The organism is Lysobacter sp. 1R34A (genome assembly GCF_051217035.1).
In the GTDB taxonomy this organism is placed as follows: domain Bacteria; phylum Pseudomonadota; class Gammaproteobacteria; order Xanthomonadales; family Xanthomonadaceae; genus Lysobacter.
This window is the reverse complement of sequence record NZ_JBPKJP010000004.1, coordinates 1-110647: the sequence shown is the minus strand read 5'-3', so window position 1 is coordinate 110647 and position 110647 is coordinate 1. Positions and strand designations below refer to the sequence as shown.

Below are 110647 nucleotides of genomic sequence, written 5' to 3'. Positions count from 1 at the left end.
CCGCGGCGCCGGGCATCGGCGTCGGCACGCCGGTCGCGACTCGGGTCGGGACGCCGGTGGCGATACGGGTCGGCACGTCACGGGGCGGCACGCCGCTGGCGACCGCGGCCGGCATCGGTGCCTGTGCGGCTTGTTCGAAAACCGCCTGGCGCGCGGCCTGCTGGGCCGCGAGTTGCTGGGTGTTGGCAGCCGGCGCAGGGGCCTGGCTGTTGGGCAGTTGCGCGACGGGGGCCTGAGCGCCCGGGGCTTGCCGATTCTGAGCTTGCACGCTCGGGAGCTGCACGCCCGAAGCTTGCGGATTCGAAGCTTGCGGACTCGCAGCTTGCGGGCCGGTAGCCGGGGCAGCCGAATGCGACGCCGCTGCGGTGGGCGTCTGGGCCGAGGCCACCGTGGCCGGCGCCTGGGCATTGCGGGCGGCGAGTTCGGAAATCAGCCGGCTGGTCGCGGCGGCCGACTCGGCCGAGGGATCGACCTTGGCGGCCGGCGCTGCGGCGGTCGATGCGGCGGCGATCGACGGCGGCGCGGGTGCGGCCGCGACGGCGGTCTTGGGTTCGACACCGTCGCCGGGCCATTCCAGGACCAGGCGCGGGCCCGAGCCGCTCTGCTCGATGCGCGGCTTGAGCGCGGCGACCGGCTGGGCGAGATCGAACACGATGCGGACCGTGCCCGGCTGCGGTGCGCCGGTGCGGACGGATTTGACGATGCCGGCGCCGGCCGGGAGCTTGACGCTCTTGCCGACGCTGGAAGCCGGCAAGTCGACGACGAGGCGGTCCGGGCCCTTCAGGCTGAGGACTTTGTAATCGGCGTTCTGATCGAGGGCGATCTCGGCGCGCGTGCCGGTGGCCCCGGTGCGCAGCTCCAAGCCCTTGATTTCACTGGCATGCGCGAGGTTCCACGCCAGCGCCGCCAACAGCGCTATGCCGAGCAGGAATTTCTGGACGGTGGCGGCTTTGACTCGCATGGGCGTAAGTCAAGCACTGCGACACCACAAATGCAAGAACTTTTCCCTTTCAAATCCGGCACCTGGGGCCACTTCCTACGGGATCGTTCAGGAGTCGGCCGCAAACGCATAGCCGGCGGTCGCCGCGCCCAGGGCAGCCAGCCAGGCTTGCCCGGCCGCCGACACCGCATGGAGTTCGGCCGCCCGCCCCTCGCCTTCGACCGCCAGTTCGACCCGCAGATCGGGCGCCGGCAGCCAGCCGCGGCCGCGTTCCGGCCACTCGATCAGCCACAACACCGCCTCGCCGCCGTCGAGGCCGAGGAATTCCAGTTCGCCCGCATCGCCGATCCGGTACAGATCGAGATGCCAGGCCTCGCCGCCCTCGGCCAGCGGGTAGCGTTCGACCAGGGTGTAGGTCGGGCTGCGGATCGCGCCCTCGACCCCGAGCGCACGCAGCAAGGCGCGCGCCAGGGTCGATTTGCCGGCGCCGAGGTCGCCGTGCAGATGCACGTGCAAGGCCTCTGCCTCGCGCGCGGGGCGCGCCCGCGCCAGGGCGGCGCCGAGCGCATCGGTGGCCTCGGCATCGCTCAGCTGCAGTTCGATCGTGTGCATGCTCATGTCGCCCAATTCTACGTATTGGCGCGCGCTACGGATTGGCGCGATACATGTTCGCGCGATCCATGTCCTCGAGCTAGGGATTGGCGCGGCGGCGCAACCACCGCATCAGGTCGCTGGGCAGCAGGCCGCGTTCGCCGCCGTCGCGCGCGGCATCGTCGCCGGCCAGCGAATGCAGCAAGGCGCCGCAACCGGCGGCGTCGAAACCATCGAGGCCTTGCGCGCGCAGCGCGGCGATCACGCCGCTGAGCACGTCGCCCATGCCGCCGACCGCCATGCCGGGATTGCCGGCGCCGATCACGCGCACGATGCGATCCGGTGCCGCGACCAGGGTGCCCGCGCCCTTGAGCACGACCACGCAGGCGTAACGCTCGACCAACGCGCGCACCGCAGCGAAGCGATCGGCCTGCACCGCGGCGGTGTCGCTGCCGAGCAGGCGCGCGGCCTCGCCCGGATGCGGCGTCAATACCGTATCCGCCGGCAACGCGCGCGGCGCGGCCGCAAGCAGGTTGAGTGCATCGGCGTCTAAAAGCAGCGGTTTTCCGCTGTCCAACGCATATCGGTACAGTGCCCGGCCCCACGCCTGCTGGCCGAGCCCGGGGCCTATCGCGACCGCATCGGCGGCGTCGAGTGCAGCGCGCGGATCGTCGCTCTCGGCGATCGCGCGCGGCATCGCCTCGGGCAGCCGCGCCAGCATCGGTGCGACATGCGCTTCTCGGGTGACCGCATCGAGCAGGCCGGCGCCGCTGCGCAAGGCCGCCTGCGCGCACAGCAGCAGCGCGCCGCCGTGGCCGTGGTCGCCGCCGATGCACAGCACCCGGCCGTTGCGGCCCTTGTGGCTGTCGCGCAGGCGCGGCGACAACCAACGCGGCAGATCCTCGGCGCGCAGCCAATGCGCGCTCGCCGGTACGCCATACAGTTCGCGCGGCAAACCGAGCCCGGCGACCGACAGCACCCCGACCCGATCGAGCGCGGCACCGCTGCGCAGCCCGCGTTTGGCGGCGATGAACTCGAGCGTGCGCTGCGCGCTCACCGCCGACGAATACGCGTGGCCGCGGTCGGCATCGACGCCGCTCGGCACGTCGAGTGCGAGCACCGGCGCCGGATGCGCGTTGATCGCATCGATCAAGGCCGAGGCGGCGGCATCGGGCGCGCGCGACAGACCGATGCCGAACAGCGCGTCGGCGATGACGTCGGCCTCCGGCAAGCCCCCGTCGAAGTCGATCGTGCGGCCGCCGGCCTGCGCATAGCTGGCCGCGGCCCGCTCCGCTAGCGCGCCGCGTGGCGCATGTCCGGGCAGACGCAACACCGACACCTTGCGCCCGGCCTGCTGCGCGTGGGTCGCCAATACGTAACCGTCGCCGCCGTTGTTGCCCGGGCCGCACACCACCAGCAGGCGCATCGCCTGCGGCCAATAGCCGAGCAGTTCGCGCCAGGCGGCCTCGCCAGCCCGCGCCATCAACGCATGAGCGTCGCCGAGCTCGGCCGCGGCTGCGGTTTCGATCGCCCGCAGCGCAGCGGCGTCGAACAGGCCCCTCGGCGTCATCGGCGATGAAGTTTCAGCGGTCGGCGACATGCGGCGATTCTATACTTGCCGCATCGTGAGCCAGCCCGACGCCCGCCCCACTCCGCTTCCCGTGTCCGCCGACGCGCCGGGGACCGCGCCCGCGACCGCGCCCGACTACCCGGCGCTGGCCCTGCGCATCCGCGAAATCGCCCGCGAATTCGGTTTCCAGCGCTGCGGCATTTCCGGCATCGAGCTGGCCGAGGACGAGGCCTATCTGCTCGACTGGCTCGACCAGGGCCTGCACGGCTCGATGGACTGGATGGCGCGCCACGGCGGGCTGCGCGCGCGCCCCGGCGAACTGCTGCCGGGCACCTTGCGGGTGATCTCGGTCGGCCTCGACTACGGCCGCCGCGACGACGACGAGGCCTGGGTCACCCTGGCCGACGGCGAACGCGCCTACGTCGCGCGCTACGCCCTCGGCCGCGACTACCACAAGCTGATGCGCCAGCGCCTGCAGCGCCTGGCCGACCGTCTGGCCGAGCTGGTCGGCCCGTTCGGCCATCGCGTGTTCGTCGATTCCGCGCCGGTGCTCGAACGCGCGCTGGCGCGCAACGCCGGGCTCGGCTGGATCGGCAAACACACCTGTTTGATCGACAAGGACGGCGGCTCCTGGTTCTTCCTCGGCGAGATCTACGTCGACCTGCCCTTACCGATCGACCGCCCGGCTAGCGCGCACTGCGGCACCTGTACGCGCTGCATCGACATCTGCCCGACCCAGGCCATCGTCGCCCCGCACCGCCTCGACGCGCGGCGCTGCATCTCCTACCTGACGATCGAGCACGAAGGCCCGATACCGGTCGAACTGCGCGCGCCGATCGGCAACCGCATCTTCGGCTGCGACGACTGCCAACTCGTCTGTCCCTGGAACAAATTCGCCAAGCGCAACGACGAACCGGATTTTCGCGCCCGCAACGACCTCGACCGCGCCAGTTTGGCGCAACTGTTCGCCTGGGACGAGGCCGAATTCCTGCGCCGCACCGAAGGCTCCGCGATCCGCCGCAGCGGCCATGAACGCTGGCTGCGCAACATCGCCGTCGCCCTCGGCAACGCCCCGCGCACCGACGACGTGATCGCCGCCCTGCGCGCGCGTCGCGACCATCCCAGCGAGGTCGTGCGCGAGCATGTGGAGTGGGCGCTGGTGCGGCACGGGGTGTCGTAGCCCCGCGACACGATGTTCTCTCGTGTCGTTACTCGAGCCTTTGTAGGAGCGACGTGAGTCGCGGCCACGGGACGCGTAGAAGCGCCAAGGCCGACGCCGCTCATCGAGGCTGCGACCCTTCGCCAGGGGTAGGAGCAGCGCAAGCCGCGACATCGCTGTGACGTTCTCACGGTATCTTTTTCAAGCAAGATCAAGATCAAGATCAAGATCAAGATCAAAGTCAAAGTCAAAGTCAAAATCAAAATTAAGATCAAACCCAGAGCTTCCGCCACTAAAGCGGCGGGTTACTTTCTTTTGTCTAAAGCAACAAAAGAAAGGTAACCAAAGAAAAGTGCTTTCCTTTAATCAAAGGCCCGCGCGATCGATGCCGACGCAGGGATGCTCCAGACAGGCCATCCATGGCCTGCTTGCGCACGGCCCGCATCCCTGCGGGCCGCCCTCCGGGTCTTCTGTTGACCGGCAAAGCGGCAAAACAGATCAAAATCTCGGCAACGGCAACGGCAACGGCAACGGCGCCGCGTACCGACCACTGTAGGAGCGGCGTGAGCCGCGACCACGCAACCCCGCACCCGCGCCGGCGGCCGCAGATTCGCGGTCGCGGCTTGCGCCGCTCCTACAGGGGATGGCGTCGCCGCCCTCCGGTTCTGTTGTTTGGCTGTTGCTGTGCGTCGCCACGCACTCGCGAAGGCCAAAGAAGACCCGGAGGGCGACGCGCAGGGATGCGCGTCGTTTTTCATCGGGACAGGGAGGTCCCGTATGAAAAATCACCGCGTATACATCGAACGCGCGGGCCTGTGATTCAAAACAAAGCACTTTTCTTTGGTTACCTTTCTTTTGTTGCTTTAGACAAAAGAAAGTAACCCGCCGCTTTAGTGGCGAAAAGCTTTGGGTTTGATCTTGATCTTTGATCACCGTTCGATGAACGACGCGTCGCGAGACCACAGCAGCGATGTCGCGGCTTGCGCCGCTCCTGCCCCGGCGAGAACATGCCGCTTCGACGAATGACGACGGCCTTGTTACTTCGCGCGTCCCGTGGTCGCGGCTTGCGCCGCTCCTGCCCTGCGACAGATCGACACTTCGATCGATGACGAAAGCGTTGCGGATTCTGCGCGTCCCGCATCGCGGCTTACGCCGCTCCTACAGGACGCGCCGAAGGACGACGCGAGGAGACTCCTGGACCCAAACCCCAACCTCAGCCGCGCAACTGCCGGATCAGTTCCCGCGTCACCGGGTCGTCGGCCTCGGCCTCGCCGGCCAGCGCCGGCAACAGCGTGCTGGCGACCTGCTTGCCGAGTTCGACGCCGAACTGGTCGAAGGCGTTGATGCCCCAGAACACCGACTGCAGGTAAACGCTGTGCTCGTACATCGCCAGCAAGGCGCCGAGCGAACGCGGGGTCAGCGCGTCGAGCAGGATCGTCGTGCTCGGGCGGCCGCCGGCGTAGACGCGGTGCGGGTCGTCGCTGCCCTGGCCGTTGGCGAAGGCCTCGGTCTGGGCGAGCAGATTGGCCTGCAGCGCGCGATGGTTCTGCGCATACGGGGCGTCTGAACGGACCACGCCGATGAAGTCGGCCGGCACGATCGAGGTGCCCTGGTGCAGGGCCTGGAAAAAGCTGTGCTGGGTGTCGGTGCCGACGCCGCCCCACCACACCGGGACGGTGTCGCCGGCGACGGCCGAACCGTCCAGGCGCACCGACTTGCCCAGGCTTTCCATCACCAACTGCTGGAGGTAATTCGACAGCAGCTTGAGACGGTCGTCGTAGGCGAGCACGGCCTGAGTCGCGTAGCCCAGGCCGTTGCGGTTCCAGATCGCGGTCAGCGCGTGCCAGGCGGCGAGATTGTTCGGCAACGGCGTGCGCAGTACGTGCGCGTCCATCTCGGCGGCGCCGTCGAGGAACTGCTCGAACGCGTCCATGCCGATCGCCAGCGCGATCGGCAGGCCGACCGCCGACCACAGCGAATACCGGCCGCCCACCCAGTCCCACATCGGCAGGATGCGTTCGGTCGGAATATTGAAAGCGCCGGCGGCGCGCTCGAGGTTGGCGCTGATCGCGTACAGGCGCGAGTCGTCGCCGAGCCAGTCGCGCAGGATGCCGCCGTTGAGCAGGGTCTCCTGGGTGCCGAAGGTCTTGGAGATCAACAACGCGGCGGTGCGCTTGGGGTCGAGGCCGGCAAGCACGCGCTGGGCGGCGTGACCGTCGACGTTGGACAGGAAATGCACGCGGAAGCGGCCCGGCGTGGCGCCGGTCAGCGCATCCACGGCCAGGCGCGGGCCGAGATCGGAACCGCCGATGCCGACGCTGACGATGTCGGTGACCTCGCTCGCGGCGAGCGCGTCGACGACGGCGCGCATGCGCTGGAGGGCTTCGAGGGACTGGGCGTGGGCGGCGCGCGCGGTGTCGCTCGCGGACAGATCGCTGCGCAACGCGCTGTGCAGCGCCGGACGGCGTTCGGTGACGTTGACGATCTCGCCGTCGAACAGGGCGCGCAGGCGGCCGGTGCTATCGACGGCCTCGGCGGCGCGGAACAACCAGTCCAGCGCGGCGCGGTCGTAGCGCTGGCGGGCGAAGCTGGCGTAGAGCGGGCCGACCTTGACGGCGAAGTCCGTCGCACGGGCCGGATCGGCGGCGATCAACGCCGGCAACGAGGTTTGGGTGACGCGCCCGACTTCGGCGCGCAGCTCAGTCAGTCGGGCGTCATCGCTCATCTGTCGTCGGTTCTCAGGCGGCCTGCGCCGGCATCGAGGTGTTGGTATGGGTGAGTTGGTTGTTGCGGTCCACGTAGACCAGGGTCGGCTTGTACTTCGCCGCCTCGGCCTCGTCGCAGATACCGTAGGCGCAGATGATGACCAGATCGCCGGGCTGGGCCTTGTGGGCCGCCGCGCCGTTGACCGAGATCACGCCGCTGCCCTCTTCCCCGCGGATGGCGTAGGTCGAGAAGCGGTGGCCGCTGTTGATGTTGTAGATATGGACCTGTTCGTACTCACGGATGCCCGAAATGTCGAGCAGGCGACCATCGATGGCGCAGGAGCCTTCGTAGTGCAGCTCGGCGTGGGTCACGGTGGCGCGATGGATCTTGGCCTTGAGCAGGTTCAGTTGCATGTCGGTTACTCCGTCCGCAGACGCGCGGGCGCGAAAGGCCAGAAGTCTATCAGCGCATGGCGCGCTGCAACATGGGTCGGGCGCGCGGCCGGCGGAACGGAGTATTCCCGTTCAGTGGCGCGGGTATCGGGCATTCGCGCGCCTGTTCAGACTTCGAACTCGAGATTGTCGATGAGCCGGGTGCGGCCCAACCGGGCGGCGATCAGGGCCACTCGGGCGCCGCTCCCGCCTGCGCCAGCTTTACCCGCCCCGCCCTGTGCAGCCCCGCCCTGTGCAGCCTCGCCTTCGCCAGCCTCGCCTTCGCCAGCCTCGGGTAGGCCCAGGTCGGGACGCCGGATCGCGGCGTAGTCGACTACGAAGCCGGCTGCGCTCAGGCGCTCGATCGCGCCGGCTTCGACCGCTTCCCTCGCCAGCCCGGCCTGGCTGGCTTCGCGCATCCATTGCAGGCAGGCGTGGATGCCTGCGGCCTGCATGCGCTCGGTTTCGGACAGGTACTGGTTGCGCGAACTCAGGGCCAGGCCGTCGGCCTCGCGGCGGGTGTCGGCGCCGACGATCTCGATCGGGAACGCGAGGTCGCGGACCAGGTAACGGATCACCGCGAGCTGTTGGTAGTCCTTGCGGCCGAACACGGCAATATCGGGGCGAACCTGGTTGAACAGGCGCGCGACCACGGTGGCGACGCCCTCGAAATGACCGGGACGGTGCGCACCCTCGAGGGTTTCGGTGACCTGCGGCACCCGCACCTGCACGGTGCGCTCGGCGCCGTAGGGGTACATGGTCTCGACCGACGGCAGCCACAGCAGATCGCAACCGGATGCGCGCAGGCCTTCGGCATCGGCCTCGGGCGTGCGCGGATAGCGGCCATAGTCTTCGTTCGGACCGAACTGGGTCGGGTTGACGAACACGCTCGCGACCACCCGGTCGGCGCGTTCGCGCGCCAGGCGGATCAGCGAATGGTGGCCGGCGTGCAGGTTGCCCATGGTCGGCACGAAGGCGATGCGTTGCCCGGCCAGACGCCACGTTTCCAGGGTGGAGCGCAGGGCGCCCAGTTGATCGACAGTCTGCATGCGGTACTCGTTGGGGCGGCGCGGAGCGGGTCCGCGATGAAGGCTGAACACTCAGTCAGATCGGGGCGCGCGACAGCGATTTCCAGCGCCGCGCCATTGCGGAGAATCGCCGGCGATACCGCGGCCCCACGGCGGATCAGTCGTAGGAATGCGCCGCGTCGGGGAAGGCGCCGCTGCGCACCGCGTCGGCAAAAGCCTGGAACGCGCCGGCGATCGAACCGCCCTCGGCGAGGAAATCCTTGACGAACTTGGGCCGGCGATGGCCCGAGTTGACCCCGAGCAGATCGTGCAGGACCAGCACCTGGCCGTCGCATTGCGGGCCGGCGCCGATGCCGACGGTGGGGATGGCGAGGTCGCCGGTGATCGCCGCGGCCAGTGCGGTCGGCACGCATTCCAGCACCAGCGCGCTGGCGCCGGCCTCGGCGACCGCGCGCGCATCGGCGCGCAGCTTGGCCGCGGTGGCGTCGTCGCGCCCCTGCAGCTTGTAACCGCCCAGGCGCAGCACCGATTGCGGGGTCAGGCCGAGGTGTGCGCACACCGGGATCTCGCGCTCGACCAGAAACCGGATCACCTCGAGCTTGTGGCCCGCGCCTTCCAGCTTGACCATCGCCGCGCCGGCCTGCAGCAGCCGGGTCGCCGCGTCGAGCGCGCGCTCGGGCGTGGCGTCGGACTGGAACGGCAGGTCGGTGATCAACAGCGCCTTGGACAGGCCGCGGGCGACGCAGGCGGTGTGGTAGGCCATCTCGGCGGCGGTGACCGGCAAGGTGCTGTTCTGGCCTTGCACGACCATGCCGAGCGAATCGCCGACCAGGATCAGGTCGATGCCGACCGCGTCCATGGTGCGGGCGAAGCTGGCGTCGTAGGCGGTGAGCATGACCAGCTTGCGGCCGTCGCGCTTGGCGTCGGCGAGCATGGGCACGGTCCAGGCCTTGGCGGCCGGCTTGTCGGTGGGGGCCGATGTGTACATGTGTGGGGTTCGTCCGGGCGGTGGCGCGCGGACGCCGCTGGGGAGAGCGCAATAACTTAACAGGTTGCGCCGGGACGCGACCGCCCGTGCGCGGAACGCTGTCGGCCCGCCACGGTGCGGCAGGCCGGCGCCTCATGCGCGCTTCGCGGCGGTCAATTATCGACCGGATCGAGCCGGCGGATCGCGCCGGTATCGACGCCCTGCAAGGCCTCGCGCGCCGGCCCGCGCCGCGCGATCACCGCCTCCGGCGCGATTTCGAGCAAGGGCACCAGGGCGAACGCGCGCTCGTGCAGATGCGGATGCGGCACGTGCAGGCCGGGTTCGTCGATCACCGCCTCGCCGTACAGCAGCAGGTCGAGGTCGAGGGTGCGCGGGCCCCAGCGGTCGCTGCCGTCGGCGCGGCGCGCGCGTCCGGCCTCGCGTTCGATCGCTAACATCGCCGCGAGCAGTTCCTGCGCGCTCAGGCTGGTTTCGAGCATGGCCACGGCGTTGACGAAATCGGGTTGCTCGGTGACGCCCCAGGCCGGCGTGCGGTAGAGGCTGGACAGGCGCAGCAGGCGGGTGTGCGGCGCGGAGCCGAGCGCGCGCGCGGCGGCGCGCAGGACTTCGGCGCTGTCGCCGAGGTTGCTGCCGAGGCCGACGAAAGCGAGCGTCGGCGAGGCGGATCCGGTCTGGGTCATGCTCAGGCCATCGCAGTTCGAGGTCGCCGGACGCTGCGCGACCGGGCGGTCTCATGGAACATTGTCGTCGTAGCGTCGTCGGGCCTGCCGTCAGAGGCAGGCCCGTTGCGGTCACTCCGACGCGGCCGGCGCGCCGCGACGGCGGCGACGGCGCTTGCGCGGGGCGCGATCGTCGCCGCCCTCGCCGCCCTCTTCCTCGTCCAGGGGCGCATGCGCCTCCTGGTGCGCGAGCAGTTCGCCCGGGTGCTGCTGCGCCTCGCGCCAGAATTCGACGTCGGCGGTGTGCTCGTCCGACGCGGCCATGCGCAACGACAAAAAGTCGAAGGCGGCGCGGAAACGCGGATGCGACAGCAGCCGGAACACGCGCTTGCGCTGGCGTTGCTGGAACCGCGACTGCAGCAGCCAGATCTCCTGCATCGGCAGCGAGAAGCGGCGCGGCAGGGCGATCGTCGACAACTGGTGCAGGGTGACCCGGTCGGCGGCGCGGCGCTGCGCTTCGGCGGTATGTACGCCCTGTGCCTGCAGGCCCATCAGGTCGCGGCAATACGCCGGCCACAGCAACAGCGCGAACAGGAACGCCGGCGACACCGGCTCGTCGTTGGCGACGCGCGCATCGGTGCCCTTCAGCCCTTCCAGCACCATCCGGCGCAGGGCGCCGCTGCGGTTGGACTTCAAGGCCGCGGCGCTTTCCGGCAACAGCGCCGGCAGCAAGCCGAAGCGCTCCAGGCCGAGGAAACTCTCGACCGCGTGGCCGGACAGGAACAGCTTGAGGCATTCCTCGAACAGCCGCGCCGGCGCGGCATCGGCCAGCAGCGGCGCCAGGTGCGGGATCGGCGCGGCGGTGGCCGCTTCGATCTCGAAACCGAGCTTGGCCGCCAGGCGCACCGCGCGCAGCATCCGCACCGGGTCTTCGCGATAACGCGTTTCCGGATCGCCGATCAGGCGCATCAGGCGGTTCTGCACGTCCTCGAAGCCGCCGACGTAGTCGCGCACCGAGAAGTCTTCGACCGCGTAGTACAGCGCGTTGGCGGTGAAGTCGCGGCGGACCGCGTCGTCCTCGATGCTGCCGTAGACGTTGTCGCGGACCAGGCGGCCGCCGGTGTCGGTCTCGCGGTCGCCGCTGCCGTCGTCGCTGTTGGCGCGGAAAGTGGCGACCTCGATGATCTCGCGGCCGTAGACCACGTGCGCCAGCCGGAACCGGCGCCCGATCAGGCGGCAGTTGCGGAACAGCCCCTTGACCTGCTCGGGGGTGGCGTCGGTGGCGACGTCGAAGTCCTTGGGGTGGCCGCCGACCAGGATGTCGCGCACGGCGCCGCCGACCAGGTAGGCGCCGAAGCCGCTGTCGCGCAGCCGATACAGCACGCGAAGCGCGTTCGGGCTGATCTCCTTGCGCGAGACATTGTGCTGGTCGCGCGGGATCACGCGCAGCGAGGTATGGAATGAAGAGTTGGCTTGCATCGAGCGGGCGTGCCGCCTTATAGGTTCGTAAGGTTCAACCGTTGCCCGTGGCAACGGCGGCGCATATACTAGCAGGCCGCATCGGGTTGAGAGTCCGTGCGGTCCGCCAGGAACCCGTTCCCGGCCGAGTTTCAACTTGCTCCCTTCGTCTAGAGGCCTAGGACGTGGCCCTCTCAAGGCTAAAACACGGGTTCGAATCCCGTAGGGAGCGCCAATACGCGACCAGGTCGCCAGAAGCCCGCGCAGCGATGCGCGGGCTTTTTCTTGGCGCCAGCCGCGTTACGGGGCCGGGCGGAAGCGCGATCCGCGCCAACGGCCAAGCCCCGCCTTGGGTCGTCGCGGCGCGAATGGCTACACTATCGCCGCCCGGCCTGTTCGCCCCGGACCATAGCTCAGGATTCCCGCCATGCCCTTCGTCGTCACCGAGAACTGCATCAAGTGCAAGTACACCGATTGCGTCGAGGTGTGCCCGGTCGACTGCTTCCATGAAGGCCCGAATTTCCTGGTGATCGATCCGGACGAGTGCATCGACTGCACCCTGTGCGAGCCGGAATGTCCGATCAACGCGATCTATCCCGAGGACGACGTGCCGGCCGGCCAGGAACCGTTCGTCGCGCTCAACGCCGAGTTGTCCAAGGCCTGGCCGGTGATCACCACCCGCAAGGACGGCCCGCCCGACGCCAAGGACTGGGAAAACAAGCCCGGCAAGCTCGACCTGCTCGAGCGCTGAGGCCGGGCCGGGTTGGCCCGCCGACCCGAATCATGGCGTAAAGACCTGGCTGGCTCGGCCCCGCCTCCGAGCGGCTGCCCTGCCTTGGCCATGGCCTTGGCGCTGCTCGGGCACGACCTGGACCGCCCCGCCCGCACCGGAGCCGCCTGGCATTCATCGGCGCGCACCTAGACTCGGCCGGTCACGGTTCGAATGAAACCCGCCATGCCGCATGCCCGTTTGCGCCTGAGCCTGCTCCTCGCGTTCTGCGCCGCACCGATCCTCGCCGGCGCCCAGCCGCGCACGCTCGCCCTCGCCCAGCTCGATCTGTCGCGGCTGGACCTGTCGCAGCTGGATTTATCCCAAATCGACCTGTCGCAAGTGGATCTGTCGCAGCTGGACCTCTCGCGCCTGGACCCGGGTGCGATCGCCGCCGGCGCCAGCGACACCCTGATGCGCGCGCCCGATGGCTCGATCGACGACCTGTTCCAGGCCCTGCACCAGGCCTCGCGCACCCCGCGCGATGCCGCGACCTTGTGCGCCTTGTTCGACCCGGCCGCCGACCGCAGCCCGCAGGCGCTCGCGGCCGCGGCGCAGACTCTCGGCGACGCCAGCCGCCAGAGCTTCGCCCAGGCCTTGCTCGGCATCGCCGCGACCGGCCTGCAGAACCCGCGCCAGCCTTACGACGCCGGCGCGGCGAAACAGACGCTGAAGTCCGCCGGCACCACCGCAATGCTGCTGCACGACGGCTTCATCGGCGCGCTCAATGCCGACGCCAGCGAACCCGGCGGACGCCAGGCCCGCTGCCAGGCCTTCGGCTGGCTGCTCGATGCGCTCAAGGACATGCCGCGTGCGCAACGCGCCTCGGCGATGCGCCTGATGTTGAACGAAGGCCTGACCCGCTGGTCGCCGCGTTGACGCGGCAACGCGGTCGCTCCGCTCCTGCATGCAAACGAAAACGGGCGCCATCGGCGCCCGTTTCGCTCACCCACTGCAGCCTTGGATCAACGGCCGCCGAGCGCTGCCTTGAGGCTGGCGATCAGCTTGGCCGGCGCCGCGCCGGTGGCCGGCAGGCCGCGCGGGTCGACCGCCGAGACGTAGGCGCCGGCTTCGACCGCGCTGATGCGGACCAGGAAGTTGCTGCCTTCGTAATTCACGTCGTAGGCGCCGAGCAGCTGGGCGCGGCTGGCGATGTTGAGGCCTTCGACCTTGCCGAGCGCGTCGCCGACCTGGTTGAACACCGCGTCGCGGTTGCCGCTGACGGTGAAGCCGTTGGCCGACGAGGCCGGGGTACCGGCGGCGGCCTGGGTCGGGCGCGAGGCGGCCAGGCCCGAGGCGGTCACCGAACCGCCCGGCACCGCCATGGCGCCGTCGGTGCGCGGCTGATCGAGGTCCGGCGGCACTTCCAGCGGGCGGTTCTCAGGCGTTTCGGCGTAGAGCTTGTTGCCCTTGCGGAACCAGCTGCAACCCGACGTGGCGACCATCGCCAGCAACAGACCGGCGACAACCGCGCGGGACAGAGAAACATTGGAACGCATGAGCATCTCCTACAGGGATTCAGGCCGCGAGGGTGTCGCGGCAGACGTGTTCGAGTTCGACGACGAGACCGGCGGTGCGCCGGGCGGCATCCTGATGGGCGGCCGAGAGCGACTGCAGGGGCAGGCGCAGACCATGGCCGATGCCCTGGGCGCTGAGCAAGGCCTTGACCGGAATCGGGTTGGGTTCGAGCGCGAGGAAATCGTAGGCCGGGCGCAGGCGCGCGTCCCAGGCCTCGGCTTCGGCGCCGCGGCCGGCGCGGGCCAGGTCGGCGAGGCGGCGGAACGCGGCCGGCAGCACGTTGGAGCCGACCGAGACGATGCCGTCGGCGCCGGCGAGCATGGCCCGGCAGGCGGTCGGGTCGTCGCCGCTGAGCACCGTGAAGCCCTCGCCCTTGAATGCCAGCAGGGCCTGCATTCGCTGCGGATCCGATACCGCTTCCTTGATGCCGACGATGCGCGGATGGCCGGCCAGCTCGGCCACGGTCTCCGGCAGCAGGTCGCCGCCGGTGCGGCCGGGCACGTTGTACAGCACCACCGGCAGGGCGCCGTCGTCGGCGATCGCACGATAGTGCGCGACCAGGCCGGCCTGGGTCGGGCGCACATAGGGCGGGGTCACGACCAACGCCGCGTCGGCGCCGAGGGCGGCCGCGCGGCGGGTCAGTTCGATGGTTTTGGCGGTATTGGACAGGCCGGTGCCGGCCAGGACCGAAACGCGGCCGGCGACGAATTCGACCGCCGCGCGCAGCAGGGCGTCGTATTCCGGGTCGTAGAGCGCGGCGGCCTCGCCGGTCGAACCGGCGACGACGACGGCCTGGGTGCCGCCTTCCAGCTGCATCGCCAGCAGCGTGTGCCAGGCGTCCAGGTCGATTTCGCCGGACGCGGTGAAAGGCGTCGCCAGCGCGGTGATGCTGCCGGAAAGTCGCAAGTGAAGACCTACTAAGTGGAGTTCGCGTCCGCAGCCGTGCTGTGGAGCGGTCGTGGGGCCATTATTCCAGCGGGCGGGCCGGTGCGGAAACGTGCGCCGGTGCAGCCACGCACGGGACGATGTTACTTGCGGCCCGAAAGCGCGGGCAAGTATGCTCCCTTCAGCCGCAGCCCGTCCGCGGGCCGCCGTTCATATCCGAGCATCACGCTCCCCTTGCAGGCGCCGCCTTGACCGATTCCGCTTCCCGGCCGTCGCCGAACGAAAACCACCTCCTGATCAACGCCTATACGACGCATCCGGAGTCGCCGCTGTTGTCGGTGACCCGCCGGATCGCCGACTCGGGCTGCAATCTCGTCGATGCGCGCCTGTCCACGGTCGGCCGCGACGTCTCGGTGACCGCGCTGGCGGTCGGTTCCTGGGACTCGGTCGCCAAGCTCGAGGCCATGCTCACGCGCCTGGAGCGCGAAGAAGGCCTGAAGCTGGTCTGGTACCGCACCGGCGCCAAGCAGGTGCAGTCCAACCTGCTGCCCTACATCGTCGAGGTGGTGGCCGCCGACAAGCCCGGCATCCTGTTCCAACTGGCCGACTTCTTCGACCGCCAGGGCATCACCATCGAAAGCCTGCACTGCTCGCGTTACCGCGCCATGCAGACCGGCGCCGACATGTTCTCGGCCCAGGTCACCATCGGCGTGCCCTCGAGCATGCACATCGCCGCCCTGCGCGACGATTTCCTCGAGTTCTGCGACCATCTGAACCTAGACGCCATCATGGACCCGATGAAGTTCTGACCATGCTCGATACCGGCGACCACGCTTACGGCAAGAAATCCCCCGACCTCGCCCTGGCCCTGTCCGGCGGCGAGACGGTCAAGCTCAAGGACTACGCCGGCCAATGGCTGGTGCTGTACTTCTACCCGAAGGACAGCACCCCGGGCTGCACCACCGAAGGCCTCGACTTCAACGCCCTGCTGCCGAAGTTCAAGAAACTCGGCGCGACCGTGCTCGGCGTGTCGCGCGACTCGATCAAGTCGCACCAGAATTTCTGCGCCAAACAGGGCTTCAAGTTCGAACTGGTCAGCGACGCCGACGAGTCGGTGTGCAACGCCTTCGGCGTGATCAAGGAAAAGAACCTCTACGGCCGCAAGTACATGGGCATCGAACGCAGCACCTTCCTGATCGACCCCAAGGGCGTCATCGCCCAGTCATGGCGACCGGTGAAAGTCGCAGGCCATGCCCAGGCCGTACTCGACGCACTCAAGGAACACGCCGCCCAGTGAGGCCCCTCGTCTCCACGCTCGCACGCCGTCCCGCCCCGCGGGCCACGGCGGCGCGGCCGTGCGCGCGCGCTGCCCGCTCGCGTTCGCCGCGCTTGTGCGACCCAGGCCCCGCCTCGGCGACGGCCGCTGACCGACACTCGCTCCAGCGCCTTCGCCGGCTGCGCCACCCCGTTCCGCCGTCGCAAACCAACGCATCGCCCATCATCTCCGACGAGACTTCCGAATGACCAGAAGCAAGCGGATCTACGTGCTCGACACCAACGTGCTCATGCACGACCCGACCGCGCTGTTCAAGTTCCAGGAACACGATGTCTACCTGCCGATGCAAGTCATCGAGGAGTTGGACAACGGCAAGAAAGGCACCTCCGAAGCCAGCCGCAACGCGCGCCAGGTCAGCCGCTTCCTCAACGAACTGATCCAGGCCGAAGGCACCGACAAGATCAGCACCGGCATCACCCTCAACCGCCCGCAAGGCCTGCAGCTGCGCGGCGCGCAGAGCATCGGCAAGCTGCGATTCCAGACCGGCTCCTTCGACGCCGGCAAGCGCTTCAGCGCGGTGATTCCGGACAACCAGATCCTCGGCGCGATCCTCGCCCTGCAAGAGCAGGAGCCCGGCGTGCCGGTGGTGTTCGTGTCCAAGGACATCAACCTGCGCATCAAGGCCTCGATCGCCGGCATCGTGTCGGAGGACTACGAGAACGACCGTGCGCTCGACGACTTCAGCCTGCTCTACACCGGCGCGACCGCTTTGCCGGACGACTTCTGGCAGCGCCACGGCCAGGACCTCAAGTCCTGGACCGAGAAAGGCCGCACCTATTACGAGATCAACCGCACCGAGAACGACGACTGGTACCCGAACCAGTTCCTCTACCTGCCCGGCGACGACGAGTCCGAGCTCAAGGTCACCAAGGTCGGCGAAGACCGCGTCCAGTTGCAGATCGTCGACGACTACCGCCACAACCAGCATGCGGTGTGGGGCATCATCGCGCGCAATCGCGAGCAGAACTTCGCCCTCAACGCGCTGATGGACCCGGAGATCGACTTCGTCACCCTGCTCGGCACGGCCGGCACCGGCAAGACCCTGCTGGCGCTCGCCGCCGGCCTGGCCCAGACCATGGACCAGCAGCGCTACCGCGAGATCATCATGACCCGCGCGACGGTCAGCGTCGGCGAGGACATCGGCTTCCTGCCCGGCACCGAGGAGGAAAAGATGACGCCTTGGATGGGCGCGCTGACCGACAACCTGGAAGTGCTGACCCACAACCAGGAAGGCGGCGCCTGGGGCCGCGCGGCGACCAACGACCTGCTCGCCTCTCGCATCAAGATCCGCTCGATGAACTTCATGCGCGGCCGCACCTTCCTGAGCCGCTGGCTGATCCTCGACGAAGCGCAGAACCTGACCCCGAAGCAGATGAAGACCCTGATCACCCGTGCCGGCCCCGGCACCAAGATCGTCTGCCTCGGCAACGTCGAACAGATCGACACGCCCTACTTGACCGAAACCACTTCGGGCCTGACCTACGCGGTCGACCGCTTCAAGGGTTGGGCCCACAGCGCCCACGTGACCCTGCGCCGCGGCGAGCGGTCGCGGTTGGCTGATTACGCGTCGGAAGTGCTGTAAGCCCAAGCGTGGGTTAATCGTCGTGTCCCGTAACGAACAAGCCGGCGCATGCGCCGGCTTGTTCGTTCATGCGGAAACGATGGGGCTCAGCTGCCCGGCACCCGGCAGCAAGTGGCGGTGGCCTTGTAGGCGATAGCGCTGAGGAGCGAGCCGACCAGATCGCACTTCCAGCCGACCAGCTTGCCGTTCACCACATTGGCATCCGATCCGCTGACCGTCAGCCCCAACGCGCCTGTGCACGACCCGCTGGTCGCGGTGTAGTTGGTCGGGCAATCGATAGTCCGGGTCTGCAGGCCGCCGAGTAGATCAAGCAAGCCGGTCTGCTGGGCGTACGTGCAGTCCAGCGCGGTCGCGGCGGGCTCCTTGTAGTAGCCAGTCACATCCATGACCACGTCTGTCTGGCCGATACTATAGACATTAAATTGCTTTTCGCAGCCGGGACGACAAAGCTTGATGTGGGCTTCGTTGGAGAACACGGTGCCGCCGCTCACATTGTAATTAAGAGTCGACGCCAAAGGCCTAGTCTCGCTGGAAGGATAAGCCGTGAGGAAGCCCGACTGCTGCGGATTCGACGACGCGATCTTGACCGTCAGCGCGGAGACATCCGCGGGTATGTTGCAGTTGGAGGCGTCGCCGCCTTGGAAGGTGAAGTCAGTGGCGGTGAAGCTGTTATAGCTACGCGTAGTGTTCGCCGCCAGCGGACCGCCAACGATGCGGGTATCGATGATCCGGCAGGGGGTCAGCGGCGTATAGACCAGTTCCGTACCTGGGGAACCGAATGAAGCCGTCGTGATGGCAGCAGTGGTCGTGTCCGGCGCGCCCTGCATGTCGACCGAGCCCGCCCCACCGAGCAAGGCATGGGTCATGTCGCGAAAACTATTCGCACTGGCCGCCCGTTCCAGATTGGCAATGTCGGCGTCCGCGAAAGTCGCCTGCATCCGCTCGCCCCAACCGCTGGCCGATTTCCCGTAAGTTTGATCCACGTACGGCTGCCAGCGCGACACGATGTCCCGACTCAGTTCGGCGCGCATGCCCTCCGGCGCCAGGCCGCTGTCGTAATTGACCGCCCAGTTGACCCCGAAGGCCGCCGCAGGCAGCCCGATCACCAGCAGCCCGACCAATAGTTTCCCTTTCGTAATCATCGTAACCGCCCTTCCTTCCAGTAGAGAGAGACGAGCGCCTTGCGGCGCGGCGAGGACACGGTGGCATCCCGATGCGGGGGAGGTGCGCTTGCGTGCCCTGCATGGATAGTGCATCGCGCCTTCCAACGGCAATGTCCGCTTTTGCTAACCGTCCACGTTGTACGCAGAAGCAGCCACGCCGAATCGGGCTTTGCACAACGGCCTTGTGACTGACTAAGCAATCCGCAAGCCTTGGGTTAGGGGAACTGCACTAATAGCGACCAGTTTCGCTGTCGTGTTAGCGAACACTCATGCAAGATGACCGCTAGTCTTCAGGGGAGACCGGAGATGTCGGCATTGCCCGAACGCATCAGACGCGCACGCGCCCTTTCGCGCACCTCGCAACTGGCCTTGGCCAACGCGGTCGGCGTGCAGCGCAGCGCCGTCGCCCAGTGGGAACGGACCGCCGGCAGCCACCCTTCGATGCATCACCTGCTGGCGATCGCCGAAGTGACCGGGGTCTGCCTGGAATGGCTCGGCACCGGACGCGGCCAGATCCGGCCCGACGACGGCGCCTGGACGCCGGCCTTGCGCCCTGCGGACTACGCCCAGGACGATATCGAGGAGGAATGCCTCAACGCCCTGCGCCGCTTGCCGTTCTCCCTGCGCAAGCAACTGGTCGCGACGATTTCGCTGATGGCGAAGGCTTCCGCCGACGGCAAGTGATAGCAGGCGCCGTGGCCGGCAGGCCGGATAAGATGGGGCCACTGTCAGCGCCCGCCGATCCAGCGCACCTCGGTCGAGATCGGCCGGCACGACGCCATTGCCTGCCCTTTATTCGATGATCCAGCGCCCCCTATCCGCCCTTACCATCGCCGGCTCCGACTCCGGCGGCGGCGCCGGCATCCAGGCCGATCTCAAGACGTTCGCCGCGCATCGCGTGCACGGGCTCAGCGCGCTGGCGGCCCTGACCGCCCAGCACACCCGCGGGGTGAGCGCGGTGCATGTGCCCGATACCGGCTTCCTGCGCGCGCAGATCGACGCCTGCTTCGAGGATTTCGAGGTGCGCGCGGTCAAGCTCGGCATGCTCGCCAACGCCGGTGCGATCCTTGCCGTCGCCGAGGCGCTCGAGCATTACCGCCCCGAGTACGTGGTGCTCGATCCGGTCATGGTCGCGACCTCCGGGGCGCGCCTGCTCGAAGCCTCGGCCCTGGACGCCATGCGCACGCGTCTGCTGCCGTTGGCGAGCCTGGTCACGCCGAACCTGCCGGAAGCGGAACTGCTGCTCGGCACCGCCATCGGCGATCTCGATGGCATGCGCGGCGCCCTCGACGGTCTGTCGGCGCTCGGCGCGCGCGCGGTGTTGCTCAAGGGCGGGCACCTGCCCGGCCAGGGCGATGTCGTCGATCTGTTCGCCGACGGCGGCGCGCAGGTACGCGAGATCGCCCATCCGCGCCTGCGGCTCAACGCCCATGGCACCGGCTGCACCCTGGCGTCGGCGGTCGCGGCGAATCTGTGTCTGGGGCGTTCGCTCGAGGAAGCCTGCGTCGCTGCGGCCGACTACGTGCACGCCGCGTTGCGCCTGGGCTATCGCCCGGGGCGCAGCGAAGTCCTGGTGCTCGACCACTTCGGCGCCGCGCCGCATGGCTGATCGTCACGAGCCGTCGGGGATGCCGCTGCGCGCCGGGGATGGCCACCGTTGGAATCTTTACGCGCGCGTCCCCTCCGAACCGAGCGCGAGCCTGCTGTGGCTGCCCGCGCTCGGTGTCGCCGCGCGCCATTACCTGCCCTTCGCCGAGGCCCTGGCGGCGCAAGGCATCGCCGTGTACCTGCACGAGTGGCGCGGCAACGGCAGCAGCAGCGTACGCGCCAGCCGCGCCAGCGATTGGGGCTATCGCGAGCTGCTGCTCGACGATCTGCCGGTCAGCGATGCCGCGGTCGCCGCGGCCCTGCCGGAAGTGCCGCGCATCATCGGCGGCCACAGCCTCGGCGGTCAGTTCGCCTGCATGCGCCTGGGCTTGGCGTCGCTGCATGACGATCCGGCCATGCCGACCTCGCTGTGGCTGGTCGCCAGCGGCGCGCCGTATTGGCGCACCTTCCCGATGCCGACCCGCATCGCGATGCCGCCGGTCTACCGCTTCCTGCCCTGGCTGGCACAAGTCAACGGCACCTTGCCCGGCCATCGCATCGGCTTCGGCGGCAACGAAGCGCGCAGCCTGATCCGCGATTGGGGCCGCACCGCCTTGAGCGGCCGTTACGCCGCGGCCGGCATCGACGCCGACCTCGAAGCGGGCATGGCGCAGGTCGCGGTCGACGCGCGCGCGGTCTCGATGGACGACGATTGGCTGGTGCCGCCGGGGTCGGTGCGTTATCTGCTGTCGAAGCTGCCGCGCGCTCACAGCGAAAACCTGCTGCTGGGAACGCGCGATCTCGGCACCCGCGCCGATCATTTTTCCTGGATGAAGCGGCCCGGCGCGGTGGTCAAGGCGCTGCTACGCCGATAAAACCCGCATGGGGCAGGAGCGGCGCACGCGGCGACCGCGGCAATAAAGCGCCGTCGTAGCCATGGTGTCGCCGTTGATGCGGCATCGCGGTCGCGGCCCACGCCGCCCCGACCCTTCAACACGGCCCACACAGCGATTTACGCCGGAGCCCCGAAGTTTTACGGCGAATTTACGCGGCGACGGCACCCGCGAAATAGCGGCTTTACGCCTGCGGTTCCGAGAATGGCGAGGTGGCCAGACAGGCCTCTTCATCCGGAATCCATCATGTCGTCGCACCACCTCTTTCGCAGCCGCGAAGCCGCCGTTCCGCTGGTCCTGGCCGTCTGCGCCGGCGTCGGCCTGCTCGCGCTCGGCACCCGGGCGCACGCCGCCGAACCAGGCGGCATCCAACTCAGCGGCTCGGCCGCGCTCGCCAGCGACTACGTCTGGCGCGGCAGCTCCCAGACCCAGGGCGATCCGGCCGTGCAAGCCGGCTTCAAGGCCGCCGCTGCCAACGGCCTCTATGGTTCGGTCTGGGGCTCGAACGTCGAGTTCGCCCCGCAGACTCATGCCAGCAGCGAATTCGACTTCACCCTCGGCTGGGCCGGCCAGGTCGCCGAGCATTGGGCGGTGGACGTCAACGTCCTGCACTACCGCTATCCGTCGACGACCACCGACCTCGACTGGACCGAGTTCAACGGCAGCGTGACCTACCGCGGCAATTACTGGCTGTCGCTGGGCTACTCGAACGAAGCACTCGGCAGCAAGCAACGCGGCCTGTATTCGCAGGTCGGCGCGCGCTTTCCGGTCAACGACGCGCTGCGCTTCGAAGCCGCGGCCGGTCATTACTTTCTCGACGACGTCTACGACCGCAGTTACAGCCACGGCCAGCTCAGCGCGATCTGGGCGGTCAAGGCCTCCGCTTCAAAAGCGAACGTCGAGTTGCGCCTGACCGCGCACGCCACCGATCGCAACGCCGAACGCATCTTCGGCGATTCGCTGGCCGGTTCGCGCATCGAAGCGGCCGTGCAGGCGTCCTTCTGACAGGAGTAGTGCTCATGCCCGCTTGGCTTTCCCTGTTGTGCGCGGTGTCGGTCCTGGTGGCCGGCGCTTACCTGCTCTACGTCGTGCTGCGCCCGGAAGACTTCTAGCCCGCGCCGACTTCGTGCGGGCCAGGACCGGTCCGCATCGCCTTCCTCAGCGCCCGGGCGGATTCGCCCGCGCGCGGTCCCCGCAGGCGCCGGATGCGCCGCGACGGACCCATCACCGCCCGGTGTTTCCCCATGATCGAAATCTTTCTCGTATTCGCGCTCGCGATCGGCCTGGGTTGGCCGCTCGGCCGCTACCTGGCGCGGGTCATGCGCGGCGACCGTTCGCGCCTGGACGCGCTGTTCGGGCCGCTGGAACGCGGCGTCTATCGTCTGCTCGGCGTCGACGCCGCGCGCGGCATGAGCTGGCGCGGCTATGCACTCGCGTTCGCCTTCAGCAACCTCGTGCTGGCGGTGTTGGTCTGGACGTTGTTCATGACCCAGGCGTGGCTGCCGCTCAATCCCGACGGCATCCCGAACCTGCGCTGGGACACCGCGCTGCACACGATGGTGTCGTTCCTCACCAACACCAACCAGCAGCACTACTCCGGCCAGGCGCAGCTGAGCTATCTCTCGCAGATGATCGGCATCGTCGGCCTGCAGGTGGTCACGCCGATGATGGGCCTGGCGATCGTGGTCGCGACCTTGCGCGGCCTGTTCGGCGGGCGCCAGGCGATGGGCGCGCACGCCGCGGCGCCGGCCGAGGGCGCGCCGCGCGATCTGGGCAACTACTGGGTCGACGTGACCCGCGCCACCGTGCGCTTCATGCTGCCGCTGTGCTTGGTCTGGGCGGTGCTGCTGACGTCGCAGGGCGTGCCTTCGACCTTGCAAGGAGCGGCCAGCGTCGCGCCGCTCGACCACAGCGCGGGGCTGAAGGATCAGAAAATACCTATGGGGCCGGTCGCGTCCATGGTCGCGGCCAAGCAGCTCGGCACCAACGGCGGCGGCTGGTACGGCCCGAACAGCGCGGTGCCGCTGGAGAACCCCACGCCGTTCGCCAACCTGCTGGAAACCCTGGCGCTGATCCTGATCCCGGTCGCGGTGACTTTCATGATCGGCCCGTTCACCGGCCGCCGGCGATTCACCGCTCTGGTGTTCGGCAGCATGCTGCTGATGTCGGTGATCTCCACCGGCCTGACCGTCGGTTCGGAAGCTTATTCGTCGAGCAGCGCCGACGTCGCCCTGATGGAAGGCAAGGAGACCCGTTTCGGCGCCGGCGATTCGGCGCTGTGGAGCGCGCTGACCACGCAGAGCAGCAACGGCTCGGTCAACGCCATGCACGACTCGCTGGCACCGCTGACCGGCGCGATGGCGATGGTCAACATGTTGATCAACGCGATCTGGGGCGGCATCGGTTGCGGCCTGCAGCAGTTCCTGGTCTATCTGCTGCTGTCGGTGTTCCTCGCCGGGCTGATGACCGGACGCACGCCGGAACTGTTCGGCCGCAAGATCGAAGCGCCGGAAGTGCGCTTGCTGGCCCTGCTGATCCTGCTGCAACCGCTGGTCGTGCTGGGCTTCAGTGCGATCGCCCTGGCGGTTCCGTCGATCACCGGCAACTCCAATCCGGGCTTCCATGGCATCAGCCAGGTGTTCTACGAGTACACCTCGGCCTACGCCAACAACGGCTCGGGCTTCGAGGGGCTCGGCGATGCGAGCTATTGGTGGAACCTGAGCTGTGCCGCCGTACTCGCCCTCGGCCGCTATCCTGCGCTGATCATTCCACTCGCGGTCGCCGGCCTGCTGTCGCGCAAACGCGTTGCGCCGGAAAGCGCCGGCACCCTGCACGCCGAAACGCCGACCTTCGCCCTGACCCTGATCGCGGTGATCGTGGTCCTGACCGTCCTGCAATTCATGCCCGCGCTGGTGCTCGGCCCCGTCGCCGATCACCTGACGCTGTCTGCCAGCGCCGCGCCGGCGCCGAGCAGCCCCGCTCTCTGAGGTAAGCCATCGTGACCGAACAAACCCATCTCGGAGTGCAGCGCCGCCATTCGGCGGTCGCCGGCCTCGACGCCGCCGGCGTACGCGCGGCCGTGCTCGAATCTTTCCTCAAACTGTCGCCGCGCCATGCCGTGCACAGCCCGATCATGGCCGTGGTGCTGCTCGGCACGGTCCTGTCGGGGCTGATCACGGTGTTCGTGCCCGGGCACCTCGGCTTCGGCGCCGCGGTCACCGCGATCCTGCTGGTGACGGTGTTGTTCGCCAACTTCGCCGAAGCCGTGGCCGAAGCGCGCGGCCGCGGCCAGGCGGCGTCCCTGCGCGCAGCGCGGCGGGACCTGGTCGCGCGCAAGCTCGACACCGTCGGCCATAACGAAACCCGCGTGCCGGCGTCGAGCTTGAAGCCCGGCGACCGGGTCATCGTTTCGGCCAACGAGCTGATCCCGGCCGACGGCGAAATCGTGCGCGGCCTGGCGACGATCAACGAGTCGGCGGTGACCGGCGAATCCGCGCCGGTGCTGCGCGAGGCCGGCACCGACCGCTCCGGCGTGATCGGCGGCACCAAGGTGCTGTCGGACGAGATCGTGATCGAAGTCAGCGCCGAACCCGGCCACAGCTTCCTCGACCGCATGATCGCCTTGGTCGAGGGCGCCAACCGGCAGAAGACGCCGAACGAGATCGCCCTGACCATGCTGCTCGCGGCGATGACCCTGACCTTTCTGATCGTGGTCGCGACCCTGCCGTTCTTCGCCGGCTTCGTCGGCGCCAAGCTCGACCCGCTATTGCTGATCGCGCTGCTCGTGTGCCTGATCCCGACCACCATCGGCGGCCTGTTGCCGGCGATCGGCATCGCCGGCATGAACCGCGCGCTGTCGGCGAACGTGCTGGCGAAATCCGGCAAGGCGGTCGAAATCGCCGGCGACGTCGACGTGCTGCTGCTCGACAAGACCGGCACCATCACCCACGGCGACCGCCAGGCGACCGCGTTCCATCCGCTCGCCGGCGTCGATCATGCGCAGTTGCGCGACGCCGCCCTGCTGTCCTCGCTCGCCGACCCCACGCCGGAAGGCAAGTCCATCGTGCGTCTGGCGCGCGAACTGCACAGCGCCGTGGCCGAGCCCGAGCGCGCCGACTACGTCCAGTTCACCGCGCAGACCCGCATGTCCGGCGTCGATCTGCCGGCCGAGGCCGCCGGCGGCGCACGTTCGATCCGCAAGGGCGCGGGCGATGCGATCTCCCAGCACGTGCGATCGCTCGGTGGCGAGGCGACCTCGGAACTCACCGCGCGCATCGAACAAGTGGCACGCGGCGGAGCTACTCCGCTGGTGGTGTCCGAAGGGCGCCACGTGCTTGGCGTGGTGGAGCTTTCCGACGTGGTCAAGCACGGCGTCAAGGAACGCTTCGCCCGCCTGCGCGCCATGGGCGTGCGCACGATCATGATCACCGGCGACAACCCGCTCACCGCCGCCGCGATCGCCGCCGAGGCCGGCGTCGACGACTACATCGCCGAGGCCCGGCCCGAGGACAAACTCGCGCGCATCCGTGCCGAGCAGGCCGGCGGCCGCCTGGTGGCGATGGTCGGAGACGGCACCAACGACGCACCGGCGCTGGCCCAGGCCGATGTCGGCCTGGCGATGAACTCCGGCACCCAGGCGGCGAAAGAGGCCGGCAACATGGTCGACCTGGATTCCGACCCGGCCAAGCTGTTGGCGGTGGTCGAGGTCGGCAAGCGACAGCTGATCACCCGCGGCGCGCTGACCACGTTCTCGCTCGCCAACGACGTATCCAAGTATTTCGCGATCCTGCCGGCCTTGTTCGCCGCGGCGATCCCGCAAATGGCCGCGCTCAACGTCATGCGTTTGTCGAACCCGAACAATGCCGTGCTGGCCGCCTTGATCTTCAACGCGATCATCATTCCTGCGCTGATCCCGCTCGCCCTCGCCGGCGTGCGCTTCAAGCCGGCGACCGCGGTCGCCCTGCTGCGCCGGAACATGCTGGTCTACGGGCTTGGCGGCGTGTTACTGCCGTTCGTGGCGATCAAACTCATCGACATGGCCTTGGTTGCGATCTTCTGAACCATCGCGCCACCACGGCCCTGCTCTCGCGGGAGCAGGGCCGCGCCGAGGGCCTCGCACGCCTCGCCGCCCACCACAGGACACCCACATGAACACCCATCCCATCCAGCCCGCCCAGATCGACGACCGTGTCCCGCTGCGCGCGCCGCTGCTGTTCGCCGCCGTCGCCCTGCTCGGCTTCGGCCTGCTTTATTCGCTGACCGCCACCCTGCTCGGAAGCCTGGCGTTTCCGTGGCAGGCGACCGGCAGCCTGGTCGAACGCGACGGCCGTGCGGTGGGCTCGGAGCTGATCGCCCAACCCTTCGCCGCCGACCGCTATTTCCAGCCCCGGCCCTCGGCCGCCAATTACGACCCGATGGCCGCCGCCGGCAGCAACCTCGCGCGCAGCAACCCGGACCTGCGCAAGCGCATCGCCGAGACTACCGCCGCCGTGGCCGAGCGCGAAGGCATCGCGCCGTCGCAGGTGCCGGCCGAACTGGCGACCCAATCCGGCGGCGGCCTCGATCCCCACCTGTCCCCGCGCGCCGTGCGGATCCAGGCCGCCCGTGTGGCGCGCGTTCGCGGCCTCGACAGCGCGCATGTCGAACGGCTGATCGCCGCCCATACCGAAGCCCCGCAGTTCGGTTTGCTTGGCGAGCCGAGAGTGAACGTACTCAAGCTCAACCTGGCCCTCGATGCGGCGCGCTGAGGCGACGCTGGTCGCCGCGGTTTCGCGGCGAGGCCGAATGCCCGCGGTCGCGGCTCGCGCCGCTCCTGCCCAAGAGCGGCGTCGTCGTTGAAGCGATCATTTGCTGTTGCTGTTGCCGTTGCCGTTGCCGTTGCCGTGCGTCGTTTCGCACTAGCGAAGGCAACAGAAGACCCGGAGGGCGGCCTGCACGGATGCAGGCCGTTTTTCATCGGGACAGGGAGGTCCCGTATGAAAAATCCCTGCGCATGCACCGCTCGCGCGGGCCCTTGATTCAAAGAAAAGTACTTTTCTTTGGTTACCTTTCTTTTGTTGCTTTAGACAAAAGAAAGTAACCCGCCGCTTTAGTGGCGGAAGCTTTGGGTTTGATCTTGATTTTGATCTATTGAACGAAAGAAGCGCCGCAAGACCGCCACAGCGATGTCGCGGCTTGCGCCGCTCCTACCCTGGCGAAAGCGCACCGCTTCGGCGAATGACGACAACCTCGCTATCTCTACGCGTCCAGCGTTCGCGACTCACGTCGCTCCTACAGGGGATAGCTTCGCACCAGGCCGATGCGGAAACCCCAGGGCGATAGCCTCGCGCACCGCGCCGATGCGCAAGCCCCACCCGCAAACCGCCACCCCCTCCCTACACCTCCCTCACCCACCCAGCGCACAATCCCCCTCATGACCGACCCGCGCAGCGCCCAAGCCGATGCCCTGATGGGCGAACTGCAACGCCAGGGCGCCGGGCGCCTGACGATCTTTCTCGGCGCAGCGCCCGGCGTCGGCAAAACCTATGCCATGCTCGGGCGGGCACGCGAGCTGCAGCGGCGCGGGGTCGATACGGTCGTCGCCATCGTCGAAACCCACGGCCGCGCCGAAACCGGCGCGCTGGTCGAAGGCCTCGAGGTGCTGCCGCGCAAGCGCCTGGATTATCAGGGACGTGCGCTCGACGAGATGGACCTCGATGCGGTGCTCGCGCGCAAGCCCGCGGTCGCGCTGGTCGACGAGCTCGCCCATCGCAATGCCCCGGGCAGCCGTCACCAGCGGCGCTGGCAGGACGTGCTGGAACTGCTCGACGCCGGCATCGACGTCTACACCACGATCAACATCCAGCACCTGGAAAGTCTCAACGACGTCATCCATCGGATCACCGGCGTGCGGGTCAGCGAGACCGTCCCGGATGCGCTGTTCGACCGCCTGCGCGACATCGTCCTGGTCGATCTGCCGCCGCGCGAGCTGATCGAGCGTCTGCAACAGGGCAAGGTCTATGTGCCCGAGCAGGCCGCGCATGCGCTGCAGGCGTTCTTCTCCCCCTCGAACCTGACCGCCTTGCGCGAGCTGGCGATGCAGACCGCCGCCGACCGGGTCGACAGCGATCTGCGCGAGGCCCAGGCTGCGCGCGGTCTGCCCGGGGTGCCGTTGCGGCGCGCGGTGATGGTGGCGATCGACGGCCTCGGCCAGTCCGAGTATCTGGTCCGCGTCGCGCGGCGCCTCGCCGAGCGCCGCGATGCTCCCTGGCTGGTCGTCACCGTGCAGACCGGCGCCTCGCCGGAGGAGGCGCGCCAGTCCGAACTCGACCGCGCCTTCGCCCTGGCCCGGCGGCTCGGCGGCGACACCGCGGTGTTGCACGGCAACAGCGTCGTCGACGCCCTGCTCGACCACGGCGAACGCGCCGGCGTGTCGACCATCGTGCTCGGCCGCACCCGCGAACGGCCGTTGGCGCGCATGGTCAACCGCACCCTGACCCAGCAACTGATCCAGCGCGGCGCGCATTACGAACTGACCATCGTCAGCACGCCGGAGGCGCGCGCCCGCGCCCGCCGTTCGCTGCGCCAGAGCGGCACCTTCCTGCGCAGCCTGCTGACCCGCAGCGACGCCGGCCTGGCCGTGGTCGCCGCGAGCGTCGCCACCGCGCTGGCCTGGGTCGCCGAGCGCTGGATCGGGCTGGGCGACCTGTCGCTGATCTTCATCGTTGCGGTGGTCGTGGTCGCCGCGCGCACCCGCATGACCGCGGCGGTGATCGCCTCGGTCCTGTGTTTCCTCGCCTACAACTTCTTCTTCATCGAGCCGCGCTTCACCCTGCTGATCGGCGCGCGCCAGGGCGTGGCGACGGTGCTGTTGTTCCTGGCCGCGGCGCTGGTCGCCGGGCGCCTGGCCTCGAAGCTGCGCATGCAGGTGCTCGCGCTGCGCGCCTCCAATGCGCATGCCACCGAACTGCAGACTCTGGGCCGCGAACTGGCGACCGCGGCCGACGTCGGCCAGGTGGTGCGCGCCGGCCGCGACGCGCTCAAGCGTTCGCTCGGCGCAGAGGCCTTCATCTACATAGGCGCGACCCCGATGCACGGCGAGCCACTGCCGGAGATGGGCGACAAGGACCGCGCCGCCGCCGACTGGAGCCTCAAGCATCGCCAACCCGCCGGGCGCTACACCGACACGCTGGCCGGCTCGGACTGGTGGCTGCTGCCGCTGCAGGGCAACGGCGCCGCCGACGCGCCGGCCGCGGGCGTGATCGGGCTGCGTTTTCCGCCGTCGTCGACCCGGCTGGGGCCCGAGCAACGCCGCCTGGCCGAAGCGATGACCGACGACGTCGCCCAGGCGGTGCTGCGCACGCGCCTGGTCGCCGATCTCGAGGACTCGCGCGTCAGCGGCGAGACCGAGCGCCTGCGTTCGGCCCTGCTGTCCTCGGTCTCGCACGACCTGCGCTCGCCGCTGGCCTCGATCATCGGCGCCGCCAGCAGCCTGGACAGCTATGCCGAGGCGATGCCGCGCGAAGACCGGCACAGCCTGCTCGAGACCATCCGCATCGAAGGCGAGCGCCTGGATCGCTACATCCAGAACCTGCTCGACATGACCCGGCTCGGCCATGGCGGGCTGGCGCTCAATCGCGACTGGATCGGCGTCGACGAGTTGATCGGCTCGGCGGTGACGCGGCTGCAGCGCTACGAGCCGCGGGCGCGCTTCGAGTTGCGCATCGAGCCCGGGCTGCGCCCGATCTGGGTGCATCCGGCGCTGGTCGAGCAGGCGCTGTTCAACGTGATCGAAAATGCGGTGAAGTTCTCGCCGCCGGACGCGGCGGTGACCATCGACGCGCGCCAGGTCGACGGCGAACCCGGCGCCGGCCCGGCGCGGGTGCTGCGCATCGACGTCAGCGACCGCGGCCCCGGCATCCCCGAAGACGAACGCGCGCGGATCTTCGACATGTTCTACAGCGTCGGCCGCGGCGATAGAGGCGGCGGCGAGCGCGGCCGCCAGGGCACCGGCCTGGGCCTGGCGATCTGCCAGGGCATGATCGGCGCGCATGGCGGCAACGTGGTCGCCCTGCCTGGTTTGGCCGACGAGCAGGGTCGTCGCGGCACCACGATCCGGATTACCCTGCCGCCCATCGAACCCATCGAACCCATCGCGCCCGCCGCCCCATGACCGAGGACCGCGTCCCGCCTTCCGCCACGACCCCGCCGGCGCGCGTGCTGGTGATCGACGACGAGCCGCAGATCCGCAAGTTCCTGGACATCGCGCTGCGCGCCCAGGGTTATGCGGTGGAGCTGGCCGACACCGGCGGCGCCGGCCTGGAGGCTCTCGCCACGCGCGGCGCCGACCTGGTCGTGCTCGACCTCGGCCTGCCCGATCGCGACGGCCACGACGTGCTGCGCGAACTGCGCCAGTGGTCGAGCGTGCCGGTGATCCTGCTCACCGTGCGCGCCGGCGAGGCCGAGAAGGTCGCCGCGCTCGACGGCGGCGCCAACGACTACGTGACCAAACCGTTCGGCGTACAGGAACTCATGGCGCGGATCCGCGCCCTGCTGCGCGCGCACGGCCCGCAAGGCGAGGCCCTGCCGGTGTTCGACGACGGCCGCCTGCACATCGACCTGGCCCGCCGCGAGGTGAGCCTGGACGGAGAAGCGGTGGTGTTGGCGCGCAAGGAATATGCCCTGCTGGCGATGCTGGTGCAGCACGCCGGCCGCGTGGTCACCCAGCCGCAGTTGCTGCGCGAACTGTGGGGCCCGACCCACCAGGAAGACACCCACTACCTGCGCATTTTGGTCGGCAAACTGCGCCACAAACTGGGCGACGACGCCGCCGCACCGCGCTACATCGCGACCGAACCCGGCGTGGGGCTGCGCTTCATCGAGAAGCGTTAAGTCGGACAGGCGTTCGTGCCTTCGTAGAAACGGCAGTTGTCGGCAATCCACCACCCCATCGCGCTCTAGGGATAGGAGCGGCGCGAGCCGCGACACCGACCCCTCAGTTGCGACACCAGCGCGGTGGTGCGGTCGCGGCCCATGACTGCAGGAGATCCCGTGAGCGACGTCTCGCCGGCGTGCCCGCAATCCACCACCCACCGTGCTCTAGGGATAGGAGCGGCGCGAGCCGCGACACCGACCTTGCAGTCGCTATGCCACGCGGTCGCGGCTTGCGCCGCTCCTACAAGACTGCGGCCGATCGCCGCGAGGTCATGGCAACGCTGTCGCGGCTTACACCGCTCTTACAAGGGGTGCAAAAGTTGCGGCGCGAGGTCGTGGCGGTGCGGTCGCGACTTGCGTCGCTCCCGCCCTGACGGGCTGCCGTCGGCCTCGACGCAAGATCGAGGCGGCGCTGTCGCGGCTTACGCCACTGCTATAAGGGGTCGCTCGCGCGCAACACAGCTAAGACCGCCATCGAAATGCATCGTCGGACAAAATTCGCGCGCAAAGAAAAACCCGGCAATCTCGCGATTGCCGGGTTTCTTTGTATGGCGCGCCCGGAAGGATTCGAACCTCCGACCCCCAAGTTCGTAGCCTGGTGCTCTATCCAGCTGAGCTACGGGCGCTGAGTTGAAAAATTATGACGGACGTTTTTCTGTTCGTCAACATTTTCTGTTTTGCTCTTTACCGCCTCATCGGCTGCGAAAACCCCGATAAATCGGTAAAGCCGCCGGAAGCGGCTCTTTGTAACTGGCGGAGAGTGAGGGATTCGAACCCTCGATAGAGCTTTTGACCCTATACTCCCTTAGCAGGGGAGCCCCTTCAGCCTCTCGGGCAACTCTCCGCATCACTTAAAGCGGTGCGGGCGGGAAGCATAACGGCTCACCCGATTCGCAGCAAACTTTTTTTATCAGCCGCCGGTGTTCTTGCCCGAGTCGTCCGACGCATCCTCGCCGCGCTGGATGCGCTGATAGATCTCTTCGCGATGGACTGCGACATCTTTGGGTGCGGTAATACCGATACGCACCTGGTTTCCCTTGACGCCGAGCACGGTGACAGTCACCGAGTCGCCGATCATCAGGGTTTCGCCGACGCGACGCGTCAGGATCAGCATTGAAAACCTCCTCGAGCCGGCACCGCAGCGCCGGCGTTGGCATTCTTTTCCATCAGGAAGAATGCTTCAATTTGTACACAAACGTGAACCATCTTAGCGACCGGTCAAACCCGGTCGCAAGCGATAGAAGTCACTGTTCGCCATTCATACAAGCCTACTCTCAACCCACTGCGCCACGCCCGCAAGAGCCTTCGACAACGCAGGGCCGTCGTCGCCGCCGCCCTGCGCCATGTCCGGGCGGCCGCCGCCTTTACCGTTGATCTGACTGGCAACGTGGGCGAGCAGTTCCCCCGCCTTGACCTTGCCAGCCGCGCTTCCGTTCACTCCGGCGACCAAAGCCGCCTTACCGTCGCTGGCTCCGGCCAGCACGATTACCGCATCGCCGAGCTGCTGCTTGAGGCTATCTACCGCCTCGCGCAACGCCTTGGCGTCAAAACCTTCCAGCCGGGTCGCGACCACCCGCACCCCGCCGATCTGCGCCGCCGAGGCGGCCAGGTCGGTCGCGGCGCCGGAGGCGGCCTTGGCCTTGATCGATTCGAGCTCGCGTTCGAGCTTCTTCTGCCGGTCCAGCAGGGCCCGCAGCTTGTCGGCCAGGTCCGCGGCATTGCCGCCGAGCAGGCGCGCGGCCTGCTCCAGGCGCTGCTCCTCCTCGGTCACGTAGTCCAGCGCGCCCTGCCCGGTCAGCGCCTCGATCCGGCGCACGCCGGCCTGGACGCCGCTCTCGGAGACGATCTTGAACAGGCCTATGTCGCCGGTGCGCGAGACGTGCGTGCCGCCGCAGAGCTCGGTCGAAGCCTCGCCCATCCGCAGCACGCGCACGCGGTCGCCGTACTTCTCGCCGAACAGCGCCATCGCGCCGAACTCCAGGGCTTCCTGCATGCCCATCTGGTGGACTTCGGCCTCGTAGTTGCGGCGCACGTCGGCGTTGACCTGGCGCTCGATCTCGGCGAGCTCGGCGTCGGTCATCGGGTTGAAGTGCGAGAAATCGAAGCGCAGGCGGTCCGGGGCGACCAGCGAGCCCTTCTGGGTCACATGGTCGCCGAGCACGCGGCGCAGGGCCGCATGCAGCAGGTGGGTCGCCGAATGGTTGAGCACGGTCGCGGCGCGGCGCGCCTCGTCGACCGCGCCCAGGACCCGGTCGCCGCGCTTGAGGGTGCCGGCGGTCAGCTCGCCGATGTGGCCGTGGAACTGCCCGGCGAACTTCTGGGTGTCGCGGACCAGGAAGCGGGTACCGGCTTCGTCGAGCTCGCCGGAGTCGCCGACCTGGCCGCCGCTTTCAGCGTAGAACGGGCTGCGATCGAGGATCACCACCGCGTTGTCGCCGGCCGCGATCTGCTCGACCGGCATGCCGTCGCGCAGCAGGGCGACGACTTCCAGGCCGCCCTCGGTCAGGCGGTCGTAACCGAGGAATTCGGTCGGGGCCAGCTTGGCGGCGAGTTCGGCCGGCATCGTGGTCTTGCTGCCGAAGTCGGCGCCTTCGCGGCCGCCCTGCTTCTGCTTGGCCATGGCGGCGTCGTAGCCCTCCATGTCCAGGGTCAGGCCGCGCTCGCGCGCGATGTCGGCGGTCAGATCGGTCGGGAAGCCGTAGGTATCGTAGAGGCGGAACACGTCGATGCCGGGGATCACGCCGGTCGAGCGCTCGGCCACTTCGTCGAAGATGCGCATGCCCGAATCGAGGGTCTGCGAGAAGCGTTCCTCTTCGGCCAGCAGCGCGCGCTCGACGAACTCACGCTTGGCCGCCAGCTCCGGATAGCCCTCGCCCATCACCTCGACCAGCGCCGGCACCATCAGGTGGAAAAAGGGCTTCTTCTGCCCCAGCATCCAGCCGTGGCGCAGCGCGCGGCGGATGATCCGGCGCAGCACGTAGCCGCGGCCGTCGTTGGACGGCAGCACACCGTCGACGATCAGGAAGGAACAAGCGCGGATGTGATCGGCGATCACCCGCAGCGACTTGTTCTGTAGATCCTGCGTGCCGGTGAAGCGCGCGGCTGCGGCGATCAGGTGGCGGAACAGGTCGATGTCGTAGTTGCCGTGCACGCCCTGCAGCACCGCCGCCAGACGCTCCAGGCCCATGCCGGTGTCGACGCACGGCGCCGGCAACGGCAGCAGACTGCCGTCGGGCTGGCGGTCGAACTGCATGAAGACCAGGTTCCAGATCTCGATGAAGCGGTCGCCGTCCTCGTCGGGCGAACCCGGCGGGCCGCCGGCGATGTGGTCGCCGTGGTCGTAGAAGATCTCGGTGCAGGGACCGCAGGGACCGGTGTCGGCCATCTGCCAGAAGTTGTCCGAGGCGAACGGCGCACCCTTGTTGTCGCCGATGCGGACGATGCGCTCGGCCGGCACGCCGATCTTCTGGTTCCACAGCGCATAGGCCTCGTCATCGGTGTGATAGACGGTGACCAGCAGGCGCTCCGGCGCCAGGCCCCAGACCTTGGTCAGCAGCTCCCAGGCCCAGACGATGGCGTCTTCCTTGAAGTAGTCGCCGAACGACCAGTTGCCGAGCATCTCGAAGAAGGTGTGGTGACGCGCGGTGTAGCCGACCTGATCGAGATCGTTGTGCTTGCCGCCGGCGCGCAGGCAACGCTGGACGTCGGCCGCGCGCACGTAGCCGGGCTTTTCGCTGCCGAGGAAGACGTTCTTGAATTGCACCATGCCCGAGTTGGTGAACAACAACGTCGGGTCGTTGGCCGGCACCAACGGTGCCGACGGCACGATGGTGTGGCCTTTGCCCCGAAAGAACTCGAGGAAATCGCTGCGGATTTCAGTGGTGGTTTTCATGCCTGGGATTATTTGCCTGGTCGGGAGCGGTGCCGCTCGACCGAACCCATGCCACCACGAGGGAGGCATCGACTGGAACAGGCAACCCGGGACCCGAAAGCCGCGTAGCCTAACAGGCCCGAGGGCCTTATGTGCAAGGCCGTACGGCAAATATGTCCGACCGTTCAGTCGTCGATAGCGGAACGGTTCGCATTACGCGCCGTATCGCCGTCGAAGCCCCGCCGCATCAGCAGATCGGCGGCCTTGCGCCGGCGCACCGGGTCGGCGGCGAAGTCCTCGCCGTAGCGGCGCCGGACCAGGTCGCGGGCGTTCTGCAGCCAATCGCCCTCGTAGCCGTCCAGGGCGTCGGCGATGGTCTGGCTGTCGAGGCCGTGGGTGGCCAGTTCGGCCCGGATGTGCAGGGGCCCATAGCCATTGCCGGCGCGGCTTCGGACCATGCTTTCGGCGAAGCGGGCGTCGTTCTGCCAGCCGGCCTCGGCCAGCTTGGCGACTGCGGTTTCGACCTCGCCGGCATCGAGGCCGCGGGAGGTCAGCTTGCGGGTCAGTTCCTTGCGCGAATGCTCGCGCCGGGTCAGCAAGCCGAGCGCGCGCTGGGTCGGGCTCTGCTCGCGCGGCGCCCGCCGGCGCTGGCCCCGGCCCGAACCCCTGGCGTGGCTTAGACTTTCGTCGAACAGTGCACTGGGTCGATCTTCCGCGAAGGGCTCGGAGCCCGGATCGCCCGGATCGGCGCCGCGGGCCAGCTCCGCCTCGACGCGGTCGGCCTCGGGCCAGGCCGACCCGGCCGGATCCTCCGCCCCGCGCCCTGCCGGGCGCGCGCCGCGGCCGCCGAAACCGCTGTTTCCGTAGGATTTCGAGCCAAAGGGCTTCGAACCGAAGGGCTTCGAACCGAAGCTTTGGGAGCCGGACCGTTTCGAACCCGGGGACGGTTTGAGGCCCGAACGCTTGGATCCGAAGCCGCCGCCGGAGAACCCGGAGCGAGGACGGCTGTCCCGGTCCGACGGGTCGGCGGAGTTCCCGTCCATGTCCTGGGCCCCGTCCGGCGTAGAAGAGCGGTCCAGACCGGAAGCGACAGGCTCCGGGACCGGCTTCGGCACCGCAGCGCCGGCCTCGATCGCACGCATCCGCGCACGCAGCTCCTCGCGAAGCAGCGTGTCGCGGCCGGACCTGGGCTTGGGCTTGGGGCCGGTCTGCCCGGTCTGCTCGCCCTGCCCGTCCGGGTCTTCGGCGCCGCTGTCGCGACGCCGATCGTCATCCCAACCGTCGTGCCGACTCGACGTCATGGCGCCTTAACCGTTCACAGCCGCGCCTCTCAGAGCCGGGCGATCATTCCTCGATGGCTTCGTCGCGCGGGGCATCGCTCGGGACGAACTTCTCGCGCAAGGTCGCCTCGAGACGCGCGGCCAGTTCGGGATTCTCCTTGAGGTACTGGCGGGCGTTTTCCTTGCCCTGGCCGATACGCTCGTCGCCGCAGCTGTACCAGGCGCCCGACTTCTCGATCAACTTGGCTTCCACGCCCATGTCGATCAGCTCGCCTTCGCGCGAAATGCCTTCGCCGTAGAGGATTTCGGTCAGGACCTGCTTGAACGGGGGGGCCAGCTTGTTTTTGACGACCTTGATCTTGGTCTGGTTGCCGATGATCTCGTCGCCCTTCTTGATCGCGCCGATGCGGCGGATGTCCAGGCGCACCGAGGCGTAGAACTTGAGCGCGTTGCCGCCGGTGGTCACTTCCGGGCTCTGGCCCGGCATCATTACGCCGATCTTCATGCGCAGCTGGTTGATGAAGATCACCAGGGTGTTGGAGCGCTTGATGTTGCCGGTCAGCTTGCGCAGCGCCTGGCTCATCAGGCGGGCCTGCAGGCCCGGCAGCTGGTCGCCCATCTCGCCTTCGATTTCGGCCTTCGGGGTCAGCGCGGCGACCGAGTCGACCACTACCATGTCCACCGCAGCCGAACGCACCAGCATGTCGGCGATTTCGAGCGCCTGCTCGCCGGTGTCGGGCTGCGAGACCAGCAGGTCGTCGATGTTGACGCCGAGCTTGCCGGCGTAGATCGGGTCGAGCGCGTGCTCGGCGTCGATGAAGGCCGCGGTGCCGCCGTTCTTCTGGCATTCGGCGATGGCCTGCAGGGTCAGCGTGGTCTTGCCCGAGGACTCCGGGCCGTAGATCTCGACGACACGGCCCTTGGGCAGGCCACCGATGCCGAGGGCGATGTCGAGCATCAGCGAGCCGGTGCCGATGACTTCGGCCGCTTCGACCGCGCGGTCGCCCATGCGCATCACCGAGCCCTTGCCGAACTGCTTCTCGATCTGGCTCAGAGCGGCGGAAAGGGCGCGCTTTTTGTTCTCGTCCATGGTGGTGTCCTTAAGTCGTGTCGTGGTGAGAGGAAATTAAAGGAGGCGGATCGCAGAGGCTGAGACCGCGGCGCCTGAAGGCAAATTATCGCTCGGCGCGGCGGCGGTCAGCCGGGCGCAGGCCTGCGCGGGAGTCGGATTTTTCCGCGAAAACGCCGCGGAAACCGCCTCGTCCAGGCCTTGCAGCGCGGCTTGCGCGGCAGGCACGGCGGCGCAGGCGCGCAGCGAGCCGTAGCGATCGACGTTCGGGTCGGGCTTCGCGCGGGCCATCTCAGCGGTTCGGCCGGACCAGGCCGCAGTACAGGCCCTCGATCGCGAAATCCTGATCGGGCTGGACCTCGATCGGCGCGTAGTCGGGGTTGCGCGGCAGCAGGCGGATGCGGTCCTTGCCGATCTTGAGCAACTTGACGGTGATTTCGTCGTCGATGCGCGCGACCACGATCTGCCCCGAGCGTGCGTCGCGGGTGCGGTGCACGCCGATCAGGTCGCCGTCGAAAATGCCCTCGTCGCGCATCGAATCGCCCTTGACCTTGAGCAGGTAATCCGGCGACGGAAAGAACATGTTGCGGTCGAGCAGGACGTAGCTGTCGGCGCCGGCGTCCGCGCCGATCGGCGCCCCGGCGGCGACCCGGCCGAGCACCGGCAGGCGGATCGCCTCCTCGTTCGCCGACATCAGCCCCAGCTCGCGCTGCGCCTGCGGCGGCGGCTGCAGCACGCGGATGCCGCGCGCCCGGCCGGGCATGCGTTCGATCGCGCCGGCGGTCTCGAGCGCGTCGAGGTGGTATTGCGCCGCGCGCACGCCCTTGAAGCCGAAGGCCTTGGCGATTTCGGTCTGCGACGGCGGGAAACCCTCGGCGTCGATCCGTTCGGCGATCAGCGCGAGGATGGCTTGCTGAGTGTCGGTGAGGTTCATGGTTAGTAGTATTACTACTAACAAACCACCCAGGCAAGTGTTTCGGCAGGTCATTTAATTGACAAAGTCAAACAATTACTTAGCCTGGGCTCTCGCCCGGGAGAGCCGACATGACCGCCGTTGCCACGACCGCCGAGGTCGATACCGTCCGCGCCTTCAACCGCTTCTATACCCGCCGGATCGGCGTGCTGCAGGAGGACCTGCTGGGCAGCCCGTTCCCGCTGACCCAGGCCCGGGTGCTGTTCGAACTCGCCCAGCGCGAACCGGTCGCCGCACGCGCGATCGGCGACGCGCTCGGCCTCGACCCCGGCTATCTGAGCCGCATCCTGCAGGGGTTCGCCAACGACGGCCTGATCGAGAAAGCTCGCTCCGAACAGGACGCGCGCAGCTTCGTGCTGACTTTGTCGGCGAAGGGCCGCGAGGCGTTCGCCGTGCTCGACCGCAGTTCGCACGAGTCGACCGCGGCGATGCTGTCGGCCTTGTCGGCACTGGATAGGGACCGCCTGCTGCGCGCGGTCCGCGAGGCCGAACAGGCCTTGTCGACGCCCTCGCTGCCTGCCTCGCAGCGCCTGCGGATACGCGAGCACCGGATCGGCGACATCGGCTGGGCGATCGAACGGCACGGACGGCTGTACGCCGACGAATACGGCTGGAATGGCGAGTTCGAGGCTCTGGTCGCGACCTTGTTCGCGGGTTTCGCGAGCCGCCATGATCCGCGGTACGAGCGCTGCTGGATCGCCGAACTCGACGGCGAACGCGTCGGCTGCGTGTTCGTGGTGCGCAACGAGGGCGATGCCGCGACCGCGCAACTGCGCTGCCTGCTGGTCGATCCGCGCGCCCGCGGCCTGGGCGTCGGCCGGCGCCTGGTCGACACCTGCATCGCGTTCGCGCGCGAGGCCGGTTATCGGCGAATGCTGCTGTGGACCAACGACGTGCTGAACTCGGCGCGCCGGATCTACGAAGCCTGCGGTTTCGAACTGATCGAGCAGTCGCCGCACCACAGCTTCGGCCACGACCTGGTCGGCCAGGTCTGGGCGCGCGAACTGGATTGACCGGGCGGAACGGATCGGGCGGATCGGCGTGGACGAACCGGATCGAGTCCGATCAAGGGGAGCCCGATCAAGTAAAGCCGAACCAGGCAAACCGAATAATGCCGACCATCGCGGGCATGGCCGCCGCTGCGGCCGCGCTCGTGCGATTAGCCGCTGCGGCCTCAGCCGGTCAGCGATTGCATCGCGTGCAGGGCGGCGGCGACGGTCTTGCGCCGCACCGCTTCGCGATCTCCGTCGAAATGGAAGACTTCGGCCATCGGGTAACCGCCGCGGCGTTTCCAGGCGATCCAGACCGTGCCGACCGGCTTGCCCTCGGTGCCGCCGCCGGGGCCCGCGATGCCGGTCACCGCGACCGCGATGGTGGCGCCGGTGTTGGCCAGGGCGCCGGAGACCATCTCGATCACCGTCTCGCGGCTGACCGCGCCGTATTGCTCCAGGGTCTGCGGGCGCACGCTGAGCAGCGACTGCTTGGCCTCGTAGCTGTAGGCGACGATGCCGCAGCCGAACCAGGCCGACGAGCCGGCGATGTCGGTCAGGGTCTTGGCGATCCAGCCGCCGGTGCAGCTCTCGGCGGTGACCAGCATGTGGTGGTTGAGGCGTGCCGCCTCGCCGAGTCGTTCGGCGAGGCCACGCAGGGCGGTGTCGCTGGTATCGGGCGTCATGGCGCCACTATAGCGGGCGTCGCGGCTCAGGCTTTGCGGTGACGGTCCGGATGCGTCATCGCGGCCAGCGGAACAGCATCACGACCGCTCAGGGCAGGAGCGGCGCAAGCCGCGACAGGGACGCAGGGTTGCATCGGGCGGCGGCGTCGATGAGGCGGCGCGGTCGCGGCTTGCGCCGCTCCTACCCTGAGAGCCAAGGCAGCACGACCTGCCCTGTAGGAGCGGCGTGAGCCGCGACAGGAGACGCGGGGTTGCATCGGGTGGCGTCATCGATGAGGCGGCGCGGTCGCGACTTGCGCCGCTCCTACCCTGAGAGCCAAGGCAACACTAAGTGCCCTGCCCTGTAGGAGCGGCGTAAGCCGCGACAGGAGACGCGGGGTTGCATCGGTGGCGTCGTCGATGAGGCGACGCGGTCGCGGCTTGCGCCGCCCCTACCCTGAGAGCCAAGGCAGCACGACCTGCCCTGCCCTGTAGGAGCGGCGCAAGCCGCGACAGGAGACGCCGGGTTGCATGGGGTGGCGTCGTCGATGAGGCGGCGCGGCCGCGGCTTGCCCCGCTCCTGCCCTTAGAGCCAAGCAGCACGAGGCGCTATCCGCTACGGGACGATCGCGAACAGGGAGCGGCGTCGCCGCCGCTCCCCGGATGCTCAGTACATCACCCGCAAGGTCACGCCGTAGGTGCGCGGGGCGCCGAGAAAGGCGTTCCAGGAGCCGGTCTGCAACGGAGCGTCGAAGCCGACCTGCTTGTATTCCTCGTCGGTGAGGTTCATCGCCCAAGCCTCGACCATCCAGCGCCGGTTCTTGGCGCCGATGCCCAGCCGCGCGTTGACTACGGTGTAGGCCTCCTGGCCCTTCTCCGGGTCGAGGTCCGAACCGGTGTTGTAGTCGGACGAGTACTTCGCGCCGATGTTGAAGCGGCCGATCAGCGAGGCGCCGAAATCCCACTGGTAAGTCGCCGAGGCCGAGGCCGACCACAGCGGCGCGAAGCTGGCGCGCGCGCCCGGCAGCTTGGACAGATCGGCGTCCGGCAGCGGGTCGTCGCCGTACTTGGTATCGGCGTACATCAGGCCGCCCTGCAGCATCAGGCCTTTGAGCCCGGTCTGCCACAGGATCTCGGTGTCGATGCCCTGCGAGACCACTTCCGGTATCGAACGCACCACGAAGCTGGTGCCGAGGAAGCTGTTGAGCTGGAAGTCGGTGTAGGTCTGGTGGAACAGGGTCGCGTTGAGCAGCAGGTTGCCGCCGGCCCAGGTGGTCTTGGCCCCGAGCTCGTAGCTGTCGACGAACTCGCCCGGGAAGGAGGTGTCGTTGACCGGGGCGATGCCGGCGGTGCCCGAGGACAGGCCGTTGGAGGACTGCACGCGATCGAGGTTGAAGCCGCCGGCCTTGTAGCCGCGCGCGGCCGAGGCGTAGCCCATGACGTGCTCGTTCCAGCGGTAGGCGGCCTTGATCGTGCCCGACCATTCCTTCTCGTCGCGCTCCTGGTTGGTCACCCGGCCGTTGTGCAGGGTGTTGGCCCAGGGCAGGCACATGAAGCCGACCACCTGCTGGACCAGCGCGGCGCGCGCCGCAGCCGGCACGCCGCGCGCGGCCAGGGCCGCGCCGACCCGGGTCGGGTTGGACAGCGCCGCGCCGCAACCGAGACCGCCGTTCGGATTGCTGTAGACCGAGTCGAGCTCCTTGTTTTCCTTGGTGTAGCGCAGGCCCAGGGTGATATCGAGCGCGTCGGTCGCGTGCCAGGTGTTGTTGGTGAACAAGGCCACGCTCTTGCTGTTCTGCTGATAACGGTCGAGCGCGCCGAGCCCGCCGAAGCTGCTGCCGAACGGGCGGCCCGAGGCCTGGGACAGGAAGGTCGCGGCGTTGGCGGTGTTGACCACGCCGGCCGGGAAACGCGCGGCGATCTGGCTCAGCACCGCGGTCGACAGATAGGGCTCGTAATGCGCGCCCAGGCTGTAGGAGTCGTTGCGCTTGAGGTCTTCGTCGGCATAGAACAGGCCGAACATCCAGTCGAGCTTGTCGGTCGCGCCGGTCAGGCGGAACTCCTGGCTGAACTGCTTGAAGCCGGTGAAGGATTCGTCCTCGTCCGGATTGCGGTAGATCATGTCGGCGGTGGTGAAATCGAAATCCAGGCCGTTGATGGCCTGCCAGTCGCGCGAGGCGGTGATCGAGGTCAGGGTGGCGCCGCCGAACCATGGCGTGATCCAGTTGACCTCGGCCGAGACACCCTTGTCCTTGATGTCCTGGGTGGTCGGCCGATTGCTCCAGGCCACCCGCGCGAACGGGTCGGCGACCGGCGCCACGCCGGTGCCGCCGACCAGGCCGTTGATGATCGCCGAGGTCGGGCCGCGCACCGTGGTCAGGCCGACGCAGCAGTTCTCTTCGCGGCTGCTGAAGTCGGCGATCAGGTTGATGTCGAGGTTTTCGGTCGGCTCCAGCAGCAACTGGCCGCGCAAGGTGTGGAAGTTCTGGTCGCCGTCCTCGCGTTCGCCGCGCGGGCCGCGGCCGATCTCGACGTCGGTGAAGCCGTCGCGCTTGCGCTTGCCGGCATAGACGCGGAACGCGGCGTTTTCGCCGATCGCGGTGTTGAACGAACCGGCCAGGCCGACCGCGCCGTAGTTGCCGATCGTCAGCTCGCCCTCGACCGTGGTGTCGTAGCTCGGCCGGCGGGTGATGACGTTGATGACGCCGGCCGAGGTGTTCTTGCCGAACACCGTGCCCTGCGGGCCCTTGAGCACTTCGATGCGTTCGATCTCGCCGAGGTCGCCGAAGCCGACGCCGTTGCGCGGGCGGTAGACGCCGTCGATGACCACGCCGACCGAGGACTCCAGGCCGGCGTTGTCGCCGACCGTGCCGATGCCGCGGATGCGCGCCACCGTCTGTACTTCGCTCTGGGTGCTGCTCACCGTCAGGCCCGGCACCAGCATCTGCAGGTCCTTCACGTCGCGCACGCCAGTGTCCTGCAGCAACTGCTCGGGCAAGGCGGTGATCGAGATCGGCACGTCCTGCATGGCCTCCTCGCGCTTTTGCGCCGTCACGGTGAGGCCGGCCAGCGTGGTGGCCTCCTCCTCGGCAGGCGTGGCGCCGGCCTGTTGCGCCTGTGCGGTCGCGGCGAGCGACGCCACGGCCAAGGCAATGGCCAAAGACAAGGACTTGCGACCCGGCTGACGAGCGATCATCTGGTTTCCCCCAAGTTTGAAAACGTTCGGGACGTGCAGGACTGCGTGTCCGGTGCGGCGGTGGCGCAAGATGAAGGCATGCGTCCGGGTTCCGACCCGTGTCTGCGATGCCGCGCCCGTCCCCTGCGCGGATCACATCCTTGTTCGATACGTAATCCGCGAGCGATCGCGGCCTATGGAGTGAGGCGCAAATCGAATCGCGTCGACTCGATCGGCTTGACTGAATCGGCGTCCGGAAATTAGCACGCTGTTAACGAACGTCATGCGGCGATGCAACACCTTTGTATCGGCAATCGATTGCCGATGCGAAGAGGCGCGCCGGGCCGCACTCTTCCCTCTAAAAACGAACGAACGTTCGCGTTTTAGATGCGAGACCGCACGAGGCGACGGTGCTCGATTGCGCAAACCCGACTGCACAACCGTGCACGAAAACTGAGTCTTCGGTCGGCCCGCGCTAGGGTCGGTCCCAGGTGGCGAGGCGACCGCCGGCGGCGTGCAATGCGGGCGCAACTTCCGTGGAACCTCGCCCGGCGGCGAGGTTCCGGCCCGTTCCCCCGACAAGGAATACGCCCATGGACAGCGTCAGCGGCGCATCGCGCAGCAGCGAATCGCAATCCACCACCTCGGCCAGCGAAACCCAGGCCGCGCCGAGCGTCAGCGAACAGCGCGAGGAAGAAATCCGTACCGAGTTGGAGCAGAATCCGCAGGCGATCGCCGCGCTCGATCAGCTGGTCGCCGACCGCAATTTCGCCCAGCTCAGCGAAGAACAGAAAGTGGAATCGCTCAACTCCTTCATGAGCGCGCCCAATGCGGCGACCGCGACCTATCTGCAGGGCGCGGCCGAAGTCAGCCTGAACCCGCAGGCCACCCCGTCCTCGCTGACGCCCGACGCCGGCACCCTGACTCTGGACGGCGTCACCTACGGCATCCAGAACGGCAACCTGCTCGACGCCCAGGGCCAGACCGTCGGCACCATCCGCAACGACGGCACCGTCCAGCTCGCCAGCGAAACCGCCGCGCGCAGCGTCTACAGCGACATCGGCACCCGCGTGCAGTTGACCGAACAGGTCGGCACGCAGAACCGGACCCTGGTCGACCTGCATGCCGCCGATCCGCGCGGCCGTCTTACCGACCCCAATCTGAACCCCGAGGTCGTCGACCGGGTCACCGCAGTGATCGAACAGGCGCGCCGCGAAGGCATGAACATGCGCGTGGATACCGCCTACCGCACTTTCGCCGAACAGGACGCGCTGTACGCCCAGGGCCGCACCGCGCCCGGCAACCGGGTCACCAACGCGCGCGCCGGTCAGTCCTGGCACAACTACGGTGTCGCGGTCGACTTGGTCTTCAACAACGCCAACGGCCAGCCGAGTTGGGCCGAGACCCACAACTGGGACCGCTACGGCGAGATCGCCGTCGCCCAGGGGCTGGAATGGGGCGGCAACTGGCAAGGGCTGGTCGATCGTCCGCACGTCGAATTCCACCCCGGCTTCGATGCCGGCGACGCGCGCAACATGCTGCAGAGCCATCGCCAGGGCGGGCTGGAAGCGGTGTGGGACCGGATGGGAATCGGTCAGGTACCGTGACCCAGGCCGCTGCGCCCCGCTCCATGGCCGCTAGACTGGTGCGCGCATGAATCGCAACGCGCACCGTCTCTGTCTAGCGATCGCCTGTGCGGTCGCGCTGTTGCCGGCCTGCCGGGCCGGCGCCGCGCGCCCGGACCTTGCGCCGGCGGCCGCGGAGTCTTCCGCACCCTCGCGGGTGCTGACCGGCGCGGTCGCCTTCCACCCGAGGCGGCCCCTGCTCGCCTGGAGCGACGGCAAGCGTTGGCATGTGCTCGACCTGCCCAGCAACCGGGTCGCCGACTTCGCCACCGACGCCGAGATCGCCGACCTCGGCTACGCACCCGACGGCGATCTGTGGCTGGTCGCCGATCATGCCGAGCGCTGGCGCGATGGCGAGCTCGCCTGCCGCAGCGATGCCGCCGACCTGAGCCGCGTGCTCGGCACCGCGGGCGACGGCGTCGTCGCCGCCGGCTACGCCCATGTCGACGGCGCCGGGCCCTTGCGCCACCCGGTCTGGATCGACCCGCGCTGCGCCCTCACCCGCTATCCGGCCGAGCCCTTGCCGGCCGGCATCGCCGATGCCTCCGGCGATAGCGGCGGCATCCCCGGCAAGCCCACGCGACCGCCGCGCGCGGTGCCGCCCGGATTCGTCGCCCCGGCCGGCACCTCCGCCAAGCCGGTCGCGGTGTCCGCCGACGGCCGTTGGTGGGTCGGCGAAGACGCTGGCCGATTGCTGCTGTACCGGACCGCGAACGGCCGCTGAGCGCGGACCCGCACCGAGGCTGTGTGGCGACCGCGCCAGCGAGCCGTCGAGAGTCGCGAGCGCTGATGCCCACCTGAGCGCGCGGCCGCACGCTGCAAGCCCGCGCCGCGGCGCGGGCCCCGAACCCGGCTGGCATACTGTGCGCCCGCCTGCAGCCCCCGCGCGCAGGCTCCTCCGCATCAGAACGCCCGGTATTTCGTGTCCGCCCCAGACTCTTCCAGCGCCCGCAACCTCGACGCCCACACCCCGCTCATGCGCCAGTTCTTCGCCGCCAAGGCGGAGCATCCGGACGTACTGATGTTCTTCCGCATGGGCGATTTCTACGAGCTGTTCTACGACGACGCCCGCAAGGCGGCGCGACTGCTCGACATCACCCTGACCCAGCGCGGCAACTCGGCCGGGCAACCGATTCCGATGGCCGGCGTGCCGCATCACTCGGCCGAAGGCTATCTCGCGCGCCTGGTCGCGCTCGGCGAGTCGGTGGCAATCTGCGAACAGATCGGCGACCCGGCCCTGGCCAAGGGCATCGTCGAACGCAAGGTGGTGCGCATCATCACCCCGGGCACCGTCACCGACGAAGCCCTGCTCAACGAGCGCCGCGACACCTTGTTGCTGGCGGTCGCGCGCGGCAAGAACGCTTACGGCGTGGCCTGGGCCGATCTGGCCTCGGGGCGCTTCCTGGTCAACGAAGTCGCCAGCGAAGACGCCCTCGAAGCCGAACTGGCCCGGCTGGAGCCGGCCGAGCTGCTGGTCGCCGACGAAGACGGCTGGCCGCCGTTCGTAGCCGAACGCAGCGGCATGCGCCGGCGCCCGCCGTGGTTGTTCGACGTCGACAGCGGCCGCCGCCAGTTGCTGCGCTTCTTCGGCCTGCACGACCTCAGCGGCTTCGGTCTGGAAGACAAGCCGCTGGCGATCGCCGCGGCCGCCGCCCTGCTCGGCTACGTCGAGGAAACCCAGAAGCAACGCCTGCCGCACCTGACCTCGATCGCGATCGAGTCCGGCGACGGCGCGATCGCGATGAACGCGGCCACCCGCCGCCATCTCGAACTCGACAGCCGGATCGACGGCGACAGCCGCACCACCCTGCTCGGCGTGCTCGACAGCACGGTGACGCCGATGGGCGGGCGCCTGCTGCGTCGCTGGCTGCACCGCCCGCTGCGCGATCGCAACGTCCTGCGCCATCGCCACCAGGCGGTCGCGACCCTGATCGACAGCCGCGCCGGCGACGACATCCGCGAACGCTTCCGCGCGCTCGGCGATCTGGAACGCATCCTCTCGCGCATCGCCCTGCGCAGCGCGCGCCCGCGCGACCTGTCGACCTTGCGCGACGGTCTCGGCCTGTTGCCCGGCGTGCGCGCCTGCCTGAGCCCGCTCGATTCGCCGCGCCTCAACGCGCTGTGCGCCGAACTCGGCGAGCACGACGCGCATGCGCACCTGCTGGCCGAGGCGATCGTGCCGCAGCCGCCGGTACTGGCCCGCGACGGCGGCGTGTTCGCTGCCGGCTACGACGCCGAACTCGACGAGCTGCGCACCCTGTCGACCAATGCCGACCAGTTCCTGGTCGACCTGGAAGCGCGCGAACGCGCCAGCAGCGGCATCGCCACGCTCAAGGTCGGCTACAACCGCGTTCACGGCTACTACCTCGAAATCAGCAAGGGCCAGGCCGACAAGGCGCCGACCCACTACACCCGGCGGCAGACTCTCAGCAACGCCGAGCGCTACATCACCGAGGAACTCAAGCAGTTCGAGGACAAGGTGCTGTCGGCGCGCGAGCGTTCGCTGGCGCGAGAACGGCTGTTGTACGAACAATTGCTCGACGCCCTCAACGAACGCCTGGAACCGCTCAAGCATTGCGCCGCCGCCCTGGCCGAGCTCGACGTGCTGTGCGGCTTCGCCGAACGCGCGCAGGCGCTGGACTGGACCCAGCCGGAGCTCGCCGAGGCGCCGGGCCTGCGCATCGAACGCGGCCGCCACCCGGTGGTCGAGGCGGTGCGCAAGGATCCGTTCGAGCCCAACGACCTGATCCTCGACGAGGACAACGGCCGCCGCATGCTGGTCATCACCGGCCCGAACATGGGCGGCAAGTCGACCTACATGCGCCAGAACGCGCTGATCGTGCTGCTCGCCCATATCGGCAGCTTCGTGCCGGCCTCGCGCGCGCTGATCGGCCCGATCGACCGCATCCTGACCCGCATCGGCGCCGGCGACGACCTCGCCCGCGGCCAGTCGACCTTCATGGTCGAGATGAGCGAGACCAGCTACATCCTGCATCACGCCACCGACCAGTCGCTGGTGCTGATGGACGAAATCGGCCGCGGCACCTCGACCTACGACGGCCTGGCCCTGGCCGAGGCCTGCGCGCGCCACCTCGCCCACAGCAACCGCGCCTACACCTTGTTCGCGACCCATTATTTCGAACTGACCGCGTTGGCCGAACCCGGCAACGGCATCGCCAACGTGCACCTGGATGCGGTCGAGCACGGCGACCAACTGGTGTTCATGCACGCGGTCAAGGACGGCCCGGCCGACCGCAGCTTCGGCCTGCAGGTGGCCGCGCTCGCCGGCCTGCCGAAGTCGGTGGTCAAGCAGGCGCGCGGGCGTTTGATCGAACTCGAGCAGCAGGGCCGCGACACGCCGAAGCCGTCCTTCGCCACCGCCGCTCTCGAACAGCCGCAGCAGTTCGGCCTGTTCGCGAGCTCCTCGGCCGCGCTCGACGCGCTGGCCGCGGTCGACCCGGACGAACTGACGCCGAAGCAGGCCCTGGAAGCGCTGTACCGGATCAAGGCGCTGGTTTGAGCGCAGGTAACGCGGTGCACAGGGATGCCGTGTCCCACAGGTGCAGTCGCCACACCCCGTCATCCCCGCGAAGGCGGGGATCCAGGGATCTACCGCGACATCGCTCTGAAGTCTTTGGATCCCCGCCTTCGCGGGGACGGCGACCGAGAGATCGATGGCGGCACCAAACGACATCGCCGCCGACAGTCATAGCGCACGGTCCCTATCGGACGAACCGCTAAACTAGTGCCCGGAACGGACACCGGAGCGCATGTGGAAGCCCTATTACTCGTCGTCGGCCTGATCGCCGGCCTGATTCTGGCGCGTCTTTATCGGCCGCAGGCCGCGGTCGTCGCTCCCGTGGCGGATGCGCTGCGGGCGGATGCGGAAAACGCACCGGCTGTCGAGCAAATCCAAAACCAAGTCGAAGCACCGATCGAATCGACTTCGGAAACGACCGAAGCAGCAGAGGATCGATTACTTCGGTTGGTCCGTTCCATCGATGCGGTCGACGAACGCATCCAACGTCCGCAGGACCTGCTCGCCCTGCCCGAGTTCCACCAGGGCGTCGACCTGGTCGCGAGCGAAGCCTTCAGCGCCGCCGAGTTGGTGCGCCAGCTCAGCGGCACCGGCTACGTGCAGCAGTCGATGATCACCAAGGCCCTGCCGCGCCGCAGCGATGTCGCGCTCGATCCGGTGTTCGAACACGTCGGCCAGTTCGGCGGCTACCCGCTGCACTTCCTGATCGAATACCTGCGCACCCGTCCCGACGCCGGCGACCTGCCCAAGCTGATGCGCCACGCACAACCATGGTGGTGGGATTTCGCTCCGGTGCGCCAGCAACTGCGCGACTACCTGCACTGGGCCGAGCAATTCGGGCCGGCGCCGGCCGCGCCGGCGCTGGAGGAACTGGAAGAGCACGCCGCGACGCAGTTGCGCGACACCCTCAAGCGCTTCCAGTCGCCGTTGCTGGAGCCTCTGCTCGAACAAGCCGAGCGGGCGATCAACACGCGCCGCGAAAGCCGCGTGCTCGGCGCCTTCGGCCGGATCAACGCCAGCGCCAAGCCGCAGACCCGCATCGTCCACGACGCCCTCGCCCGCCAACTGGAGCGGCTGCACGAGCTGTTGTCCGGCGACGATGCCGCTTCGGTGCTGGTGTCCGGCGAGCACGGCGTCGGCAAGACCGTATTGATCGATCTGCTGGCCGAGCGCCTGCAGGCCGAGGGCTGGCTGGTGTTCGAGGCCTCGGCGGCGGAGATCCTGTCCGGCCAGAGCTACATCGGCGAACTCGAAGAGCGGGTGCGCGAGATGCTCGGCGTGCTCGACCGCAAGCGCGCGGTGTGGCGCGCACCGGAGTTCTTCGACCTGCTCGCCAAGGGCTCGCACTCGCGCGACCCGCGCGGCCTGCTCGACCTGGTGCTGCCGGCGATCGAGCGCGGCCAACTGCGGGTGATCGGCGAGATCACCCCGCGCCAGTTGGCGCAGTTGCTGATCGCGCGTCCGGTGCTCAAGCACCACGTCGAAATCGTGCCGCTGCTGCCGACCGAGGCCGAAGCGCTGGAAGCGATCGCCGCCGAGTGGGCGCGCCTGGAAGGAGAACGCCTCGGCCGTCCGGTCGCCGGCCCGCGCACGCTGGCCGAAGGCGCGCGCATGGCCGCCCAGTATTTCCCCGAGCAACAAGAACCCGGTCGCCTGCTGCGCCTGCTCAACGACGCTCTGCAGAGCGCGCTGACCGAAACGCCGCCGGCCTTGCCCCTCGACGCCGAGCGCTTGCTCGCGACCATCGCCCAGCGCAGCGGCCTGCCGCTCGACGTCATCGACGACCGCCAGAGCCTCGACCTCGACCGGTTGCGCGCTTTCTTCCGCCAGCGCGTGATCGGCCAGGACGAAGCCGTCGACGCCCTGCTCGACCGCATCGCCATGCTCAAGGCCGGCCTGATCGACAGCGGCCGGCCGATCGGCGTGTTCCTGTTCGCCGGCCCGACCGGCACCGGCAAGACCGAGCTGGCGAAAGCGCTCGGCGAGCTGTTGTTCGGCAGCGACGAACGCCTGCTGCGCCTGGACATGAGCGAGTTCCAATCCGAGGACTCGGCCTGGCGCCTGACCGCCGACGAGAGCGGCCATAGCGGCGTGCGTTCGCTGACTTCGCGTATCCGCGAGCAGCCGTTCTCGGTGGTGCTGCTGGACGAGTTCGAGAAGGCCCATCCGAAAGTCTGGGACCTGTTCCTGCAGGTGTTCGACGATGCGCGCCTGAGCGACCGCAGCGGTCACACCGCCGATTTCCGCCACAGCATCATCATCCTGACCAGCAACGTCGGCTCGACCATATCGCGCAGCGCCGGCCCGGGCTTCACCTCGGCGCGCGGCGGTTACTCGCGCGACGCGGTCGAGAAGGCCTTGTTCGAGACCTTCCGCCGCGAGTTCCTCAACCGCCTCGACCGGATCGTGCTGTTCAACCCGCTCGACCGCAGCCTGATGCGGGAGATCCTGCACAAGGAACTCAAGCGCGTGCTGACCCGGCGCGGCCTGCGCAATCGCGACTGGGCGGTGGAATGGGAGCCCTCGGCGATCGAGTTCCTGCTCGACCGCGGCTTCACCCCCGACCTCGGCGCGCGGCCTCTGCGACGCGCGATCGAGCATTACCTGCTGGCGCCGCTGGCGCGCAGCATCGTCGAGCACCGCGCGCCGCAGGGCGACCAGTTCCTGTTCGTGCGCAGCGCCGGGGACCAACTCGACGTGCAGTTCATCGACCCCGACGCCTCGCGGCGCCAGGCCGGCGCCGAGACAGAAGTCGCCGCGTCCGCCGAGGCCGGCGATCTGCGCGACCTGGTGCATGCGCCGTCGGCCGCCGCCGCGGCGGTGGCGCGGCTCGATGCCCGGTTGCAACAGCTCGACCAGACTCTGACCGCGCAGGACTGGATCGGCGCGCGCGAAGCCGATTACGCGCGCATGGCCGAGGCCGGTTTCTGGAACGCCGGCGACCGCCACCTGGTGCTCGACCGCATCGAGCGCCGCGACCGCATAGAGAGCGCGCTCGATACCGCCCACCGCATGCGCCAGCGTCTGCGCGAAGACGGCGGCAACGACGAATTCGCCGGCCGTGTCGCCCAGTTGCTGTTCCTGCTCGGCCTGGCGGTCGACGCCGTGCGCGAGCAACGCCCGCAGGACGCCCTGCTCGAAATCGACGCCGACGAAGCCGCGCACCTGCGCCACGGCCCCGACCTGCGGCTGTGGTGGCAGCGCCTGCTGGCGATGTACCTGGCCTGGGCGCAGCGCCGCAACATGCGGGTCGAAGTTCTGCGCCAGGACGCCGAACGCTGCAAGGCCTGGTTGGCGGTGAGCGGTTTCGGCGCCTACGATCTGCTGCGGGCCGAGTCCGGCCTGCACGTACTCGAAGACCAGGAAGACGGAGTCACCCGCCGGGTCTCGCTGTCGGTGCAGGTCGCGCCGGACCTGCCGGGCCGCGCGCGGGTCGCCCAGGCGGCGGCCGAGGGCGAGCGGCGGATCTGCCGCCGCTATCGCGAGTCGCCCTCGCCGCTGGTGCGCGATGGCGTGCGCGGCTGGCGCAGCGGCCGCCTCGACCGGGTGCTCGACGGCGAGTTCGATGTGATGCAGGGCGGCTGAGCTCGGCTCGCATCGCTTCAACGGTGAACGGCAAAGCCGCGAAGGCATCGCGGCGATGCCACGCGGTCGCGCTCCCGCCGCTGCGCCTTGACCGGCGGCCGCTTGCCGCTGTCGGGGGCCGACGGTTCGACTCTTCCGCAATGCGTCCGCCGGGCATGACCCGCTGCGATCCGCCCTCCATGATCTGTGCCGGTCGCCATGGTGCCGCCGCCGTCCCGCGTCGTCGTCCATAGCCATCCCCTATCGGATACGTCGAAAGGATCGATTTCACATGCGAGTGATCCGGGCCTATCGTTCCGTCGTCCCCTAGTGACACGGAACCCCCAGCGATGAGCCAGCAGGACCGACCGCCTTCGACCTCCGCGGCCCTCGGTGCTCCGTTCGGCGAAGGCCCGGGTTTTGCCCCGGAGCGCCTGCGCGGACCGCCTTCATCGCACGACTGGCTTTCGCCGCACGACGATCGGCCCGCTCATCCCTCGCCCTCTCCTCACTGAAGAAGCCTCGCGCCGCCCGCCTCACGGCCGCGCGCATACCGCTGCGCCACCCAACGAACTCCCAGCCGACGGTTCCACACCTCAAAGGCACGTAGCCATGTCCAACGAAAGTAAATGCCCCTTCAATCACACCGCCGGTGGCGGCACCTCCAACCGCGACTGGTGGCCTAACCAGCTCAACCTCAAGGTCCTGCACCAACAGACCCCGCACGCCGACCCGATGAGCGAGGGCTTCGACTATGCCGAAGCCTTCAAGAGCCTCGACCTGGCCGCGGTGAAGAACGATCTGCGTGCGCTGATGACCGACTCGCAGGAATGGTGGCCGGCCGACTTCGGCCATTACGGCCCCTTGTTCATCCGCATGGCCTGGCACAGCGCCGGCACTTACCGCACCTTCGACGGCCGCGGCGGCGCTGGCGCCGGCCAGCAACGCTTCGCCCCGCTCAACAGCTGGCCGGACAACGGCAACCTCGACAAGGCCCGCCGCCTGCTGTGGCCGATCAAGCAGAAGTACGGCAACAAGATCTCCTGGGCCGACCTGATGATCCTGACCGGCAACGTCGCCCTGGAGTCGATGGGCTTCAAGACCTTCGGCTTCGCCGGCGGCCGCGCCGACGTGTGGGAACCGGAAGAGCACGTGTACTGGGGCACCGAAACCACCTGGCTCGGCGACAAGCGCTACTCCGGCGACCGCGTCCTGGAGAACCCGCTCGGCGCAGTGCAGATGGGCCTGATCTACGTCAATCCGCAGGGCCCGAACGGCAACCCCGACCCGCTCGCGGCGGCCCGCGACATCCGCGAGACCTTCGCGCGCATGGCCATGGACGACGAGGAAACCGTCGCCCTGATCGCCGGCGGCCACAGTTTCGGCAAAACCCACGGCGCCGGCCCGGAATCGCACGTCGGCCGCGAGCCGGAAGGCGGCGAACTCGAACAGCAAGGACTGGGCTGGAGCAGCAGCTTCGGCAGCGGCCTCGGCGGCGACGCGATCACCAGCGGCCTGGAAGTCACCTGGACCAGCACGCCGACCCAGTGGAGCAATCAATTCTTCGAAAACCTGTTCGGCTACGAGTGGGAACTGAGCAAGAGCCCGGCCGGCGCGCACCAGTGGATCGCGAAGGACGGCGCCGGCGCCGACAGCATTCCCGACGCGCACGACCCGAACAAGCGCCGCGCGCCGACCATGCTGACCACCGACCTGTCGCTGCGCGTCGACCCCGCCTACGAAAAGATCTCGCGCCGCTTCCTCGAAAACCCCGACCAATTCGCCGATGCCTTCGCCCGCGCCTGGTTCAAGCTGACCCATCGCGACATGGGGCCGCGCACGCGTTATCTCGGCCCCGAAGTCCCCGCCGAAGCGCTGATCTGGCAGGACCCGGTGCCGGCCGTCGATCACCCGCTGATCGACGAGCAGGACATCGCCGCGCTCAAGGGCGAAATCCTGGCCTCGGGCCTGCCGATCTCGCAATTGGTCTCGACCGCCTGGGCCTCGGCCTCGACCTTCCGCGGTTCCGACAAGCGCGGCGGCGCCAACGGCGCACGCATCCGCCTGGCCCCGCAAAAGGATTGGGAAGTGAACCAGCCGGCGCAGTTGGCCAAGGTGCTGTCGGCCCTGGAAGCGATCCGGCAGGATTTCAACGCCGCGCAGTCCGGCGGCAAGAAGGTCTCGTTGGCCGACCTGATCGTGCTGGCCGGCGCGGCCGGCGTCGAGCAGGCGGCGAAGAACGCCGGCCATCCGCTCAAAGTGCCGTTCGCCCCGGGACGCAGCGACGCCAGCGCGGAACAAACCGACGTCGATTCCTTCGCCGTGCTCGAACCGATCGCCGACGGCTTCCGCAACTACCTCAAGGGCAAGTACGAGGCGAGCGCCGAATCGCTGCTGATCGACAAGGCCCAGTTGCTCGGTCTGAGCGCGCCGGAACTGACCGTGCTGATCGGCGGCTTGCGCATGCTCGGCACCAACGTCGGCCCAAGCCGGCACGGCGTGCTCACTCATCGCGCCGACAGCTTGAGCAACGACTTCTTCGTCAACCTGCTCGACATGGGCACGGTGTGGAAGCCGGTGTCGGACGCCAAGGACGTGTTCGAAGGCCGCGACCGCAAGACCGGCGAACTGAAGTGGACGGCGACGCGCGTCGACCTGGTATTCGGTTCGCACTCGCAGTTGCGCGCACTGGCCGAGGTGTACGCAAGCTCGGACGCGCAGGAGAAGTTCGTCCACGACTTCGTCGCCGCCTGGAACAAGGTGATGAACGCCGACCGTTTCGACCTCGCCTGAGCCGAGCCGCTCGGCTCCGATACGAAGGGCCGGCCGGAAGGCCGGCCCTTTCGCTATGCGCCGACGGGTGCGTTCGGGCCGCTCGACTCGAACGAACGAATCGTCGGCGTTCACCGTTGCATAGGCGGCTTATCGGCCGCTTATCGGCTGGCAGGTGTGCCAGCGAAAAAAACCCGCGAATCTCACCCCAAGCTCATCGGCCGGCGCTAGCATCGGGTTTCCCAGCACTGGACCTACCCTGATGAGCGCTTCGCTGACCGACGACCTTCTCAACCAACTCCAAGGCCAGCCGCTGGCGCAACTGGGCAGCCAACTCGGGCTGTCGCAACCGCAGACGCAGAACGCAGTGAGTGCCGCCCTGCCTCTGCTGATCGGCGCGCTCGGCCGCAATGCCAGCCAGCCGCATGGCGCCGAAGCGCTGTTCGGCGCGCTGCAACGCGACCATGCCGGCGCAGGCGGCGGCCTCGACATCGGCAGCGTGCTCGGTGCGGTGCTCGGCGGCGGCGCAAGCCGGCAGACCGACGGCGCCGGCATCCTCGGCCACATCTTCGGCGGCCGCCAGGAAACCGCGGCGGAAGGCCTCGGCCAGGCCACCGGCCTCGGCGGCAGCCAGGCCAATACCTTGTTGAAGGTGCTGGCGCCGATCGTCCTGTCCTACCTCGCCCAACGGATGATGTCCGGCGGCAACCAGGCGGCCTCGCCGCAGGCGCTCGGCCAGGTCCTCGGTCAGGAAGAGCAACGCATCTCGCAGCAGGGCGGCCTAGGCGGCGGCCTGCTCGGCGCGGTGCTCGATCGGGACGGCGACGGCCAGGTCGGCCTCGGCGACCTGCTCAAGATCGGCGGCGGCCTGCTCGGCGGCGGCCAGCGCTGACGCCCGCCCGGCATTCCGATCCGTCGACGACGGCTGCGCCCGGCGCAGCCGTTTTCGTTTGGGGGCGTTTGGAAGTTCTTTTGAGAGGTTTGAGTTCGGCGCGTGCGTTTCGGCGCTTTCGTCCGGCATTGTGGCCCGCAGAACCCGCGACTCACAGCGCGTCGATATCGCCCAAGGCCTTGATCAGTCGCCGCGCGCGCTTGTCGGGCTTGCTCTCCGGCGCGCGATAGCCGTTGCGTTCGGCCGCGCGCATCGCCCGTGCCTGCTCGCGCGCCAGGCGCGAGGCCTCGGTCTCGGCATACAGGGCCTGGGCGACGCTGGCCGGCCCGCGCGTATCGCTGAGCCCGGTCACCGCGATCTCGAACACTTCCTCGCCGCGCGCGATGCGCAAGGCATCGCCGACGCGCAGCGCGCGCGAGGCCTTGCCGCGCTGGCCGCCGATCTCGACCTTGCCGGTCTCGACCGCCTGCCGCGCCAGGCTGCGGGTCTTGAAGAAGCGCGCCGCCCACAACCACAGATCCAGGCGGACCGAGGCCTGCGGCGGCGGCGAGGGAATCTCTTGCTTGCTCATCGGCGCGAAAGATACCACCGCCTTCCTACACGGCAACTGAGGGCCGCGGACGGCATGGCCGCGCCGCTCACCGCTCAGCCGGCATACTGCCGCGACCCCGCACGGATCCCGCCATGGCCTCCAGCCCCTCACGCGGCAGCCCTCTGCTGACCGAAGGCCCGATCGGACGCACGATGATCGGCTTCGCCCTGCCGATCATGGCCGGCAACGCCGCGCAGTCGCTCAACGGCTCGATCAATTCGATCTGGGTCGGGCGCTATCTCGGCGAAGCCGCGCTGACCGCGACCGCGAACGCCAACAACATCATGTTCTTCCTGATCGGTTCGATCTTCGGCATCGGCATGGCCGCGACCATCCTGATCGGCCAGGCGATCGGCGCCAAGGACACCGCCCGCGCGCGGCGGGTCATGGGCACCAGCGCGACCTTCTTTATCGGCCTGTCGGCGCTGATCGCCGCGGCCGGCTGGTTCATGGCCGACCCGGTATTGCGCGCGATGGGCACCCCGGCGGCGGCGCTGCCGCTGGCCGAGGATTACCTGCGGGTGATCTTCCTGTCGATGCCGTTCCTGTACGCCTTCGCCTTCGTCTCCGCGGCCCTGCGCGGCGCCGGCGATTCGCGCACGCCGTTCCGCTTCCTGCTGATGTCGGTGGCGCTCGACATCGCCTTCAACCCCTTGCTGATCTTCGGCTGGGGGCCGGTGCCCGCGCTCGGCATCGCCGGCTCGGCGGCCTCGACCTTTTTCGCCCAGGGCTTGAGCCTGATGGCGATGCTGCTGCACCTGCGGCGCAAGCGCCATGTGCTCTGGCTCGGACGCCAGGACGCGCACCTGCTCAAGATCGACCCCGGCGTGTTGCGCGCGCTGATCGTCAAGGGCGTGCCGATGGGCCTGCAGATGGTGCTGATCTCGCTGGCGATGATCGCGATGATCAGCCTGGTCAATGCCCACGGCACCGGCACCGCGGCCGGCTACGGCGCCGCCCTGCAGTTGTGGACCTATGTGCAGATGCCGGCGATGGCGATCGGCGCGGCCTGTTCGTCTATCGCTGCGCAGAGCGTCGGCGCCGGCCGTTGGGAGCGGGTCGATGCGACCGCGCGCACCGGCACCGGTTTCAACTTCCTCATGACCGGCGCCCTGATCGTGCCGCTGATCCTGTTCGACCGCTACACCCTGGCGCTGTTCCTGCCCGAGGGCAGCGCATCGTTCGAGATCGCGCGCCACCTCAACCACATCGCGATCTGGTCGTTCCTGTTCTTCGGCGTGACCTTCGTGATTTCCGGCGTGGTGCGCGCGACCGGCGCGGTGGTGCCGCCGTTGTTGATCCTGGGCTTCGCGCTGTGGGGCATCCGGGTGCCGTTCGCGACTCTCCTGCAGCCGCTGATCGGCACCGATGCGCTGTGGTGGAGTTTTCCGGTCAGCGCGCTGTGCTCGATGCTGATGTCGATGGCCTACTACCGCTGGGGCGGCTGGCGGCGTTCGCGGATGATGGCCGCGCCCGAGCGCGTGGTCGCGCCGATCGCCACCCAGACCATCGCCACCCCGGCCGAAATCGCCGCGCAACCGCCGGCGCCGGTGGCCGATGCCAGCCCGGAGCGGATCCACGAACTCGCCGCTGTCGCCGATGCTCATCCCGAGGCCGATGCAGATACCGATTCGGGCTCGCCCGAGCGTCCTGCGTCCTGAGGCAGCCTCACTGCAGGAGCGGCGTCAGCCGGGACCGCGACGTCTCGATCTCGCGCCGACACCGGCGATAACCCTCGGGTCGGACCGGCGCGGGCCGCGACCGCGTTACGACGACTTGCGGCGCACCGACCGGCACGCCGGCGCCGCCACGCCGTCGTCGCCGACAGGCGTCGCGCTCAGATGTCCTGCAAGGCGAGCGTGAACACCCCGGCCTCGCCTTTGTCGAAGGCCTCGCGCCAGATCCGGTAGCCCTCCAGATCCTCTTCGCGCACCGGCATGTGGCCGATCACCCGCGGCTCGACTTCCGCCACGCGCGTGCCGACGATGGGGAAATGGCCGAGCAGGCGCAGGCTCTTGAGTTCGGCGACTTCGTCGAGGTGCTCGCGCCGCACTTCCTCGGCGGTATGGGTGTCGAACTTGCGCAGCGACAAGGCGTCGCGTCCGTCGGGCAAGGCATCGATGCGCTGCACCCAGAAGAACCCCCAGGCGCCGTCGCTGCGCAGATAGGTGCAGATATCGCCTTCGGACAAACCCGGATTCACTTGCCCTCTCCTGCCGCGGGGGCGGCAACGTGCGGCCGCGCCGCGTCGGGAATCTAGCGCGAACCGGACTCGGCGTACATCGCCGCGGCGGCCAATCGACGGGGCGGTTGCGGCCAATCGCAGCGGCACGCCCGGCCATCGCGCCAGCACTGCCGCAGCGAGGTCGGCGGCGCACGAAACCGCTCGATGCGGCGGTCGATCTGCAACCGAAATACCGCCGACGCTTCGCTCCGGCCGAGGCCCGCGGAAACGAAAACGGCCGCCTTGCGGCGGCCGTTCGATGCGCTGCGCGGTGAAGCGCGGCGACGGGATTACTCGGCTGCGGTGGCCGCGGCAGCGCTCTTGGCGCGCGCGTAGGCAGCGAGGTCTTCCTTGATGCGGGCCTTCTTGCCTTCCAGGCCGCGCAGGTAGTACAGCTTGCCGGCGCGAACCTTGCCGCGGCGCTTGACGTCGACCGAGTCGATGATCGCGCTGTGGGTCTGGAAGACGCGCTCGACGCCGAAGCCGTGCGAGATCTTGCGCACGGTGAACGAGGAGTTCAGGCCGCCGTTCTTCTTGGCGATGACCACGCCTTCATAGGCCTGGACGCGCTCGCGGTTGCCTTCCTTGACCTTGACGTTGACCACGACGGTGTCGCCGGGGCTGAAGTCGGGCAGCTTGCGCTGGATCTGTTCGGCTTCGAAGTTCTGCAGCAGGGTGTGGATAGAGGGCTTGTTCATGGGTGCGGCCTGTTGGATTAGTTGTTGCGCGAGTGCACGTGGACCCGCGTCATGGCATCGGTACAGCAAATGGGTACGGCTAAGCGGCTAATTATAGCGGCATTTTTCCCCGCGTTGCCAGTCCGGGGCGGGCTTCAGGCCGATCCGCCCGGGCCGGAAGCCCCGGCCGGGGCCGGGTCGTCGCTGGAAACGCTTCCAGCCCCGCCCTCGCCCGGCACCGCCGCGGCGGCCTGGACCGCCGCCAGCTCGGCCCGGTAGGCCTCCAGCAGCTTGCGGTCGGCCTTGGACAGGGCGGCCTCGTCGAGCAGGTCGGGGCGGCGCTGCCAGGTCCGGCCCAACGACTGCTGCCGGCGCCAGCGCGCGATATGGGCGTGGTTGCCCGACATCAGCACCGCCGGCACGGCGCCGAGCTCGTGCTCGACCGGACGGGTGTAATGCGGGCAGTCGAGCAGGCCGTCCTCGAAACTGTCCTGGACCGCCGACTCGGCGTCGTTGAGGGCGCCGTCCTGAAGCCGGGCGACCGCGTCGACGATCACCGCCGCGGCGAGCTCGCCGCCGGACAGGACGTAGTCGCCGATCGAGATTTCCTCATCGACCTCGGCCTGGATCAGGCGCTCGTCGACGCCTTCGTAGCGGCCGCACAGCAGGATCAGGCGTTCATGGGCGGCCAGTTCGCGGACCTTGGCCTGGTCCAGGCGCACGCCCTGCGGGCTCATGTAGACCACTCGCGCCGGCGTCGGGTCGGCCGCGCGCGCGGCGCGGATCGCCGCGCGCAGCGGTTCGATCAGCATCACCATGCCGGGACCGCCGCCGAACGGACGCTCGTCGACGCGCCGGTAATTGCCCTCGGCGTAGTCGCGCGGATTCCAGCCGTGCAGCGACAACAGCCCGCGTTCGCCGGCACGGCCGACCACGCCGAACGCGGCGCACTGGGCGACGAATTCGGGGAACAGGCTGATGAGGTCGATGCGCATGTCGAGGAGTGAGCCAAGAGAAGTGAGAAGCGAGAAGAAGCGGGAAACTTTCGCACTCTCGGAACACGGCTTAAAAAGGAGCCTGGAGGGGCGAACAGTGAGTCACAGGATCAGCGGCTCCGCTCGCTCCTCACTTCTTACACGCTCACTTCTAGAAATCCGGATCCCAATCCACCGTGACCAGATTGGCCTCGAAATCGACCGAAGTAACGTACTGCGGCAGCACGAACGGAATCATGCGCTCGCGGGTGTCGTCGCGCGCGACCAGCACGTCGTTGGCGCCGGTGGAGAACAGGTGCGAGACCGTGCCGAGCGAAACGCCCTCGGTGGTGACCACGCGCAGGCCTTCCAGGTCGACCCAGTAGTATTCGCCGGCCTTGGGCGGCGGCAGCGCCGAACGCGGCACGTATATCTCGGTGCCGTGCATGGCCTCGACCGCGTCGCGATCGGTGACCTCGGGGAAATTGGCGATCAGGTACTTGCCGCTTTCGCGCCCGCGCACGCCCGAAAGCTCGCGTTCGCGGCCCTGCGGGTCGCGCACGATCCAGGGCTGGTAGCGGAAGATCGCGACGCGCGGCTCGGTCCAGGACTCGAGCTTAGCTTCGCCGCGAAGACCGAAAGCGCCAAGCACCCTGCCCAGCAGGATGCGGCGCGTGGAATCTGTCATCGGTGCGTAATCGGGCCGCGCGCCAGGCGCGCGGCCCGCCGGCTCAGGCGGCCGGAGCGGCCTTGACGGCCTGCTTGTACAGGTCGGCGACCTTCTCGGTCAGCTGCGCGCCCTGGGAAACCCAGTGCTTGACGCGCTCGACGTTGAGCTCGACGCGCTTTTCGGCGCCGGCGGCAACCGGGTTGTAGAAACCGACGCGCTCGATGTTGCGGCCGTCGCGGGCGCTGCGGCTGTCGGTGACGATGATGTGGTAGAACGGACGCTTCTTGGCGCCGCCGCGGGTCAGTCGAATCTTGACCATGGGGTCTGCTTTCCTGTGTTGCCCAGCCGTCGGAATGACGGGGTAAGCCGGAAAGTCTAACCGATTCCGCGGCTTGGGCAAACCCGGACCTTCCCCGCCGACCCGCCCCCCCCCCGTTCGGTCGGATCGGGGCCCGGACCGGATCGGGCCCGGATCAGCCCGGATCGCCGGCACACCGCCATCCCTGAACGAAATCGCGACCCTCCTGCAGGGCTGCCGCCGCGTCCGGACGGCGCGGTCCCATCCGCCTGGCGTGCGCCTGCGGGCCAGACAAGGCGACGGCAGCGACTCGACGGCACAAAAACGGCGGCCCGCGGCCGCCGTTTTCGATCTGCGGTGTCGACGCCGCGAGTGTGGCGCGATCAGCGGAACGGCATGCCGCCGCGGCCGCCCATCATGCCCTTCATGCCGCGCATCAGGCCCTTCATGCCGCCGCCGGACAGCTTGCTCATCATCTTTTCCATCTGCTGATACTGCTTCATCAGCTTGTTGACGTCGGCTGGGGTCAGGCCGGCGCCCTTGGCGATGCGGGCGCGGCGGGAGCCGTTGAGCAGGCCCGGGTTGCGGCGCTCCTTCTTGGTCATCGAATTGATGATCGCGACCATGCGCGGCACTTCCTTGCCGGTGACCTGGTTCTTGACCGACTCCGGGATCTGGCCCATGCCCGGCAGCTTGTCCATGAGGCCATGCAGGCCGCCCATGTTCTGCATCTGCTCGAGCTGGTCCTTCATGTCGTTGAGGTCGAACTTCTTGCCCTTGGCGACCTTCTCGGCGAGCTTCTGCGCCTTGTCCTTGTCGACCTGCTGCTCGACCTGCTCGACCAGCGACAGCACGTCGCCCATGTCGAGAATGCGGCTGGCGACGCGGTCGGGGTGGAACACGTCGAGGCCGTCGGGCTTCTCGCCGACACCGATGAACTTGATCGGGCGGCCGGTGACGTAGCGCACCGACAAGGCCGCGCCGCCGCGGGCGTCGCCGTCGGTCTTGGTCAACACCACGCCGGTGAGCGGCAGCGCTTCGCTGAAGGCCTTGGCGGTGATCGCGGCGTCCTGGCCGGTCATCGAATCGACCACGAACAATGTCTCGACCGGCGCGGCGGCGGCGTGCAGCGACTTGATCTCGCTCATCATCGCTTCGTCGATGGCGAGGCGGCCGGCGGTGTCGACCAGCAGCACGTCGACGTAGGACTTGCGCGCGTCGGCGATCGCCGCGCGGACGATGTCCTCGGGCTTCTGCGAGGCGTCGGAGGCGAAGAACAGCACCTCGACCTGCTCGGCGAGCTGCTTGAGCTGCTCGATCGCGGCCGGGCGGTAGACGTCGGCCGAGACCACCATGACCTTCTTCTTGCGGCGCTCGCGCAGGTGCTTGGCGAGCTTGCCGACGGTGGTGGTCTTGCCGGCGCCCTGCAGGCCGGCCATCAGGATCACCGCCGGCGCCGGCACGTTGAGGTTCAGGTCGGCGGCCTGCGAGCCCATGACCGTGGTCAGCTCGTCGCGCACCACCTTGATCAGGGCCTGGCCCGGGGTCAGGCTCTTGAGCACTTCCTGGCCGACCGCGCGGATCTTGATCCGCTCGATCAGGGCCTGCACCACCGGCAGGGCGACGTCGGCCTCGAGCAGGGCGATGCGGACCTCGCGAAGCGATTCGCGGATGTTTTCCTCGGTCAGACGGCCGCGGCCACGCAGGCGCTCGATGGTGCCGGAGAGGCGTTGGGTCAGGGATTCGAACATGCGCGCGCTACCTGCGTTGGGGCCGGCGCGACCGGGACGATGCCGGGCGGCCTGCCGTATGGGTCTGATGAGACCGCGAAGTATAGCCCGGCGCGCGAATCCGCCATCCGGCCGCTGCAGATCGCCATGCCGCTATGCCACACTGCCGCGATGACAATCGTTCTCATCGCGGTCGCACTCTATCTCGTCGCCAGCGGGCTGCTGATCGCAGCGGTGCGCCACGACGGCGGGCGGCAGGCGCGGTCGTGGCTGGTGCCGGCCAACCTGGCGGTGCTGCTGCACGGCGCCGCGCATTTCCTGGCCTGGCGCGCCGCCGGCGGCGCCGACCTGCACTTCTTCGCCGCGCTGTCCCTGGTCGGCCTGGGCATGGCCGCGCTGACCGCGGTGGTCGGCGCCTCCGGACGGATGGCCGCGCTCGGGGTGGTGGTGTTCCCGCTCGCCGCGCTGATGTTGGGCGCCTATCAGTTCACCGGCCACGTCCAGCACCCGGCGCCGCTGGACTGGCGCCTTCAGTTGCACGCCTGGTTCGCACTGCTCGCCTACGCCACCCTGGCCGTCGCCGCCCTGTTCGCGCTGATGCTCTGGCTGCAGGAACGCGCCCTGCGCCGGCGCGAGTTCCACGGCTGGCTGCGCGCCCTGCCGCCGCTGGTGGAACTGGAAAGCCTGTTGTTCCGCACCATCGCGGTCGGCTTCGCCCTGTTGACCGCGACCCTGCTGACCGGGGTGCTGTTCGTCGAGAACCTGCTCGCCCAGCATCTGGTCCACAAGACCGTGCTCAGCGTGCTGTCCTGGCTGGCCTTCGGTGGCTTGCTGCTGGGGCGCTGGCGCTACGGCTGGCGCGGCGCCACCGCGGTGCGTTGGACCCTCGCGGCGATGGTCTTGTTGGTGCTGGCCTTCTTCGGCAGCAAGTTCGTGCTCGAACTGGTCCTGCGCAGGACCTGAGGAACGCGGCGCCTGCGGGCGCGGAGCGTTCCGAGCTGAGCGCCGCCGAGACCAGCAGCCAAAAGCTAGGCTGCGCCGCAATAACCGATGAATCAATTACTTGCCTGCGCACACGCCGCGGGCGGCGCCTGTATGCACGGTCTGTCGACTTCGCTTAACCGGCGCTTGCCGGAACAATATTTGCCTTGACAACTATTGCCTGGGCGCAGATTATTTCGCGCCATGACCACCCCCAATCCGACCCAGCCCTGCTCCACCTCGAACCTCGGCCTGCTGTTCCGCCAGGTACGCGACGCGATGTGGGCGCAGATGGAACGCGAGCTGGCCCAGGCCGGCCACGATCTGACCTTCAGCCAGTTCATCACCCTCAAGGAACTCGCGATCGGCACCGCCGGCGTGACCGAGCTGGCGCGTGCCGCCCAGCTCAACCCGGGGGCGATGACCCGCTTGCTCGACAAACTGGAAAGCCGCGGTCTGGTCGCACGCGTCGCCGATCCCGACGATCGCCGCGCGATCAACATCCATTTGACCGAGGCCGGTTCGGCGATCTGGACCGACATCGACCAGTGCGGCCGCCGCGTGCGCGAACGCGCGATGGCCGGCCTCAGCGAAAACGACCGCGACCAGCTCTACCGTCTGCTCGAACAGGTTCGCGACAACCTCTCCCTCACCGGTTCCTGAGCCATGTCCGCCATCGACACTCGCCCGCGCCGCGGGCTGCTCTTCGTGCTCGCGCCGCTCGCCGCGGCGCTGATCCTCGCCGGCTGCGCCAGCACCCGCGGCCTGGTCCCCGAAGGCCGCGCGCTCGATCCCGACGATCTCGCGACCCAGCGCAGCTTCGCCGGCGCGTCGCTGTCCGACGCCGCCTTTCCGCAGCGCGACTGGTGGAACTCGCTCGGCGACGCGCAATTGAATGATTTGATCGACGAGGCCCTGGCCGGCACGCCGGGCCTGGACGCCGCCGACGCGCGCGTGCGCCAGGCCATCGCCCAGGCCGGCCTCGCGGACGCCGCGCGCAAGCCCACCCTCGGCGGCAGCGCCCAGTACTCCGGCCTGCAACTGCCCGAGACGGTCGCCCCGGAGCCGCTCGGCGGCAAGTACAGCGGCGTCGAAGTGTTGTCGCTGAGCTTCAAGTACAGCCCCGACCTGTGGGGCGGCAAGCGCGCACGCTGGCAGGCCGCACTCGGCCAGGCCCGCGCCGCCGAAGTCGAATCGCAGGCCGCGCGCCTGACCCTGTCGTCGAACATCGCCCGCGCCTACGTTGCGCTGGCCCAGGCCCATGCCGCGTTCGATGTCGCCCAGGCCGAAAAGCAACGCTCCGAACATCTGCTCGGCCTAGGCCGCCAGCGGGTCAAGGCCGGCCTCGACAATCAGCTGCAGATCCGCAACGCCGAAAGCGCCAGCGCCGCCGCCGACCAGCAGATGCAGGCGGCGCAGCAACAGATCGACGCCACCCGCAACGCGATCGCCGCACTGCTCGGCAAGGGCCCGGACCGCGGCCTCGACCTCGCCCGCCCGGCCCTGCTCGAGGCGAAGTCGCCGGCGATCCCTGCGGTGACCTCGAGCGAGTTGCTCGGCCATCGCCCCGACGTGGTCGCCGCGCGCTGGCGCGTGGAAGCCGCGTCGCACGGGATCAAGGCGGCCAAGGCCGACTTCTATCCGAGCGTGAACCTCAGCGCGATGCTCGGCCTGGCCTCGGGCGGCCTGTCGGATCTGTTCGGCAGCGATGCGGTGCTGATCCAGGGCGGCCCGGCGCTGAGCCTGCCGATCTTCGACGGCGGCCGTTTGCGCAACCAGCTCGCCGAAAGCGATGCCGAGTACGACCTCGCCGTCGCGAACTACAACCAGAATCTGATCGCCGCCTTGCGCGAAGTCGCCGACGCCCTGCAGGCGTCGCGCTCGCTCGATGCGCAATTGCTGTCGGCGCAGCAGGCGCGCGATGCCGCGCAACAGGCCTGGCAGATCGCCGGCACCCGCTACCGCGCCGGCCTGGGCACCCAGCTCGAGGTGCTGTCGGCGCAACGTCCGCTGCTGCAGCTCGATCAGCAGCTCGCCGGCTTGCGCGCGCAGCGCCTGGCCGCGGCGATCGACCTCGACCGCGCGCTCGGCGGCGGCCTCGAGCTGCGCGCGCCCGACCCGGTCGCCGCCAAGCGCCCCGTCACCACCTCCGATTCCAGCGTTATCGCCAAGGCCTCCATGCCATGACCACCGACATCAATCCGCAAGCCGCGGCCGCAGCCGCCGCCCCGCCGTCCAACGGCAAGCGCCGCAAGGCACTGTTGATCCTGCTCGGGGCGGTCGCGCTAGCCGCGATCGCCTGGGGCCTGTACTACATGCTGGTGCTGCGCTGGCATCAGGACACCGACGACGCTTACGTCCAGGGCAACGTGGTCAGCATCACCCCGCAGACGCTCGGCACGGTAGTGAGCATCGGCGCCGACGACGGCATGAAAGTCAGCGCCGGCCAGGTGTTGGTCCAACTCGACCCGAACGATGCGCAGGTCGCCTACGACCAGGCCACCGCCAACCTCGCCAACACCGTGCGCCAGGTGCGCGGTCTGTTCAGCGCGGTCGATGCCGGCCAGGCCGATCTGTCGGCACGCCAGGTCGCGGTGCAGAAGGCGCGCGCCGACGTGAAGCGCCGCGAAGGCCTGGTCGCAGCCGGCGCGGTCTCGGCCGAAGAGCTCGCCCACGCCCGCGACGAACTCGCCGCGGCCGAAGCGGCGCTGTCGTCCTCGCGCGGCGCGCTGGCGCGCAATCGCGCGCTGGTCGACGCCACCACCGTCGCCAGGCAACCGCAGGTCGCCGCGGCCGCCGCGCAATTGCGCCAGGCCTATCTGAACCTGCAGCGCGCGGCCATCGTCGCGCCGGTCGACGGCTATGTCGCCAAGCGCAGCGTGCAACTCGGCCAGCGCGTGCAGCCGGGCACCGCGCTGATGACGATCGTGCCGCTGGAGCAGGTATGGATCGAGGCCAACTTCAAGGAAACCCAACTCGCCGACATGCGCATCGGCCAGCCGGTCGAATTGCACTCGGACCTGTACGGCAGCGACGTGACCTACCAGGGCAAGCTGGTCAGTCTGGGCATGGGCACCGGCAGCGCCTTTTCGCTGCTGCCGGCGCAGAACGCCAGCGGCAACTGGATCAAGATCATCCAGCGCGTGCCGGTGCGGATCGAAGTCGATCCCAGGCAACTGGCCGAACACCCGCTGCGCCTGGGCCTGAGCATGCACGTCGATGTCGGCATCCGCGAACGCGGCGGCGCCGTGCTCGCCGCCGCGCCGCCGGCCAAGCCGCTGCTGAGCACCCAGGCGTATGCCAAGCAATTGTCCGAAGCCGACGCGGTGATCGCGAACATCGTCCGCGAGAACCTGCCCGATACCCATCACGGTTGACGAACGCACGGCCGGACCGCCGGCCGGTTGCAGTCGGACCCGTAGCCCCGCAGCAAAGACGAAGCGCCTCCCCCACGTCGTGGCTTCGTCTGTCGTTCGCGACGCATCGCAACGCAGCGGCCGCGCCATCGGCGCCGCTGTGCCCCCCTCCCCCGGCGATGCATGGCGGGCTCTGAGACCGTCATTCCGGCGCGAGCCGGAATGACGGGCATCGGAAGCTTCGCTTTCGTTCCTGGTGCCGCGCCCGCGCGGTCCACCCGATCAAACAGGCAGATCCATGTCCGCCACCACGGCCAATGCCGGCGCCGCTCCCGCCGCGCCCACGCAAGCGGGTTTCCGCCCGCCGAACATCGCGCTGACCACCCTGGGCCTGGCCCTGGCGTCGTTCATGCAGGTGCTCGACATCACCATCGCCAACGTCTCGCTGCCGACCATCGCCGGCAACCTCGGCGGCAGCAGCAGCCAGGCGACCTGGGTCATCACCTCGTTCGCGGTCAGCAACGCGATCGCCCTGCCGCTCACGGGTTTCTTCACCCGCCGTTTCGGCGAGCGCAAATTGTTCATGTGGGCGACCCTGGCCTTCGTGGTCGCATCCCTGCTGTGCGGTCTGGCCAGCAGCATGGGTCTGCTGGTCACCGCGCGCGCCCTGCAGGGGTTCGTCGCCGGGCCGATGTACCCGGTGACCCAGGCGCTGTTGATCTCGATCTACCCACCGCACAAACGCGGGCAGGCGATCGCCCTGCTGGCGATGGTCACGGTGGTCGCGCCGATCGCCGGCCCGATTCTCGGCGGCTGGATCACCGACAACTACAGCTGGGAATGGATCTTCTTCATCAACATCCCCATCGGCATCTTCGCCAGCCTCGTGGTCGGCAGCCAGTTGCGCGGGCGGCCCGAAAAGCTGGAACGCCCGAAGATGGACTACATGGGCCTGATGACCCTGATCGTCGGCGTCGGCGCGCTGCAGGTCCTGCTCGACCTGGGCAACGACGAGGACTGGTTCAACTCGACCAAGATCGTGGTCCTGGCGATCGTCTCGGTCATCGCGCTGACCGTGTTCGTGATCTGGGAACTGACCGAGCGCGATCCGATCGTCAACCTGCGCCTGTTCCGCCATCGCAACTTCGCCGCCGGGACCGCGGCGATGGTGCTGGCGTATTCGGCCTTCTTCGCGGTCGGCCTGCTGGTGCCGCTGTGGCTGCAACGCAACCTGGGCTATACGCCGATCTGGGCCGGCTTCGCCACCGCGCCGATCGGCATCCTGCCGGTATTGCTGACCCCGTTCGTGGGCCTGTACGCGACCCGCTTCGATCTGCGCATGGTCGCCAGCTTCGCCTTCATCGCGATGGCCTTCACCAGCTTCATCCGCTCCGGCTTCAACCTCGACGTCGACTTCAACCACGTGGCGATGGTGCAGCTGTGGCAGGGCCTCGGCGTCGCCTTGTTCTTCATGCCGGTGCTGACGATCCTGCTGTCGGACCTGGAACCGCACGAGATCGCCGCCGGTTCGGGCCTGGCCACCTTCGTGCGCACCTTGGGCGGCAGCTTCGCCGCTTCGCTGACCACCTGGGGCTGGAACCAGCGCAGCACCGTCCACCATGCGCAGCTCACCGAGCACATCGGCGCCTACGACCCGGCGGTGCTGCAGACCGTCGACGCGCTCGGCGGCGGCGACCTGCAACGCGGCGCGGTAAGCCTCAATCAAATGATCTCGCAGCAGGCCGCTCAGATCGGCTTCAACGAGATCTTCCACCTGCTCGGCATTTTGTTCCTGGCGGTGATCGTCATCGTCTGGTTGGCCAAGCCGCCGTTCACCGCCAAGCTCGGCGGCGGCGCGGCTGCAGCCGGCGGACACTGATCGCGGCCGGTCTTCGCCCCGGAGCCCGGCACCGCTACCGCGACACGACGGGCGACATTAGAAACGCCGCAGGCGGGTCAGCCCGGCCTGTGGCGTTTCGCGTCCTGCATGACCGCCGAAGCCGACCGGTACCGCTTCAGGCCGTGCCCGCCTCAGGCCGTTACCCGCGCCGCAGACTGCACCGCCGGCGCCGTCTCGCAGACCTCCGCCGCGCATTTCAGGACGAAGCGCTGGCGTGCCTCGTGATAGCTGCGATCGGCGCCGAAGAAATTGCGGTACATGTGCGCGAGTTCTTCGGCGCCGTAACTTTCCAGCGGTTTGCGGCGCTCGTCGGCAGCGCGGCGGCGGCGTTTGAGGCTCAGCGCCTTGCGGCAACTCGCCGGGTCGGCGGCGCGCTCGGCGCGCTGTTCGACGTGGGCGACGAAATCGGCGGCGCTGGCGCCGAACGCGGCATCGATCAGGCCGATGCGCTCGGCGCCGGCGGCGCCGATGGGACGCAGGCCTTCGGTCAGTTCCCGGGCCAGGGTATCGCCGACCCGGCGCGGCAGCAGATAGGTCCAGTACTCCGAGCCGTACAACCCGCCCATGCCTTTGTAGTGCGGGTTCATCACTACGCCGCGCCGCGCCCACACCTGGTCCGCGGCCAGGGCCAGGATCACCCCGCCGGCGCCGGCATTGCCCTGCATCGCCGAGATCACCAGATGGCTGTCGGTCAATACGATCTCGCGGACCAGGGCGTTCATCGCCAGGATGTTGCGCCACGACTCCAGCGCCGGATCGTTCGAAGCCTGGATGGTATTGAGGTGGATGCCGTTCGACCACAGGTCGGCGCCGCCCATCAGCACGATCGCCCGGGTCGGGCGCTGCCGCGCCTGCAGGAAGGCGGTGCGCAGCCGGTCGCATTGCGCGGTCGACATCGCGCCGTTGTAGAAGTCGAAATGCAGGTAGCCGATCGCGCCGGATTCTCGGTAGCGGATCTGCCGATAGCCGTGATCGCGCTGGCCGGCGACCGACATCGCCGGCCGCGACGCGCGTTCCAGCACTCCCTGCATGCGCCGCTCGCCGAGCACCTGGGTCGCCGGCAGTTTGATCCCGTCCTTCTCGCGCAGATGGCTGAGCCAGACCGCGCCGTCGCCGGTGGCCACGCAGACCGCGCCTTCGCGCCATCCGAGCAACTCGCCGGGACGGCCGCGCAGGACGCGCTCGGGGTGGGCGCCGAACACCTGGCAGCGCAGTCCGGCGAGCTCGGCACGCGCGCCCGGGTAGCTGTCGGCGCTGCGCACCCGCGCCAGCACCGAAGCGGTGTCGAGCTGCCAGTCGATCGCCCGCTCGGACGGGCGCATCGCCGCGCGCAACCGCCCGCGCACCTCGGCGCGACCGTAGTCGAGCGGCTGTGGGCGATAACCGCCTTCAGCGTAGCGCTCGACCGCCTGCAGCAGGGCGCGGATCGCGGCATCGGTGACTTCGTGCCGGTACAGCTGGCTCTTGGACGCGCCGCGCATGGCGAAGCCGGCGCTGGCCCAGATGTCGCCGGCGTCCATCTCGGCGGCCGCCTGCAGCACGGTCACTCCCCAGTCGTGCTCGCCGTCGAGGATCGCCCAGTCGAGCGAGGACGGTCCGCGGTCGCCGACGATGCCGGGGTGGACGATCAGGCAGGTGTGCTGGGTCCAGATGTCGTCGGGAATCGCCGACTTGAGCATCGGCGCAACGATCAGCTGCGGCCGCTCGCGCGCGACCGCGGCACGCATCGTGTCGGCATCGGCGGCGACTTGCACGCTGACTTCATGGCCGAGATCGGTCAGCTCGACCCAGGCGCGCTGCGCAAGGCCGTTGTACGCGGTGCACAGGAACAGGATACGCAGCGCCATCGCACGCTCCATGTCACGACGAAGCGTCGAATTTGTGCCATCGCATGTTCATATTCCTGAGCGGCGATCACAAATTCCTGTTGCGCCGCAGCGGGATCGCGAATTTTCGACGGCCATCGCCGTTTGGATAAGAACGGCGGGAAACAGGCGTTTCGGTTGACCGTCGCGGCCGCCGGGCTGCGTTTGGCCACGGGCGAGAACCGTCGGTTTTGACAGTGGTCCGGCATGGGCCGCGCCGATTCGGCATCCTCGCCGGGCGACGGCCGAGCCGTCGCGAGCGGCGTCGGGGACGCAACGCCGCCCGGTTCCCGGAGCGTCCAGGAACGGCCGCGATCGCGGCCTCATCGCCCATGAGGGGCTCAAGGAGAGGAGTGATGTTCAAGCGCACGACCACCACGTTGTTCGCCACCTGCGCGTTCTGTTTCGGCATGGCGTTTTCGTTGAGCGCCTTCGGCTCCGGCAGCTGCCAGAGTTGCTGGGACGCTTGCCAGGCGGACTTCGATTACTGCGTCAATGCCGGCTATCCCGAGGAAAACTGCCGGATCACCTGGCGCAGCTGCGGCATTTCCTGCGGTTGCCCGATTCCCTGAGCCGCCTCGCGGCCGGCAGGCGCGAGCGCGTCTGCCGGCCGCGTTCGACGCGCAGGATCGTGATGCATCGCAGCGCAGATCGCCCTGGCGGCGTTTGCCGCGAGTGCGGCGGTCACGTACAAGGCCGGCGACCGGATCGGCATTTAGCTACACCGATCACATCGGCGCAGCAGCCGGGCCCTGGCACCGGACCGGGGCGGTGCTATAACTCCAGGCGTCCAGTGACGGACCAGGAGCAACAGTGACGTTGACGACCTCCACCGGCTCATCTGCGCAGGCCGCATCGCCTCCGCTAAGGGCATTGTCCCAAACCCGGCACCGACCCGGCCCCCAGCCGCATCGCCGCGCTGAAGGCAACCCGCATACGCCTCGTCGCCTGTCGGCGAACGCCGCTCCGCGCCGATCGCGACCGCAAGAGAGTCCCAATCCCTCATCACAGCCACCGCCGGCCCGCGCACGCCCCGGCTTTCTCGAGGACATGCAATGAACTTCAAGTCGATCCTGACGACGATCCTGGTCGTGGCGCTGGCGCTCGGCCTCGGCGTCGGTGCCGGTTACCTGGTCCGCAACAGCGGCCTGCTCGGCAACGGCGGAGGCGGCGGTGCGGTGGTGACCCAGGGCGATTACTCGTCGGTCTACGCCAAGGCCGGCGGCGAAGTGGTGATGTATTCGCTATCGACCTGCCCGTTCTGCAAACAGGCGCGCGAGGTGCTCGAGAAGCAGAACGTCAAGTTCGTCGAGCGCATCATCGACCAGGACAAGGACGCCAAGGCCGAAGCCGATGGCCTGAAGATCAAGAGCGTGCCGACCTTGTACATCGGCGACCAGAGCCTGCAGGGCTACGATGAAGCCAAGCTGGTCGAACTGATCAACGCGCACGGCAAGGCGGCCAAGCCGGCGGCTTGAGCTTGACGGACCGGTTCAGCGATTGGGATCAGTGGACCGATCCCGCCCGGATCTATCCAGCCCCGATCTATCGAAACCCGATCTATCGAAACCGGATCTATCCAACCCGGATCGGTCGCAACGCGCTGGAGCTCGATGCGTCCAGCGCGGCTAGCCGGTCCGGCCCCGACCGGCTAGCCGGCGAGCACTCGCAAACCACAGGCGAACGCTGCGCCCAGCAGCGTCCCGCCGATCACCTCGGCCAGACTGTGGCGCGCCAGCTTGAGGCGCGACCAGGCGAGCAACGGCAACAGCGCGATCGCGAGCGCGGCCAACGCCGGTTGCAACGAACACAGCGACACCGCAGCGAACGCCAGGCTCGCCATGTGCAGCGACAGTTTGATCCAGCGGTTCAGCAAGGCCGCCGCGACCACCATGGCCGCGACCGCAAGGATGCCCTGCCCCATCGGCGCCGCGCGTTCGCGCATCCACCACCAGCACGCCGCCAGCACCGCCAGCAGCACCGCATACAGCAGGGGCCGCTCGCTGGGATGCGAGGCGTCCACGGTCGTCCAATGCCCGCCCCGGCGCCGCTGCGCCACGAAGGCCCAGCTCACCAGTACCGCCGTCGCGACCCCGCACAGCGCCGACCAGAACGCCTGCGGCGCGAGCACCCGCACGCTGACCATGGTCAGGCCGATGAAGACCGCGAACGGGTGCAGCACGATCGAGGTCCAGCGCGCCAACCTGCCTGCATTGCCCCGTTCGCGCTCGGTGCCGCTCACGCCGCGTCCAGGGCCTCGGACAGGCGCTCCACCGCGATCACTTCCATCTCGCCGATGCGGCCGCCACGCGGGGCGTTGCCCTTGGCGACGATGGCGCGCTTGAACCCGTGGGTCGCAGCTTCCTTGAGACGGTCTTCGCCGTTCGGCACCGGCCGGATTTCGCCGGACAGGCCGACTTCGCCGAAGGCGACGGTGTGCTCGGCCAAGGGTTGGTCGCGCAGCGACGACAACACCGCCAACAGCACCGGCAGGTCGGCCGCGGTTTCCTGCACGCGGATGCCGCCGACCACGTTGACGAACACGTCCTGGTCGCCGACCGAAATGCCGCCATGCCGATGCAGCACCGCCAGCAGCATCGCCAGCCGGTTCTGTTCCATGCCGACCGCGACCCGGCGCGGATTCGATAGCGGCGAGGAGTCGACCAGCGCCTGCACCTCGACCAGCAACGGCCGGGTGCCTTCGCGCGTCACCATCACGCAGCTGCCCGGCTGCGGGCTGCGGCTGCCGGAAAGAAAGATCGCCGAGGGGTTCGGCACTTCGCGCAGGCCCTTGTCGCTCATCGCGAACACGCCGAGCTCGTTGACTGCGCCGAAGCGGTTCTTGAAAGCGCGCAGCACGCGGAAACGGCTGCCGCTCTCGCCCTCGAAATACAGCACCGCGTCGACCATATGCTCGAGCACGCGGGGGCCGGCGATGCCGCCTTCCTTGGTGACGTGGCCGACCAGGAACACCGCGGTGCCGGTTTCCTTGGCGTAGCGCACCAGCCGCGCGGCGCTCTCGCGAACCTGGCTGACCGATCCCGGCGCGGCGCCCAGTTGTTCGGTCCACAGAGTCTGCACCGAGTCGGCGACGATCAGCGCCGGCTTGGTGGCGGCGGCGTGTTCGAGGATGCGCTCCACCCCGGTCTCGGCCAGGGCATGCACGCCGTCGAGCGGCAGGCCGAGCCGGGCGGCCCGGCCGGCGACCTGCGACAGCGATTCTTCGCCGGTGACGTACAGGCCCGGCAGGGTTTGAGCCATACGGGTGATCGCCTGCAGCAGCAGGGTCGACTTGCCGATGCCGGGGTCGCCGCCGACCAGCACCACCGCGCCGTGCACCAGGCCGCCGCCGAGGACCCGGTCGAACTCGCCGATGCCGGTGCTGACCCGCGACTCCTCGCTATGGCGCACGTCCTTGAGCGCGGTCACCGCCGGCGCATCGACGCGCCCGGCCCAGCTGGAACGCCGGCTCGCGGCCACGCCGCCGCCCGCGCCGGCCTTGACCGCCGGCTCGACGATGAACTCGCTGAGGGTGTTCCAGCCGCCGCATTCGCCGCACTGCCCTTGCCACTTGTTGTAGTCGGCGCCGCACTCGGAACAGACGTAGGCGGTGCGGGCGGCCTTGGCGGCCGACTTGGCGGGCGGTTTGGACATATTCGACATGGGCGGACGACGGCGAGGCGATACCAGGCCGCACTGTAGCCGCTCGCCGTCGCATCCTGCGAGATGGACCGCGCAGCTCAACGGGCGCCGGGCCTGAACGGCCGGGCGGATCGCTACCGATCGCCAAAATCACCCAAGAGGGAGCTGCGGGCACCGAGTGGCAGCAGGCGCACCGGCGATCAAGCAGCGCCGGTTTCGCCACCTGCGCACCGTCCCGCGATGCCGCTCGGGCCCGATCAAGCCGTCGCCGACGACGAACGACAACGCCCGCTCAGGCCGCGACCGGCCGATGCTGCTCGGGATAGATGGCGCGCAGGTTCTGCTGCGGAGTCGCGAGCAGGCCGCCGACATCGTGCGAGGCGACGATGCTGTAGCCGCGCGCATCGATGTCCTTGGCGATCGTGTGCCAATCCAGCTTCGGCATCGCCATCGAGGTGTCGATCGTCCAACCGAAGCGCAGGGCGCCGAGCGCCTTCATTTCTTCCAGCGGCAGCCAGCTGTCGGCAGGCGCCACCACGTAACCTTCATCCTCACCCACCACGAATACGTCTACGCGCATTTTCATCAGTGCCTTTGCTGTCTGTGCTGTCTCTACTGCAAGCCGGCGCATGGTGTCGATCGGCCCGATAAAAAAAGGTGAAGAAGGAATGGCGTTTTGGTGAAGCACCCTCCCGGGGCTGAATCTTGGATTCAAGTTGTATGCAAGTTGATGACAGAAGCGCTGCGTTATGTGCTGCCCTGCAGCTTGACAAAGCGAGGTCTCAGGCGCTGCGACGCGGCTTTCCCAAACTGAATACTCGGACCATCCCCAAGCACATTCGTCGGTCTATCGCCGCGTTGGGGCTTCGAGTCTAATAACGTCGCGGCACGTCGAACGAGTACTGCCGACGAGCTTTCGTCGAGCACGACCGCCAACCGGCCGCAAAAGATCAGTCACCGCTACAGGCCCCTCCGGCCGCTCTGGAGAGAGCACCAGCTACACATTGCCAGGCGGATAAAGAAGTTCGTTCCTTCTCAAATATCCTCGGCCGTACTCTAGAAACGAACTGGACGCCCGTGTTGCACGACGCTGGACCACTGCAAGGCAGCCATCGTGGAGCAGAACTTCCCCATTCCATTTTGCTTCGTCTTCTCGGTCGCAGCCCGACAGAAAGACCAGCACAATCAGCAGTCCCGATTTTATTGATTATTTTTCGCGCACTTCATAAATCACCGCTAATTGGGGCGAAAGATCAACGCTCTCTAAAAGCCTCACCCGTATGCTGTTGCAACGGACTGAGCAAGTAGTCGATCACCCTGCGCTTGCCGGTGCTGATCTCGACGCTCAAGGCCATGCCCGGCGTCAGGCGAACCTGCACGCCGTCGATATCGAGCGCGGTCTGGGCCAGCCTGACCCGCGCGGGGAATACCAGCCCCAGCTTTTCGTCCTGTGCGGCGTCGTGCGAGACGCTTTCGACGGTGCCGGTCAGGTAGCCGTAGCGGGTATAGGGAAAGCTTTCGACCTTGACCGTCACCGGCTGGCCGGCGCGCACGAAGCCGATGTCCTTGTTCAGCACCGTTGCTTCCACCTCGAGCGCCTCTTCGGCCGGCACTACCGCCAGTAGCGGCTGCGCCGGGGTGACCACGCCACCGACGGTATGCACGGCGAGCTGCTGGACCGTGCCCGCCACCGGCGCCCGCAACTGCATGAGCTTGTCGCGCTGACCGGTCTTGGCCACTTCGGGCGTGAATTGCTGCACTTGTTCGCGCGCTTTGCGCAGCCCGTCCAGGGTTTGCTGGCGGGTATCGGCGACCAGCACCTTCAACTGCTCCTGCGCGCCGCTCAGAGCCGATTGCGTCTCGTGCAGCCGACTGCGTTGCGCGGCAAGGTCGCGTTCGGCGGCGATGCGTTCCTGCTCGCGCAGCAGGTATTCGTGCCGGCCGACATACTTGCCCTCGACCAGCTTGGCGTAATCGTCAGCGCGTCCTTTGGCGATCACGGCGCTCTGCTGCAAGGGGCCGATCAGGGACTGCACGGTCTGCAGCTCGGCCTTGCGCTGGCCGATTGCCGCTTCCAGGTTGTCGCGCTTGGCGCTGAAGGCCTGGAATTCGCTGTGCGCGAGCTGCTGCTCGGACTGGAAACGCACCGCCGGCAAGGCCGGGTCCGATGCCAGGATCGGCGCGCCGTGCCCATCGATCGCCGCCGCCAGCGCACTCAGGCGCAATTCCGCCAGGCGCGCGTTGACCAGGGTTTCCCCCGCCTTCTCGTAATCGGCGGTGGTCGCGGTGGCGTCCAGCTCGATTAACAGCTGTCCCTGTTTCACCCGCTCGCCGTCGCGCACCAGGATGCGCCGCACCACCGCGGTCTCCGCCGGTTGCAGCACTTTGGTGCGCGAACCGACCACGGTCTTGCCTTGCGCCACCGCGACGATGTCCAGTTTGCCGATGCAGGCCCACAATAGCGCCACGCAGAAGAACGCGACGATGATGCGCATCGTCCAGCGCGGCAGCGGCGCCAATGGCGTTTCGATCAGCTCCAGATGCGCGGGCAGGAACGCCAACTCGTCTTGGCTGCGTTTGGGCGGATCGAGCGTCCGACGCACCGACCAGGCCGCCTTGAAGACACGGCCGTAGCGCGCGACGAAATCGCCGACGGCTTGAAAGACATGCTTCATCGACTTATCCCTGCTGCAGGCGATGCAGATATGCGTAATGGCCGTCCGGGCGCGCGAGCAACTCGGCATGCGACCCGCTTTCCACGATGCGTCCCTTCTCGACCACCACGATGCGGTTGGCGTGACGCACGGTGGAGAGGCGATGGGCGATGATCAGTACCGTGCGCCCTTTGCAAATCGCGCGCATGTTGGCCATCACCGCATGCTCGGACTCGTAGTCGAGCGCACTGGTGGCTTCGTCGAAAATCAGGATGCGCGGGTCGGTGATCAACGCTCGCGCGATCGCGATGCGCTGGCGCTGACCGCCGGATAGCCCCGCCCCTTGCTCGCCGACCTTGGTGTCGTAGCCTTCGGGCAGTTCGACGATGAAGTCGTGCGCGCCGGCCAGTTTCGCGGCGTGAATCACCCGCTCCAGCGGAATACCCGGATCCGACAGGGCGATGTTCTCGCGCACGCTGCGGTTGAACAGGAAATTCTCCTGCAGCACCACGCCGAGCTGACGCCGCAACCAGGCCGGATCGGCCAGCGCCAGATCGTGGCCATCGATGAGCACTCGCCCTCGTTCGGGCACGTACAAACGCTGAACCAGCTTGGTCAGGGTGCTCTTGCCGGAACCGGAACGGCCGACGATGCCGATCACTTCGCCCGCGGCAATGTTGAGATCGATGCCGCTGAGCACTTCGGCCGCGTCGGGCCGATAGCGGAAGGTCACGCCCTCGAAAGTCACCTGGCCGCGGATGGGCGGCAGGACCATGCGGCTACCCGGCAGTTCAGTGCGGGTATTGAGGATGTCGCCGAGACGCTCGACGGAAATACCGACCTGCTGGAAGTCCTGCCACAGCTGGGCCAGGCGGATGATCGGGGCGGCGACTTGGCCGGCGAGCATGTTGAAAGCGATCAGCTGACCGATCGACAGATCCCCTGCGATCACCAACTGGGCTCCCCAGAACAGGATCGCGATGCTGACCAGCTTCTGCACCAACTGCACGCCTTGCTGGCCGATCGTCGCCAATCGGGTGACGCGGAACGCGGCGGCGACATAGCCCGCGAGCTGGTTGTCCCAGGTGCGGGTGACGCGGGGATCGACCGCGGTGGCCTTGATGGTGCCGATGCCGGTCACCGTCTCGACCAGGAACGATTGATTGTCGGCGCTGCGGGCGAACTTTTCGTTGAGGCGCTTGCGCAACACCGGCGTGATCGACGCGGACCACAGGGCGTACACGGGTAGCGAAATCACTACGATCAGGGTGAGCCAGCCGCTGTAGTAGAACATCACCGCGAGAAACACCACGGTAAAGAACAGATCGAGTACCGAGGTCAGCGCCTGCCCGGTTAGGAAGGTGCGGATATTCTCGAGCTCGCGCACTCGCGCCATGGTGTCGCCGACGCGGCGCGACTCGAAATACGCCAGAGGCAAGGCCAGAATGTGCCGGAACAGGCGCGCGCCCAACTCGACATCGATCTTGCTGGTCGTGTGCGCGAACACATAGGTACGCAAACCCGACAAGACCACGTCGAACACCGCGATGGATACCAGCCCGACCGCGATCACATGCAGCGTGGTAAGGCCGTGGTGCACCAGCACCTTGTCCATCACCACCTGATAGAACAGCGGCGTGATCAGGGCGAACATCTGGATGAAGAACGATACCGCGAACACTTCCAGCAGCAACTTGCGGTACTTCACTACTGCCGGCACGAACCAGCTGAAGTCGAACTTGGCGAGTTCACCGAGTACGGAAGCGCGCGATGCGACCTGAAGCAGGCGGCCAGCGTAGCGCGACTCGAACTCGGCCATCGGCAAGCTGCGCGGCCGCTTCTGTACGAGATCGTGGATCAGCACCGTGTCACCATTGACCTTGGCGACGATGAAGGACTCTCCGTTTTCGACCAACGCCAAAGCCGGCAGGCTCGCCATACCGATACGTTCGGCAGGCTGCTCGGTGATGCGCGCTTTCAGTCCGAGGTGTTTGGCGGCGAGCAAAAGACGAGTGTCGTCGAACGCTTCGCTGCCGGCACCGTGCTGGTGGCTGAGTTGAGCGGCATCGGCGGCGATACCGTGGAACTGGGCCAACAAGACCAGCCCGGCCAGAGCGAGATCCGGCGGATTACCAGGCGCAACGACGGTGTCTACGACCGCAAGCGCCGCACTTCCCTGTGACATTCGAACCGCCCTTCAAGTAATGCTATGGCACCGCAATGAATGCCTTCCCCAGTACGATCAGCGTCACATCGGGAAGGTTCGCCTGTCAAGAAATAATCGGCAGACCACGTGGATATTCAGCTTGTTCATCAAGCGTTTGCCAGATGAATGTGCTTCCTTGCAGCGCTTGACCCGATAAGCCTAAGGCGAGCTTGTGTCAGGACTTGAGATCGTCGTGATGAGCAATATCGACGAGTCGAAATTGCGCGGACGAATTTCTTTCGTATGGAGCGTTGGAGGGATGTTCCGCCAAGAACTGCCCGGAAGCACAAACGAACATTGCTCTGAGTCGGGGCTACACAGTCCGCTACGAGCGCCATGCGAGCGAAATCGACAACGACTGAGACCGGGCCCCAAAATTCAGCTAGCCGCGCCGTAACAAACAAGTCCCGGCAAGACTGAAGACTGTCTCCGGAAAGTTGGCTGTCTGTGTGACCGGCATTTGAACCTTTCCGGGCCCGAACCCACTCCACAAAAAGCCCCGCTTTGAGCGGGGCTTTCGGTACGGGTTCCGGAAGGCGGCGGCCGTTGGACCATTAGCCTGGCGGTTGCTTCGCCTTCGGGATTACTTGGTGCCGGAAATAGGAATCGAACCTACGACCTACGCATTACGAATGCGCCGCTCTACCAACTGAGCTATTCCGGCTAGGGCGGCAATTCTAGGCGGCGATGGTCGGCGCGGTCAATCGAGCAGGCCCGGAACGCCCTGGCGAGCGGCCACGAACCGCCGGGCTACCCACCTGGACGACGACCGCATATCGCCTTCGATGAGCGCGGCACGGGCCCGGCGCCGCCGGAACGAGCGCGGGAACGACGCCGGCACAGCCGCTTCTGCGGCGCCGTTATCATCCGCGCCATGCAGCCCCTCCTCGCCGCACTCGCCGATTCGCTGATCTTCATCCTGTTGTCCTGGGGTATCTGGCGCCTGTTGGGCCGCTCGATACCGCTGGCGGTGGTGCCGATCGCGATCGGTCTCGGGCTGACGGCGATCGGCGGCTTACCGGCCCAGGTCGGCGTGCCCTCGGCCATCGGCGACCGGTTCGGCTGGGTCGGAGTGCTGGCACTGGCCTTCACCGCCGGCCTGGAGACCCGCCACGGCGGAGATCCGGCCGCGCCCTCGGCGGCGGCCCCGCCTGCGCTCAGCTCCTCCCTATCCCGTTTCGTGCTCAGTGCCGCGCTGGCACTGGCGCTGCCGTTCCTGGTCGGGACCGTCGCCGCCCACGCCTACTTCACCGGTCTGCCCGGCTGGGCGGCGCCACGCGGCCAGGGCTGGCTCGGCGCGCTCGCGATCGGGCTCTGCGTCGCCGTCAGCGCCTTGCCGGTCCTGATCGGCATCGTGCGCGAGCTCAAGGGCGAGCACCCCGCTTTGACCCAGGTGGCGGTCGGCATTGCGGTCGTCGACGACGCGGTGTTGTGGTTCGGTCTGGCGGCGTTGCTGTTGATCGCCGACGGCGGCGCCGGCTTCGCGGGCTGGTCGGGGCTGGACGCGCTGGCGGTCGTGGCGCCGCTGGTTCTCGCTGCGGCCGCTACGGTGGCCGAACGGAAGACCTGGGCGCCGCCGAAGGCTGCGATCTGGCTGACCGCGCCGCTGTATCTGGGCATCTGCTCGTGGGCCAGCTCGCAACTGGGGCTGCACGCGTTGCTCGGCGCCTACTTCGGCGGTGCGATCATGGCGCCGGGCTGGATCCGGCGCTTGCCGGTCGAACGGATCGGCCAGCTCGCCCTGTTCGGTTTGGCACCGCTGTTCTTCGGCCACAGCGGCCTGCGCATCGACGGCGACGCGCTCGGCTGGAGTTCGCTACAGGCGACCGTGGCCCTGCTGGCTTTGTCGGTTGCGGCGAAATTGGCGGCCTTGCTGATCTGCCCGCCATCGGCGCGGTTCTCGCGCCGGGACGCGCTGGCGATCGGCGCGCTGCTGCAATGCAAGGGCCTGATGGAGATCGTCGCGGCGACCGTGCTGCGCGACAAGGGCCTGTTGTCGGAACCGGCCTACGCCGCGTTGGTGATGCTTGCGGTGCTTTCGACCGTGCTGACCGGCCCGCTGTTCCGTTCGATCGTGGGGCGCCGCAGCGCCGCCCCGGATGCCGACCGCGAATACGTCTGAGCGAGCGGCCGAGCTCAACTCACCAATTGCAGGCGCAGTTCCTTGGGCAGGGCGAAGACCATGTTCTCGGGCTCCCCTTCTAGCTCGTTGACGCGCTCGGCGCCCAGCTCGCGCAGGCGCTCGATGACCCCCCGGACCAGGACCTCGGGGGCCGAGGCGCCGGCGGTGATGCCGATGCGCTTGCGGCCGCGGACCCAGTTCGGGTCGATCTCGACGGCGCCGTCGATCAGGTGGGCCTCGACGCCCTCGCGCTCGGACAGCTCGCGCAGGCGGTTGGAGTTGGAGCTGTTCGGCGAGCCGACCACCAGCACCAGATCGCAGCGCTCGGCCAACTGGCGCACGGCGTCCTGGCGGTTCTGGGTGGCGTAGCAGATATCGTCGTGGCGCGGGCCCTGGATCGCCGGGTACTTGGCGCGCATGGCCTCGATCACCGCACGGGTATCGTCGACCGACAAAGTGGTCTGGGTGGTGTAGGCCAGATTCTCGGGCTGGTCGACCTCGAGCGCGGCGACGTCCTCGATGTCCTCGACCAGGTAGATCCGGCCGGAACCGGCCTCGCGCCGCCACTGGCCCATCGTGCCTTCGACTTCCGGATGGCCTTCGTGACCGATGAGGATCACGTCGCGGCCGGCGCGGCAATGGCGCGAGACTTCGAGGTGGACCTTGGTCACCAGCGGACAGGTCGCATCGAAGACCTTGAGGCCGCGGCGTTCGGCTTCCTCGCGCACCGCTTTGGATACGCCGTGTGCGCTGAAGATCACCGTTGCGCCGTCGGGCACTTCGTCGAGTTCTTCGACGAAGACCGCGCCGCGGTGCTTGAGGTCGTCGACCACGAAGCGGTTGTGCACGACTTCGTGGCGCACGTAGATCGGCGCGCCTAGGGTCTCGATGGCGCGCTTGACGATCTCGATCGCGCGATCGACGCCGGCGCAGAAGCCACGGGGGTTGGCGAGGATGACGTCCATGGGGGCTATTGTACTCCCGTCGGGAACCTGCAGTGCCGGGCCCGGTGGCAGGAACTAGGAACTAGGAACTGGACCGGCTCGGCCGTCTACTTACTAGTTGCTCGTTTCCGGTTACTCGTTTCTAACTCCTCGCCCCGCCCCGCTCACTTCTCGCTCTCGGGCTTGCTGAACAAGCCATAGACCGCGATGCCGATCGCGCCGGCGACGATCGCCGAGTCGGCGATGTTGAACGAGGGCCAGTGGTAGTCGCGCCAGTACCACTGGATGAAGTCGACGACGTGGCCATGCAGCATCCGATCGATCACGTTGCCGATCGCGCCGCCGATCACCAGGGCGTACGGAAGCGCGGTCTTCCAGTCGCTGCGCGCGGCGCGCGAGAGCCAATACCCGAGCAGGCCGCTGATGCCGATGGCGAGGATCGCGAAGAAGTACTTCTGCCAGCCGCCGGCGTCGCTGAGGAAGCTGAAGGCCGCGCCGGTGTTGTAGCTGCGGTACCAGTTCCAGAACCCGTCGATCACCGGCACCGCAGTGTACTCGGGCAGCGAATTGAGCACCCAGGCCTTGCTGAGCTGGTCGAGCACGATCACGACGATCGAGACGATCAGCCAGGGCAGTGCGTTCTTGCGGGGGGTATCGGTCATAAGCCTTGGGGTCTACGAATCGGTGCGGAGCCGGTGAAGTGAAGAGCCCGCGCGCCGCCTTGCCGCGCGCGGTCGTGCCGCGGTCAGAACCAGTGCCGCTCCTCGCCCTCGCCGGCGACGTTGCTCACGCAGCGGCCGCACAGTTCGGGGTGTTCGGCTACCGCGCCGACGTCGGCGCGGTAATGCCAGCAGCGCACGCACTTGCTCTTGCTGGTCGGCGCGGCGAGCACAGCGATGTCCTTGATGCCGTCGTCGGCGATCACCTCGACATCGCCGCTGATGAACAGGAAACGCAGTTCCTCGGCCAGCGGCGCCAGCCAGTTCTGGTCGGACACGCCGCAGCGCAGCGAGATCTCGGCCTCGAGCGCGGCGCCGATCTGGCCGGCGGCGCGCATCGGCTCCAGGGTCTTGGCGACGCTGTCGCGCAATGCGAGCAGACGCTCGAACTCTTCGTTCGACAAGGCGGCGTCGGCCGGCAGCAGGGCCAGGCCGTCGTACCAGGTCGCGAACAGGACGTTGTCTTCGCGCGCGCCGTTTTCGGTCTGCGCCGGCAGGTGGCGCCACATTTCGTCGGCGGTGAACGCCAGGATCGGGGCGATCCAGCGCACGAAAGCCTCCGCGACGCGGTACATCGCGCTCTGCGCCGACCGGCGGCCGCGCGAATCCTCCTGCATCGTGTACAGGCGGTCCTTGGTGACGTCCAGGTACAGCGAGCCCAGGTCGACGCTGCAGAAGTTCGACAGCAGTTGCACGATCTCGGCGAAGTCGTAGCGGTCGTAGGCCGAGGCGATGCGGTCCTGCAGTTCGGCGGCGCGATGCACGATCCAGCGGTCCAGCGCGACCATGTCGGCGAGCGCGACCAGATGCCGGCCCGGATCGAAGCCGGCCAGGTTGCCGAGCAGGAAGCGCGCGGTGTTGCGCAGGCGCCGGTAGATGTCGCCGTTCTGCTTGAGGATGCTGTCGGAGACCGACATTTCGGCGCTGAAATCGGTCGCCGCGACCCACAGGCGCAGCACGTCGGCGCCCATCGCGTCGATGACCTTCTGCGGCACGACCACGTTGCCGAGCGACTTCGACTGCTTCTTGCCGTGCTCGTCGACGGTGAAGCCGTGGGTCAGCACCTGCCGGTACGGCGCCGCGCCGTCCATCGCCACGCCGCTGAGCAGCGCGCTGTGGAACCAGCCGCGGTGCTGGTCGGAGCCTTCCAGGTACAGGTCGGCCGGCTTGCGCAGCCCGTCCTGCGGACGCTGCGCGAGCACGCATTCGTGGCTGGTGCCGGAGTCGAACCAGACGTCGAGGATGTCGTTGACCTTCTCGTAGCCCTCGGCCTCGTCGCCGAGCAGTTCCTCGGCGGTCATCGAATACCAGGCGTCGACGCCTTCGCGTTCGACCCGGTCGGCGACCTGGCGCATGACCTCGACCGTGCGCGGATGCGGCTCGCCGGTTTCGCGGCTGAAGAACAGCGCGATGGGCACGCCCCAGTAACGCTGGCGCGAGATGGTCCAGTCCGGACGCGCCTCGATCATGTTATAGATGCGCGCCTCGCCCCAGCCCGGCACCCAGGACACGCCGCCGATCGCGGCGAGCGCGTCGCGGCGCAGGCCCGCCTGCTCCATCGAGATGAACCACTGCGGGGTGGCGCGGAACACCACCGGCGTCTTGTGGCGCCAGCAATGCGGATAGCTGTGCTTGAGCCGGCCGGTCGCGAGCAAGGCGCCGCGTTCGCGCAGCACCTCGAGCAGCAGCGCGTCGATCTTGAAGATGTGCTGCCCGGCGAGCTCGTGCGTGCCCGCCGGCGGCGTCGACGGCAGGTAGCGGCCGCGCGCGTCGACCGGGTTGATCTGCGCGGCGCTGTAGCGCTCGATCAGGCCGTACTTCAGCGAAACCGCGTAGTCCTCCTGGCCGTGGCCGGGCGCGGTGTGCACCGCGCCGGTACCGGCGTCGACGGTGACGTGGTCGCCGAGCAGCACCGGGATCTCGCGCTCGGGATAGAACGGATGCTGCAGACGCAGGCCTTCGAAGGCCTCGCCCGGATGCGAGGACCAGTCGCGGGTTTCCACGCTGTGGCCCTGCTTGAGCGCATCGGCGTTGGCGATCGCGGCGAGCACGCCGCCGGTCAGCTCGCTGGCGACCAGCAGGTATTCCGGGCGCTGGCCCGGCTCCTTGAACAGCGCTTCCTCGCTGGGCTCGATCCGCACCAGCGAATACTCGACCTGCGGGCCCATCGATACCGCCAGGCTGGCCGGCAGCGTCCACGGCGTGGTGGTCCAGATCGGCACCGACAGCGGCGCGCCGTCGTCCTCGACCCCGAACACGTCGAACACGCGCTTGCGGTCGAGCACCGGATAGCGCACGTAGATCTGGGTCGATTCCTTGTCCTGGTATTCGATCTCGGCCTCGGCCAGGGCCGAGCCGCAATCGAAGCACCAGTGCACCGGCTTGGAGCCGCGCACCAGGTGACCGCGCTCGACGATCTTCGCCAGCGAACGGATGATGTCCGCCTCGTAGCGGAAATCCATGGTCAGGTAGGGGTGCTCCCAGTCGCCGATCACGCCCAGGCGCTTGAAGTCGCGGCGTTGCAGGTCGATCTGGGTGGTCGCGTACTCGCGGCACTTGGCGCGGAATTCGGCGGCGTCGAGCTTGTCGCCGACCTTGCCGAACTCCTTCTCGACCTTGTGCTCGATCGGCAGGCCGTGGCAGTCCCAGCCCGGCACGTAGGGCGCGTCGAAGCCGGCCAGCAGCTTGGACTTCACCACGATGTCCTTGAGCACCTTGTTGACCGCGTGACCGATGTGGATCTCGCCGTTCGCATAGGGCGGGCCGTCGTGCAGCACGAAGCTGCGCTCGCGATCCTTCACCTTCTCGCGAATTCGCCCGTACAAGCCTTCGCTTTCCCAGCGCGCCAGGGTTTCCGGCTCGCGCTTGGGCAGGTCGCCGCGCATCGGGAAATCGGTCGCCGGCAGCAACAAGGTGCTCTTGTAGGGATTGGCGGGAGCGGATTGGCTCGGGTCTTTGGCGGTCACAGCAGCTCTCATGCAGGTGTTTGGGTCGCTGCCGCGAGCGGGCCCGGCAACGGCGCGACGGCGCGTTGCGAGTCCAGCCGCAGCAGACCGCGCGCCTGTTCGGCGTCGCGGTGCATTTGCTCGGTCAGCGCCGGCAAGTCGGGGAATTTCAATTCGGGACGCAGGTGGGCGACGAATTCGACCTCGATGCGGCGACCGTACAGGTCGCCGTCGAAGTCGAACAGATGCGCTTCGAGCAAGGGCTCGACCCCGGCGACGGTCGGCCGCGTGCCGAGGCTGGACACCGACGGCCAGGGTCGGTCGCCCATGCCGTGGACCCAGGTCGCGTAAATCCCCGACAAGGCCGGGGTCTTGCCGCCGAAGCGCAGGTTGGCGGTCGGAAAACCGAGCGTGCGGCCGAGCTGCTGGCCGCGCACGACATGGCCGCCGATCGCGTAGCGGCGCCCGAGCCAGCGCGCGGCGGCGGCGAAATCGCCGGCCAGCAGCGCTTCGCGGATGCGCGTGCTGGACACGCGCTCGCCGTCGAGCAAGACCGGTTCGATCTCGTGCGCGGTAAAGCCGCGGCCCTCGGCCGCGCCCTCCTCGCCGAGGCGCCGCAGCAGCGCGATGTCGCCGCCGCGGGCCTTGCCGAAATGGAACTCCGGGCCGACCCAGACTTCGCGCGCGGACAGGCGCTGGACCAGCACCCGGCGCACGAACTCCTCCGCGCTCAGGGCGCTGAGCCGGCCGTTGAAACGCAGCAGGCCGACCTGGTCGGCCTGCAGGGCCAGCAGACCTTCGGCCTTGGCGCGCGGCAGCAGCAGGCGCGGCGGCGGCGCGGCCGGGGCGAAGAACTCGCGCGGCAGCGGCTCGAAACTCAGCGCGACCGCCTCGACGCGCAGAGCGCGCGCGCGCGAAACCGTGTGGCGCACCAACGCCCGATGCCCGAGATGCAGGCCATCGAAGGCGCCGATGCAGACCACACTGCCGTGCGGGCACCGCGGCCCGCCCTCGACGTCACGAAACAGCCTGCTCATTAGTGTCCGGCGTGGGACCCGGACGAACCGGGACATTGCTTGAAGGATGAATCAGGAAGTATAGCCGCCGCCCGCCACTCTCAACGGGGCCGCGGCGGGCGACCCACGATGCCGCCGCGGCGCACGTTGCTCAATGGCCGCGCAGGTCGCGCATGCGGATGCCCTGAAGCCATAGCGCGGCGCCGTAGAACGCGCCGCCGGCGCCGACCACCACCGCGAGCTTCCAGGCGCGCTCCCACCACGGCCAACCGGTCCAGCCGGTCCAGAACCACAGCAGCCCCAGCACCACCACCGTCATCGCCACGCTGGCGACCGCGATCTGGCGCAGGAACCGGCCCCAGCCGGGCTGGCGCGCATAGACCTTGGCGCGGCGCAGGTACCAGGCCAACTGCAGGGCGTTGACCCAGCCGGCGATGGCGATCGCCAGGGCCAGGCAGGCGTGCGCGCCCGGCACCTCGCCGAGCGCGCGGCGCAGGTCGCCGCCACTGCTCTGCAGGGCGGCGCGGCCGGCCTCGGTCAGGTACAGCACCGCCAGCAGCAGGCCCGCGGTCGAGACCAGGTTGACGATCACCGACACCACCGCCGACTTGACCGGGGTCTTGGTGTCCTGGCGCGAGTAGAACGCCGGCGCCAGCACCTTCACCAGCAGGAAGGCCGGTACCGCGATCGATTGAGCCATCAGGCTCAGGCGGATCATCGCGGTGTCATGGGCGGTCAGGCGGCCGTACTGGAACAGCGAGGCGACCAGCGGCTCGGCGCACAGCACCAGCCCGAGGCAGGCCGGCACGCCGATCAGCAGGCACAGGCGGAAGCCCCAGTCCAGGCCTTTCGAGAAGCCCTGCGGGTCGGTTGCGGCATGGCGCTTGGACAGATGCGGCAGGATCACCGTGCCGATGGCGACGCCGAACATGCCCAGGGGGAACTCGAGCAGGCGGTCGGTCAGGTACAGCCAGGTCACGCTGCCGGCGATCAGGAACGAGGCCATCGCGGTGTTCAGCAACAGGTTGACCTGGGCCACCGAGGAGCCGAACAGGGTCGGCACCATCAGCCGCATGATCTTGCGCACGCCCTCGTGCGAGGCGCCCCAGCGCGGCCGCGGCAGCAGCCCCAGCTTGGCCAGCGCCGGCAACTGGAAGCCCAGTTGCAGCACGCCGGCGAGCAACACGCCCCAGGCCAGCGCCAGCACCGGGTTCAGGCCCATCGGGCTGAACACCCGCTCGGCACAGACCGCCGCGGCGATCATCGACAGATTCAGCAGCACCGGCGACAAGGCCGGGATAGCGAACTTCTCGTAACTGTTCAGGACCCCGCCGACCAGCGAGGCCAACGAGATGAACAAGGCGTAGGGGAAGGTGATCTGCAGCATCTGGGTGGCCATCCGGTACTGCTCGCTGCCGGGCTCGAAGCCCGGGGCGAACAGCGCCATGACCCAGGGCGCGGCGAAGATCACCACCGCGGTCAGGACCAGCAGGAAGGCGCTCAGGGTGCCGCTGACCCGGTCGATCAGCTCCTTGACCGCGGCCTGGTCGTGCTTTTGCTTGTATTCGGCCAGGACCGGCACGAAGGCCATCGAAAACGAGCCCTCGGCCGACAGCCGGCGCATGAAATTGGGGATCCGGAAGGCCACGAAGAACGCGTCCATGGCCGGACTGGCCCCGAAGACCACCGCGTAGACCTGGTCCCGGACCAGACCGGAAACCCGCGAAATGAAGGTCATCGCGCTGAAAATGGCCGAAGACCGCAGCAGGCCGCTACCCTTGCTCATCGCCGGCCCCCGCCCCAGTTGACGCAACCCACTGAATCGCCCATACTTTTGGGTCTGATTTTCCGTAACTGCATTTCACCGCCCAGTTTCATTAACGCTTTTCACCAAATATTCCAGGAATCCACTCGTGGCAAACATCAAGTCCGCCAAGAAGCGCGCCAAGCAGACTGTCGTGCGTAACGCCCGCAACGCCAGCCAGCGTTCGATGCTGCGTACCGCCGTCAAGAAGGTGCTGAAGGCCCTCGGCGAGAACGACGCCGCCAGTGCCAAGTCCGCGTTCGACGTCGCTCAGCCGATCCTCGACCGTTTCAGTGCCCGTGGCCTGATTCACAAGAACAAGGCCGCCCGTCACAAGAGCCGCCTGTCGGCCCGCATCAAGGCACTGGCAGCCGCCTGATACGTCGCTCGCGACGTGACGCAAAAGCCCGGCTTCGGCCGGGCTTTTTCGTTGTGCGGCCGATGCCGCATCGTGCAGGCCGGCGCCGCAGGCGACGGAATGCTTCAGGCGGGGCACGGCCGACATGGCCGGCATCATCGGCGCCGGTGAAGCGACCTTGAAGCCGCGTACGCACGGCGCAGCGCCGCGGCATCGCGCACTCGGGACGCGCGCCTTCGCCCGGGCCGCGCCCACGGCAAGGCCGCGACGCATCGCGCGCCGCGGCCTGGATCGATACGGGTTCCGACGAGCCTGCGGCTCAGGGAACATGGTCGTCGGCAGCGCTCGCGGCTTCCAGGGCGTCGGCGCGCTGACGGTCGAAGAACGCCATCACGTCGCGCATGATCGGCCAGGTGCCTTCGCGGCCGATCGCCGAGACCAGGTACCAGCGATCGGTCCAGCCCAGTTCGTCGATGACCGCCTGCGCGGCGGCCTGTTGCTCTTCTTCCAGCAACAGGTCGGCCTTGTTGAGCACCAGCCAGCGCGGCTTTTCCAGCAGCTCCGGATCGTGCTTGCGCAGCTCGTTCTCGATCGCGCGCACCTGTTCGGCCGGGGTCACGCCCTCCACCCCGCCTTCCATCGGCGCGACGTCGACCAGGTGCAGCAACAGCCGCGTGCGCTGCAGATGGCGCAGGAACTGCGCACCCAGGCCGGCGCCATCGGCCGCGCCCTCGATCAGGCCCGGGATGTCGGCGATCACGAAGCTGCGGTGCGCCTCGACGCTGACCACGCCGAGGTTCGGATACAAGGTGGTGAACGGATAATCCGCGACCTTCGGCGTCGCCGCCGAGACCGCGCGGATCAGGGTGCTCTTGCCGGCGTTCGGGAAACCGAGCAGGCCGACGTCGGCCAGCAGCTTCAGTTCCAGCTTGAGCTCGCGCTCCTCGCCCGGCAGGCCCGGCAGGGCCTTGCGCGGGGTGCGGTTGATCGAGCTCTTGAAATGCATGTTGCCCAGGCCGCCCTTGCCGCCGCGCGCCACCAGCAGGCGGTCGCCGTGCGCGACCAGGTCGCCGATGACTTCATCGGTTTCGACGTTGGTGACCACGGTCCCGACCGGCACCACGATGACCAGGTCGTCGCCGCCCTTGCCGTAGGCCTGCCGCCCCATGCCGTTCTCGCCGCGCTGGGCGCGGAATTGCTTCTGGTGGCGGAAATCGACCAGGGTATTGACGTTTTCGTCCGCCACCAGCCACACGCTGCCGCCGGCACCGCCGTCGCCGCCGTCCGGCCCGCCGAGCGGGATGAACTTCTCGCGACGGAAGCCGATGCAGCCGTTGCCGCCATTGCCGGCGATGACTTTGATTTCTGCTTCGTCTACGAGTTTCATGGGAGCCGGGATTTGAGAATGGGGATTCGAGAATCGCGAAAACAACAGCGGGGACGCCCGGGATTGTAACGGCAGTGAAAGCATCGGGTTTTCGCTTCTGCGAATCCCGCCCCCTCACTCCCGAATCATCCCGGCTTACAAACGAAAAACCCCGCCGAAGCGGGGCTCCTCGCAGTACGTCGCGCCGGAATTACTCGGCGGCGACGACACTGACGGTGCGACGCTTCTTCAGGCCCTTGGTCGAAAACTCGACCTTGCCGTCGACCAGCGCGAACAGCGTGTGGTCGCGACCCAGACCGACGCCGGCGCCCGGATGGAACTGGGTGCCGCGCTGACGCACGATGATGTTGCCGGCTTCGACGGCCTGACCGCCGTAGATCTTCACGCCCAAGTACTTCGGGTTGGAGTCGCGGCCGTTGCGGGTGGAACCTACGCCCTTTTTATGTGCCATGGCGGCTTCTCCTTACTTGTTGTCGCCACCGGCGATGCCGGTGATCTCGATTTCGGTGTAGTGCTGACGGTGGCCCATCTGCTTGCGATGGTGCTTACGACGGCGGAACTTGACGATGCGCACCTTGTCGGCGCGGCCGTGGCCGACGACCTTTGCGGTGACGCTGGCGCCCTTGAGCGCGTCGCCGAGCGTGACGCCTTCGCCGTTGCCGAGCATCAGCACGGTGTCGAACTTGATTTCGCTGCCGGCTTCCACGTCGAGCAATTCGACGCGGAGTTTTTCGCCTTGCATCACGCGGTATTGCTTACCGCCGGTGACGAGAACTGCGTACATGACCAGGATTCCTCTGTAGTTATTTTGGTCGCTGCCGCGCCCAAGCGGGCGGACAGAAGCGGAATTGTAGCGGAGCCAATGGCTTAGGGTCAAATCGCCCCCTCTTGCCCCAGCTCCTGCCCGGCGCCGCGCCCTCGCCCGGCGCGCCGCCCATCCGGATGTGCCTTCTAGTGTGCCTTTAATGTGCTTTCTGAACCATTGACGCCGTTTGCGGCCGTTCCCGGGCCGTTCGTCCGCCGGCCCGCCCCGGGGCGCGAAAAAAACCGTTCGATGGCGCAAATCCGGCTAGGAACGTGATAAATCGGCGATGCGCATCGAATTTCGTGATGCGTATCACATTATTCACGGAAAACACTATGCGCATCGACCTGCTGGACAACCTCATCAGCGACGTCTCCGGCCGCTTCGGCCTCAGTCCCGACCAGGCCCGTCAATTGGTCGGCGTCCTGATCGCCCTGATCTTCGACGAGACACGCGGCAGCTTCGCCGGCTTCGTCCGCCTGTTCGAACAAAAGGGCCTGGGGCGCCTGATCCAGTCGTGGGTCGGTACCGGTCCGAACGAATCGATCAGCGCCGCGCAGGTCGACCATCTCTTCGGCGCGCCACTGATCGGTGCGATCGCCGGCAAGCTCGGCGCCCCGGTCTCGGCCACCGCCGGCGCCATCGGCGGCCTGCTGCCGAATCTGGTCAACGAGTTGACCGAGGGCGGCAAGGCGCCGGCCGGCATTCCGGAAACCCTGAAATCCTGGGTGGCCGGCATCGCCGACTGGCTCGGCGACCTCGGCCGCTTCGGCTGGGACGCACTGGCGGCCGGCGCCGCCGCGGTGGGTGGTGCGGTGACCGGCGGCGCGCGCGCGGTCGGCCAGGCCGCCGACGCTACGGTCGATGCGGCGGCCCACGCCGCCCGCAACACCGGCAGCGGCCTCGGCAAGATCCTGCCCTGGCTGCTGCTCGGCGCCCTGCTGATCGCCGCGTTCCTGCTGTTCAAGGGCTGTGGGAAGGACGAGGCCGTCGTCGCCACCCCGAGCACCGCCCGCCCGGCCTCTTCGACCGCGCCGCTGGCCGCGCCGGCGGCGCGGACCGAGCCACGCTTCCACTTCGAGAATCTCGACGGCAAGGCGAGCGTCAGCGGCCAGTTCGCCAGCGACGCCGAGAAGTCCAAGCTGCTCGATGCTCTCAGGGCCACTTTCGGCGCGGACAACGTCAGCGGCGACATCCGCGTCGACGCCGCGACCGCCCCCGCCGGCTGGATCGACCGGCTGATCGCCCTGCTGCCGGACCTGAGGGCGCGCGGGGTCGAGCTCGACTTCGACGGCGACAAGATCGCCATCGACACCTCGGCGCTGCCGGAAGCCGAGCGTTTCGCGCTGTCGCAGAAGCTGCGCAGCGGCTTCGGCGGCTTCGAGATCAGCGGTCTGTGGGACCAAGCCATGGCGGCGCTGTCCGCGCTCAAGGCCGGCTTCAGCGCCGACGATCTGATCAAGGCACTGAACCTGTCGAGCATCCACTTCGACACCGGTTCGGCCTCGATCACCCGCGACAGCTTCGAGACCCTGAGCAAGGCGGCCGAGGCGATCAAGGCCGCTCCGGCCGGTACCCGTATCGAAGTCGGCGGCCACACCGACAACACCGGCGACGCCGCAGCGAACCTGCAGCTCTCGCTCGACCGCGCCAACGCGGTCACCGCCAAGCTGGTCGAGCTCGGCGTGCCGGGCGAACGACTGGTCGGCAAGGGTTACGGTCAGGACCGGCCGGTCGCCGACAACGCCAGCGAAGCGGGCAAGGCGCAGAACCGCCGCATGGAATTCACCGTGCTCGAATAAGCGTCGAACCGAGCATCCCCATGCACGCGCACAAAGGGCGCCTCGGCGCCCTTGTATTGATCGCCGCCTCGGCGCCCTTTGTGTTGATCGCAGCACCTCGGCGCTTTTGTTCCTGCGCACTTCACGACCCGGCGCTTTCCTCTCCTCAACCCCCCACTTCCGACGCGCAATCCTCGGCCACCAATCAACCCGCGCGATGTTGCGCGCTCGCAACATCGCGCTACCCGGTATCGAAACGCGTTCGCGGCACTGTCGCGCATTCACATCGCGCAATCACCTCGCGAGTTCGCATCGCAACGTCGCAGCGCGCCTCCGCTGCGCGTCGCACGCCGTTGAAAGAACCGCGCATCCGATCAAGAAAAAACCCGGCATCGCGACGCAAAGAGGCCGACACAGTTCACAGTTCCGAAAGAAAATTTGCTCGAGGCGAAAATCCGGGCGACAACGCACACGCCCGCACCGAAGGCTAAAAAACCCTTGATTTACCGCAGCAATCGATCAATGCCGCGATCGCGCCGCGCGCGCGCATCGGCGCCGTCTGTGAGCGCAGTCGCATTCATGCAGCCGTAACGGCGTAAACGACACTTGCACGCACCCACCGGCCTCAATTAGCTTCGATCACGAGCGACACGTTGGGGGTCGCGCGACAAGGAACAGCACTCCGTAGCGCAGCCTCTGCGACGCAGAAGCGCCACGATGATGCCGTCGCGTTGAATTCCAGTATCCCGTGCATGCCGTTCGCTGCCGTCCGCCATACCCGGTTTCCAGCGCTGGAGCTTCGCTCCTGCGCGACAGACGCATTCAACCACCCACTCACGCCGCCCCGCGCGCGTGCAGGCAGACGATTGCGTCTTCGCCACCAAACCCGCGGCCCGACCCGCTCCTGGATGGAGGCCGGTCCGGCTGCCCAAGGAAGTACCTCGGAGGATGCGGTACCGCCTCCGCGGACCAAAGGCCCGACGCTCGACAGGGGATGCGAAGGGGATCATGCGCAACGAAAGGATCAAGGATGTTTGTCATGAATCGTAAACAACGTTCATTGAAATGGACCGCACTGGCTATCGCGACCGCCGTACTCGTCGCTCCGGCTGCCTATTCAGGCAGCAAGCTGCAGACGTTCTCGAAGTTGCAGGGACCGAAAGCGACGACCTCGGCCAAGGCAGTGAAGAAGGCCGCCGCACAGACCTACGACCGTTTCATCGTCACCCGCGCGCCCGGCGCGAACGCCAAGCTCAGCGCTGCCGCGGTCAACACGCAGTACGCCAAGGCCGCCAGCAAGCTCGGCATCGGCATCGCCCCGATGCGCACCCTGGCCACCGGCGCCAGCCTGATCCGCACCGACACCAAGCTCAACACCGCCGCGATGAAGGAACTGGCGATCGAGCTGATGAAGGACCCGAGCGTGATCGCGGTCGAACCCGATCTGCTCAAGCACAAGACCATGGTCCCGAACGATCCGGGCTATGCGCAGCAGTGGCACTACAAGAACGGCCCGGGCGGCATCAACCTCGAACCGGCCTGGGACATCACCGACGGCGACGGCATCGTGGTCGCGGTGCTAGACACCGGCATCACCCCGCACACCGATCTCGACGCCAACATCCTGCCGGGCTACGACTTCATCATCGACCAGGAAGTCAGCGTCGACGGCGACGGCCGCGACGCCAACCCGAACGATCCGGGCGACTGGCATGCCGGCGAGTGCAACATCTTCGGCATTCCCGAAGACAGCAGCTGGCACGGCACCCATGTCGCCGGCACCATCGCCGCGGCCACCAACAACGCCAGCGGCGTCGCCGGCGTGGCCCACGGCGCCAAGGTCCAGCCGGTGCGCGTGCTCGGCAAGTGCGGCGGCTACACCTCCGACATCATCGATGCGGTGACCTGGGCTTCGGGCGGCAGCGTCACCGGCGTGCCGGACAACACGACCCCGGCCGAAGTCATCAATCTCAGCCTCGGCGGCAGCGGCGCGTGCAGCGTGGCCGAACAGACTGCGTTCGACGCGGCGCGCGCGCGCGGCACCACCGTGGTCATCGCCGCCGGCAACTCGGGCGGCGACGTGGCCAACTTCTCGCCCGCCAACTGCGACAACGTGATCGCCGTGTCCGCGGTCGGACCGACCGGCACCCTGGCCAGCTACTCCAACTTCGGCCCGAAGATCGACATCGCCGCACCGGGCGGTTCCGGCGCGCAGCCGGCGGCCGACAACATCCTGTCGACCTTGAACCTCGGCCTGCAGGCCCAGGAAGGCCCGGGCTATGCCTGGATGGCCGGCACCTCGATGGCGGCGCCGCACGTCGCCGGCGTGGTCGCGCTGATGCAGTCCGCGGCGACCACGCCGAAGACCCCGGCCGAGATCGAGAAGATCCTGGTCAACACCTCGCATGTCGGCGGCCTGCCGGGCGGCTGCAGCTGGGCCAACCCCTGCGGTTCGGGCATCGTCGACGCGCGTCTGGCGGTCGCCGTGGCCAACGGCAGCGAGCCGCTGCCCCCGGATCCGCAGGCGCCGGAACCCGAGCCGCCGGTCGAGCTGGAAAACGGCATCACCGTGACCAACATCGAAGTCGCGGCCAACGGCGTGATCAAGTACCAGCTGCTGGTGCCGAACGGCGCGTCGAACCTGTTGTTCGCCCTGTACGGCGGCACCGGCGATTCGGACATCTACGTCAAGTACGGCGCGGAGCCGACCAACACGTCCTACGACTGCCGTCCGTTCACCTCGGGCAACAACGAGACCTGCTTCTTCCCGACCCCGAAGGGCGGCGTGTGGTACGTCAACGTCAAGGGCTACCGCGCCTCGGCGGGCATGTCGCTGTACCCGAGCTTCGTCGACGCCAATTGGCCGCGTCGCGTCGAGGCCAAGGCCAGCGCGCTGCCGAACCACCGCACCTCGGTCAACCTGTCGTGGGAGAAGGGCAAGAAGAACATCGACATCTACCGCAACGGCGCGATCCTCAAGACCGTGCGCAACACCGGCGCCAACACCGATACCTTCCGGATCATCGGCAGCGGCACCATGAGCTACAAGCTGTGCAACAACCAGACCCAGGAATGCGCGGATCCGGTGGAGATTCAGTACAACTCCAGCAAGTAACCGCCAAGTGGGCAATCGCGAAGGGCCCGGAATGCTGGGCCCTTCGTTTTTCGCGCGGACCGATCGCGGCCGCGCCGATGCGGGCGAACGGGGCGGTCGACGAATGCATTCCCCGCCTCCCGCCGACGCGGCCTGCGGTCGCCAGTCGTCCGGCCAGATCGGGCACGCTCCGGCGATCGCGCAAGCGCTCCATACTCACGAATCCCGGTTCCAGAACAGCGGAGACTTCATGCGCCATCCTTCATCCGCCCCACGTGCCCACCATTTCGCCCTCGCCCGTCGCGGCCTCGCGCGCCGTGCCGTGCTGCTCGCCGCGCTGATCGCCGGCGTGGCGGGCTGCAACGATTCCACCGCGCCGGCCGCGGACAGCGCCGCTGCGCCGACGCCGGCGCCGGTCGCCGCGCCGGTGGTGCGCTTCGACGCCAAGCTCAGCCTGGTCAACAACAACGGCGCGATCCGTTACGACGGCACTGTCGACAGCGAAGCCACCCGCAAGGCGCTGAGCACCGCCCTGACCCAGGCCTACATGGGCCAGATCAGCGGCAACCTCAGCGTCGACAAGGCCGCCAAGCCCGCCCCCTGGCAGGACAAGCTGCCGCAGTTCGCCGCCGCCCTGACCATGCCGGGCGCCGCGGTGAGCTTCCAGGGCACCGCCATCGAACTCAGCGGCCAGGCCTCCGATGCCGACCGCGTCACCCTGCTCGAGAAGGCCAAGGCCTTGTTCCCGGGCTACAGCTACGGCGGCCTGTTCGAGGGCGTAGGCGGCGCGGCCGCCTCCTCGGACGCCGCGGCCCAGGCCCTGGCCGCGCTCGAACCCGGCAAGGCCGGCAGCGCCGAGATCGCCAAGGCCCTGAACCTGATGAACGTACGCTTCGACGAAGGCAGCGCGCGGATCGCGCCGGCCAGCCTCGACATCCTCAGCCGCGCCGCCAAGGCCCTGCAGGCCGCGCCCAAGGACGCGCGCTTCGAGATCGTCGGGCCGGGCGGCGGGGCCGGCCAGCCGGCCGACAACGAAGTCCTGTCGCGCCAGCGCGCCGAGGCGGTCAAGGTCCAGCTGATCGTCGCCGGGGCCAACCCCGGCGCGCTCGACACTCGCGGCGAGCCCGGCACGGCGGCGACCCCGCTGCGTTTCAATCCCTTGAAATGAGCGCTTGAACGATCGGCCTGAAGGATCGGCCGACCGGGGCCTCGTGCCCTGGTCGCGCGGCTGAATGAGTCAGGCGGGGGCCGGCGGCCCCCGTCGCGTTTGCGCACTCCGTCGCCGCGCCCGGCGATGCGCCGCGGTCCGTCTCGCGGCGGGCATGCATGAACCCCAGGCCCCACGGGCCTCGCGCGGCGCGCCCGAAGACTTCCGTTTTCCGGATTTGCCCCCACCTAGCCCACTCGATACGCTCTTCTGTTCGCCGTCGCGTTTCGCGCCGGCAGCCCTCCCCCCTTGCAGGCACCCGATGGCGCTGGACTACATCCGCATCCGCGGCGCGCGGACGCACAACCTCAAGAACATCGATCTCGATCTGCCGCGCGACAAGCTGATCGTGATCACCGGCTTGTCCGGTTCCGGTAAATCCTCCCTGGCCTTCGACACGATCTACGCCGAAGGCCAGCGGCGCTACGTCGAATCGCTGTCGGCCTACGCCCGGCAGTTCCTGTCGGTGATGGAAAAGCCCGATGTCGACCACATCGAAGGCCTGTCGCCGGCGATCTCGATCGAGCAGAAATCCACTTCGCACAACCCGCGCTCGACCGTCGGCACGATCACCGAGGTCTACGACTACCTGCGCCTGCTGTACGCACGCGTCGGCGCGCCGCGCTGCCCTGACCACCACTACCCGCTCGAAGCGCAGACCGTCAGCCAGATGGTCGACCAGGCGCTCGCGCTGGACCCGGAGCAGCGCTACATGCTGCTGGCGCCGGTGATCCGCGAGCGCAAGGGCGAGCATGCCCAGGTGTTCGAGCAATTGCGCGCACAGGGCTTCGTGCGCGTGCGCGTCGACGGCGAGCTGTACGAGATCGACGCGGTGCCGCCGCTGGCGCTGCGCGTCAAGCACACCATCGAGGCGGTGGTCGACCGCTTCCGCCCGCGCGAGGACATCAAGCAGCGCCTGGCCGAGTCCTTCGAGACCGCGCTCAAGCTCGGCGACGGCATGGCCCAGGTGTATTCGCTGGACAAGGCCGACACCGCGCCGCTGCTGTTTTCGTCCAAGTACAGCTGCCCGGTCTGCGATTATTCGCTGCCCGAGCTGGAACCGCGCCTGTTCTCGTTCAACTCGCCGGTCGGCGCCTGCCCGACCTGCGACGGCCTCGGCGTGGCCGAGTTCTTCGATCCGGGCCGCGTGGTCGTGCATCCGGAGCTGTCGCTGTCGGCCGGCGCGGTGCGCGGCTGGGACCGCCGCAACGCCTATTACTTCCAGTTGATCCAGTCGCTCGCCAAGCACTACAAGTTCAACGTCGACGCGCCCTGGCAGTCGCTGCCGGCCTCGGTGCAGAAGGCGGTGCTGTACGGCAGCGGCGCCGAACTGATCGGCTTCACCTACCTCACCGAGAACGGCGGCCGCAGCCAGCGCAAGCATCGCTTCGAAGGCATCGTGCCGAACCTGGAACGACGTTACCGCGAGACCGAATCGGCGGCGGTGCGCGAGGAACTGGCCAAGTACATCAGCCAGCGTCCGTGCCCCGACTGCGCCGGCGCGCGCCTCAACCGCGCCGCGCGCAACGTGTTCGTCGCCGAGCGTCCCCTGCCGGAACTGGTGGTGCTGCCGGTCGACGAAGCGCTGCAGTTCTTCAAGACCCTGGAGCTGCCGGGCTGGCGCGGCGAAATCGCGGTCAAGATCGTCAAGGAGATCGTCGACCGCCTGCGCTTCCTGGTCGACGTCGGCCTGGATTACCTGACCCTGGAACGCAAGGCCGACTCGCTGTCGGGCGGCGAGGCCCAGCGCATCCGCCTGGCCAGCCAGATCGGCGCCGGCCTGGTCGGCGTGATGTACGTGCTCGACGAACCCTCGATCGGCCTGCATCAGCGCGACAACGAGCGCCTGCTCGGCACCCTGACCCGGCTGCGCGACCTCGGCAACACCGTGATCGTGGTCGAACACGACGAGGATGCGATCCGCCTGGCCGACTACATCGTCGACATCGGCCCCGGCGCCGGCGTGCACGGCGGCGAAGTCGTGGCCCAGGGCCAGTTCGCCGACGTGCTGAAGGCGCCGCGTTCGCTGACCGGCCAGTACCTCAGCGGCAAGCGCCGGATCGAAATCCCGAAGCAGCGCCACAAGCCCAATCCGAAGGCGATGCTGCACCTGCGCGGCGCCACCGGCAACAACCTCAAGGACGTCGACCTCGACATTCCCTCGGGCCTGCTGACCTGCGTCACCGGCGTGTCCGGCTCGGGCAAGTCGACCCTGATCAACGACACCTTGTACGTGCTCGCCGCCAACGAACTCAACGGCGCCTCGCAGACGCCGGCGCCGTATCGTTCGGTCGAGAACATGGAGCTGTTCGACAAGGTCGTCGATATCGACCAGTCGCCGATCGGCCGCACCCCGCGTTCGAACCCGGCCACCTACACCGGCCTGTTCACGCCCTTGCGCGAGCTGTTCGCGCAGGTGCCGGAAGCGCGCGCGCGCGGTTATTCGCCGGGCCGCTTCAGCTTCAACGTGCGCGGCGGACGCTGCGAGGCCTGCCAGGGCGACGGCCTGATCAAGGTCGAGATGCACTTCCTGCCCGACGTCTACGTGCCCTGCGACGTCTGCCACGGCAAGCGCTACAACCGAGAGACGCTGGAAGTCCTGTACAAGGGCTACAACATCAACGACGTGCTGTCGATGACGGTCGAGGCGGCGCTGAACCTGTTCGAGGCGGTGCCGACCATCGCGCGCAAACTCGAAACGCTGATGGACGTCGGCCTGAGCTACATCAAGCTCGGCCAGAGCGCGACCACCCTGTCGGGCGGCGAGGCGCAGCGCGTCAAGCTGTCGAAGGAACTGTCGCGGCGCGACACCGGCCGCACCCTGTACATCCTCGACGAGCCGACCACCGGGCTGCACTTCCACGACATCGAGCATCTGCTGGCGGTGCTGCACCGACTGCGCGACGACGGCAACACCGTGGTGGTGATCGAACACAACCTCGACGTGATCAAGACCGCGGACTGGGTCATCGACCTGGGACCGGAAGGCGGCCACCGCGGCGGCACCATCCTCGCCACCGGTACCCCGGAGCAGATCGCCGCCCTGCCGCATTCGCACACCGGCCACTTCCTCGCCCCGCTGCTCGGCACGCCGAAGGCGGACGCGGCGAAGAAGAAACCGGCGACGAAAAAGCCCGCCCCCGCAGCGACCGCGTCGCGCGCCAAGAAGAAATCCGCTGCATGACCGATACCCAGCAGCCGCCCGCGGGCGGCAAGAAAGCGGCGCCGCGCAAGCGCGCGCCGCGCAGCCGCAAGGCCGCCGCGGCTCCTGCCGCGGACTCGGCGAGCGTTTCGAACGACGCCGCCGACACCGCCGCACAGGCCGCGCAGACTGAGGTTGACCTGCCGGCGGCGCCGCCGGCGTTGATCCGCGTGCCGCTGTCGGTGCGCTGGCGCGACCTGGACGCCTTCAACCACGTCAACAACTCGAAATTCCTCAGCTACCTCGAGGAAGCGCGCCTGCGCTGGATGGTGACCCTGCCCGGCCACGGCATGGACGAGCACGTCGCGCCGGTGGTCGCGGCCGCGCATCTGAACTATCGCCGTCCGATCGAATGGCCGAACGAGCTCGACATCGAGCTGTTCGTCGAGCGCCTCGGCAATACCAGCCTCAGCATCGGCCACCGCATCGTCGGTGCGGCCGATCCTTCGGCGGTGTATTGCGACGGTAATGTCGTGCTGGTCTGGATCCACCGCGAAACCGGCCAGCCCGCGGCCTTGCCGGGGCCGGTGCGCGCGGCTTGCGGCGGCGTCTGACGCTTGAGCGGTCGTCGTTTGCAGCGACGCGGACGCCGCTGTCGCCTTCAGCCTTCCAGGGCTGTCGATTCAGGGTAGGCGCGGCGCAGGTCGCGACATCGTTACCTGCGGCATCGACGCATACGCAGCTTCGCGGTCCCGGCTTGCGCCGCTCCTACCCTTTAGTCACGGCGCGGCCTTGCGCACCTCGAACTCGCCGAACAGCGAGCCGCCGTCCTTGAGCGCGAACTCGACCGCGATGCGGCTGCCCGGCTTGAGCGGCTTGTGCGGCTGCATCAACATCAGATGCAGGCCACCCGGCTTGAGCTGCGCCGAGCCGTCCGGGGCGATGCGCAATTCGGGCACTGCGCGCATCCTGCTGACGCCGTCGACGATGCGCGTCTCGTGCAAAGACACCTCGCCGAAGGCCGCGCTCTTGGCCGAGACGATGGTCACCGGCAGCGGGCAACGGTTCTCGATCCGGCCGAAGCCGGCCATCATCGGCATCTGCATGGGCGGCATCCGCACCCAGCCTTCGCGCACCTGCGCGGCGCAGGCCTTGCCCGCCGAGGCCTTCCCCGCTGAGGCCTTCGCCTGCTGCGCGCCGGCCTGAAATACCGACGCCGCGGCCAGCATGGCGGCGAGCGTCAACCCCGTTCGGATGCCAGATACGTTCATCGGCCTATGATACCTCCCGCATGTGGAGGAGTTGCCCATGAAGGAGTCGACGATGAAGCTTCCGCTCAGCCTGCTCGCCCTGGCCTGTTCATTGACCGCCTGTTCCGGCGCACCGACCGGCGGCCCCGACAAGGTCGCGATCGGCCCGGCCGCGGGCGCCCCCGCCGAGGCCCCCGCCAGCGACGCGCCCGGCGGCGAAAGCCGGCTTACCGTGTACAGCGGCGATTACGAGGCGCTCGCCAACGCACGCGCGCCCAATGCCGGCATGCCCGGCTATGCCCTGGTCGAACGGCCGTTGCGCTACACCCTCAAGAGCGGACGCAACACGCTGTCGAGCCGCTCCCTGCCGCCGTCGATGGACACCGAGGCCGCGGTGCTGCAGCCGCGCAGCGACGGCGTCGCCCTGGTCGGACAACGCTTCATCGCCCCGGTCTCGGGCGCGCAGAACGTGGTCGGCGTGGCGATCGGCCGCAAGGTCACGGTCGAACACACTGCCGGCGGCACCAAGCAGACCGACAACGGCGTGCTCTTGTCGGCCGGCGAGGGCCTGACCCTCGCGCTCGACGACGGCCGCGTCAAGGTCATCCGCAGCTACGACAGCTTCAGCCTGGTCGACAACGACAATCTGCTGCCGCGCCAATCGGCCTTGCAGTGGACGGTGAATGCCGACAAGGCCGGCGACGCCGACTTCGTCCTGTCCTATCCGATGGGCGGCATGGCCTGGCGCGCCGAATACCTCGCCACGCTGGCTCCGGGCCAGGGCTGCAAGCTCGGGCTCGACGGCGCCGCGCTGGTGGCCAACCGTTCGGGCGCGGGCTTCAACCAGACCCGCCTGAGCCTGATCGCCGGCGAGCCCAATCGCACCCGCAGGCTGGAACAGATCCAGGTGACCGGTTCGCGCCTCGGTTATATCGCAGCAGACGCGCAGGCCCAGGCAGCCCCGCCGATGCCGGTCGAGCGCACCGCCGGCGAATACCACGCCTACGATCTGCCGCAGCCGGTCACGCTCGGCAGCGGCAGCACCGAACGCATCGCACTGTTCCCGCGCAACAACGCCGTCGCCTGCGAACGCATCTACGCGATCGAGGCCGGCGACAACGACTGGCGCCCGCCGACACCGTTGATCGATCCGAACTTCCAGGGCCAGACCGGCGACGTGCCGGTGATGTCCAAGGTCGAGTTCAAGAACGACAAGGCCGCCGGGCTCGGCCTGCCCCTGCCGGCCGGGCGCGTGCGCGCCTTCGACGGCAAGGATTTCCTCGGCGAGTCGGAACTCGCGCACACGCCGCAAGGCGCCGAGGTGCGCTTGCAGCTCGGCAAGGTGTTCGACCTCAGCAGCACCCGCGAAGCGAGCGGTTTCCGGCTCGACCGCGCCGGACGCACCATCACCGAATCGTTCGCGGTGACGATCAAGAACGCAAAGAAGCACGAGGCCACGGTTCGGGTGATCGAACCCTTGCCGCGCTGGACCGATTGGGAGATCGTGTCGTCCAGCCTGCCGTCGAAGAAGAAGGACGCGCGCCACGCCCAGTTCGAGGTGGCGGTGCCCGCCGGCGGCGAAACCAAGCTGACCTACACCGTGCGCTATCGCTGGCCCCAGGACGTCAAACCATGAGCTTCGTAGAGACCCATTCCCACGGCGACATCGTCGAAATCCGCCTGGCGCGCGCGCCGGTCAACGCGCTCAACCCGCAGTTGTGCAACGAAACGCGCGAGGCGATCGAGCAGGCCGTGCACCACGGCGCCCACGGCATCGTCTTCAGCGGCGGGCCGAAGGTGTTCTCGGCCGGCCTCGACGTGCCGTATCTGCTTTCGCTCGGCGACCAGCGCGACCATCTGCTGCTGGCCTGGCAGGCCTTCTTCGGCCTCGCCCGCTCGCTCGCGTCGGCGCCGGTACCGGTGGTCGCCGCCCTCGGCGGCCATGCGCCGGCCGGCGGTTGCGTGCTCGCGTTGTGCTGCGACTACCGGATCATGGCCTCGGGCCCTTACCGGATCGGCCTCAACGAAACCCAGGTCGGCCTGGTCGCACCCGAGGGCATCCAGCGCCTGATGCGCCGCGTGGTCGGCGCCTACCGCGCCGAACGCCTGCTGGTCGGCGGCGAAATGGTCGACGCCGACACCGCCCTGCGGATCGGCCTGGTCGACGAACTGGTCGAAATCGAGAACGTCGCCCAGCGCGGCCGCGTATGGCTGGAGCAACTGCTGAGCCTGCCGCGCAGCGCGATGCTGCATACCCGCCTGCTGGCTCGCGCCGACTTGATCGAAGCCCTGCGTCCGGAGCACATCGAACTGGATCGTTTCATCGACGCCTGGTATTCGCCGGATACGCAAACCGCGTTGAAGGCGCTGGTCGCCAAGTTGGGCAAGTGAGGGGAGGAGCGAGTAAATAGCAGTGAGGAACGAGTAACGAGTAGAAGCCAGGCTGTTACTCACCGCTCACTCCTCCTCACTCACTCCTGCTCAGAGCAGCCAAACCTCGACCCGCTCGTTGCGGTAACGCGAGCCGGCATCGCGCGCGATCGCCCTGCGCGCACCGCCCGGCGGCGCGGCGGCCAGCGGCAGGGCCGTGCCCATGCCGCGCGCCTGCTCGACCCTGAGGCCGCGCGACATCAGTTCCTGGGCGACCAGGTCGGCGCGGTCGTTGCTCATCATCATCGCCGCCATCGTCGAACCGGCGCTGGCGTCGGCGAATCCGACCACGAGCAATCGGCGCCCGCGATTCGGCGGCAACGCCATGAAACTGCGCAGGCGGTCGAGGTCGCGCACCGCACGGCTGTCGAACACGTTCGCGGCGACGCCGCTTTCGCCGGGCCCGCCGAAATTGAAACGCAGGCTCAGCGGCAGGCGCACCGCGCGGCCGACCAGTTCGCGATACTCCGCCGGGCCGGCCGATACCGGCCGCTGCCGTCCCGGCACCAGGGTCACCGCGAGATGACCGCTGCGCGCCACCGCGCGCTGGCCGGCGCGGGTCATCGCATACAGGGCAAAGCTGCGGCTCAGGGCGCCCATCATCTGGCCGCCGTACAGATACAAGCGCCGGCTCAGCGGATAGTCTTCGCTCAATACCTCGGTGCGGGTCGGCGCGATCGCGCGCCCGCCGTCGGCGATCGCCAAGGGCTTGGTACCCTCGCCGTAATGCTCTCCGATCGGGATCAGGCCGATCGCCGAGGGATCGGCCGCGACCGCCGCGATCAGTTCGCGCGCGCTGCGATGCAGCTGCGCTTCGCCGAATGCGCTGCCGAGCATGACCCGCTCGTTCATCAGATCGCGTACCGCACCGGCGCCCGGATCCAGATGCAACCGCACCTCGCCCTGGCCGCCGAACTCGCGCCAGTCGCGCGACTGTCCGGCGAACAAGCGGCGCAACTGGGCGAAGTCCAGGCGCACGACCGGATTGCGGCGATTGACCACGACCGCGACCCCATCGAGCGCGACCACGAATTCCTGGTCCTGCGAACCGAGATCGCCGAGCTGCCAGCCCGCATCGAGCTCGGCCGCGTTCGGCCGCCGTACCATCATCGCGATATGCGCCTCGCCCTCGACCAGATCGGCGAACCCCTGCGCCGAATCGCTGCCGGCGATCTCGACGATCAGCGGCTGCCCGTCGCGGTGAGCATGGATTTCGGTCATCGCCGGCCGCGGGCGGCGGGTGCGGATTTCCGAGTAACCGATATCGCGCAGCCAGGCCTCGGCCACGCCAGGCACCAGCGCATGACCGAGCGTTTGAGAACCGTGGATGCGGACGCGTTCGGCGTCCTGGGCCTGGGCGGGAAACGCGACCGCGCACAACGATGCGGACAAGAACAACAAGAACGGCAACACAACGGCACGCAACATGGCGCGCACTCCCCCTGTACGAACTGCGCGCAGGATGGGCACGACCTGTGACGCCGCGATTACGCGACGGCAAGCACAGTAATGACGAAGCGGAATGAGCTTATTTCGTCAAACTGCAACAAGTGTGCGGCAAGGCTCCGCTTCGGTAGCGGAAGCCCTGAACCCTTGGCTATGCGAGTACGGCGTTCTCCCCTGTGTAGGAGCGACGTAAGTCGCGACTGCGTTACGCCTAGAAGCGCCAAGGCCGATGTCTTTCATCGAAGCGACGCACTTCCGCCAGGGTAGGAGCGGCACAAGCCGCGACCGCGCTGCCACGATCTAGCGGCGCTCCTGGCCGCAGCCCATGTAGAGCGGCGTAAGCCGCGATCACGCAACCGCGATCGCCCGCGCCGCAAGCGCGAATTCGCGGTCGCGGCTTGCGCCCCCCCCTGCGAAAGGACGCCGCTTCGATGGGTGACATTGACGTTGTCGCATCGACACGTCCCTTGGTCGCGACTTACGTCGCTCCTACAGGGGATGGCGGCGTCGCAGTCCGATCTCGTGTTTTGACCCTGGCCATGGCATTGGCTGTGGCTGTGGCTGTGGCTGTGGCTGTGCGCAGCCTCGCACTAGCGAAGGCTAAAGAAGACCCGGAGGGCGGCCCGCAGGGATGCGGGCCGTTTTTCATCGGGGCAGGGATGTCCCGTATGAAAAATCCCTGCGTCGGCATCGCTCGCGCGGGCCCTTGATTCAAAACAAAGCATTTTTCTTTGGTTACCTTTCTTTTGTTGCTTTAGACAAAAGAAAGTAACCCGCCGCTTTAGTGGCGGAAGCTTTGGGTTTGATCTTGATCTTGCTCTATTGAACGAGAGAAGCGCCGCAAGACCGCCGCAGCGATGTCGCGGCTTGCGCCGCTCCTACCCTGCGATACATCGCAGCTCCGATCAACAACGGCGGGTTATGCGACCTCTGCGCATCCCGCGATCGCGGCTCACGCCGCTCCTACAAGGGCCGCATGAGCCCCATCAACTTACCCCTCGCCCACCGCGACCGGCCGCTGCGGATCCTCGATCCATCCGCTCCACGACCCGGTGTACAGCGCCGCGCCGTCGTAACCGGCATGCGCCATCGCCAACAGGTGATGACAGGCGGTCACGCCGGAGCCGCACATGACCGCGGTCTGCGCCGGCGGCTGGCCTGCGAGCAAGGGCGCGAATTCGCTGGCGAGGGTTTCGCTCGACTTGAAGCGGCCACCGGCGAGATTGTCCGCATACGGGCGGTTGCGCGCACCGGGGACATGGCCGGCGACGCGGTCGAGCGGTTCGACTTCGCCGCGGAAGCGCTCGCCGGCGCGGGCATCGATCAGCAGGCCACCGGAATCGAGCAGCGAACGCACGTCCTGCGCGTCCAGCACGCGGCGCGCGTCGAAGCCGGCTTCGTAGCGGGTCGGCGACGGCGTCGGCACGAGGTCGTCGCTCGGCAGGCCGAGCGCGGTCCAGTGCTGCCAGCCGCCGTCGAGCACGGCGACGCGGCGGTGGCCGAGCACGCGCAGCAGGAACCACAGGCGCGCCGCGGCCAGAGCGCCGTCGCCGTTGTCGTAGACCACGACCTGGTGCTGCGGGGTGATGCCCCACCGGCCGAGCGCGGCGGTGAAATCGTCGGCCTCGGGCCAGGGATGACGCCCGCCGCCGCGCTTGCGGTGGTCGGACAGATCGCGGTCGAGGTGGGCGTAGCGTGCGCCTGGCACATGCGCCTGGCGATAGGCGGCTTCGCCCGCATCGCCGTCGTTGAGGGCGAAGCGCGCGTCGACGACGATCAGATCGTCGCGGCCCAGCGCCGCGGCGAGGTCCTCGGCCGACACCAGGGTGGTCCAGTCGCTCATGGGGTCGTCTCCAATCGCTGCCGCAGGTTCAACAACATCGAGGCGGTCGCCCCCCAGATGCGTTGGCTCGGATAACGGTATTCCAGCACGTGGCGCGGGCGCCCTTTGTATTCGAGGGTGCGGGTGGTAAGGCTGTCGGGATCGAGCAGGAAGGCCAGCGGCACTTCGAACACTTCGGCGACTTCGTTGGGATCGGGCCGCGCGACGTAGGCCGGGTCGATCACCGCGACCAGCGGCAACACGCGAAAGCCGGTGATGGTCACCAGCGGGTCGAGGAAACCGAGCGGCGCGATCAACGCGGCCGGCACGCCGATTTCCTCTTCGGTCTCGCGCAACGCGGCCGCGACGGCGTCGGCATCGCCGGGCTCGATACGGCCGCCGGGAAAACTGACCTGGCCGCCGTGCTGGCGCAGGCCGTCGGTGCGGCGGGTCAGCAACACCTGCACGCCGTCGGCGCGCGGCACCAAGCCGACCAGCACCGCGGCTTGCGCATGCGAGGCGTCGGCGGGCAGCAGCCCGGTCAGGTCGTCCAGGTTCCAGCCGTCGCTCTCGGGCGCGGCGTCGAGCGGGTGCAGCGCCGCCAGCAAGCGGGTACGTTCGCGCGAATCGCCGGCGAGGAAGTCGGCGCCGATGAAGGCCAGCGTTGACCCGGGCGCGCTCATCGCAGCTTCGACTCGCGCTGCGGCAGCACCACTTCCATCAGGCGCAGGCGCTCGTCGTCGTTCATCTGCGACCAACGGGCGATTTCGGCGGTGGTGCGGTGGCAGCCGGAACACAGGCCGTCGTCGCCCAGTTGGCAGACACCGATGCACGGGCTCAACACCGCGCGGAATGTCGTCATATCGTCCACCGAGGCCATGCCGCCATTGTGCCTGGCGGAGCGACCTCGTAAAGCCTGACCGATGCGATCGGCAGGTGGTGCGAAACATCGGGTACCGCGTCGAACGCTTGCATCGCTCGAACGCCGCCCCGCTCCAGAAACGACTTGCGCCGGGCTAGCCGGCGCAAGTCGGTGACGCTTGTCTGCTCTTACTTGACGCTGACCAGCTTGATTTCGAACTGGACGGCGACGTTCGGCGGATACGGGGTACGCGGGTCGGCACCGTAGGCCTTGTCGGCCGGCAGGGTCACTTCCCACTTCGAGCCGCTCGGCATCTGCAGCAGCACTTCGCGCATCGCCGCCATTTCGATTTCGCTGACCTTGATCGACGGAATCGAGTTGGCCGGGCGCGCCTGCTCCGGGCGCTGGCCCCACGGGAACGGACCGGCGACTTCCAGGGCGACGGTGCTGGCCTGGGTCGGCTTGGCGCCGGTACCGGTGTCGATGATGCGGTACTGCACGCCGCTCGGCAGCACCTTCACGCCGGCCTTGGACTTGTTGCCGTTGATGAAGGTGTCGCTCTTGCCCTTGTTTTCGGCGGCGGCCTTGTCCCACTCGGCCTTGGCCTTGTCCTGCTGGCGCTTCTGCATGTTCTGCACGGCGGTGCGCAGCTGGTCGACCGGCACCGACGGCGGCTTCTTGCCGTAACCGTCCTGCAGACCCTTGACGATCGTGTTGACATCGACCTGCTCACCGCTTTCGACGGCGTTGCGGCCGAGGTCGTAGCCGAGCGCATAGCTCAGCTTGCCCTTCTCGGAAGAAGTGTCCTGCGCGACGGCGTTGCCGGCGGTCAGTGCCAGGGCCGCGACGGCGGCAGCAATCAAACGCAACTTCATTCGGTGGAATCTCCGGTTATGGCACGGGGCGACTGCGTCGCCCCGATCGGCTAGGGGCATAGTCCAGTCATGCCCCGAGTTAGAAGCCCTGGGTCGGTCGTAAGTGCCCGACAGGACGAGTTAGGATACCGGCGGCAGCGCTTAACCGCCACTGACGCTCCCGGCTATGACCGCGACCCAGGGCCGGAGTTCCCAGCCTGCCGCCCCCTCTCGCCCCGGAATCCTACGGCCATCACATGACCGAATCGCCCCTGCTGATCGCCGATCGCGGCGCCGTGCGCCAGATCACCGTCAATCGTCCCGACAAGCTGAACGCGCTCAATGCGGCGACCCTGGACGCCCTGCTGACCGCCTTCGAGGCCGCCGCGGCGGACCCGGCGGTGCGCGCCGTGATCCTGACGGGCGCCGGCCCCAAGGCCTTCGTCGCCGGTGCCGACATCTCGGAAATGAACACCCTGACCCCGGTCCAGGGCCGCGATTTCTCCCAGCGCGGGCAGAAACTGATGCGCCGGATCGAAAAAATGCCGAAACCCGTGATCGGCATGATCAACGGCTTCGCCCTCGGCGGCGGCCTGGAACTGGCGATGGGCTGCCACCTGCGCATCGCCTCCGACAACGCCAAGGTCGGCCAGCCCGAGGTCAACCTCGGCCTGATCCCGGGCTTCGGCGGCACCCAGCGCCTGCTGCGCCTGGCCGGCCGCGCCGCCACCCTGGAGCTGTGCCTGGTCGGCGCCCCGATCGACGCCGCACGTGCGCGCGAGCTGGGCATCGTCAATCGGGTGGTGCCGGCGGCCGAACTCGAAGCCGAGACCTTCAAGCTCGCCGAACAACTGGCCGCGGCGGCGCCGCTGGCGCTGCGCGGCGTGCTCGATTGCATCGCGGTCGGCGGCGAATGCGGGATCGAGGAAGGCCTGGAGTACGAAACCGCGCAATTCGGCCTGATGTTCGCGACCGACGACATGCGCGAAGGCACCACCGCCTTCCTCGAACGGCGCAAGCCCGCTTTCGACGGAACGTGAGCGAGCGCACGTCCGCGCCTTGCCGCTGCGGCTGCGCCGACGCGCGCGGCACGGCCGCGCACGCGATCGTCGCCGCGCTGGTCCAGGACGACCTGGATGGCGCGATCGCACTCGGCCTGTCGAGCGAGCACTTCGACGACGGCATCGCCTGTCGCCGATGCACGGACGCCTGCCGGCAGGCCTTGCGCAACGCGCGCGAGGCGCGCCTGCGCGCCCTCGCCGCGCGCGAACGCTACCGCGCGCGCAACCTGCGTCTGCAGCG

Annotated in this window: 85 protein-coding genes, 4 tRNA genes and 3 pseudogenes; 43 read left to right on the top strand and 49 right to left on the bottom strand. The window is 68.3% G+C overall.

What is annotated here, in order from left to right; all coding sequences use genetic code 11:
* From ACSAMQ_RS03020 to ACSAMQ_RS03010, 3 genes are all read right to left on the bottom strand, one after another.
* On the bottom strand, nucleotides 1-961 hold a 961-nt coding region (locus tag ACSAMQ_RS03020), incomplete at its 3' end, for an AMIN domain-containing protein (protein WP_435394220.1).
* 87 nt (nucleotides 962-1048) lie between these two features.
* Nucleotides 1049-1552 carry a tRNA (adenosine(37)-N6)-threonylcarbamoyltransferase complex ATPase subunit type 1 TsaE gene (gene tsaE / locus ACSAMQ_RS03015; protein ID WP_435394225.1) on the bottom strand — a complete coding sequence of 168 codons (504 nt, stop codon included), beginning with the start codon at nucleotides 1550-1552 and terminating at the stop codon, nucleotides 1049-1051.
* Nucleotides 1553-1631: 79 nt separating this feature from the next.
* Nucleotides 1632-3131 carry an NAD(P)H-hydrate dehydratase gene (locus tag ACSAMQ_RS03010; protein ID WP_435394219.1) on the bottom strand — a complete coding sequence of 500 codons (1500 nt, stop codon included), beginning with the start codon at nucleotides 3129-3131 and terminating at the stop codon, nucleotides 1632-1634.
* 61 nt (nucleotides 3132-3192) lie between these two features.
* On the opposite strand from ACSAMQ_RS03010, the gene queG reads away from it, so the two are divergent.
* Nucleotides 3193-4281 carry a tRNA epoxyqueuosine(34) reductase QueG gene (queG, locus tag ACSAMQ_RS03005; protein WP_435394218.1) on the top strand — a complete coding sequence of 363 codons (1089 nt, stop codon included), beginning with the start codon at nucleotides 3193-3195 and terminating at the stop codon, nucleotides 4279-4281.
* Nucleotides 4282-5473: 1192 nt separating this feature from the next.
* Here the strand turns inward: queG and pgi are convergent.
* From pgi to pcnB, 6 genes and pseudogenes are all read right to left on the bottom strand, one after another.
* The gene (gene pgi / locus ACSAMQ_RS03000; protein ID WP_435394217.1) at nucleotides 5474-6985 is read right to left on the bottom strand and encodes a glucose-6-phosphate isomerase; all 1512 of its coding nucleotides are present in this window, start codon (nucleotides 6983-6985) and stop codon (nucleotides 5474-5476) included.
* A 13-nt stretch (nucleotides 6986-6998) separates the two neighbouring features.
* Nucleotides 6999-7379: an aspartate 1-decarboxylase gene (gene panD, locus ACSAMQ_RS02995; RefSeq protein WP_031373460.1), complete on the bottom strand. Its 381-nt coding sequence runs from the start codon at nucleotides 7377-7379 to the stop codon at nucleotides 6999-7001.
* A gap of 146 nt (nucleotides 7380-7525) precedes the next feature.
* A complete protein-coding gene (gene panC / locus ACSAMQ_RS02990; protein ID WP_435394216.1) occupies nucleotides 7526-8446 on the bottom strand; it encodes a pantoate--beta-alanine ligase in 921 nt (306 codons plus the stop codon).
* A 136-nt stretch (nucleotides 8447-8582) separates the two neighbouring features.
* A complete protein-coding gene (panB, locus tag ACSAMQ_RS02985) occupies nucleotides 8583-9413 on the bottom strand; it encodes a 3-methyl-2-oxobutanoate hydroxymethyltransferase (protein WP_435394215.1) in 831 nt (276 codons plus the stop codon).
* 152 nt (nucleotides 9414-9565) lie between these two features.
* Nucleotides 9566-10093, bottom strand: a complete 528-nt coding sequence (gene folK / locus ACSAMQ_RS02980) for a 2-amino-4-hydroxy-6-hydroxymethyldihydropteridine diphosphokinase (protein WP_435394214.1) — start codon at nucleotides 10091-10093, stop codon at nucleotides 9566-9568.
* Nucleotides 10094-10204: 111 nt separating this feature from the next.
* Nucleotides 10205-11524, bottom strand: a pseudogene (gene pcnB / locus ACSAMQ_RS02975) (polynucleotide adenylyltransferase PcnB); the annotation flags it as partial.
* Nucleotides 11525-11689: 165 nt separating this feature from the next.
* On the opposite strand from pcnB, the gene ACSAMQ_RS02970 reads away from it, so the two are divergent.
* From ACSAMQ_RS02970 to ACSAMQ_RS02960, 3 genes are all read left to right on the top strand, one after another.
* Nucleotides 11690-11765, top strand: a tRNA-Glu gene (locus tag ACSAMQ_RS02970).
* Between the two features lie 192 nt (nucleotides 11766-11957).
* Nucleotides 11958-12281, top strand: a complete 324-nt coding sequence (gene fdxA / locus ACSAMQ_RS02965) for a ferredoxin FdxA (RefSeq protein WP_435394213.1) — start codon at nucleotides 11958-11960, stop codon at nucleotides 12279-12281.
* Nucleotides 12282-12485: 204 nt separating this feature from the next.
* Nucleotides 12486-13178: a hypothetical protein gene (locus tag ACSAMQ_RS02960; protein ID WP_435394212.1), complete on the top strand. Its 693-nt coding sequence runs from the start codon at nucleotides 12486-12488 to the stop codon at nucleotides 13176-13178.
* An 86-nt stretch (nucleotides 13179-13264) separates the two neighbouring features.
* Here the strand turns inward: ACSAMQ_RS02960 and ACSAMQ_RS02955 are convergent, their stop codons facing one another.
* Both ACSAMQ_RS02955 and dapA read right to left on the bottom strand, forming a co-directional pair.
* Entirely contained in the window at nucleotides 13265-13798 is a 534-nt protein-coding gene (locus ACSAMQ_RS02955; protein ID WP_223619413.1) for a hypothetical protein, read from the bottom strand.
* Between the two features lie 19 nt (nucleotides 13799-13817).
* Entirely contained in the window at nucleotides 13818-14723 is a 906-nt protein-coding gene (gene dapA / locus ACSAMQ_RS02950) for a 4-hydroxy-tetrahydrodipicolinate synthase (protein WP_435394211.1), read from the bottom strand.
* 227 nt (nucleotides 14724-14950) lie between these two features.
* Between dapA and ACSAMQ_RS02945 the strand changes: the two genes are divergently transcribed.
* The 3 genes from ACSAMQ_RS02945 (at nucleotide 14951) to ACSAMQ_RS02935 (ending at nucleotide 17620) form a co-directional block, all read left to right on the top strand.
* Entirely contained in the window at nucleotides 14951-15511 is a 561-nt protein-coding gene (locus tag ACSAMQ_RS02945) for a glycine cleavage system protein R (protein ID WP_435394210.1), read from the top strand.
* Nucleotides 15512-15513: 2 nt separating this feature from the next.
* Nucleotides 15514-15999 carry a peroxiredoxin gene (locus ACSAMQ_RS02940; RefSeq protein WP_435394209.1) on the top strand — a complete coding sequence of 162 codons (486 nt, stop codon included), beginning with the start codon at nucleotides 15514-15516 and terminating at the stop codon, nucleotides 15997-15999.
* Between the two features lie 223 nt (nucleotides 16000-16222).
* Entirely contained in the window at nucleotides 16223-17620 is a 1398-nt protein-coding gene (locus tag ACSAMQ_RS02935; protein WP_435394208.1) for a PhoH family protein, read from the top strand.
* An 86-nt stretch (nucleotides 17621-17706) separates the two neighbouring features.
* Here ACSAMQ_RS02935 and ACSAMQ_RS02930 read toward each other — a convergent pair whose 3' ends face one another.
* The gene (locus ACSAMQ_RS02930) at nucleotides 17707-18762 is read right to left on the bottom strand and encodes a hypothetical protein (RefSeq protein ID WP_435394207.1); all 1056 of its coding nucleotides are present in this window, start codon (nucleotides 18760-18762) and stop codon (nucleotides 17707-17709) included.
* Between the two features lie 327 nt (nucleotides 18763-19089).
* Between ACSAMQ_RS02930 and ACSAMQ_RS02925 the strand changes: the two genes are divergently transcribed.
* From ACSAMQ_RS02925 to ACSAMQ_RS02880, 10 genes are all read left to right on the top strand, one after another.
* Nucleotides 19090-19467 (top strand): helix-turn-helix transcriptional regulator, encoded by a 378-nt coding sequence (locus ACSAMQ_RS02925; RefSeq protein WP_435394206.1) that lies wholly within the window; start codon nucleotides 19090-19092, stop codon nucleotides 19465-19467.
* 115 nt (nucleotides 19468-19582) lie between these two features.
* Nucleotides 19583-20392, top strand: coding sequence for a bifunctional hydroxymethylpyrimidine kinase/phosphomethylpyrimidine kinase (gene thiD, locus ACSAMQ_RS02920; RefSeq protein ID WP_435394205.1), 810 nt, complete (start codon nucleotides 19583-19585; stop codon nucleotides 20390-20392).
* Entirely contained in the window at nucleotides 20385-21245 is an 861-nt protein-coding gene (locus ACSAMQ_RS02915; RefSeq protein ID WP_435394204.1) for an alpha/beta hydrolase family protein, read from the top strand. The genes thiD and ACSAMQ_RS02915 overlap by 8 nt, the downstream gene beginning before the upstream one ends.
* Nucleotides 21246-21509: 264 nt before the next feature.
* Entirely contained in the window at nucleotides 21510-22268 is a 759-nt protein-coding gene (locus ACSAMQ_RS02910) for a TorF family putative porin (RefSeq protein ID WP_435394203.1), read from the top strand.
* Nucleotides 22269-22282: 14 nt separating this feature from the next.
* Nucleotides 22283-22375, top strand: coding sequence for a potassium-transporting ATPase subunit F (locus tag ACSAMQ_RS02905; RefSeq protein ID WP_435394202.1), 93 nt, complete (start codon nucleotides 22283-22285; stop codon nucleotides 22373-22375).
* A 132-nt stretch (nucleotides 22376-22507) separates the two neighbouring features.
* Nucleotides 22508-24250 carry a potassium-transporting ATPase subunit KdpA gene (gene kdpA / locus ACSAMQ_RS02900; RefSeq protein ID WP_435394201.1) on the top strand — a complete coding sequence of 581 codons (1743 nt, stop codon included), beginning with the start codon at nucleotides 22508-22510 and terminating at the stop codon, nucleotides 24248-24250.
* Nucleotides 24251-24261: 11 nt separating this feature from the next.
* A complete protein-coding gene (gene kdpB, locus ACSAMQ_RS02895) occupies nucleotides 24262-26322 on the top strand; it encodes a potassium-transporting ATPase subunit KdpB (RefSeq protein WP_435394200.1) in 2061 nt (686 codons plus the stop codon).
* Nucleotides 26323-26410: 88 nt separating this feature from the next.
* On the top strand, nucleotides 26411-27010 hold the full coding sequence (gene kdpC / locus ACSAMQ_RS02890; RefSeq protein ID WP_435394199.1) for a potassium-transporting ATPase subunit KdpC: 600 nt from the start codon (nucleotides 26411-26413) through the stop codon (nucleotides 27008-27010).
* Between the two features lie 665 nt (nucleotides 27011-27675).
* Nucleotides 27676-30414, top strand: a complete 2739-nt coding sequence (locus tag ACSAMQ_RS02885; protein ID WP_435394198.1) for an ATP-binding protein — start codon at nucleotides 27676-27678, stop codon at nucleotides 30412-30414.
* Complete coding sequence (locus tag ACSAMQ_RS02880; RefSeq protein ID WP_435394197.1) at nucleotides 30411-31133, top strand: response regulator; 723 nt, start codon at nucleotides 30411-30413, stop codon at nucleotides 31131-31133. Before ACSAMQ_RS02885 ends, ACSAMQ_RS02880 begins: the two co-directional genes overlap by 4 nt.
* 591 nt (nucleotides 31134-31724) lie before the next feature.
* Here the strand turns inward: ACSAMQ_RS02880 and ACSAMQ_RS02875 are convergent.
* The 8 genes from ACSAMQ_RS02875 to lexA all read right to left on the bottom strand — a co-directional run bounded on the left by ACSAMQ_RS02875 (nucleotide 31725) and on the right by lexA (nucleotide 38329).
* Nucleotides 31725-31801 (bottom strand) — tRNA-Arg (locus ACSAMQ_RS02875).
* A 125-nt stretch (nucleotides 31802-31926) separates the two neighbouring features.
* Nucleotides 31927-32019: transfer RNA gene (locus tag ACSAMQ_RS02870), tRNA-Ser, on the bottom strand.
* Nucleotides 32020-32085: 66 nt separating this feature from the next.
* On the bottom strand, nucleotides 32086-32289 hold the full coding sequence (csrA, locus tag ACSAMQ_RS02865) for a carbon storage regulator CsrA (RefSeq protein WP_031371770.1): 204 nt from the start codon (nucleotides 32287-32289) through the stop codon (nucleotides 32086-32088).
* A 144-nt stretch (nucleotides 32290-32433) separates the two neighbouring features.
* Complete coding sequence (gene alaS, locus ACSAMQ_RS02860; protein WP_435394196.1) at nucleotides 32434-35067, bottom strand: alanine--tRNA ligase; 2634 nt, start codon at nucleotides 35065-35067, stop codon at nucleotides 32434-32436.
* Nucleotides 35068-35231: 164 nt separating this feature from the next.
* A complete protein-coding gene (recX, locus tag ACSAMQ_RS02855; protein ID WP_435394224.1) occupies nucleotides 35232-35741 on the bottom strand; it encodes a recombination regulator RecX in 510 nt (169 codons plus the stop codon).
* Between the two features lie 649 nt (nucleotides 35742-36390).
* The gene (recA, locus tag ACSAMQ_RS02850; protein ID WP_435394195.1) at nucleotides 36391-37416 is read right to left on the bottom strand and encodes a recombinase RecA; all 1026 of its coding nucleotides are present in this window, start codon (nucleotides 37414-37416) and stop codon (nucleotides 36391-36393) included.
* Nucleotides 37417-37452: 36 nt separating this feature from the next.
* Nucleotides 37453-37686: a hypothetical protein gene (locus ACSAMQ_RS02845; protein ID WP_435394194.1), complete on the bottom strand. Its 234-nt coding sequence runs from the start codon at nucleotides 37684-37686 to the stop codon at nucleotides 37453-37455.
* Nucleotide 37687: 1 nt separating this feature from the next.
* Nucleotides 37688-38329 (bottom strand): transcriptional repressor LexA, encoded by a 642-nt coding sequence (gene lexA, locus ACSAMQ_RS02840; protein ID WP_435394193.1) that lies wholly within the window; start codon nucleotides 38327-38329, stop codon nucleotides 37688-37690.
* A gap of 110 nt (nucleotides 38330-38439) precedes the next feature.
* Between lexA and ACSAMQ_RS02835 the strand changes: the two genes are divergently transcribed.
* Nucleotides 38440-39381 carry a bifunctional helix-turn-helix transcriptional regulator/GNAT family N-acetyltransferase gene (locus ACSAMQ_RS02835; protein ID WP_435394192.1) on the top strand — a complete coding sequence of 314 codons (942 nt, stop codon included), beginning with the start codon at nucleotides 38440-38442 and terminating at the stop codon, nucleotides 39379-39381.
* 161 nt (nucleotides 39382-39542) lie between these two features.
* On the opposite strand, the gene ACSAMQ_RS02830 is transcribed toward ACSAMQ_RS02835, so the two are convergent.
* Complete coding sequence (locus ACSAMQ_RS02830) at nucleotides 39543-40043, bottom strand: CinA family protein (RefSeq protein WP_435394191.1); 501 nt, start codon at nucleotides 40041-40043, stop codon at nucleotides 39543-39545.
* A gap of 646 nt (nucleotides 40044-40689) precedes the next feature.
* Complete coding sequence (locus tag ACSAMQ_RS02825) at nucleotides 40690-43188, bottom strand: TonB-dependent receptor (RefSeq protein ID WP_435394190.1); 2499 nt, start codon at nucleotides 43186-43188, stop codon at nucleotides 40690-40692.
* Nucleotides 43189-43790: 602 nt separating this feature from the next.
* On the opposite strand from ACSAMQ_RS02825, the gene ACSAMQ_RS02820 reads away from it, so the two are divergent.
* The 6 genes from ACSAMQ_RS02820 to ACSAMQ_RS02795 all read left to right on the top strand — a co-directional run bounded on the left by ACSAMQ_RS02820 (nucleotide 43791) and on the right by ACSAMQ_RS02795 (nucleotide 55588).
* Complete coding sequence (locus ACSAMQ_RS02820) at nucleotides 43791-44804, top strand: M15 family metallopeptidase (protein ID WP_435394189.1); 1014 nt, start codon at nucleotides 43791-43793, stop codon at nucleotides 44802-44804.
* A 46-nt stretch (nucleotides 44805-44850) separates the two neighbouring features.
* The gene (locus tag ACSAMQ_RS02815) at nucleotides 44851-45546 is read left to right on the top strand and encodes a hypothetical protein (RefSeq protein ID WP_435394188.1); all 696 of its coding nucleotides are present in this window, start codon (nucleotides 44851-44853) and stop codon (nucleotides 45544-45546) included.
* 252 nt (nucleotides 45547-45798) lie between these two features.
* The gene (mutS, locus tag ACSAMQ_RS02810; RefSeq protein ID WP_435394223.1) at nucleotides 45799-48342 is read left to right on the top strand and encodes a DNA mismatch repair protein MutS; all 2544 of its coding nucleotides are present in this window, start codon (nucleotides 45799-45801) and stop codon (nucleotides 48340-48342) included.
* A gap of 465 nt (nucleotides 48343-48807) precedes the next feature.
* Entirely contained in the window at nucleotides 48808-51945 is a 3138-nt protein-coding gene (locus ACSAMQ_RS02805; RefSeq protein ID WP_435394187.1) for an AAA family ATPase, read from the top strand.
* A gap of 591 nt (nucleotides 51946-52536) precedes the next feature.
* A complete protein-coding gene (gene katG, locus ACSAMQ_RS02800) occupies nucleotides 52537-54717 on the top strand; it encodes a catalase/peroxidase HPI (protein WP_435394186.1) in 2181 nt (726 codons plus the stop codon).
* Nucleotides 54718-54958: 241 nt separating this feature from the next.
* The gene (locus ACSAMQ_RS02795) at nucleotides 54959-55588 is read left to right on the top strand and encodes a DUF937 domain-containing protein (protein WP_435394185.1); all 630 of its coding nucleotides are present in this window, start codon (nucleotides 54959-54961) and stop codon (nucleotides 55586-55588) included.
* Between the two features lie 151 nt (nucleotides 55589-55739).
* On the opposite strand, the gene ACSAMQ_RS02790 is transcribed toward ACSAMQ_RS02795, so the two are convergent.
* Nucleotides 55740-56159, bottom strand: a complete 420-nt coding sequence (locus ACSAMQ_RS02790) for an RNA-binding S4 domain-containing protein (protein ID WP_435394184.1) — start codon at nucleotides 56157-56159, stop codon at nucleotides 55740-55742.
* Nucleotides 56160-56272: 113 nt separating this feature from the next.
* Here ACSAMQ_RS02790 and ACSAMQ_RS02785 point away from each other — a divergent pair, with 113 nt between their 5' ends.
* Nucleotides 56273-57841 (top strand): MATE family efflux transporter, encoded by a 1569-nt coding sequence (locus ACSAMQ_RS02785; RefSeq protein ID WP_435394183.1) that lies wholly within the window; start codon nucleotides 56273-56275, stop codon nucleotides 57839-57841.
* A 176-nt stretch (nucleotides 57842-58017) separates the two neighbouring features.
* Here ACSAMQ_RS02785 and ACSAMQ_RS02780 read toward each other — a convergent pair whose 3' ends face one another.
* The 6 genes from ACSAMQ_RS02780 to ffh all read right to left on the bottom strand — a co-directional run bounded on the left by ACSAMQ_RS02780 (nucleotide 58018) and on the right by ffh (nucleotide 62774).
* Complete coding sequence (locus tag ACSAMQ_RS02780) at nucleotides 58018-58383, bottom strand: hypothetical protein (protein WP_435394182.1); 366 nt, start codon at nucleotides 58381-58383, stop codon at nucleotides 58018-58020.
* A gap of 311 nt (nucleotides 58384-58694) precedes the next feature.
* A complete protein-coding gene (gene rplS / locus ACSAMQ_RS02775) occupies nucleotides 58695-59102 on the bottom strand; it encodes a 50S ribosomal protein L19 (protein ID WP_223619390.1) in 408 nt (135 codons plus the stop codon).
* Nucleotides 59103-59236: 134 nt separating this feature from the next.
* A complete protein-coding gene (trmD, locus tag ACSAMQ_RS02770) occupies nucleotides 59237-60076 on the bottom strand; it encodes a tRNA (guanosine(37)-N1)-methyltransferase TrmD (RefSeq protein WP_435394181.1) in 840 nt (279 codons plus the stop codon).
* A 151-nt stretch (nucleotides 60077-60227) separates the two neighbouring features.
* A complete protein-coding gene (rimM, locus tag ACSAMQ_RS02765; protein ID WP_435394180.1) occupies nucleotides 60228-60743 on the bottom strand; it encodes a ribosome maturation factor RimM in 516 nt (171 codons plus the stop codon).
* A gap of 43 nt (nucleotides 60744-60786) precedes the next feature.
* Nucleotides 60787-61044 (bottom strand): 30S ribosomal protein S16, encoded by a 258-nt coding sequence (gene rpsP / locus ACSAMQ_RS02760; RefSeq protein WP_031371749.1) that lies wholly within the window; start codon nucleotides 61042-61044, stop codon nucleotides 60787-60789.
* 362 nt (nucleotides 61045-61406) lie between these two features.
* Complete coding sequence (gene ffh, locus ACSAMQ_RS02755; RefSeq protein WP_435394179.1) at nucleotides 61407-62774, bottom strand: signal recognition particle protein; 1368 nt, start codon at nucleotides 62772-62774, stop codon at nucleotides 61407-61409.
* Between the two features lie 150 nt (nucleotides 62775-62924).
* Here ffh and ACSAMQ_RS02750 point away from each other — a divergent pair, with 150 nt between their 5' ends.
* The 5 genes from ACSAMQ_RS02750 to ACSAMQ_RS02730 all read left to right on the top strand — a co-directional run bounded on the left by ACSAMQ_RS02750 (nucleotide 62925) and on the right by ACSAMQ_RS02730 (nucleotide 68969).
* On the top strand, nucleotides 62925-63716 hold the full coding sequence (locus ACSAMQ_RS02750; RefSeq protein ID WP_435394178.1) for a cytochrome C assembly family protein: 792 nt from the start codon (nucleotides 62925-62927) through the stop codon (nucleotides 63714-63716).
* Between the two features lie 222 nt (nucleotides 63717-63938).
* A complete protein-coding gene (locus ACSAMQ_RS02745; RefSeq protein ID WP_435394177.1) occupies nucleotides 63939-64397 on the top strand; it encodes a MarR family winged helix-turn-helix transcriptional regulator in 459 nt (152 codons plus the stop codon).
* A 3-nt stretch (nucleotides 64398-64400) separates the two neighbouring features.
* Complete coding sequence (locus tag ACSAMQ_RS02740) at nucleotides 64401-65921, top strand: efflux transporter outer membrane subunit (RefSeq protein WP_435394176.1); 1521 nt, start codon at nucleotides 64401-64403, stop codon at nucleotides 65919-65921.
* Entirely contained in the window at nucleotides 65918-67111 is a 1194-nt protein-coding gene (locus ACSAMQ_RS02735; RefSeq protein ID WP_435394175.1) for an efflux RND transporter periplasmic adaptor subunit, read from the top strand. The genes ACSAMQ_RS02740 and ACSAMQ_RS02735 overlap by 4 nt, the downstream gene beginning before the upstream one ends.
* 277 nt (nucleotides 67112-67388) lie before the next feature.
* On the top strand, nucleotides 67389-68969 hold the full coding sequence (locus ACSAMQ_RS02730) for a DHA2 family efflux MFS transporter permease subunit (protein WP_435394174.1): 1581 nt from the start codon (nucleotides 67389-67391) through the stop codon (nucleotides 68967-68969).
* A 152-nt stretch (nucleotides 68970-69121) separates the two neighbouring features.
* Here the strand turns inward: ACSAMQ_RS02730 and ACSAMQ_RS02725 are convergent, their stop codons facing one another.
* Nucleotides 69122-70837: a hydrogenase maturation protein gene (locus ACSAMQ_RS02725; RefSeq protein WP_435394173.1), complete on the bottom strand. Its 1716-nt coding sequence runs from the start codon at nucleotides 70835-70837 to the stop codon at nucleotides 69122-69124.
* Between the two features lie 374 nt (nucleotides 70838-71211).
* Here ACSAMQ_RS02725 and ACSAMQ_RS02720 point away from each other — a divergent pair, with 374 nt between their 5' ends.
* The gene (locus tag ACSAMQ_RS02720; protein ID WP_435394172.1) at nucleotides 71212-71427 is read left to right on the top strand and encodes a hypothetical protein; all 216 of its coding nucleotides are present in this window, start codon (nucleotides 71212-71214) and stop codon (nucleotides 71425-71427) included.
* 483 nt (nucleotides 71428-71910) lie between these two features.
* Nucleotides 71911-72333 carry a glutaredoxin family protein gene (locus tag ACSAMQ_RS02715; RefSeq protein WP_435394171.1) on the top strand — a complete coding sequence of 141 codons (423 nt, stop codon included), beginning with the start codon at nucleotides 71911-71913 and terminating at the stop codon, nucleotides 72331-72333.
* Between the two features lie 173 nt (nucleotides 72334-72506).
* On the opposite strand, the gene ACSAMQ_RS02710 is transcribed toward ACSAMQ_RS02715, so the two are convergent.
* The 6 genes from ACSAMQ_RS02710 to ACSAMQ_RS02685 form a co-directional block, all read right to left on the bottom strand.
* Nucleotides 72507-73097, bottom strand: coding sequence for a hypothetical protein (locus tag ACSAMQ_RS02710; RefSeq protein ID WP_435394170.1), 591 nt, complete (start codon nucleotides 73095-73097; stop codon nucleotides 72507-72509).
* Nucleotides 73094-74509 (bottom strand): DNA repair protein RadA, encoded by a 1416-nt coding sequence (radA, locus tag ACSAMQ_RS02705; RefSeq protein WP_435394169.1) that lies wholly within the window; start codon nucleotides 74507-74509, stop codon nucleotides 73094-73096. Before radA ends, ACSAMQ_RS02710 begins: the two co-directional genes overlap by 4 nt.
* A gap of 280 nt (nucleotides 74510-74789) precedes the next feature.
* Nucleotides 74790-75083 carry a hypothetical protein gene (locus tag ACSAMQ_RS02700; RefSeq protein ID WP_435394168.1) on the bottom strand — a complete coding sequence of 98 codons (294 nt, stop codon included), beginning with the start codon at nucleotides 75081-75083 and terminating at the stop codon, nucleotides 74790-74792.
* A gap of 667 nt (nucleotides 75084-75750) precedes the next feature.
* Nucleotides 75751-77172: an HlyD family type I secretion periplasmic adaptor subunit gene (locus ACSAMQ_RS02695; protein WP_435394167.1), complete on the bottom strand. Its 1422-nt coding sequence runs from the start codon at nucleotides 77170-77172 to the stop codon at nucleotides 75751-75753.
* 4 nt (nucleotides 77173-77176) lie between these two features.
* Entirely contained in the window at nucleotides 77177-79336 is a 2160-nt protein-coding gene (locus tag ACSAMQ_RS02690; protein ID WP_435394166.1) for a type I secretion system permease/ATPase, read from the bottom strand.
* Nucleotides 79337-79945: 609 nt separating this feature from the next.
* Nucleotides 79946-80021 (bottom strand) — tRNA-Thr (locus tag ACSAMQ_RS02685).
* 210 nt (nucleotides 80022-80231) lie between these two features.
* Between ACSAMQ_RS02685 and ACSAMQ_RS02680 the strand changes: the two genes are divergently transcribed.
* The gene (locus tag ACSAMQ_RS02680; RefSeq protein ID WP_435394165.1) at nucleotides 80232-81479 is read left to right on the top strand and encodes a cation:proton antiporter; all 1248 of its coding nucleotides are present in this window, start codon (nucleotides 80232-80234) and stop codon (nucleotides 81477-81479) included.
* Between the two features lie 14 nt (nucleotides 81480-81493).
* Here the strand turns inward: ACSAMQ_RS02680 and ispH are convergent, their stop codons facing one another.
* From ispH to murJ, 5 genes are all read right to left on the bottom strand, one after another.
* Nucleotides 81494-82444 (bottom strand): 4-hydroxy-3-methylbut-2-enyl diphosphate reductase, encoded by a 951-nt coding sequence (gene ispH / locus ACSAMQ_RS02675; RefSeq protein WP_435394164.1) that lies wholly within the window; start codon nucleotides 82442-82444, stop codon nucleotides 81494-81496.
* Between the two features lie 143 nt (nucleotides 82445-82587).
* Entirely contained in the window at nucleotides 82588-83085 is a 498-nt protein-coding gene (lspA, locus tag ACSAMQ_RS02670; protein ID WP_435394163.1) for a signal peptidase II, read from the bottom strand.
* 83 nt (nucleotides 83086-83168) lie between these two features.
* Complete coding sequence (gene ileS / locus ACSAMQ_RS02665) at nucleotides 83169-86027, bottom strand: isoleucine--tRNA ligase (protein WP_435394222.1); 2859 nt, start codon at nucleotides 86025-86027, stop codon at nucleotides 83169-83171.
* An 89-nt stretch (nucleotides 86028-86116) separates the two neighbouring features.
* Nucleotides 86117-87124 (bottom strand): bifunctional riboflavin kinase/FAD synthetase, encoded by a 1008-nt coding sequence (locus tag ACSAMQ_RS02660; protein WP_435394162.1) that lies wholly within the window; start codon nucleotides 87122-87124, stop codon nucleotides 86117-86119.
* 130 nt (nucleotides 87125-87254) lie between these two features.
* Entirely contained in the window at nucleotides 87255-88889 is a 1635-nt protein-coding gene (murJ, locus tag ACSAMQ_RS02655) for a murein biosynthesis integral membrane protein MurJ (protein WP_435394161.1), read from the bottom strand.
* Nucleotides 88890-89016: 127 nt separating this feature from the next.
* Here murJ and rpsT point away from each other — a divergent pair, with 127 nt between their 5' ends.
* Nucleotides 89017-89286 (top strand): 30S ribosomal protein S20, encoded by a 270-nt coding sequence (gene rpsT, locus ACSAMQ_RS02650; RefSeq protein WP_031371909.1) that lies wholly within the window; start codon nucleotides 89017-89019, stop codon nucleotides 89284-89286.
* 298 nt (nucleotides 89287-89584) lie between these two features.
* Here rpsT and cgtA read toward each other — a convergent pair whose 3' ends face one another.
* From cgtA to rplU, 3 genes are all read right to left on the bottom strand, one after another.
* On the bottom strand, nucleotides 89585-90652 hold the full coding sequence (gene cgtA, locus ACSAMQ_RS02645) for an Obg family GTPase CgtA (protein ID WP_435394160.1): 1068 nt from the start codon (nucleotides 90650-90652) through the stop codon (nucleotides 89585-89587).
* Nucleotides 90653-90842: 190 nt separating this feature from the next.
* Nucleotides 90843-91103: a 50S ribosomal protein L27 gene (rpmA, locus tag ACSAMQ_RS02640; RefSeq protein WP_435394159.1), complete on the bottom strand. Its 261-nt coding sequence runs from the start codon at nucleotides 91101-91103 to the stop codon at nucleotides 90843-90845.
* A 12-nt stretch (nucleotides 91104-91115) separates the two neighbouring features.
* A complete protein-coding gene (gene rplU, locus ACSAMQ_RS02635; RefSeq protein WP_031371912.1) occupies nucleotides 91116-91436 on the bottom strand; it encodes a 50S ribosomal protein L21 in 321 nt (106 codons plus the stop codon).
* Nucleotides 91437-91792: 356 nt separating this feature from the next.
* Here rplU and ACSAMQ_RS02630 point away from each other — a divergent pair, with 356 nt between their 5' ends.
* The 5 genes from ACSAMQ_RS02630 to ACSAMQ_RS02610 all read left to right on the top strand — a co-directional run bounded on the left by ACSAMQ_RS02630 (nucleotide 91793) and on the right by ACSAMQ_RS02610 (nucleotide 101295).
* Nucleotides 91793-93259, top strand: coding sequence for an OmpA family protein (locus ACSAMQ_RS02630; RefSeq protein ID WP_435394158.1), 1467 nt, complete (start codon nucleotides 91793-91795; stop codon nucleotides 93257-93259).
* Between the two features lie 1018 nt (nucleotides 93260-94277).
* On the top strand, nucleotides 94278-96353 hold the full coding sequence (locus ACSAMQ_RS02625) for a S8 family serine peptidase (RefSeq protein ID WP_435394157.1): 2076 nt from the start codon (nucleotides 94278-94280) through the stop codon (nucleotides 96351-96353).
* Nucleotides 96354-96582: 229 nt separating this feature from the next.
* Entirely contained in the window at nucleotides 96583-97500 is a 918-nt protein-coding gene (locus ACSAMQ_RS02620; RefSeq protein WP_435394156.1) for an OmpA family protein, read from the top strand.
* Nucleotides 97501-97801: 301 nt separating this feature from the next.
* Nucleotides 97802-100723 carry an excinuclease ABC subunit UvrA gene (gene uvrA / locus ACSAMQ_RS02615; protein ID WP_435394155.1) on the top strand — a complete coding sequence of 974 codons (2922 nt, stop codon included), beginning with the start codon at nucleotides 97802-97804 and terminating at the stop codon, nucleotides 100721-100723.
* Between the two features lie 158 nt (nucleotides 100724-100881).
* Entirely contained in the window at nucleotides 100882-101295 is a 414-nt protein-coding gene (locus ACSAMQ_RS02610; protein WP_435394221.1) for an acyl-CoA thioesterase, read from the top strand.
* A 165-nt stretch (nucleotides 101296-101460) separates the two neighbouring features.
* Here the strand turns inward: ACSAMQ_RS02610 and ACSAMQ_RS02605 are convergent, their stop codons facing one another.
* On the bottom strand, nucleotides 101461-101991 hold the full coding sequence (locus ACSAMQ_RS02605; protein WP_435394154.1) for a copper chaperone PCu(A)C: 531 nt from the start codon (nucleotides 101989-101991) through the stop codon (nucleotides 101461-101463).
* A 13-nt stretch (nucleotides 101992-102004) separates the two neighbouring features.
* Between ACSAMQ_RS02605 and ACSAMQ_RS02600 the strand changes: the two genes are divergently transcribed.
* Nucleotides 102005-103567, top strand: a complete 1563-nt coding sequence (locus ACSAMQ_RS02600) for a DUF4139 domain-containing protein (protein WP_435394153.1) — start codon at nucleotides 102005-102007, stop codon at nucleotides 103565-103567.
* The gene (locus ACSAMQ_RS02595) at nucleotides 103564-104322 is read left to right on the top strand and encodes an enoyl-CoA hydratase/isomerase family protein (RefSeq protein WP_435394152.1); all 759 of its coding nucleotides are present in this window, start codon (nucleotides 103564-103566) and stop codon (nucleotides 104320-104322) included. Before ACSAMQ_RS02600 ends, ACSAMQ_RS02595 begins: the two co-directional genes overlap by 4 nt.
* A gap of 90 nt (nucleotides 104323-104412) precedes the next feature.
* Here ACSAMQ_RS02595 and ACSAMQ_RS02590 read toward each other — a convergent pair whose 3' ends face one another.
* From ACSAMQ_RS02590 to ACSAMQ_RS02575, 4 genes and pseudogenes are all read right to left on the bottom strand, one after another.
* Entirely contained in the window at nucleotides 104413-105789 is a 1377-nt protein-coding gene (locus tag ACSAMQ_RS02590) for a substrate-binding domain-containing protein (RefSeq protein WP_435394151.1), read from the bottom strand.
* 1009 nt (nucleotides 105790-106798) lie between these two features.
* On the bottom strand, nucleotides 106799-107650 hold the full coding sequence (locus ACSAMQ_RS02585; protein ID WP_435394150.1) for a sulfurtransferase: 852 nt from the start codon (nucleotides 107648-107650) through the stop codon (nucleotides 106799-106801).
* A pseudogene (locus ACSAMQ_RS02580) lies at nucleotides 107647-108509 on the bottom strand (NUDIX hydrolase). Before ACSAMQ_RS02580 ends, ACSAMQ_RS02585 begins: the two are co-directional and overlap by 4 nt.
* A 170-nt stretch (nucleotides 108510-108679) precedes the next feature.
* Nucleotides 108680-109366 (bottom strand): FKBP-type peptidyl-prolyl cis-trans isomerase N-terminal domain-containing protein, encoded by a 687-nt coding sequence (locus ACSAMQ_RS02575; RefSeq protein ID WP_435394149.1) that lies wholly within the window; start codon nucleotides 109364-109366, stop codon nucleotides 108680-108682.
* A 236-nt stretch (nucleotides 109367-109602) separates the two neighbouring features.
* Here ACSAMQ_RS02575 and ACSAMQ_RS02570 point away from each other — a divergent pair, with 236 nt between their 5' ends.
* Together ACSAMQ_RS02570 and ACSAMQ_RS02565 are read left to right on the top strand one after the other, a co-directional pair.
* Nucleotides 109603-110385, top strand: coding sequence for an enoyl-CoA hydratase/isomerase family protein (locus ACSAMQ_RS02570; protein WP_435394148.1), 783 nt, complete (start codon nucleotides 109603-109605; stop codon nucleotides 110383-110385).
* Nucleotides 110382-110647: pseudogene (locus ACSAMQ_RS02565) on the top strand (hypothetical protein); the annotation flags it as partial. The gene ACSAMQ_RS02570 and the pseudogene ACSAMQ_RS02565, both read left to right, overlap by 4 nt.

Coding starts and splice junctions, on each gene's coding strand:
- ACSAMQ_RS02795 (WP_435394185.1), top strand. CDS start 54,959: ATGAGCGCTTCGCTGACCGACGACCTTCTCAACCAACTCCAAGGCCAG.
- ACSAMQ_RS02620 (WP_435394156.1), top strand. CDS start 96,583: ATGCGCCATCCTTCATCCGCCCCACGTGCCCACCATTTCGCCCTCGCC.
- murJ (WP_435394161.1), bottom strand. CDS start 88,889: ATGAGCAAGGGTAGCGGCCTGCTGCGGTCTTCGGCCATTTTCAGCGCG.
- trmD (WP_435394181.1), bottom strand. CDS start 60,076: ATGCGCATCGACCTCATCAGCCTGTTCCCCGAATTCGTCGCCCAGTGC.
- panC (WP_435394216.1), bottom strand. CDS start 8,446: ATGCAGACTGTCGATCAACTGGGCGCCCTGCGCTCCACCCTGGAAACG.
- ACSAMQ_RS02570 (WP_435394148.1), top strand. CDS start 109,603: ATGACCGAATCGCCCCTGCTGATCGCCGATCGCGGCGCCGTGCGCCAG.
- radA (WP_435394169.1), bottom strand. CDS start 74,509: ATGTCCAAACCGCCCGCCAAGTCGGCCGCCAAGGCCGCCCGCACCGCC.
- folK (WP_435394214.1), bottom strand. CDS start 10,093: ATGACCCAGACCGGATCCGCCTCGCCGACGCTCGCTTTCGTCGGCCTC.
- lspA (WP_435394163.1), bottom strand. CDS start 83,085: ATGACCGATACCCCCCGCAAGAACGCACTGCCCTGGCTGATCGTCTCG.
- ACSAMQ_RS02785 (WP_435394183.1), top strand. CDS start 56,273: ATGGCCTCCAGCCCCTCACGCGGCAGCCCTCTGCTGACCGAAGGCCCG.
- ACSAMQ_RS02660 (WP_435394162.1), bottom strand. CDS start 87,124: ATGAGCAGGCTGTTTCGTGACGTCGAGGGCGGGCCGCGGTGCCCGCAC.
- ACSAMQ_RS02680 (WP_435394165.1), top strand. CDS start 80,232: ATGCAGCCCCTCCTCGCCGCACTCGCCGATTCGCTGATCTTCATCCTG.
- ACSAMQ_RS02815 (WP_435394188.1), top strand. CDS start 44,851: ATGAATCGCAACGCGCACCGTCTCTGTCTAGCGATCGCCTGTGCGGTC.
- ACSAMQ_RS02915 (WP_435394204.1), top strand. CDS start 20,385: ATGGCTGATCGTCACGAGCCGTCGGGGATGCCGCTGCGCGCCGGGGAT.
- ACSAMQ_RS02830 (WP_435394191.1), bottom strand. CDS start 40,043: ATGACGCCCGATACCAGCGACACCGCCCTGCGTGGCCTCGCCGAACGA.
- rimM (WP_435394180.1), bottom strand. CDS start 60,743: ATGACAGATTCCACGCGCCGCATCCTGCTGGGCAGGGTGCTTGGCGCT.
- rplU (WP_031371912.1), bottom strand. CDS start 91,436: ATGTACGCAGTTCTCGTCACCGGCGGTAAGCAATACCGCGTGATGCAA.
- ACSAMQ_RS02730 (WP_435394174.1), top strand. CDS start 67,389: ATGTCCGCCACCACGGCCAATGCCGGCGCCGCTCCCGCCGCGCCCACG.
- ACSAMQ_RS02955 (WP_223619413.1), bottom strand. CDS start 13,798: ATGCGTTCCAATGTTTCTCTGTCCCGCGCGGTTGTCGCCGGTCTGTTG.
- rpsP (WP_031371749.1), bottom strand. CDS start 61,044: ATGGTCAAGATTCGACTGACCCGCGGCGGCGCCAAGAAGCGTCCGTTC.
- ACSAMQ_RS02715 (WP_435394171.1), top strand. CDS start 71,911: ATGAACTTCAAGTCGATCCTGACGACGATCCTGGTCGTGGCGCTGGCG.
- ACSAMQ_RS02585 (WP_435394150.1), bottom strand. CDS start 107,650: ATGAGCGACTGGACCACCCTGGTGTCGGCCGAGGACCTCGCCGCGGCG.
- pgi (WP_435394217.1), bottom strand. CDS start 6,985: ATGAGCGATGACGCCCGACTGACTGAGCTGCGCGCCGAAGTCGGGCGC.
- ACSAMQ_RS02595 (WP_435394152.1), top strand. CDS start 103,564: ATGAGCTTCGTAGAGACCCATTCCCACGGCGACATCGTCGAAATCCGC.
- ACSAMQ_RS02575 (WP_435394149.1), bottom strand. CDS start 109,366: ATGAAGTTGCGTTTGATTGCTGCCGCCGTCGCGGCCCTGGCACTGACC.
- ACSAMQ_RS02750 (WP_435394178.1), top strand. CDS start 62,925: ATGACAATCGTTCTCATCGCGGTCGCACTCTATCTCGTCGCCAGCGGG.
- ACSAMQ_RS02905 (WP_435394202.1), top strand. CDS start 22,283: ATGCCCGCTTGGCTTTCCCTGTTGTGCGCGGTGTCGGTCCTGGTGGCC.
- lexA (WP_435394193.1), bottom strand. CDS start 38,329: ATGAACCTCACCGACACTCAGCAAGCCATCCTCGCGCTGATCGCCGAA.
- ffh (WP_435394179.1), bottom strand. CDS start 62,774: ATGTTCGAATCCCTGACCCAACGCCTCTCCGGCACCATCGAGCGCCTG.
- uvrA (WP_435394155.1), top strand. CDS start 97,802: ATGGCGCTGGACTACATCCGCATCCGCGGCGCGCGGACGCACAACCTC.
- ACSAMQ_RS02845 (WP_435394194.1), bottom strand. CDS start 37,686: ATGGCCCGCGCGAAGCCCGACCCGAACGTCGATCGCTACGGCTCGCTG.
- ACSAMQ_RS02910 (WP_435394203.1), top strand. CDS start 21,510: ATGTCGTCGCACCACCTCTTTCGCAGCCGCGAAGCCGCCGTTCCGCTG.
- ACSAMQ_RS02835 (WP_435394192.1), top strand. CDS start 38,440: ATGACCGCCGTTGCCACGACCGCCGAGGTCGATACCGTCCGCGCCTTC.
- recA (WP_435394195.1), bottom strand. CDS start 37,416: ATGGACGAGAACAAAAAGCGCGCCCTTTCCGCCGCTCTGAGCCAGATC.
- tsaE (WP_435394225.1), bottom strand. CDS start 1,552: ATGCACACGATCGAACTGCAGCTGAGCGATGCCGAGGCCACCGATGCG.
- ACSAMQ_RS02885 (WP_435394198.1), top strand. CDS start 27,676: ATGACCGACCCGCGCAGCGCCCAAGCCGATGCCCTGATGGGCGAACTG.
- csrA (WP_031371770.1), bottom strand. CDS start 32,289: ATGCTGATCCTGACGCGTCGCGTCGGCGAAACCCTGATGATCGGCGAC.
- ACSAMQ_RS02745 (WP_435394177.1), top strand. CDS start 63,939: ATGACCACCCCCAATCCGACCCAGCCCTGCTCCACCTCGAACCTCGGC.
- ACSAMQ_RS02720 (WP_435394172.1), top strand. CDS start 71,212: ATGTTCAAGCGCACGACCACCACGTTGTTCGCCACCTGCGCGTTCTGT.
- panB (WP_435394215.1), bottom strand. CDS start 9,413: ATGTACACATCGGCCCCCACCGACAAGCCGGCCGCCAAGGCCTGGACC.
- ACSAMQ_RS02940 (WP_435394209.1), top strand. CDS start 15,514: ATGCTCGATACCGGCGACCACGCTTACGGCAAGAAATCCCCCGACCTC.
- kdpA (WP_435394201.1), top strand. CDS start 22,508: ATGATCGAAATCTTTCTCGTATTCGCGCTCGCGATCGGCCTGGGTTGG.
- rpmA (WP_435394159.1), bottom strand. CDS start 91,103: ATGGCACATAAAAAGGGCGTAGGTTCCACCCGCAACGGCCGCGACTCC.
- thiD (WP_435394205.1), top strand. CDS start 19,583: ATGATCCAGCGCCCCCTATCCGCCCTTACCATCGCCGGCTCCGACTCC.
- kdpC (WP_435394199.1), top strand. CDS start 26,411: ATGAACACCCATCCCATCCAGCCCGCCCAGATCGACGACCGTGTCCCG.
- ACSAMQ_RS02600 (WP_435394153.1), top strand. CDS start 102,005: ATGAAGCTTCCGCTCAGCCTGCTCGCCCTGGCCTGTTCATTGACCGCC.
- fdxA (WP_435394213.1), top strand. CDS start 11,958: ATGCCCTTCGTCGTCACCGAGAACTGCATCAAGTGCAAGTACACCGAT.
- ACSAMQ_RS02725 (WP_435394173.1), bottom strand. CDS start 70,837: ATGGCGCTGCGTATCCTGTTCCTGTGCACCGCGTACAACGGCCTTGCG.
- ileS (WP_435394222.1), bottom strand. CDS start 86,027: ATGCGCGGCGACCTGCCCAAGCGCGAGCCGGAAACCCTGGCGCGCTGG.
- ACSAMQ_RS02700 (WP_435394168.1), bottom strand. CDS start 75,083: ATGAAAATGCGCGTAGACGTATTCGTGGTGGGTGAGGATGAAGGTTAC.
- ACSAMQ_RS02880 (WP_435394197.1), top strand. CDS start 30,411: ATGACCGAGGACCGCGTCCCGCCTTCCGCCACGACCCCGCCGGCGCGC.
- ACSAMQ_RS02790 (WP_435394184.1), bottom strand. CDS start 56,159: ATGAGCAAGCAAGAGATTCCCTCGCCGCCGCCGCAGGCCTCGGTCCGC.
- panD (WP_031373460.1), bottom strand. CDS start 7,379: ATGCAACTGAACCTGCTCAAGGCCAAGATCCATCGCGCCACCGTGACC.
- ACSAMQ_RS02925 (WP_435394206.1), top strand. CDS start 19,090: ATGTCGGCATTGCCCGAACGCATCAGACGCGCACGCGCCCTTTCGCGC.
- ACSAMQ_RS02735 (WP_435394175.1), top strand. CDS start 65,918: ATGACCACCGACATCAATCCGCAAGCCGCGGCCGCAGCCGCCGCCCCG.
- alaS (WP_435394196.1), bottom strand. CDS start 35,067: ATGAAAACCACCACTGAAATCCGCAGCGATTTCCTCGAGTTCTTTCGG.
- ispH (WP_435394164.1), bottom strand. CDS start 82,444: ATGGACGTCATCCTCGCCAACCCCCGTGGCTTCTGCGCCGGCGTCGAT.
- ACSAMQ_RS02630 (WP_435394158.1), top strand. CDS start 91,793: ATGCGCATCGACCTGCTGGACAACCTCATCAGCGACGTCTCCGGCCGC.
- ACSAMQ_RS02590 (WP_435394151.1), bottom strand. CDS start 105,789: ATGTTGCGTGCCGTTGTGTTGCCGTTCTTGTTGTTCTTGTCCGCATCG.
- ACSAMQ_RS02740 (WP_435394176.1), top strand. CDS start 64,401: ATGTCCGCCATCGACACTCGCCCGCGCCGCGGGCTGCTCTTCGTGCTC.
- ACSAMQ_RS02690 (WP_435394166.1), bottom strand. CDS start 79,336: ATGTCACAGGGAAGTGCGGCGCTTGCGGTCGTAGACACCGTCGTTGCG.
- ACSAMQ_RS02605 (WP_435394154.1), bottom strand. CDS start 101,991: ATGGGCAACTCCTCCACATGCGGGAGGTATCATAGGCCGATGAACGTA.
- ACSAMQ_RS02625 (WP_435394157.1), top strand. CDS start 94,278: ATGAATCGTAAACAACGTTCATTGAAATGGACCGCACTGGCTATCGCG.
- ACSAMQ_RS02930 (WP_435394207.1), bottom strand. CDS start 18,762: ATGATTACGAAAGGGAAACTATTGGTCGGGCTGCTGGTGATCGGGCTG.
- mutS (WP_435394223.1), top strand. CDS start 45,799: ATGCGCCAGTTCTTCGCCGCCAAGGCGGAGCATCCGGACGTACTGATG.
- katG (WP_435394186.1), top strand. CDS start 52,537: ATGTCCAACGAAAGTAAATGCCCCTTCAATCACACCGCCGGTGGCGGC.
- ACSAMQ_RS03010 (WP_435394219.1), bottom strand. CDS start 3,131: ATGTCGCCGACCGCTGAAACTTCATCGCCGATGACGCCGAGGGGCCTG.
- ACSAMQ_RS02935 (WP_435394208.1), top strand. CDS start 16,223: ATGACCAGAAGCAAGCGGATCTACGTGCTCGACACCAACGTGCTCATG.
- ACSAMQ_RS02695 (WP_435394167.1), bottom strand. CDS start 77,172: ATGAAGCATGTCTTTCAAGCCGTCGGCGATTTCGTCGCGCGCTACGGC.
- rplS (WP_223619390.1), bottom strand. CDS start 59,102: ATGAACAAGCCCTCTATCCACACCCTGCTGCAGAACTTCGAAGCCGAA.
- ACSAMQ_RS02820 (WP_435394189.1), top strand. CDS start 43,791: ATGGACAGCGTCAGCGGCGCATCGCGCAGCAGCGAATCGCAATCCACC.
- cgtA (WP_435394160.1), bottom strand. CDS start 90,652: ATGAAACTCGTAGACGAAGCAGAAATCAAAGTCATCGCCGGCAATGGC.
- ACSAMQ_RS02960 (WP_435394212.1), top strand. CDS start 12,486: ATGCCGCATGCCCGTTTGCGCCTGAGCCTGCTCCTCGCGTTCTGCGCC.